This window comes from Meridianimarinicoccus roseus (genome assembly GCF_003172915.1).
GTDB lineage: Bacteria > Pseudomonadota > Alphaproteobacteria > Rhodobacterales > Rhodobacteraceae > Meridianimarinicoccus > Meridianimarinicoccus roseus.
Genome location: NZ_QGKU01000004.1, coordinates 1 through 104,842 on the forward strand (window position 1 = coordinate 1; position 104,842 = coordinate 104,842).

General features: G+C 66.6%; 106 protein-coding genes. 55 read left to right on the plus strand and 51 right to left on the minus strand.

Features of this window, described 5'->3' with window-relative positions; all coding sequences use genetic code 11:
• The 4 genes from rfbA to rfbC all read right to left on the minus strand — a co-directional run.
• On the minus strand, window positions 1–875 hold an 875-nt coding region (gene rfbA / locus DKT77_RS01305), incomplete at its 3' end, for a glucose-1-phosphate thymidylyltransferase RfbA (protein ID WP_109809940.1).
• Window positions 872–1,735: a dTDP-4-dehydrorhamnose reductase gene (gene rfbD / locus DKT77_RS01310; protein WP_109809941.1), complete on the minus strand. Its 864-nt coding sequence runs from the start codon at window positions 1,733–1,735 to the stop codon at window positions 872–874. The genes rfbA and rfbD, both read right to left, overlap by 4 nt.
• On the minus strand, window positions 1,732–2,772 hold the full coding sequence (gene rfbB / locus DKT77_RS01315) for a dTDP-glucose 4,6-dehydratase (protein WP_109809942.1): 1,041 nt from the start codon (window positions 2,770–2,772) through the stop codon (window positions 1,732–1,734). Before rfbB ends, rfbD begins: the two co-directional genes overlap by 4 nt.
• A gap of 4 nt (window positions 2,773–2,776) precedes the next feature.
• Entirely contained in the window at window positions 2,777–3,340 is a 564-nt protein-coding gene (gene rfbC / locus DKT77_RS01320; RefSeq protein ID WP_146204935.1) for a dTDP-4-dehydrorhamnose 3,5-epimerase, read from the minus strand.
• 240 nt (window positions 3,341–3,580) lie between these two features.
• On the opposite strand from rfbC, the gene mbhE reads away from it, so the two are divergent.
• Genes mbhE through mnhG form a run of 7 tightly spaced genes read left to right on the plus strand, consistent with a single transcriptional unit; the run spans window position 3,581 to window position 9,308 of the window.
• Window positions 3,581–5,857, plus strand: coding sequence for a hydrogen gas-evolving membrane-bound hydrogenase subunit E (gene mbhE / locus DKT77_RS01325; protein WP_109809944.1), 2,277 nt, complete (start codon window positions 3,581–3,583; stop codon window positions 5,855–5,857).
• The gene (locus DKT77_RS01330) at window positions 5,854–6,273 is read left to right on the plus strand and encodes a Na+/H+ antiporter subunit B (protein ID WP_109809945.1); all 420 of its coding nucleotides are present in this window, start codon (window positions 5,854–5,856) and stop codon (window positions 6,271–6,273) included. The genes mbhE and DKT77_RS01330 overlap by 4 nt, the downstream gene beginning before the upstream one ends.
• Before the next feature lie 3 nt (window positions 6,274–6,276).
• Window positions 6,277–6,651, plus strand: coding sequence for a Na+/H+ antiporter subunit C (locus DKT77_RS01335; RefSeq protein ID WP_109809946.1), 375 nt, complete (start codon window positions 6,277–6,279; stop codon window positions 6,649–6,651).
• The gene (locus DKT77_RS01340) at window positions 6,648–8,144 is read left to right on the plus strand and encodes a Na+/H+ antiporter subunit D (protein ID WP_109809947.1); all 1,497 of its coding nucleotides are present in this window, start codon (window positions 6,648–6,650) and stop codon (window positions 8,142–8,144) included. Before DKT77_RS01335 ends, DKT77_RS01340 begins: the two co-directional genes overlap by 4 nt.
• A complete protein-coding gene (locus DKT77_RS01345) occupies window positions 8,141–8,617 on the plus strand; it encodes a Na+/H+ antiporter subunit E (RefSeq protein WP_109809948.1) in 477 nt (158 codons plus the stop codon). The genes DKT77_RS01340 and DKT77_RS01345 overlap by 4 nt, the downstream gene beginning before the upstream one ends.
• The gene (locus DKT77_RS01350; protein ID WP_109809949.1) at window positions 8,614–8,982 is read left to right on the plus strand and encodes an MrpF/PhaF family protein; all 369 of its coding nucleotides are present in this window, start codon (window positions 8,614–8,616) and stop codon (window positions 8,980–8,982) included. Before DKT77_RS01345 ends, DKT77_RS01350 begins: the two co-directional genes overlap by 4 nt.
• Complete coding sequence (gene mnhG, locus DKT77_RS01355) at window positions 8,979–9,308, plus strand: monovalent cation/H(+) antiporter subunit G (RefSeq protein WP_109809950.1); 330 nt, start codon at window positions 8,979–8,981, stop codon at window positions 9,306–9,308. The genes DKT77_RS01350 and mnhG overlap by 4 nt, the downstream gene beginning before the upstream one ends.
• 15 nt (window positions 9,309–9,323) lie before the next feature.
• On the opposite strand, the gene DKT77_RS01360 is transcribed toward mnhG, so the two are convergent.
• From DKT77_RS01360 to DKT77_RS01380, 5 genes are read right to left on the minus strand one after another with little or no spacing between them, the layout of a single operon-like run.
• Complete coding sequence (locus DKT77_RS01360) at window positions 9,324–10,094, minus strand: glutathione S-transferase C-terminal domain-containing protein (RefSeq protein ID WP_109809951.1); 771 nt, start codon at window positions 10,092–10,094, stop codon at window positions 9,324–9,326.
• 4 nt (window positions 10,095–10,098) lie between these two features.
• A complete protein-coding gene (locus tag DKT77_RS01365) occupies window positions 10,099–11,463 on the minus strand; it encodes a cytochrome P450 family protein (protein ID WP_109809952.1) in 1,365 nt (454 codons plus the stop codon).
• A 9-nt stretch (window positions 11,464–11,472) separates the two neighbouring features.
• Window positions 11,473–13,116, minus strand: coding sequence for a Dyp-type peroxidase (locus DKT77_RS01370; protein WP_109809953.1), 1,644 nt, complete (start codon window positions 13,114–13,116; stop codon window positions 11,473–11,475).
• 10 nt (window positions 13,117–13,126) lie between these two features.
• Entirely contained in the window at window positions 13,127–14,158 is a 1,032-nt protein-coding gene (locus DKT77_RS01375) for a hypothetical protein (RefSeq protein WP_109809954.1), read from the minus strand.
• 4 nt (window positions 14,159–14,162) lie between these two features.
• Window positions 14,163–14,831 (minus strand): hypothetical protein, encoded by a 669-nt coding sequence (locus tag DKT77_RS01380; RefSeq protein ID WP_109809955.1) that lies wholly within the window; start codon window positions 14,829–14,831, stop codon window positions 14,163–14,165.
• A gap of 183 nt (window positions 14,832–15,014) precedes the next feature.
• Between DKT77_RS01380 and DKT77_RS01385 the strand changes: the two genes are divergently transcribed.
• From DKT77_RS01385 to DKT77_RS01405, 5 genes are read left to right on the plus strand one after another with little or no spacing between them, the layout of a single operon-like run.
• Complete coding sequence (locus DKT77_RS01385; protein WP_109810036.1) at window positions 15,015–15,764, plus strand: lytic transglycosylase domain-containing protein; 750 nt, start codon at window positions 15,015–15,017, stop codon at window positions 15,762–15,764.
• Window positions 15,761–17,854: a flagellar biosynthesis protein FlhA gene (flhA, locus tag DKT77_RS01390; RefSeq protein ID WP_109809956.1), complete on the plus strand. Its 2,094-nt coding sequence runs from the start codon at window positions 15,761–15,763 to the stop codon at window positions 17,852–17,854. The genes DKT77_RS01385 and flhA overlap by 4 nt, the downstream gene beginning before the upstream one ends.
• Window positions 17,851–18,630, plus strand: coding sequence for a flagellar biosynthetic protein FliR (locus DKT77_RS01395; protein ID WP_238547618.1), 780 nt, complete (start codon window positions 17,851–17,853; stop codon window positions 18,628–18,630). Before flhA ends, DKT77_RS01395 begins: the two co-directional genes overlap by 4 nt.
• Window positions 18,627–19,715: a flagellar type III secretion system protein FlhB gene (flhB, locus tag DKT77_RS01400; RefSeq protein ID WP_109809957.1), complete on the plus strand. Its 1,089-nt coding sequence runs from the start codon at window positions 18,627–18,629 to the stop codon at window positions 19,713–19,715. The genes DKT77_RS01395 and flhB overlap by 4 nt, the downstream gene beginning before the upstream one ends.
• On the plus strand, window positions 19,712–20,041 hold the full coding sequence (locus DKT77_RS01405) for a hypothetical protein (protein WP_109809958.1): 330 nt from the start codon (window positions 19,712–19,714) through the stop codon (window positions 20,039–20,041). The genes flhB and DKT77_RS01405 overlap by 4 nt, the downstream gene beginning before the upstream one ends.
• Window positions 20,042–20,053: 12 nt before the next feature.
• Here the strand turns inward: DKT77_RS01405 and DKT77_RS01410 are convergent, their stop codons facing one another.
• Genes DKT77_RS01410 through DKT77_RS01450 form a run of 9 tightly spaced genes read right to left on the minus strand, consistent with a single transcriptional unit; the run spans window position 20,054 to window position 24,638 of the window.
• Window positions 20,054–20,557, minus strand: a complete 504-nt coding sequence (locus DKT77_RS01410; protein ID WP_109809959.1) for a flagellar basal body-associated FliL family protein — start codon at window positions 20,555–20,557, stop codon at window positions 20,054–20,056.
• A gap of 9 nt (window positions 20,558–20,566) precedes the next feature.
• Window positions 20,567–21,289 (minus strand): flagellar basal body L-ring protein FlgH, encoded by a 723-nt coding sequence (flgH, locus tag DKT77_RS01415; protein ID WP_109809960.1) that lies wholly within the window; start codon window positions 21,287–21,289, stop codon window positions 20,567–20,569.
• Window positions 21,290–21,308: 19 nt separating this feature from the next.
• Window positions 21,309–21,743 (minus strand): flagellar basal body P-ring formation chaperone FlgA, encoded by a 435-nt coding sequence (gene flgA, locus DKT77_RS01420; protein ID WP_109809961.1) that lies wholly within the window; start codon window positions 21,741–21,743, stop codon window positions 21,309–21,311.
• Window positions 21,744–21,747: 4 nt separating this feature from the next.
• Window positions 21,748–22,533, minus strand: coding sequence for a flagellar basal-body rod protein FlgG (gene flgG / locus DKT77_RS01425; RefSeq protein WP_109809962.1), 786 nt, complete (start codon window positions 22,531–22,533; stop codon window positions 21,748–21,750).
• Between the two features lie 10 nt (window positions 22,534–22,543).
• Window positions 22,544–23,260 (minus strand): flagellar hook-basal body complex protein, encoded by a 717-nt coding sequence (locus tag DKT77_RS01430; RefSeq protein ID WP_109809963.1) that lies wholly within the window; start codon window positions 23,258–23,260, stop codon window positions 22,544–22,546.
• Window position 23,261: 1 nt separating this feature from the next.
• Complete coding sequence (locus DKT77_RS01435; protein ID WP_109809964.1) at window positions 23,262–23,528, minus strand: flagellar biosynthetic protein FliQ; 267 nt, start codon at window positions 23,526–23,528, stop codon at window positions 23,262–23,264.
• 3 nt (window positions 23,529–23,531) lie between these two features.
• Window positions 23,532–23,822, minus strand: a complete 291-nt coding sequence (gene fliE / locus DKT77_RS01440; RefSeq protein WP_109809965.1) for a flagellar hook-basal body complex protein FliE — start codon at window positions 23,820–23,822, stop codon at window positions 23,532–23,534.
• An 18-nt stretch (window positions 23,823–23,840) separates the two neighbouring features.
• Window positions 23,841–24,233, minus strand: coding sequence for a flagellar basal body rod protein FlgC (flgC, locus tag DKT77_RS01445; RefSeq protein WP_109809966.1), 393 nt, complete (start codon window positions 24,231–24,233; stop codon window positions 23,841–23,843).
• Window positions 24,234–24,242: 9 nt separating this feature from the next.
• A complete protein-coding gene (locus DKT77_RS01450; protein WP_109809967.1) occupies window positions 24,243–24,638 on the minus strand; it encodes a FlgB family protein in 396 nt (131 codons plus the stop codon).
• Window positions 24,639–24,722: 84 nt separating this feature from the next.
• Here DKT77_RS01450 and DKT77_RS01455 point away from each other — a divergent pair, with 84 nt between their 5' ends.
• Entirely contained in the window at window positions 24,723–26,105 is a 1,383-nt protein-coding gene (locus DKT77_RS01455) for a FliI/YscN family ATPase (RefSeq protein WP_109809968.1), read from the plus strand.
• Window positions 26,106–26,213: 108 nt separating this feature from the next.
• Complete coding sequence (locus DKT77_RS01460; RefSeq protein WP_109809969.1) at window positions 26,214–29,108, plus strand: error-prone DNA polymerase; 2,895 nt, start codon at window positions 26,214–26,216, stop codon at window positions 29,106–29,108.
• A gap of 41 nt (window positions 29,109–29,149) precedes the next feature.
• Here the strand turns inward: DKT77_RS01460 and DKT77_RS01465 are convergent, their stop codons facing one another.
• The 10 genes from DKT77_RS01465 to DKT77_RS01505 all read right to left on the minus strand — a co-directional run bounded on the left by DKT77_RS01465 (window position 29,150) and on the right by DKT77_RS01505 (window position 38,596).
• Complete coding sequence (locus DKT77_RS01465) at window positions 29,150–29,986, minus strand: SHOCT domain-containing protein (RefSeq protein WP_109809970.1); 837 nt, start codon at window positions 29,984–29,986, stop codon at window positions 29,150–29,152.
• A 134-nt stretch (window positions 29,987–30,120) separates the two neighbouring features.
• Entirely contained in the window at window positions 30,121–30,249 is a 129-nt protein-coding gene (locus DKT77_RS21310; protein ID WP_274520041.1) for a hypothetical protein, read from the minus strand.
• A 1-nt stretch (window position 30,250) separates the two neighbouring features.
• The gene (locus DKT77_RS01470; RefSeq protein WP_109809971.1) at window positions 30,251–31,552 is read right to left on the minus strand and encodes a c-type cytochrome; all 1,302 of its coding nucleotides are present in this window, start codon (window positions 31,550–31,552) and stop codon (window positions 30,251–30,253) included.
• Complete coding sequence (locus DKT77_RS01475; protein ID WP_109809972.1) at window positions 31,549–32,775, minus strand: formate dehydrogenase subunit gamma; 1,227 nt, start codon at window positions 32,773–32,775, stop codon at window positions 31,549–31,551. The genes DKT77_RS01470 and DKT77_RS01475 overlap by 4 nt, the downstream gene beginning before the upstream one ends.
• 77 nt (window positions 32,776–32,852) lie before the next feature.
• Entirely contained in the window at window positions 32,853–33,446 is a 594-nt protein-coding gene (fdh3B, locus tag DKT77_RS01480) for a formate dehydrogenase FDH3 subunit beta (RefSeq protein ID WP_109809973.1), read from the minus strand.
• A 14-nt stretch (window positions 33,447–33,460) separates the two neighbouring features.
• A complete protein-coding gene (locus DKT77_RS01485; protein WP_109809974.1) occupies window positions 33,461–36,373 on the minus strand; it encodes a formate dehydrogenase subunit alpha in 2,913 nt (970 codons plus the stop codon).
• 105 nt (window positions 36,374–36,478) lie between these two features.
• On the minus strand, window positions 36,479–36,673 hold the full coding sequence (locus DKT77_RS01490) for a ubiquinol-cytochrome c reductase iron-sulfur subunit N-terminal domain-containing protein (RefSeq protein ID WP_109809975.1): 195 nt from the start codon (window positions 36,671–36,673) through the stop codon (window positions 36,479–36,481).
• A gap of 80 nt (window positions 36,674–36,753) precedes the next feature.
• Window positions 36,754–37,362: a TorD/DmsD family molecular chaperone gene (locus DKT77_RS01495; protein WP_109809976.1), complete on the minus strand. Its 609-nt coding sequence runs from the start codon at window positions 37,360–37,362 to the stop codon at window positions 36,754–36,756.
• Window positions 37,359–38,033 (minus strand): DUF3306 domain-containing protein, encoded by a 675-nt coding sequence (locus tag DKT77_RS01500; protein ID WP_109809977.1) that lies wholly within the window; start codon window positions 38,031–38,033, stop codon window positions 37,359–37,361. Before DKT77_RS01500 ends, DKT77_RS01495 begins: the two co-directional genes overlap by 4 nt.
• Window positions 38,030–38,596, minus strand: a complete 567-nt coding sequence (locus DKT77_RS01505) for a DUF3305 domain-containing protein (protein ID WP_109809978.1) — start codon at window positions 38,594–38,596, stop codon at window positions 38,030–38,032. Before DKT77_RS01505 ends, DKT77_RS01500 begins: the two co-directional genes overlap by 4 nt.
• Window positions 38,597–38,870: 274 nt before the next feature.
• Here DKT77_RS01505 and DKT77_RS01510 point away from each other — a divergent pair, with 274 nt between their 5' ends.
• Entirely contained in the window at window positions 38,871–40,862 is a 1,992-nt protein-coding gene (locus DKT77_RS01510; RefSeq protein WP_109809979.1) for a 4Fe-4S binding protein, read from the plus strand.
• On the opposite strand, the gene DKT77_RS01515 is transcribed toward DKT77_RS01510, so the two are convergent.
• Window positions 40,856–41,596, minus strand: a complete 741-nt coding sequence (locus DKT77_RS01515) for a c-type cytochrome (protein WP_238547619.1) — start codon at window positions 41,594–41,596, stop codon at window positions 40,856–40,858. The two genes, DKT77_RS01510 and DKT77_RS01515, sit on opposite strands and share 7 nt — an antisense overlap.
• A gap of 88 nt (window positions 41,597–41,684) precedes the next feature.
• On the opposite strand from DKT77_RS01515, the gene DKT77_RS01520 reads away from it, so the two are divergent.
• The 7 genes from DKT77_RS01520 to DKT77_RS01550 all read left to right on the plus strand — a co-directional run bounded on the left by DKT77_RS01520 (window position 41,685) and on the right by DKT77_RS01550 (window position 47,272).
• Window positions 41,685–41,876, plus strand: coding sequence for a DUF6494 family protein (locus DKT77_RS01520; protein ID WP_109809980.1), 192 nt, complete (start codon window positions 41,685–41,687; stop codon window positions 41,874–41,876).
• Entirely contained in the window at window positions 41,877–42,944 is a 1,068-nt protein-coding gene (locus tag DKT77_RS01525; RefSeq protein ID WP_109809981.1) for an Mrp/NBP35 family ATP-binding protein, read from the plus strand.
• Complete coding sequence (locus DKT77_RS01530; RefSeq protein WP_109809982.1) at window positions 42,941–43,654, plus strand: biotin/lipoate--protein ligase family protein; 714 nt, start codon at window positions 42,941–42,943, stop codon at window positions 43,652–43,654. Before DKT77_RS01525 ends, DKT77_RS01530 begins: the two co-directional genes overlap by 4 nt.
• Window positions 43,651–44,133 carry a DUF6505 family protein gene (locus tag DKT77_RS01535; RefSeq protein ID WP_109809983.1) on the plus strand — a complete coding sequence of 161 codons (483 nt, stop codon included), beginning with the start codon at window positions 43,651–43,653 and terminating at the stop codon, window positions 44,131–44,133. The genes DKT77_RS01530 and DKT77_RS01535 overlap by 4 nt, the downstream gene beginning before the upstream one ends.
• 15 nt (window positions 44,134–44,148) lie before the next feature.
• Window positions 44,149–45,564: an FAD-binding oxidoreductase gene (locus DKT77_RS01540; RefSeq protein WP_109809984.1), complete on the plus strand. Its 1,416-nt coding sequence runs from the start codon at window positions 44,149–44,151 to the stop codon at window positions 45,562–45,564.
• Window positions 45,565–45,645: 81 nt separating this feature from the next.
• Window positions 45,646–46,497, plus strand: coding sequence for a metal ABC transporter ATP-binding protein (locus tag DKT77_RS01545; RefSeq protein WP_109809985.1), 852 nt, complete (start codon window positions 45,646–45,648; stop codon window positions 46,495–46,497).
• Window positions 46,487–47,272, plus strand: coding sequence for a metal ABC transporter permease (locus DKT77_RS01550; protein ID WP_109810039.1), 786 nt, complete (start codon window positions 46,487–46,489; stop codon window positions 47,270–47,272). The genes DKT77_RS01545 and DKT77_RS01550 overlap by 11 nt, the downstream gene beginning before the upstream one ends.
• 12 nt (window positions 47,273–47,284) lie before the next feature.
• On the opposite strand, the gene DKT77_RS01555 is transcribed toward DKT77_RS01550, so the two are convergent.
• From DKT77_RS01555 to DKT77_RS01595, 9 genes are all read right to left on the minus strand, one after another.
• Window positions 47,285–48,016, minus strand: a complete 732-nt coding sequence (locus DKT77_RS01555; RefSeq protein ID WP_238547620.1) for a rhomboid family intramembrane serine protease — start codon at window positions 48,014–48,016, stop codon at window positions 47,285–47,287.
• A gap of 4 nt (window positions 48,017–48,020) precedes the next feature.
• Window positions 48,021–49,625 (minus strand): VPLPA-CTERM-specific exosortase XrtD, encoded by a 1,605-nt coding sequence (gene xrtD, locus DKT77_RS01560; protein WP_109809986.1) that lies wholly within the window; start codon window positions 49,623–49,625, stop codon window positions 48,021–48,023.
• Between the two features lie 104 nt (window positions 49,626–49,729).
• Window positions 49,730–51,097: a porin family protein gene (locus DKT77_RS01565; RefSeq protein ID WP_109809987.1), complete on the minus strand. Its 1,368-nt coding sequence runs from the start codon at window positions 51,095–51,097 to the stop codon at window positions 49,730–49,732.
• A 14-nt stretch (window positions 51,098–51,111) separates the two neighbouring features.
• Complete coding sequence (locus tag DKT77_RS01570) at window positions 51,112–51,699, minus strand: polysaccharide biosynthesis/export family protein (protein ID WP_109809988.1); 588 nt, start codon at window positions 51,697–51,699, stop codon at window positions 51,112–51,114.
• Between the two features lie 177 nt (window positions 51,700–51,876).
• Window positions 51,877–53,766, minus strand: coding sequence for an excinuclease ABC subunit UvrC (uvrC, locus tag DKT77_RS01575; protein ID WP_109809989.1), 1,890 nt, complete (start codon window positions 53,764–53,766; stop codon window positions 51,877–51,879).
• A 287-nt stretch (window positions 53,767–54,053) separates the two neighbouring features.
• Window positions 54,054–54,836: an SDR family oxidoreductase gene (locus tag DKT77_RS01580; RefSeq protein ID WP_109809990.1), complete on the minus strand. Its 783-nt coding sequence runs from the start codon at window positions 54,834–54,836 to the stop codon at window positions 54,054–54,056.
• Window positions 54,837–54,849: 13 nt separating this feature from the next.
• Window positions 54,850–55,821, minus strand: a complete 972-nt coding sequence (locus tag DKT77_RS01585) for a calcium/sodium antiporter (RefSeq protein ID WP_109809991.1) — start codon at window positions 55,819–55,821, stop codon at window positions 54,850–54,852.
• Window positions 55,822–55,991: 170 nt separating this feature from the next.
• The gene (locus DKT77_RS01590; RefSeq protein WP_109810041.1) at window positions 55,992–56,792 is read right to left on the minus strand and encodes a S49 family peptidase; all 801 of its coding nucleotides are present in this window, start codon (window positions 56,790–56,792) and stop codon (window positions 55,992–55,994) included.
• Between the two features lie 107 nt (window positions 56,793–56,899).
• A complete protein-coding gene (locus tag DKT77_RS01595; RefSeq protein WP_109809992.1) occupies window positions 56,900–57,163 on the minus strand; it encodes a spike base protein, RCAP_Rcc01079 family in 264 nt (87 codons plus the stop codon).
• 185 nt (window positions 57,164–57,348) lie between these two features.
• Between DKT77_RS01595 and DKT77_RS01600 the strand changes: the two genes are divergently transcribed.
• Entirely contained in the window at window positions 57,349–59,037 is a 1,689-nt protein-coding gene (locus tag DKT77_RS01600; protein ID WP_109809993.1) for a hypothetical protein, read from the plus strand.
• Here the strand turns inward: DKT77_RS01600 and DKT77_RS01605 are convergent.
• The 3 genes from DKT77_RS01605 to DKT77_RS01615 are packed head-to-tail and all read right to left on the minus strand — an operon-like array spanning window position 59,031 to window position 62,417.
• Window positions 59,031–59,897, minus strand: a complete 867-nt coding sequence (locus DKT77_RS01605; RefSeq protein WP_109809994.1) for a CpsD/CapB family tyrosine-protein kinase — start codon at window positions 59,895–59,897, stop codon at window positions 59,031–59,033. The two genes, DKT77_RS01600 and DKT77_RS01605, sit on opposite strands and share 7 nt — an antisense overlap.
• Window positions 59,898–59,947: 50 nt before the next feature.
• Window positions 59,948–61,558 carry a GumC family protein gene (locus tag DKT77_RS01610; RefSeq protein WP_109809995.1) on the minus strand — a complete coding sequence of 537 codons (1,611 nt, stop codon included), beginning with the start codon at window positions 61,556–61,558 and terminating at the stop codon, window positions 59,948–59,950.
• Window positions 61,548–62,417, minus strand: coding sequence for an ExeA family protein (locus DKT77_RS01615; RefSeq protein ID WP_109809996.1), 870 nt, complete (start codon window positions 62,415–62,417; stop codon window positions 61,548–61,550). The genes DKT77_RS01610 and DKT77_RS01615 overlap by 11 nt, the downstream gene beginning before the upstream one ends.
• 581 nt (window positions 62,418–62,998) lie before the next feature.
• Between DKT77_RS01615 and DKT77_RS01620 the strand changes: the two genes are divergently transcribed.
• The 5 genes from DKT77_RS01620 to DKT77_RS01640 all read left to right on the plus strand — a co-directional run bounded on the left by DKT77_RS01620 (window position 62,999) and on the right by DKT77_RS01640 (window position 67,868).
• Window positions 62,999–63,670: a sugar transferase gene (locus tag DKT77_RS01620; protein WP_109809997.1), complete on the plus strand. Its 672-nt coding sequence runs from the start codon at window positions 62,999–63,001 to the stop codon at window positions 63,668–63,670.
• A 332-nt stretch (window positions 63,671–64,002) separates the two neighbouring features.
• Entirely contained in the window at window positions 64,003–66,336 is a 2,334-nt protein-coding gene (locus DKT77_RS01625; protein ID WP_238547621.1) for a tetratricopeptide repeat protein, read from the plus strand.
• Window positions 66,337–66,502: 166 nt separating this feature from the next.
• A complete protein-coding gene (pgsA, locus tag DKT77_RS01630) occupies window positions 66,503–67,171 on the plus strand; it encodes a CDP-diacylglycerol--glycerol-3-phosphate 3-phosphatidyltransferase (protein WP_109809999.1) in 669 nt (222 codons plus the stop codon).
• A complete protein-coding gene (gene moaD, locus DKT77_RS01635; protein WP_109810000.1) occupies window positions 67,168–67,419 on the plus strand; it encodes a molybdopterin converting factor subunit 1 in 252 nt (83 codons plus the stop codon). The genes pgsA and moaD overlap by 4 nt, the downstream gene beginning before the upstream one ends.
• Window positions 67,419–67,868, plus strand: a complete 450-nt coding sequence (locus DKT77_RS01640; protein ID WP_109810001.1) for a molybdenum cofactor biosynthesis protein MoaE — start codon at window positions 67,419–67,421, stop codon at window positions 67,866–67,868. Before moaD ends, DKT77_RS01640 begins: the two co-directional genes overlap by 1 nt.
• 7 nt (window positions 67,869–67,875) lie before the next feature.
• Here the strand turns inward: DKT77_RS01640 and DKT77_RS01645 are convergent, their stop codons facing one another.
• The 3 genes from DKT77_RS01645 to ubiA all read right to left on the minus strand — a co-directional run bounded on the left by DKT77_RS01645 (window position 67,876) and on the right by ubiA (window position 71,162).
• Entirely contained in the window at window positions 67,876–68,205 is a 330-nt protein-coding gene (locus DKT77_RS01645; RefSeq protein ID WP_109810002.1) for a hypothetical protein, read from the minus strand.
• Window positions 68,192–70,111: an OmpA family protein gene (locus DKT77_RS01650; RefSeq protein WP_109810003.1), complete on the minus strand. Its 1,920-nt coding sequence runs from the start codon at window positions 70,109–70,111 to the stop codon at window positions 68,192–68,194. Before DKT77_RS01650 ends, DKT77_RS01645 begins: the two co-directional genes overlap by 14 nt.
• 94 nt (window positions 70,112–70,205) lie before the next feature.
• Window positions 70,206–71,162, minus strand: coding sequence for a 4-hydroxybenzoate octaprenyltransferase (ubiA, locus tag DKT77_RS01655; protein WP_109810004.1), 957 nt, complete (start codon window positions 71,160–71,162; stop codon window positions 70,206–70,208).
• A gap of 12 nt (window positions 71,163–71,174) precedes the next feature.
• On the opposite strand from ubiA, the gene DKT77_RS01660 reads away from it, so the two are divergent.
• The 3 genes from DKT77_RS01660 (at window position 71,175) to DKT77_RS01670 (ending at window position 73,880) form a co-directional block, all read left to right on the plus strand.
• Window positions 71,175–71,900, plus strand: coding sequence for a 16S rRNA (uracil(1498)-N(3))-methyltransferase (locus DKT77_RS01660; protein ID WP_109810005.1), 726 nt, complete (start codon window positions 71,175–71,177; stop codon window positions 71,898–71,900).
• The gene (locus tag DKT77_RS01665; RefSeq protein WP_109810006.1) at window positions 71,897–72,448 is read left to right on the plus strand and encodes a hypothetical protein; all 552 of its coding nucleotides are present in this window, start codon (window positions 71,897–71,899) and stop codon (window positions 72,446–72,448) included. The genes DKT77_RS01660 and DKT77_RS01665 overlap by 4 nt, the downstream gene beginning before the upstream one ends.
• A gap of 61 nt (window positions 72,449–72,509) precedes the next feature.
• Entirely contained in the window at window positions 72,510–73,880 is a 1,371-nt protein-coding gene (locus DKT77_RS01670) for a glutamate--cysteine ligase (protein ID WP_109810007.1), read from the plus strand.
• Between the two features lie 32 nt (window positions 73,881–73,912).
• Here DKT77_RS01670 and DKT77_RS01675 read toward each other — a convergent pair whose 3' ends face one another.
• Together DKT77_RS01675 and truA are read right to left on the minus strand one after the other, a co-directional pair.
• Window positions 73,913–74,920, minus strand: coding sequence for a serine hydrolase domain-containing protein (locus DKT77_RS01675; RefSeq protein ID WP_109810008.1), 1,008 nt, complete (start codon window positions 74,918–74,920; stop codon window positions 73,913–73,915).
• Between the two features lie 81 nt (window positions 74,921–75,001).
• A complete protein-coding gene (gene truA, locus DKT77_RS01680) occupies window positions 75,002–75,775 on the minus strand; it encodes a tRNA pseudouridine(38-40) synthase TruA (protein ID WP_109810009.1) in 774 nt (257 codons plus the stop codon).
• Between the two features lie 234 nt (window positions 75,776–76,009).
• Here truA and DKT77_RS01685 point away from each other — a divergent pair, with 234 nt between their 5' ends.
• The 10 genes from DKT77_RS01685 (at window position 76,010) to recO (ending at window position 86,188) form a co-directional block, all read left to right on the plus strand.
• The gene (locus DKT77_RS01685) at window positions 76,010–77,452 is read left to right on the plus strand and encodes a YcjX family GTP-binding protein (RefSeq protein WP_238547622.1); all 1,443 of its coding nucleotides are present in this window, start codon (window positions 76,010–76,012) and stop codon (window positions 77,450–77,452) included.
• Between the two features lie 13 nt (window positions 77,453–77,465).
• Complete coding sequence (locus DKT77_RS01690) at window positions 77,466–78,476, plus strand: YcjF family protein (RefSeq protein ID WP_109810010.1); 1,011 nt, start codon at window positions 77,466–77,468, stop codon at window positions 78,474–78,476.
• 413 nt (window positions 78,477–78,889) lie between these two features.
• On the plus strand, window positions 78,890–81,874 hold the full coding sequence (ileS, locus tag DKT77_RS01695) for an isoleucine--tRNA ligase (RefSeq protein ID WP_109810011.1): 2,985 nt from the start codon (window positions 78,890–78,892) through the stop codon (window positions 81,872–81,874).
• Window positions 81,858–82,133 (plus strand): DUF3253 domain-containing protein, encoded by a 276-nt coding sequence (locus DKT77_RS01700; protein ID WP_109810012.1) that lies wholly within the window; start codon window positions 81,858–81,860, stop codon window positions 82,131–82,133. Before ileS ends, DKT77_RS01700 begins: the two co-directional genes overlap by 17 nt.
• Window positions 82,130–82,546 (plus strand): holo-ACP synthase, encoded by a 417-nt coding sequence (acpS, locus tag DKT77_RS01705; RefSeq protein ID WP_109810013.1) that lies wholly within the window; start codon window positions 82,130–82,132, stop codon window positions 82,544–82,546. Before DKT77_RS01700 ends, acpS begins: the two co-directional genes overlap by 4 nt.
• A gap of 85 nt (window positions 82,547–82,631) precedes the next feature.
• Entirely contained in the window at window positions 82,632–83,420 is a 789-nt protein-coding gene (gene lepB / locus DKT77_RS01710; RefSeq protein WP_109810014.1) for a signal peptidase I, read from the plus strand.
• A gap of 3 nt (window positions 83,421–83,423) precedes the next feature.
• A complete protein-coding gene (rnc, locus tag DKT77_RS01715; protein WP_109810015.1) occupies window positions 83,424–84,116 on the plus strand; it encodes a ribonuclease III in 693 nt (230 codons plus the stop codon).
• Between the two features lie 25 nt (window positions 84,117–84,141).
• On the plus strand, window positions 84,142–85,095 hold the full coding sequence (gene era, locus DKT77_RS01720) for a GTPase Era (protein WP_109810016.1): 954 nt from the start codon (window positions 84,142–84,144) through the stop codon (window positions 85,093–85,095).
• Entirely contained in the window at window positions 85,095–85,424 is a 330-nt protein-coding gene (locus tag DKT77_RS01725) for a DUF1491 family protein (RefSeq protein ID WP_109810017.1), read from the plus strand. The genes era and DKT77_RS01725 overlap by 1 nt, the downstream gene beginning before the upstream one ends.
• Window positions 85,425–85,462: 38 nt before the next feature.
• Window positions 85,463–86,188 carry a DNA repair protein RecO gene (recO, locus tag DKT77_RS01730; protein WP_109810018.1) on the plus strand — a complete coding sequence of 242 codons (726 nt, stop codon included), beginning with the start codon at window positions 85,463–85,465 and terminating at the stop codon, window positions 86,186–86,188.
• Window positions 86,189–86,270: 82 nt separating this feature from the next.
• Here recO and DKT77_RS01735 read toward each other — a convergent pair whose 3' ends face one another.
• Complete coding sequence (locus tag DKT77_RS01735) at window positions 86,271–87,962, minus strand: acyl-CoA dehydrogenase family protein (protein WP_109810019.1); 1,692 nt, start codon at window positions 87,960–87,962, stop codon at window positions 86,271–86,273.
• A gap of 162 nt (window positions 87,963–88,124) precedes the next feature.
• Here DKT77_RS01735 and DKT77_RS01740 point away from each other — a divergent pair, with 162 nt between their 5' ends.
• A complete protein-coding gene (locus DKT77_RS01740) occupies window positions 88,125–88,901 on the plus strand; it encodes a sulfite exporter TauE/SafE family protein (protein WP_109810020.1) in 777 nt (258 codons plus the stop codon).
• 103 nt (window positions 88,902–89,004) lie between these two features.
• Here the strand turns inward: DKT77_RS01740 and DKT77_RS01745 are convergent, their stop codons facing one another.
• Window positions 89,005–90,603 carry a phosphoenolpyruvate carboxykinase gene (locus DKT77_RS01745; RefSeq protein WP_109810021.1) on the minus strand — a complete coding sequence of 533 codons (1,599 nt, stop codon included), beginning with the start codon at window positions 90,601–90,603 and terminating at the stop codon, window positions 89,005–89,007.
• A 410-nt stretch (window positions 90,604–91,013) separates the two neighbouring features.
• On the opposite strand from DKT77_RS01745, the gene DKT77_RS01750 reads away from it, so the two are divergent.
• The 5 genes from DKT77_RS01750 to DKT77_RS01770 are packed head-to-tail and all read left to right on the plus strand — an operon-like array spanning window position 91,014 to window position 94,011.
• A complete protein-coding gene (locus DKT77_RS01750) occupies window positions 91,014–91,472 on the plus strand; it encodes an HPr kinase/phosphorylase (protein WP_109810022.1) in 459 nt (152 codons plus the stop codon).
• Window positions 91,469–92,410, plus strand: a complete 942-nt coding sequence (gene rapZ / locus DKT77_RS01755) for an RNase adapter RapZ (RefSeq protein WP_109810023.1) — start codon at window positions 91,469–91,471, stop codon at window positions 92,408–92,410. Before DKT77_RS01750 ends, rapZ begins: the two co-directional genes overlap by 4 nt.
• The gene (locus DKT77_RS01760) at window positions 92,407–92,799 is read left to right on the plus strand and encodes a PTS sugar transporter subunit IIA (RefSeq protein ID WP_109810024.1); all 393 of its coding nucleotides are present in this window, start codon (window positions 92,407–92,409) and stop codon (window positions 92,797–92,799) included. The genes rapZ and DKT77_RS01760 overlap by 4 nt, the downstream gene beginning before the upstream one ends.
• 10 nt (window positions 92,800–92,809) lie before the next feature.
• Window positions 92,810–93,088 (plus strand): HPr family phosphocarrier protein, encoded by a 279-nt coding sequence (locus DKT77_RS01765; protein ID WP_109810043.1) that lies wholly within the window; start codon window positions 92,810–92,812, stop codon window positions 93,086–93,088.
• Between the two features lie 29 nt (window positions 93,089–93,117).
• Window positions 93,118–94,011, plus strand: coding sequence for a lysophospholipid acyltransferase family protein (locus DKT77_RS01770; protein ID WP_420798282.1), 894 nt, complete (start codon window positions 93,118–93,120; stop codon window positions 94,009–94,011).
• A 168-nt stretch (window positions 94,012–94,179) separates the two neighbouring features.
• Here DKT77_RS01770 and DKT77_RS01775 read toward each other — a convergent pair whose 3' ends face one another.
• Complete coding sequence (locus DKT77_RS01775) at window positions 94,180–94,935, minus strand: hypothetical protein (protein WP_109810025.1); 756 nt, start codon at window positions 94,933–94,935, stop codon at window positions 94,180–94,182.
• A gap of 212 nt (window positions 94,936–95,147) precedes the next feature.
• Complete coding sequence (parC, locus tag DKT77_RS01780) at window positions 95,148–97,382, minus strand: DNA topoisomerase IV subunit A (protein ID WP_109810026.1); 2,235 nt, start codon at window positions 97,380–97,382, stop codon at window positions 95,148–95,150.
• Between the two features lie 126 nt (window positions 97,383–97,508).
• On the opposite strand from parC, the gene DKT77_RS01785 reads away from it, so the two are divergent.
• The 6 genes from DKT77_RS01785 to DKT77_RS01810 all read left to right on the plus strand — a co-directional run bounded on the left by DKT77_RS01785 (window position 97,509) and on the right by DKT77_RS01810 (window position 102,115).
• Window positions 97,509–98,276: an SH3 domain-containing protein gene (locus DKT77_RS01785; RefSeq protein WP_109810027.1), complete on the plus strand. Its 768-nt coding sequence runs from the start codon at window positions 97,509–97,511 to the stop codon at window positions 98,274–98,276.
• Entirely contained in the window at window positions 98,273–99,100 is an 828-nt protein-coding gene (locus DKT77_RS01790) for an SDR family NAD(P)-dependent oxidoreductase (RefSeq protein WP_109810028.1), read from the plus strand. Before DKT77_RS01785 ends, DKT77_RS01790 begins: the two co-directional genes overlap by 4 nt.
• Window positions 99,101–99,263: 163 nt before the next feature.
• Window positions 99,264–99,470 (plus strand): twin transmembrane helix small protein, encoded by a 207-nt coding sequence (locus DKT77_RS01795; RefSeq protein WP_109810029.1) that lies wholly within the window; start codon window positions 99,264–99,266, stop codon window positions 99,468–99,470.
• Window positions 99,471–99,474: 4 nt separating this feature from the next.
• Window positions 99,475–100,047 (plus strand): cob(I)yrinic acid a,c-diamide adenosyltransferase, encoded by a 573-nt coding sequence (locus DKT77_RS01800; protein WP_109810030.1) that lies wholly within the window; start codon window positions 99,475–99,477, stop codon window positions 100,045–100,047.
• Between the two features lie 383 nt (window positions 100,048–100,430).
• Entirely contained in the window at window positions 100,431–101,189 is a 759-nt protein-coding gene (locus DKT77_RS01805) for an electron transfer flavoprotein subunit beta/FixA family protein (protein ID WP_109810031.1), read from the plus strand.
• Window positions 101,189–102,115 carry an electron transfer flavoprotein subunit alpha/FixB family protein gene (locus DKT77_RS01810; RefSeq protein WP_109810032.1) on the plus strand — a complete coding sequence of 309 codons (927 nt, stop codon included), beginning with the start codon at window positions 101,189–101,191 and terminating at the stop codon, window positions 102,113–102,115. Before DKT77_RS01805 ends, DKT77_RS01810 begins: the two co-directional genes overlap by 1 nt.
• 32 nt (window positions 102,116–102,147) lie before the next feature.
• On the opposite strand, the gene DKT77_RS01815 is transcribed toward DKT77_RS01810, so the two are convergent.
• A complete protein-coding gene (locus tag DKT77_RS01815; protein WP_109810033.1) occupies window positions 102,148–102,846 on the minus strand; it encodes a hypothetical protein in 699 nt (232 codons plus the stop codon).
• Between the two features lie 151 nt (window positions 102,847–102,997).
• Here DKT77_RS01815 and DKT77_RS01820 point away from each other — a divergent pair, with 151 nt between their 5' ends.
• Together DKT77_RS01820 and tuf are read left to right on the plus strand one after the other, a co-directional pair.
• Window positions 102,998–103,591 carry a hypothetical protein gene (locus DKT77_RS01820; RefSeq protein ID WP_109810034.1) on the plus strand — a complete coding sequence of 198 codons (594 nt, stop codon included), beginning with the start codon at window positions 102,998–103,000 and terminating at the stop codon, window positions 103,589–103,591.
• A 79-nt stretch (window positions 103,592–103,670) separates the two neighbouring features.
• Window positions 103,671–104,842: elongation factor Tu (gene tuf, locus DKT77_RS01825; RefSeq protein ID WP_109810035.1), on the plus strand; the 1,172-nt coding region annotated here is incomplete at its 3' end.

Below are 104,842 nucleotides of genomic sequence, written 5' to 3' on the forward strand. Positions count from 1 at the left end.
TATTCCTCGGCCAGTCTTGCGAGGTATGCGCCGTAGTCGTTTTTTCGGTAACCCTGCGCGGCTTTCAGCAGGTCGTCGCGGCTGATCCATCCTGCGTCATGGGCGATTTCCTCGAGGCATCCGACCTGCTGTCCCTGTCGCAGGGTGAGCGTGCGCACGAAATTGCCGGCATCGAGCAGGCTGCCATGCGTTCCGGTGTCGAGCCATGCATAGCCCCGGCCCATCTGCTCGACGCTCAGCAGGCCCCTGGCGAGGTACATCTCCAGCAGGGTCGTGATCTCGAGCTCCCCGCGGTCGGAGGGTTTGACCTGCCGCGCCAGCGCGGGCGCGTCCCCGTCGAGGAAATAGAGCCCCGTCACCGCGTAGTTCGACGGCGGCACCGCCGGCTTCTCGATGATCTGGCTGGCCTTGCCGTCCGCGCCGAAGGCCACCACGCCGTAGCGTTCCGGGTCCGACACGCGGTAGCCGAAGACGGTGCCGCCCTGCGGCTTGGCATCGGCCGCCGCCAGCAGGTCCGGCAGCCCGTGCCCGAAGAAGATGTTGTCGCCGAGGCACATGGCCGACGGCGCGCCGTCCAGGAAGTCTTCGGCCAGGATATAGGCCTGCGCCAGGCCGTCGGGCGAGGGCTGGGTGATGTAGGTGATCGAGATGCCCCATTGCGCGCCGTCGCCGAGCGTGCGCTGGAACTGCGCCTGGTCGACCGGCGTCGTGATCATCGCGATCTCGCGGATGCCGGCCAGCATCAGCACCGAGATCGGGAAGTAGATCATCGGCTTGTCGTAGATCGGCAGCAGCTGTTTGGACACGCCCTGCGTGATCGGATAAAGCCGGGTGCCGGAGCCCCCGGCAAGGATGATGCCCTTGCGATCGGTCATGCGCGGTATGCTCCGAGGTCCTTGAGAATGTCGGTCAGCCCGGCGCGCCAGTCGGGGCGGGGCAGGCCGAAGACGGTCTGTGTCATGCTGTTGTCGAGCCGCGAGTTCAGCGGCCGGCGCGCGGGGGTCGGGTAGTCGCGGGTCGGGATGTCCGCGACCTCGCACTGCGTGCCCGACTGGCGGAAGATCTCGCGGGCGAAATCGGCCCAGCTGACATCCGGTCCGCCGGTCACGTGGTAGGTGCCCGTCACCGACGCATCGCGCACCAGCCGGTCCGCCACCGTCATGCAGGCATCGGCCAGCGCCGCCGCCGGGGTCGGCCCGCCGACCTGGTCGGCGACGATGGTCAGGCGGTCCCGCTCCGCCCCGAGGCGCAGCATCGTCTTCACGAAGTTGTGCCCGTGCGAGGACACCACCCACGAGGTGCGCAGGATCGCATGGGGTCCGCCCGCATCGCGCACCGCCGTCTCGCCGACGAGCTTGGTGCGCCCGTAGGCACCGAGCGGGCCGGTGGGCGCGTCGATGGAAAAGGGCTGCTCGCCGCTGCCGTCGAACACGTAGTCGGTGGACACCAGCACGACCGGCAGGCCGCGCGCGGCCGCCGCCCGGGCGATCGCGCCGGGGGTCGTGCCGTTCACCGCGAGCGCGAGGTCCTCGTCGCTTTCGGCCTTGTCCACGGCGGTATAGGCCGCCGCGATGATGATGGCATCTGCGTCGGTCTGCGCGGCCATCGCGGCGCAGGCATCGGGGTTGGTGAAATCGGCCTCGAACTCGTCGCGCACGTCCAGCACCACGTCGCCCGCGCGCCGTTGCAGTTCCAGCCCGAGCTGGCCGGACTTTCCGTAGACCAGGATCTTCATGCCTTCGCCCCGAGCCGTTCGCCAACCCCCGCCCGGCCTTGCAGCGCGCGCCACCAGTCCTCGTTGTCGAGATACCATTGCACGGTCTTCTCGAGACCCTCGTCGAGCGTCACGGACGGTCGCCACCCGAGTTCGGTGCGGATGCGGGTCGGGTCGATCGCGTAGCGCAGGTCGTGCCCCGGCCGGTCGGTCACGAAGCTGATCTGTTCGCAGTAGGCCGTGTTCTTCGGGCGCTTGGCATCGAGGATCGTGCAGATCTTGCCGACGATGTCGATGTTCTTCGCCTCGTTCTCGCCGCCGATGTTGTAGGTCCGGCCGGTCCTGCCGTTTTCCAGAACGCACAGCAGCGCGTCGGCGTGGTCTTCCACGTAAAGCCAGTCGCGCACGTTCTCGCCCTTGCCGTAGACCGGGATCGGCTCTCCGGCCAGCGCCTTGAGGATGACGACCGGGATCAGCTTCTCGGGGAAATGGTAGGGGCCGTAATTGTTGGAGCAGTTGGTCAGCACGAAGGGCAGGCCATAGGTCTCGCCCCAGGCCCGCACCAGGTGGTCGGACGCCGCCTTGCTGGCCGAATAGGGCGAGTTCGGGGCGTAGGGCGTGTCCTCGGTGAACTGTCCGGTCGCGCCGAGCGTGCCGTAGACCTCGTCGGTGGAGATGTGGTGGAACCGGAAGGTGTCGGGCCGACCGGCCTCCACCCAGTAGGCGCGTGCCGCGTTCAGCATCTCGTAGGTGCCGTTCACGTTGGTTTCGATGAAGGCGCCGGGCCCGTCGATCGACCGGTCCACGTGGCTTTCCGCGGCCAGGTGCATCACCTTGTCGGGCCGGTGCTGCGCGAAGATCCGCGCCAGCGCCGCGCCGTCGCGGATATCGGCCTTCTCGAAGGCGTAAAGCGGGCTGTCGGCGACCGGCGCCACGTTGTCGAGGCAGGCGGCATAGGTCAGCGCATCGAGGTTCACGACCTCGTGGCCGCGCGCCACGGCCAGCCGGACGACGGCGGACCCGATGAACCCGGCACCGCCGGTGACAAGTATCTTCATGGCTTCAGTCCTCGTAGACAAACGGACTGTCAAAGTCCTTGAGAAGGGGCGCGGCGGCATCCTTGGCGGACAGGATCGCGGCGGCCGGATCGACGCCCCAGTCGATGTCGAGGTCCGGATCGTCGAAGCGCACGGCGCCGTCGCACTCCGGCGCGTAATAGTCGGAGCACTTGTACAGAAGCTCGCTGTCCGGTTCGAGAACCGAGAAGCCGTGCAGGAAGCCCTTGGGAATGAACAGCTGGTTGCCGACCTCGGCCGACAGCTCCACCGCGACCCACTTGCCGTAATGCGGCGAGCCGCGCCGGATATCCACCGCGACATCCTTCACCCGCCCGGCCCCGACGCGGACCAGCTTGTCCTGCGCATGGGGCGGGGCCTGGAAATGCAGCCCGCGCACGACGCCGACCTGCCGGGACAGCGAATGGTTGTCCTGCACGAAGGGGACATCCACCCCGTGCGCGGCCATGACCTCGCGGTTGTACACCTCGGAAAAGAAGCCCCGGTCATCCCCGAAACGCCGCGGCGTCAGGAGAAGGACGCCAGGCAGTTCCGTCAACTCGACTTGCACCACACAAAACCCCTGCTTGATCTCAACCTTCGCAGGTCTTGTAGCGAAACGACCGCGAAAGGTCACATCGCAATTTCGGCGCACTCCGCACCGCAACGAGAACCGCGACCTTTCCGCACTCCGCAAGACATCCAAAAAAATCCAGGGCCTGTCGGCCCACTACGAGCAAGAAACCAAGCCGGGCGGTCTGGTGTTTTCCGAAGTCAGTTCCTAAGCTGCGCAGGATTTACGGAGTGTCCCTTGGCCCAACACAGTGAACATCCCGCCTCGTTCTGGACCTTGGCAAGCGTCGTCCCGCCACTGATCGCTGCCGGTCTCTTTGCGTTCTTCCTGTCCTTCCTGCCCGCCGTCGCGGCCGGCGAGGGGCTGCGCCACGCCGTGCCTTGGGTGCCGAGCATGGGGGTGGAGCTGAGCTTCTTCATCGACGGTCTCAGCCTGACCTTCGCGCTGCTGATCTCGGGGATCGGGGTGCTGGTGATGCTGTTCTCGGGCAGCTATCTCGCCGGGCATCCGCAGCACGCCCGGTTCTCGCTTTATCTTGTCAGTTTCATGCTCGCGATGCTGGGGCTGGTGCTGGCCGACAACCTGCTTGCCCTGTTCGTGTTCTGGGAACTGACGACGATCACTTCGTTCCTGCTGATCGGGTTCAATCACGACAGCAAGGTGTCGCAGCGCGCAGCGCTTCAGGCCCTTCTGGTGACGGGAACCGGCGGTCTGGCGATGCTGGCCGGCTTCCTCATGATCGGTTCGGTCGCTGGCACGATGGAGTTATCGGCCCTGCGCGATATGGGCGATGTGCTGCGCGACAGCCCAATGTACCTGCCGATCCTGATCCTTGTGCTGGCCGGGGCCTTCACCAAGTCGGCGCAATTCCCGTTCCATTTCTGGCTGCCCAACGCGATGGCCGCGCCGACACCGGTCAGCGCCTACCTGCATTCGGCCACGATGGTGAAGGGCGGTGTCTACCTGCTGGCGCGGATGCACCCGAATCTGTCTGGCACCGATGTGTGGATGTGGACACTTGTGATCTTCGGCGCGTTCACCACGGTCTTCGCATCGGTCGTGGCGCTGAAACAGAACGATCTCAAGCAGACACTGGCCTATACAACGCTGATGGCGCTCGGGGCGCTGGTGCTCTATCTCGCGGCGCCGGGCGGGTATGCGATCACGGCGATGGCGACCTTCCTCGTGGTTCATTCGCTCTACAAGGCGGCACTGTTCCTGATGATCGGCTGTGTGGACCATGCCACCGGGACGCGGGACGCGCGGCGGTTGGGCGGACTGATCCGGAGGATGCCGGTGACCGGCATCGCCGGCGGACTGGCGGCGCTGTCGATGGCGGGCATGATTCCCTTCATCGGTTTCATCGGGAAGGAACTTCTCTACAAGGGCGGGCTGGAAAGCCCCGCCTCGGTCGTGATCGTGACCGGCGCGATCTTCGCGGCCAGCGCGCTGATGTTCGCCATCGCCGGTGTGGTCGCGTTCAAGCCGTTCTGGGGCACCGACGCACATATGCCGCAACTCGATCGTCCGATCCGCGAGGCGCCGCTGCCCATGCTGGCAGGGCCGGTCGTGCTGGGTGCGCTGGGGCTTTATTTCGGCCTCGACTCGCACACCCTCCAAGTCGCGGTGACAGACCCGATCGCGGGCGCGCTGCTGGGCGACATGGAAAAGGGAAAGGACCTGCACCTGTGGACCGGCGTCAACGCCGCGCTCGTGCTCAGCATTCTGACCTTCGCCACCGGGGTCGTGATCTATGTCTTCCACAAGGCGCTGCGCGACCGGATCGATGAAGCCGCTGCCCGCCTGATCAGCTTCGATGCCGCATGGGACAGCTTCCTTGCGGGCATGACCCGTGGCGCGGTCGCCGTGACGGCGCAACTTCAGACCGGCGTGCTGAGCCGCTACCTGCTGGTCGTCTTCGCGACCATCACCGTGGTGATCGGCGGAACGATCCTTCTGCGCGGCCTGGACATAGGCAGCCCCGTGCTGGACGGGATCAGCTATGTCCATCTCGTGGTGTTCGGCCTGACCATCGCGGGCACACTGGTCGCGGTTGCCACGAATTCGCGCATCGCCGCCATCGCCGGGCTTGGCGTTGTGGGCATTGGCGTGGCGCTGGTGTTCATCCAGTTCGGTGCGCCGGATGTGGCGATCACTCAGATCCTTGTCGAAATGCTTGTCGTCGTGCTGTTCTCGGTTGCAGCGCTGCGCCTGCCGACCCTACCGCCCGCCCGACCAGTCAGCGAACGCACGCTGCATGCGGCTGTGTCCATCGGGCTTGGCGTCGTCGTTGCGGCTGTGGTGATCGGCGTGACCTCGGTGCCGCTCGATCTGAACCTGACCGAGTATTTCGAGAAGAACAGCTATCCCATCGCGCATGGCAAGAACATCGTGAACGTGATCCTCGTGGACTTCCGGGCCTTCGACACGTTCGGCGAGATCTCGGTCGTCGCGGTCGCTGCGATCTCGGCCTACGCGCTTCTCAAGCAGCGCAAACCGAAAGGAACGTCATGAATTCGCTGATCCTGACAACCGCCACGCGGCTCATCGTGGCGATCCTTCTGGTGTTCTCGGTGTTCATGCTGCTGCGCGGCCATAACGAACCGGGTGGCGGCTTCATTGGCGGGCTGATCGGGGCGACCGGCTTCGTGATGTATGCCATCGCCTGCGGCACAGCCGAGGCGCGCGCCGCGCTGCGCGCTGCCCCGGAACAGATCGCGATGGTTGGGCTTGGCGTCGCCGCGCTGGCGGGCCTTGCCTCCGCGCTTTTCGCCGATCCGCTCTTCACTGGGCAATGGCTGTTCCTCGGCGCATCCGAGGGCGAGAAGGGCTTGCCGCTTTCCACGGTGCTTGTGTTCGACATCGGGGTCTATCTGGTCGTGATGGGCGGCATTCTGACCCTGGTTTTCGCGTTGGAAGAGGAAATCTGAGAATTGGAAACCCTGCTTGCCATCACGATCGGCTGCCTCGTCGCGGCTGCCGTCTACCTGATGCTCGCGCGCGACATGCTGCGCTTCCTGTTCGGGCTTACGCTGATCTCGAACGCGGTCAACCTGGCGATTTTCGCGTCTGGCCGGATCACGGTGGGCGGCGTGCCCCCGCTGGTGCCCGATGGCGAGAAGTACCCCGTGGGCGACGTGGCCAACGCGCTGCCGCAGGCGCTGATCCTGACCGCCATCGTGATCGGCTTCGGGCTGTTCGCGTTCAGCCTCGTGCTGGCGATGCGCGCATATTCGGCGCTTGGCACGCTGGACACGGATGCGATGCGCCTGTCCGAAGCCGACGACGAAAAGGGTGACGCGGCATGAGTTGGTACCTGACGCTGCCGCTGATGACGCCTTTTGTCGTCTCCGTCCTGGCCTTCCTTGCACGTCGCAACGGCGCGGGCCGCTGGATCGCCGTGGCCGGGTCGCTGGTCGGGGTCGCGCTGTCGCTTCTGCTGATGGCGCAGATCCTGCGCGACGGCGTGGTCGTCGGGCAGATGGCCGATTGGCCCGCGCCCTACGGCATCACGTTGGCCGCCGACCTGCTATCGGGGATCATGGTCCTGCTGACCGCGATCGCCGGGCTGGCGGTGACCCTTTATGCCACGGCCGAAATCGACGCCGAACTGGAAGGACTGGGCTTTTTCGCGGTGTTGCAACTGCTGCTGGGCGGGGTGACCGGCGCGTTCCTGACCGGCGACCTTTTCAACCTTTACGTCTGGTTCGAGGTGCTGCTGATCTCGTCCTTCGGACTGCTCGTCATGGGCGGTACGCGCGAACAGATCGACGGCGCGGTCAAATACGTGACGCTGAACCTGGTTTCGACGATCGTGTTCCTGTGTGGGCTTGGGCTGCTCTACGGCGCGACCGGCACACTGAACATGGCCGATCTGCGCGGTGCGGTGGATGCCAGCGACCAGCAGGGCCTGATCACGGTGCTGGCCATGTTCTTCCTGCTCGCCTTCGGCATGAAGGCGGCCATGTTCCCGCTGTTCTTCTGGCTGCCGGCGTCTTACCACACGCCGACCAGCACAGTTTCTGCGATCTTCGCCGGGCTGCTGTCCAAGGTCGGGGTCTATTCGCTGCTGCGGGCATTCACGCTGATCTTCGACAACGACGTGGGCTACACCCATACTTTGCTTCTGTGGATCGCGGCGTTGACCATGATTGCGGGCATCCTCGGCGCGCTGGCGCAGACCGACATGCGGCGCGTCCTGTCATACCAGATCATAAGTTCCATCGGGTTCCTCCTGATGGGCCTTGCGCTTTTTACACCGCTGGCGATCGCGGGGGCGGTGTTCTACCTCGTGCACAACATCATCGTTAAGGTAAACCTGTTCCTCGTCGCCGGGGTCGCGGAACGCCTGACCGGATCGTCGCAGATGGCGCGGATGGGTGGTCTCTACAAGTCCGCGCCGCTGTTCGGTGTGCTGTTCCTCGTGCCTGCCTTCGCGCTGGCGGGATTCCCGCCGCTGCCCGGTTTCTGGGCCAAGGTGCTGCTGGTCAGCGCCGCGCTCGAGGTCGAGGCGTGGCTTCTGGTGGCCATCGCGCTGGCGGTCAGTCTGCTGACCATCTGGTCGCTCATGATCGTCTGGATCCGGGTGTTCTGGACCCCGCATCCGGACGGGATTGAGCCGAAGCTGTCCGATCTGGGCGAAGACCGGCTGCCGCTGCTTCTGCCCATCGCGGGCCTTGGAATTCTGGCGATCGGGATCGGCCTCTTTCCGCAGGGGCTCGTGCTGCTGTCGCAGGGCGTGGCCGACCAGCTTCTGAACCCGCAAGCCTACGTGGATGCCGTTCTGGGGACAAACCAATGAACCTGTTCGCCGTCAATCTTCTGCTGGCCATCGTCTGGGTCGTTCTGACCGACGCGCTGACCCTGTCCGGCCTGCTTTCGGGCTTCGTGCTGGGCTACGCCGCGCTGTGGATCGCGCAGCCGCTGTTCGGCGAGGCGGGGCTTTATTTCGTGCGCGTGCTCCGGGTGATTCAGCTTGTGCTCTACTTCGCCTACGACCTCACGATGTCGAGCTTCAAGGTCGCAGCAGCGGTGCTGCGCCCCGGCACAGTGACCACGTCGGGAATAATAGAGATGCCTCTCGACGTGGAATCGGACCTCGAGATCCTGCTGGTTGCGAACCTCATTTCGCTCACCCCCGGCACGCTCAGCCTCGATGTTTCGGAGGACCGAAAGACGCTGTATATCCACGCGATGTTCGCCGAAGATCCGGCCGCCGAGGCGCAGGGCCTGAAGGACGGGATGGAACACATGGTCAGGAGGGTCTTCACATGATGACATCGAGCGGATTCCTCGCTCTTTGCGTGACGGTGGGCTTCGGGCTGATCATGGCCTCATTGGTGCTGGGCTTCGTACGGCTGGCCAAGGGGCCGACCTTTTCCGACCGAGTGGTCGCGCTGGACATGATGTCGGTGTCCATTGTCGGATTCTGTGCGCTCTACGCCATCAAGACCGGCGTGTCGTCTTTCGTGGACATCGCCATCGTGGTGGCGCTGATCGGTTTTCTGGCGACGGTCGCTTTGGCCCGCTTCGCCGAGCGCGGCCTGCATCGCAACCGTGAGACCGAAGGGCAGCCGGTGGACATGGTCGCGCGCCAATCGTCCGGCGGTGCGGATGCCGGGGAAGGAGATCAGCCATGACCGAAATCATCGCGGGGCTTCTGGTGCTTGGGGGGACGGCCTTCATCTTCATCGCCGGGCTTGGGGTTTTCAACCTGCCCGACGCACTGAACCGGATGCATGCCTCGACCAAGGCGGGCACTCTGGGCAGTATCCTGTCGCTGGCCGGGACAGCCCTGATCTTCGCCGACAGCGCGGTGACGGCCCGCGTGGTGGCCACCATTGCATTTCTGCTGCTGACCGCACCCATCGCGGCGCATATGATCGGACGGGCAACCGTGCAGCTTCAGCGGGTGCGAAAGCGCGAGGCCGAGGCGGCGACCGCCGCGGCTGCCGCAGAACGCTGAGTCCGGCGCGTCCGCTCAGCCGCGGCGCCAGGTGGCATAGAGATCAAGGATGAACCGTCCCGCCGGGCGGTCGCGCAGGTCGCGGATGACAGTCTGCATGTCCGAAGGGCAGCGCTCCACGGCAGGCAGGTGGCCGCCATAGCCCGGCGCCAGTACCATCGGTCCGCCGGATGTCGCTAAAGCGAGGTCGGCCAGCGTCAGCCGGTCCCCGCACAAGAACGGTCGCCCGTCCGCCAGCCGCGCCTCGACCCGGTCGAACCCGGCGCGCACGGTGTCCAGCGCCTTCGCTGCGCTCTTTCGGTCGAGACCGAGCGCTTCGGTCAGCCGACGCCGGACTGCGCCATACCCGCCCAGGGACAGCGCGGCGGTTTCCCAGACTGGCACGCCGGTCGTGAAGCTCGGCCAGACCAGCGCCCGATCCTGCAGGAAGTGATAGTAGGCCCACGTGACTGTGCCCATGCCCAGCGTCCAGCGCAGGTCGTTCTGCAGCGCCATCACGTCGCTGTGCAGCGCGGCGTCGGTGTCAGGGTCCGGCAGCAGGCGCAGGCCCGACGGCGCGCTTGCGTCGAAGCGCGCCGCGATCCTGTCCACCCCGGCAAGCTTTTCGCCGCCCTGGATCAGCAGCGGACTGTCCCGGCGCCCCGCCCCGTGCCAGCGCAGCGCGAGGATGTGGAACACCGGCGCGTGCGGGCGTTCGCGGTAGGGCATCTGCCACAGCTGCAGCATCCAGCGTGCGAGATCCACGTCGGCGCTTGGCAGCAGCGTGACAAGGGTGGCGTGCACCATCGGTTCAGCCTGGATCGTAGAGCAGGGTGAAGTGTTCGGGAAACGGCGTGCCGCCCGTGTCGATCAGCCCCGCCGCACCCTCCCCGCGTCGAAGCCCGTCACGAGCCAGCAGCGGCTGGAGGATCGCCGGGATCACGGCGGCGTTGATGACCGCCCCGAAGCAGGTGTGCAGTCCCGTGCCCCAGATGATGTGGTCGGTGAACGGCCGCTGCGAGCGGAACTGGCCGGGCGCGTCGATCTCGTGCCGGTCGAACATCGCGGACAGGGTCGCTGCGAACACCATCTGGCCCTTGCGCACGCGCACCTGCCGCAGCGTTCCGGGCGCGATTACTGTGTCGCGCACCGCGCGCCGGTAGATGATCGGGTTGTGCGGGTTGAAGCGGAGCGCCTCCCACAAGAAGCCGGCCAGCCGCGCGGTGTCGCCCGCCCGCGCCGCCGCCTGCGCGCGTCGCAGCGCATCGGGGCGGCGCAGCAATTCGTCCGCGGCCAGGCACGCCGCCTTGGAGATCGTCGGTATAGCCCCGATCACGAGGCCCAGAAGGTTGTTGCGGATGCCGAGGTCATCCATACCCGGCGTGCCCGCCGCCTGCAGGGCAAGGCAACGCCCCAGCAGGTCGTCGCCGCCACCGCCCTCCGACTTGCGCGCGGCGATGGCACCATCGAGATATTCACGCAGCCCCGCCGCATCTTCCATCGCCTGTGCATGCAGGTCAGGATCGGCTCCGAGGTCGCCAAAAAGATACCAGAACAGCCGCGTTGCCCAGCCCTGCATCGTGTCCGGGTCCGGGCCCGGTGTTCCGAAATAGCCCGCCACCATGTCCCAGGGCACGTGGCGCGTCAGCGCGCATGGCAGATCGATCCGCCCACCCGCTTCCGCCACGATCCGGGCCGACAGGTCTGCGGCGCGGGGCGCGATCCGGTCCGCCACGTCGGTATGGCGCATTGCCAGCCGCATCGCCGCCGTGTCGCGTGCATAGTCCCAGCCCGGCTGCATTCCGAGGAAGAAGTTCGCGCCGCCCGTCAGCGCCTGCATCCGCGGGCCGTAGACGACCTCGAAATCGTCATCGCGGCGCAGTACGTCCATCACGTCGGCGCGGCGGGTGACGATCACCGTACCGGTGTTGTCATAGGCGGCCACCAGCTTGCGCGACAACGACAGGTTCGGCGCGAAGGCGCGCAGCGCGGCCAGCCCTTGGCGCTGGCGCATCGGGTCGGCGGCCAGCGCGGGCAAGTTGGAGGCCGCACCGCCCGGCGCGCGTACCGCCCGCAACCCCGCCAGCGCGACCGCCGCGCCGTCGCCAACCCCGTCCGCCAACACCGTCAGGCGCAGGCCAAGACCGGACACGGCGTTTCCCAGCATTCGCAGCATCGCGCGCCCTCAGGTTGGATCGACGATGCCGAGCGCGATCATATGCAGCGCGGTCATCGATGGCAGGAAGAAGTAGTCGCCGCCGCGGGTTTCCACGAAAGTCTTCAGCCCGCCCATAACGTAGGGTGGCTTGCCGGATTTCGGATCGGACGGGATCGTGAACCGGGTGTGGCGGCTGTGATCGCCCAGCAGCGGGCAGGTGTTGTTGCCCTGGTTGAAGTCCAGCCCGTACTGGATCCATTGCTGCTGCACGAATTCGAACTGCCGGAATATGCTGGCTCCGATGATCATCATCGCCACGCCCTGTTCGGTGTCGTCGTCCTTGTGGGCGGTGTCGTCCGGCCCGTAGGGCAGCCCGCGACGCAGGATCCTCCGCCGCTTGTTCAGTTGCGTGGTGGCATCCCGGTTCGCCTTGCCCGGCTGGTTCAGCGGGTCAAGGTAGTCGCGGGTGTTCACGCGGCGAAGATGGGCTCCGCCGGGGCATTTGAACCCGCCCATGTCGTCGGCATAGCGGAAGTCGCTCGCAGCGGTGGACTTCAGATAGGCGCGCTGGGCCGCCAGCGCCTTTCCCGGGTCCTCGTCGTCCAGCCCGTGGGCCCGGCGCACCGCCAGCCAGTCATCGAAGCCCGGTGCGGTGGCGACGGGCACGCCGTCGGACCAGCGCCCGACCATCTTGGCCTTCACCGTCTCGCGCGCCTGCGCCGCGCTGACGCCCATCGTGCGCGCGAAGCCTTCCGCCTCGGCCTCGATCACCGCCTCGAATGTGGCGACGTTCTCGTGCAGCTTGCGGTAGACCATGAAGCTGCCGTTCTGCATAACGTTGGGCGGCATCGCGGCGGGGGGCAGTTCCTGCGCCTCGTCCGGGTAGCCGAGGATGAACTCTCCCGCCGCGATCGGCTGCCAGCCGGTCTTGCGGCCCATCCACTTGCCGCGCCCGATAACGGCCTCCTTCTCCTGCTCGGGGGGGTACTGGCCTTCGAAGACCGGATCGCCGATCCCGTCGGTCAGCCCGAAATGCTCGCGCGGGGTGGGATATTTCACGCCGTCGATGGTGGTGAACACGGCCGACGCCGCCTGAAAGTCGGCATTTTCGTCGCGCCCGTGCCCCTTGAGCACCTGCACCCCGTCCTCGGAACACAGCCCGCGCAGCCAGTCGGTGCGCTCGTCCAGCTCGGGCACGGGAAGGTCCGTTCCAAGTTTGGCCAGACGTGCGTTCATCGAGATCCAGATGTGCACGTCATCTGGCCGGTCTTCCGGGCTGGACCGGTTTTTCCGCCAGATCGGGTCCCAATGGGCGCACCAGCCGTCATCGTCCTCCTCCACCCGGTCGGCGCTGCGGTCGCCCAGGATGAAGGCGCGCGCCTTCATGCCGTCCACGAAGCTTTCGGGCATGCCCTGAAGGGTGCGCGTGGGCAGGCCCAGCTTCCGCATTCCGGGATAGGTGAAGCCGATGTTCAGCGTCACCTTCGGCGCGCTGTCGGGCGACCAGCGGGCGGCGGTGGTCACATGGGGGCGCACCTGATCCACGAAGCGCCGCCCCGCCTCCGTTTCGCGGATGTTGAGGAAGAAGTAGCGCGCGAAGGGAAACGAGAAGCGGCCATAGGCCCGCGTGATGTTGCCCTGGATGTCGTCGAGATTGAGTTGCCGTGTCATCCTGTGCGCCTCATGACGTGCGGTTCGCCGCGGCGACGGACAGTGACACCACGCCCGGCGGTTGGGTCGGGGCCATCTTGTCGTCCGGAGCATGTGTGTCGAGGAAAGTCCCGAAATCGGCATGGAGCGTTTCGGGATCGGCCCCCTGCCGATCCGTCGCGAAATCCGCAAAATGCTGTTGAAGATAAAGGGATTTGAGCACCGAGGGCAGATCGCCATGATCCGCGGGGGGCATCGGTTTCTGCCCGTTGGCGATCACGTAGCGATAGAGCGCGTAGATCACCGCGGCGCTGATCCCGGCGCCCGCCAGCGCCACCCAGCCGGGCGACCAGCCCAGATGCGGGATCCTCGGCACGCCCAGAAGCTGCGCCAGCAGCGCCAGCAGTGTGACCCCCAGCGGCAGCAGCGCGGCTACGGCCAATGCGGGCACCGGAAGGTTCGACAGTTTCGGCGGGCTGGTCCAGTAGTCGTGGAACGGCATCGTCGTCTCGACCTGACAGCGCTTGAGATAGCGTGCGAAATCATCCGCTGTGTTGACCGCGTCGAACCCGACGCAATTTTCATAGATCGACCGCAGTTCCGGCTCCATCCGCTGCCAAAGCCGCCGCGCCCAGGCATCGCGCACGCGGCCCTGGCGCGCCGGGTCCAGCGTGGTGGGAAGCGGGTCTCCCTCGTCCATGACCGCGTCGATATCGGCAGCGAACAGCAGGTAGGGGCTGTTCAGCCGGTCCACTGGCTGCGGATGGATCGGATCTTCATTGCGAAGCGATGCGACCAGCGCATCTTGCGGCGTGCGCCCGTTATAGATCGTGTCCTCGATCACCACGAAGCGGCACAGATGGGTCTGAAGGCTGCGCGCGAATGGACTGTTCTCGCCGATCTTGATGGTCGCGGGCGACTGAAGCGCTGTGGGCAGCAGACCCAGCGTGACCCGAAGCGCCTGCAGGTGCGAGACCTGCCGCCCGGTCATGTCGCTGGTCGTGCCGCTTTTCACCGGTGCGAGGAATGTCAGGAAGAGGTGGCCGGTGTCGAAATTCGGCATGTCCTCAGCTCCTTTCGAAGTCGAACAGGGTGGCCATGTTCTGCACAGCGCGCAGGCGGTTCATGTCGGCATGTTCGGTGTCGAGGCTCGCAACCGGCCCGAAGCCCGGATCGCCAAGGCAATCCTGCACCTTCACCAGTTCGGCCCGGTAGGTCCGCGCGAAATCCTCTGGCGACTGGGTTGCATGGGCCTTCGCAAGCACGTCAATGGCACGCCGCACCCGCAAGGCCGCCTTGACGTCACGCTGTGCGGCACCGGGCGTCGCATTGTAGTAGTAGTCCGTATAGACTTGGTTATGCGTGATGTAGGTCTTGAAGCTGGTGACCGGAATCGACTGTGGATACTTCGTGGCGGTGTACCAGAACAGGTTCAGACCGTTGGGAATCCCGTCCGAGAAGGCGTCGATATACTGGTCCCACGTTCCGTTGAAGTTGGAACAGAACAGCATGTAGTCGTTGCGCAGCGTTTCCTTGCCCTGCCCCAGATCCGGCCATTGATCCGGGCGGATCAGCACCCAGCGCGCGAAATGGATCAGCGACAGGCCCAGAAGGCCGCTCAGAACCTTCGGCACGCCGCGCGCCACCATGAAGATCAGACGGTTGATCCATGTCAGACGCGGATTGCTGGGCGTCACGACGTTCATCGCATAGGCCTTGCCGGCGATATTCGACATGTCATCCCCCGTTCTGTTCCCTCACGTTAACTATACCCGTCAGAGCTGAGCTGTCTAAGACAATTCCTTGCGCGCGCCTTGCGGGTCATGGTTTCCCGACCCGGGCGCGGCGGCATCAACCAAATCTCAACTCCCTGCGCGCTACTCATGGCGCTGGATGCGGCAAGAAATGCGGCGGTGATCATGGTGAAATCCTGGGCGGCACGCCTGCGGCGATGGGCTCTTGCGGGGTTGGCGGGGTGCGTGCTGGTGCCCGTGGCCGGGCAGGCTGCCCCCGGTGCCGCGCAGGGCCTCTGCGAACAGGCGGCCCGGCGCGCCGCTGACGCGACCGGCGTGCCGCTGCCGGTGCTTCTGGCGGTGTCGCTGACCGAGAGCGGGCGCAAGACCGGTGCGCGCTTCGGGCCGTGGCCCTGGGTGCTGAACATCGCCGGGACCGGCGCATTTTTCGACACCCGCGCCGCAGCGCTGGCACGGGCACAGGCGACCCTCGCGCGGGGCGAGACCAGCTTCGACATGGGCTGCTTCCAGATCAACTATCGCTGGCATGGCGACGCCTTCACTTCGCTGGATCAGATGCTCGACCCCGGTGCGAACGCGATGTACGCGGCCCGCTTCCTGCGGGAACTCTTTGCCGAAACCGGCGATTGGTCGGTCGCGGCGGGCCACTACCACTCCCGGACGCCTGTCCATGCCGACAGATATCGCAAGGTGTTTCACCGGCATCTCGCCGCGCTTGGCACGGGTCCGCTGCCAAGTGCTCCGCTGGCCGCGCTGCCCGCTCAGGCACCCGCCGCAACGCGCGGGCCGAACCTGTTTCCTCTGCTTCAGCCGGGCGGCGCGCCGGTCAGCATGGGCTCTCTCGTGCCGACGCGGCCCGCCGGCTCCGGGTTATTCGACGGACGCGCCGGGCGAAGCATGTGGGGCGGCGGATGAAAAGCTTCGACAAGCGGCTGCTGTTCCAGCCAACGATCCTGATGGCGATGGCCCTGATGGCGATCATCATCATGATGATCCTGCCGATGCCTGCCTGGGTGCTCGACATCGGGCTTGCAGCCTCCTTCGCGCTGGCGATCCTCATCTTCACTGTCACGCTGTTCATCGAACGGCCGCTGGATTTCTCGGCTTTCCCGACGATCCTGCTGGCCTCACTGATGCTGCGCCTGTCGCTCAACGTGTCGTCCACAAAGCTGATCATCGGGCAGGGGCACACGGGCGTCGACGCGGCGGGCAACGTGATCAGCGGCTTTGCCAGTTTCATCATGGGCGGCAGCGTGTTCCTTGGCGTCGTCGTTTTCTGCGTGCTCCTGATCGTGAACTTCATGGTGATCACCAAAGGCGCGGCCCGCATGGCCGAAGTCGGTGCGCGCTTCGCGCTGGACGGGATGCCCGGCAAGCAGCTTGCCATCGACAGCGACATCGCGGCGGGCGCGATCAGCCACGAGGACGCCAAGGCGCGCCGCGCGGCCGAACAGGCGGAAACGACCTTCTTCGGTTCGCTCGACGGGGCGTCCAAGTTCGTGAAGGGCGACGCCATCGCCGGTCTGCTGATCACGCTTCTGAACCTCGTGATGGGCCTGATCATGGGGGTGGCGCTGCACGGCATGCCACTGGGCGAGGCGGCGGAAACCTATGCGATCCTGACGGTGGGGGACGGGCTGGTCACGCAGATCCCCGCGGTCATCATCTCTATCGCGTCGGCGCTGTTGCTTGCTCGCGGCGGGGCGACGGGCACCACCGATTTCGCCGTCTTCTCGCAACTTGGCCGGTATCCGGGCGCGCTTGGCACTGTGGCTGTGCTGATGGGCATGTTCGCGCTTGTGCCGGGCCTGCCGTTCGTGCCCTTCGTGCTGGGCGCGGCCGGTCTGGGCGTGGCGGCGGTAATGGGGTTTCGCACCGCCCGCAAGGCCGAAGATCAGGCCGCCCGCAGCGCCGCCGACACCGAGGCTGCGCAGAAGACCGAAGCGCCGATCGGCGACATGCTCGATGTCGATGACATCCACGTCGAATTCGCGGCCGATCTCGTGTCGATGGCGCTTGATCCCGCGACCGGGCTCGACGCCCGGATCGTCAGCATGCGCACCCATATTGCCACAGATTTCGGCCTGATCCTGCCCGAGATGCGGCTGACCGACAATGCCGCCCTGCCGGACGGCACATATGTCATCAGAATCCAGGGCGCGGAACGGGTGCGCGACCGGCTGCAACCTGACCGGGTTCTGGCGCTTCTGCCCGACACGGACGATCTGCCGGAGGAGGGGCTTGCCGTGCGCGAGCCGGTCTACGGCGCTCCGGCCCGCTGGATCGATCCGGCCTCGCAGGATGCGTTCTCCATCGCGGGAGCGACCGTTGTGACCGCTTCCGAAGTGCTCGCCACCCACCTGCTGGAAGTCGTGAAGGCAAATCTCGGGCACCTGATGACGCTCAAGAGCCTGCGACGGCTGCTGGACGAGATGACCCGCCTGAGCGACAAGGGGCGCGCGGACGCGAACCGCCGCCTACTGGACGAGTTGATCCCAGAGAAGGTGCCGCAGGACCTGCTGCTGGCGGTGCTGCGGATGCTGCTGGAGGAACGCGTATCGATCCGTAACCTGCCGCTGATCCTGGAGGCGATCGCAGAGGTGCGCCCACTGCACCCCATGCCGGAAGCGGTTTGCGAGCATGTGCGCCAGCGTTTGGGTTTCCAACTGGTCGCGGCGCACCGCCGGGCGGACGGGTCGGTGCCGCTGCTGCAACTTGCGCCGGAATGGGAGCAGCGTTTCGAGGCGCATCAGATCGACACGGATCGCGGGCTGCCCGATGTCGCGCTGCCGCCCGAGGAGTTCAACCGCCTCGCGCACGCAATTTCCGAACGCCTCGCGCGCGTGACCGCGGAGGCGCACAACCCAGCGCTGGTGACTTCGACCCGTCGGCGACGGTTCCTGAAAAGCGTCGTTGCGGCACGGGGGCTGCATCTGCCCGTGCTTTCGTTCGAGGAAATCGGGATCGACGCGAAGCCCGCTGTGGTCGGCGTGGTTGCTGCGTGACCGAAGCGGCGGCCCTCCTGCTGCCGTATTTGGAAGGTGGCCTTGCGCTGGCCGTGGCGGTGTTCCTGCGGATCGGCGCCGCGATGGCACTGTTACCGGCCTTTGGCGCACAGGTGGTGCCGCTGCGGATCAAGTTGGCCGCGGCGGGCGCGTTCACGGCCATCGTCGCACCGGTTATCGCGGCGGATACGCCGATCGGGCCGCTCGATCTTCCGCTGCTGCTCCGTCTTGCGGCGACCGAAACGGTGAGCGGCCTCGCACTCGGGTTCTCGGTACGGCTGTTCATCTGGGTGCTGCAGGTCTGCGGCACGATCGCGGCTCAGGCGACGTCGCTCTCGCAGCTTCTGGGCGCGGAATCGGTGGACCCGCAGCCTGCGATCTCGCAGCTCCTGATGATGGCCGGGCTGGGGCTGGCAGCGATCAGCGGCCTGCACGTGCGCGTCGCCGAGGCGATGGTGCAATCGTATGACACTCTGCCGATGGGCCGCTTTCCGATGGCCGGGGCGATGACCGAATGGGCGGTATGGCGCGTGGCGGAGATGTTCTCTCTCGCGTTCACCTTCGCGGCACCGTTCGTGATCGGGTCGGTTCTTTACAACCTCGCGCTCGGGGTCATCAACCGGGCCATGCCGCAATTGATGGTCGCCTTCGTCGGTGCGCCCGCGATCACCGCGGCCGGGCTCGTGCTGCTGCTGCTGAGCGCGCCGGTGATCCTGCCGATGTGGCTGAGCCTGCTGCACATGCGCCTGATGGACCCGTTCGGGGGCGGGCCATGAGCGGTGCGCAGGAGGACGACAGCGAGAAACCGTATGAGCCGTCGCAGAAGCGGCTTGAGGATGCGCGCCGCAAGGGCGAGGTGCCGCGGTCGGTGGACCTGATGACCTCGGCCTCTTATGCGGGGCTGTTGCTGACCCTTACGGTGTTCGGTGCGGGCAGCGTGCGGATGCTGGGCGACACGCTGCTGGTGCTGCTTGACCAGGCGGACACGCTGTCGGGGCTTCTGCTGGCCGACGGTGGCGCGGCGCTGGTCGGTGGCCTGATCGGGCGGGTCGGGCTTTCGCTGGTGCCGTGGTTCGCGGTGCCGTCCGCGCTGGTGCTGCTCTGCGTGATCGCGCAGCGCGGCTTCACAGTGACCGGCAGCAAGATCGCGCCGAAGCTTAACCGGATCGGGATGCTGAGCAACGCGAAGCAGAAGTTCGGGCGCGGCGGGCTGTTCGAATTTGCCAAGAGCTTCACCAAGCTGGTTGTGTTCTCGACCATCCTTGCCGTGTTCCTCGTGCACGAGGTGCCGGACATGGTGGCGACCTCCCTGCTAGGGCCCGGCCCGGTCGTGGCGATGCTCACGGCGGTCAGCGTGAAGTTTCTCGGCGTCGTGCTTGTGGTGTCGCTGGGGATCGGCGCGATCGACTTTCTCTGGCAGCGTGCGGAGCATGTCCGGAAGAACCGCATGTCGCACAAGGACCTGACCGACGAGGCCAAGCAGACCGAGGGCGACCCGCACATGAAGCAGCAGCGCCGTCAGCGCGGCTATGACATCGCCACCAACCGCATGATGGCCGACGTGCCCAAGGCGGACGTGGTCGTGGTCAACCCGCAGCACTACGCCGTGGCGCTGAAGTGGTCACGCAAGCCGGGCAGCGCGCCGGTCTGCGTGGCAAAGGGCGTGGACGAGGTCGCGGCGCGCATCCGCGAGGCCGCCGCCGGTGCCGCGGTGCCTATCCACCGAGACCCGCCGACGGCGCGCGCGCTGCATGCCACGGTGGAGATCGGCCAGGAGATCCGCGCCGAGCATTACCAGGCCGTCGCCGCAGCGATCCGCTTCGCGGAGAGGATGCGGCGCAAGCGGCGGGGCGCCTCGTGACCACCGACCCGCGCCTGGCGCGGCTGCGCGCTGTCGCCGATCTTGCCCGTGCGCGCGCCTGGTCGGAACTGGCCGAAAACCGCCGCGCAGATGCCGCGCTTGGCGCGCAGATCGATGCGCTGCGGGAACAGGCGCCGGGAACCGCCCCGGACCCGTTCCAGTGCGCAGGAGGCGACTGGCGCTGGCGGCGGTGGCGTGATGGGCGCATCGCCGAGCTGAACGGGGAAAGGGCCCGGCTGCGCGCAGGACGCGACGCGCTGGAACGCGCCGCGGCGCTGGCCACCGCCCGGTTGCAGGCGATCGACCGGCTGCTCGGGAACGGATAGCGGCGGGCGCCGTCAGATCGCCTGCTTGACCATGTCAACGATCAGCACGTCGTGCAGGATCGGTCCCGCCGTTTTCTGGCCGATCTCGCGCAGCGCGCTGCGCAGCGCCTCGAGACCGAGATGGTTCAGGAAATTTCCCTGGAAACCGCCCATGTTGGCGTGATCGAACAGGACCCGCAGGAACGCGTCGCGCAGCTTCGGCTCCAGCCCGTAGATATCTTGCTGGCTGCCCTGGGTCACTTCGAGGCTGAGCGTCAGCACAACCATCGAGTCCACGTCGTTGTCCACAACCACCGGTACGACGAACTGGTTCGCCAGCTTGACGAACTCGGCCGGAGCGCCCGGTTCGGGCGGGAGGGCGTGATCCTCGTCGCCAGTCGGCGGGCAGAGCGCTGCGGCGTCGGCAGCCGCTTCGACCGTTTCGATCGGCTTCGGCGCTGGCTTGAGGAAGAACCCGGCGCCGACACCGGCACCAAGGCCCGCAAGGGCGAGGACGAGGGGAAGGAGCTTGCCCATATGCGCGCCTCAGAACGGAAGGATGATGTCGGAGATCTGCTGGCCCCAGCGGGGTTGCTGCACATCGGTGATCTGGCCGCGCCCACCATACGAGATCCGCGCCGAGGCGATCTTGTCATAGGTGATCTGGTTGGTTCGCGAGATGTCCTCCGGGCGGACGTATCCCGACACCAGCAATTCTCGGATCTCGAAATTCACACGCACCTCCTGCGAGCCCTCGATGCGCATCACGCCGTTCGGCATCACGTCGGTGATGGTGGCCGCGACGCGGAGGGTCAGCTTTTCCTTGCGGCGCACCGAGCCGTCGCCGTCAGATTCGCTTGACGAGGTTATCGAGACGGGATTCTCGGCAGACGCACCGTCCGGCATGTTCTGGCGCTGCGGGTAGCCGAAGAGTTGCGGCACATCCAGGTTCTCGCCCGCCGAACGGGAGCGCGAGGTGGAGTTGGATATCTCGGCCTTCTCGTCAATCTCGATCACCACGGTCAGGATGTCGCCCCGTTCGCCGGCGCGCCGATCGCCCAGCAGCGAATTGCGCGCCCCGGTCCATAGCGAGGCCTGGTCGACGATGCGCTGGCGTTCCAGCGAATTGGGCAGCCCCTGGACCGACATGGCCAGATGTTCCCGCCCGGCATCGTCCGGGCTGAAGGTGGGAGGTCTGCCGACGTGATCGAGCCGTCCGCAGCCTGCGAAGGTGGCCAGAAGGGCACAGGAGATCAGGATGGGTCGCATGGGTCCTCCGGGTGGGGTTTCAGGGTGCGACGGTCACGCTGCCGTCTCGGGCGACGCTGCCCGTCACGGTGTTGCGGGAAGTGAGGTTCATCACGCGGATGCGGTCGCCAGCCCCCCCGCGGTCCAGGGCGCGGCCTTCGGTCACGATGGCCAGTCCGGCATGGTGGTAGTTCAACACTACGATCTGGTTGCGTTCGACCAGCGCGGGCGGGCCGAGGTCCTGCGCCATGATCGGGCGACCCGCGTATATCGTTACGCGCGTTTCCATGCCGATCGCGGCCGACGGATCGCGAAGCGCCCCCGGTGTCGCCGTGTCCGCTCTGCCGAGGTCCACTGCGGTGACGACGGTCTCGCTGCGCAGGTTGCGCAGCGCGATCAGCGTGTCGGCCGCAGCAGCGGGTGACAGGACGGGCAAGAGGCTCAGCGCCAGGGCGAGGGGGCGTCGAAGGTCCATCGGGTCAGCGGATCTGCGAGGTGCTGGCCATCATCTGGTCGGCTGCGGTGATCACCTTCGCGTTCAGCTCGTAACCGCGCTGAGCCTCGATCAGTTCGGTGACCTCGCGCACGGCATCTACCGACGAATTCTCGAGATAGCCCTGGCGCAGCGTGCCAAGCCCGTCGGTGCCCGGGTCGGCGACGTTCGCCGGGCCGGAGGCTTCGGTCTCACGGAACAGGTTGCCGCCAAGTGCCTCGAGCCCACGAGCATTTGGAAAACCGGCGAGCGTGAACTGACCCAGCAGTTCAGCCTCCACCTGGTTGCTGAAATAGGCGTAGATCTCGCCGTCACCGTTGATCGACAGGCTTATCGCGTCGTCCGGGATCACGATGTCCGGCACAACCGGATAGCCGTCGGAGGTGACGATCTGCCCCTCGGCGGACCGTTTGAGCCCGCCGTCGCGGGTATAAGCCGCGCCGCCATCGGGCATCGTCACTTCAAGGTATCCGTTCCCCTCGATGGCGAGGTCCAGATCGCCGTTGGTCTGTGTGAGCGAACCCTGCGCCAGATGAACCGACACCGAAGTGGGCTTGACGCCGAGGCCGAGTTGCACGCCCGTGGGCACGACCGTGCCATCCGACGCGTTGATCGATCCGGGGCGCTGAAGCTGCTGGTAGTGCAGGTCCGCGAATTCGGCCCGCCGGGTGTTGTAGGCTGTCGTGCTCATGTTCGCGAGGTTGTTGGAAATCACCTCGACCCGCATCTGCTGGGCCGACATTCCGGTGGCGGCGATCTTGAGGGCGCGCATGGTTTGCTCCTTACTGTCCGAGCGTCTGGATGACGCCGCGAATGCGTTCGTCTTCGGTGGTCATCAGGTCGCGACCCCGTTCATAGGCACGCTGCACCTCGATCATCCTGGCGACTTCGAGCACCGGATCGACATTCGAGGACTCGAGGAAACCCTGCACCATGCCGACATTCTCCAGCGCGGCGGTGCCGCCGGCGGCCTCGAAGCGGACGCCGCCGACGCGGGTCATGGCGGCCGGGTCGAGCGCCTCGAAGACGCCGATCTGGCCGAGCGGCTGTCCGTCGCCGCCGATGGACCCGTCGCGCCCGATATGCACGTCTTGCACGCCTGGCGGCACGAAGATCGGCACTTCGCCGGGATCGAGCAGGAACGCCCCGTCGGACGCGGCCAACAGCCCCTCGGCATTGGGGTGGAAGCTGCCTGCACGGGTCAGCCTATTGCCCTCGGGTGTCTGCACCATGAAATACCCGTCGCCTTCGATGGCGACGTCGAAGGTGCCGCCGGTGCGGGTCAGCTGGCCCTGGCTGCGGTCGATCATCCGCGCGTTCGCGGTTGCCATGGACAGCGACGTGTTGCTGTCTTCCATCTTCTGCACGTATTCCGAGAAGATCAGCCCTTCCTTCTGGTAGCCCGAGGTCGCGGCATTCGCGATGTTGTGCGCGATTACCTGCATTTCCTGGCGCAGGCCGCTTTGGCGGGTCAGTGTCGCGTAGCTTGCGTTGTCCATGTCAGCCTCCTGCGATCAGGGGGATGACCGTGCTCTGGAAGAAGCTGGTCATCGTCTGGGTCATGAAGCCCATGCTCATCCAGAACACGACAATGATCGCGGCGAGCTTGGGCACGAAGGTCAGCGTCATCTCCTGGATGGAGGTGAGCGCCTGAAACAACCCGACCACCAGGCCCGCGGCGAGCGCGGCGGTGAGGATCGGGATCGAGATCACGACGGCGACCCAGAGCCCCTGGCGGAGCGTGTCGAAGAAGATCGCCTCGTTCATCGGTCAGACAGGCATCCGAAGGATTTCCTGGTAGGCCTCAACGACCCGGTCCCGCACGGTTACCGCCGTCTCGACGGCCAGCTGGGTCTGGGCCAGCGCCTCGACCAGCGCATGGGGATCGGCGCCGGTGGCCAGGGTGTCCTGCGCGACGGTATCGGTGGCCTGCAGTGTGCTGGCGAAATCGGCCAGCATCGCGCCCGCGGCCCCTGCGCCCGCGTCTTCGCGCGGAGTTGGATGGGTGGCGGGCTTCGCGCTGATGTAGGATTGAAGGGCGCGTGCGGATGAGAAATCCATTCTGGACCTCCTTTCAGGTTAGCGTCTGAGCAGTTCGAGCAGCGAAGAGGACATCTTCCGCGCCTGGTCGAACATCTTGAGATTGGCCTCGTAGCCGCGCTGCGCTTCGCGCGAATCGGCCATTTCGAGGATCGAATTGACGTTGGAGCCGGTGAAGTAACCGTCTGCATCCGCCATGGGGTGCGACGGGTCGTAGATCCGGTTCGCGTCCGATGTGTCGAGTTGAACCCGCCCGGTGCGGACCGTCCCGGCCGCCTCGCCCCGCCGGGCGGCGACTTCGAATGGCACGAGTTTGCGCTGGTATCCCGGCGTGTCCGCGTTCGCGATGTTTTCGGCCACGTGGCGCAGGCGCGTCGCCTGGGCGCGCATCCCGCTGGCCGAGATCGTCAGGCTCTGTTGCAGATCGCTCATGGTGGCCTCCTATCGTCCGCGCCCGAGGGCGGTGCGCAGCAGGTCCATCCCGCTGCGGTAGGTCGCAAGCGCAAGTTCATGCTGGTGCCGCACCGCGGTGGACTTGATCATCTCGGTTTCCAGCGAAACGGTGTTCCCGTTCGGAGAGGCGTCGCCGCGCGTCTCACGGCTGCGAGGTTCGGCGGTGGGCCCGCCGGGCGCCGCTGTCATGTGACCGTCGCGCGTGGCGCGCATCGGCGCCGCGGCGTTGCCCGCGGTGAGCTGTGCCGAAAACTCCGGAAGGTCGCGCGCCTGATAGCCGGGCGTATCGGCATTGGCGATGTTCTGCGCGATGACGGATTGCCGGGCCGCGGCATGACCGGCCAGCGCGGACGCCACCTTAAAGAATGCTAAACCATTGTACATCGGGGCTTCTCCCTCGATTTGCTTCAACCTTGGCTTAACTGCGATTCGTTTAGAAAGGGTTGTCCGCAACGCAGGAGACGCCCGATGACTTTTCCCGGCCTCGAAAACCTGACGGCCCGTATCGCCTCGATCCAGGCGGTGTTTCCCGTCGGGCGAGTGGTCGCGCTCAATGACCTCACGATCAGTGTGAGCGGCCTTGGCCGGACGGTTTCGCTGGGCGACCGCGTGCAGATCCGTAGCCGCAGCGGCGCGCTTCTGGGCGGAGAGGTTCTGCGTATCGATCCCATGTCGGTGGAAGTGCTTCCGTCGGATCCGCCGGCCGGGCTGTCGCTTGCCGACCCGGTCATGGTGCTGGGTCCTCCGAGGATCGCGCCCGATGCAAGCTGGATCGGGCGCATCGTCGACCCCGACGGCAAGCCGCTGGACGGCCGCCCGATCTTTCCCGGGACCGTGCCCGTGCCGCTGTCGCGAACGCCACCCGCCGCCGCGCGCCGCCGTCCCCTCGGCGCGCGAATCGAAGCCGGGATCGCCGCGTTCAATACCGTGCTGCCTGTGGTGAGCGGGCAGCGGCTTGGCCTCTTTGCGGGCTCGGGCGTGGGCAAGTCCACGCTGCTCGGCATGCTGGCTCGAAACCTCGATGCCGATGTGGTCGTGATCGCTCTGATCGGCGAAAGGGGGCGCGAGCTGCGCCATTTCGTCGACGAGGTGCTTGGCAAGGACGGGATGCGCAGGTCGGTTGTCGTCGCTGCGACCTCGGACCAGTCGGCGTTGCAGCGGCGGCGTTGCGCGCTCAGCGCCATGTGCGTGGCCGAGCATTTTCGCGACCGCGGCGCGCATGTGCTTTTCATTGCCGATTCGATCACCCGCTTCGCGGAGGCGCATCGCGATGTCGCCCTGGCTGCCGGAGAGGCGGCCGGGCCGGGCGGCTTTCCGCCCTCCATGCCGCACCAGATCATGGCCCTTGCGGAACGGGCGGGCCCGGGCATTGCCGGTGCAGGCGACATAACCGGCATCTTCAGCGTGCTGGTTGCCGGATCGGACATGGAGGGGCCGGTGGCCGACACGCTGCGCGGTGTGCTTGACGGTCACGTGGTGCTGGACCGGAAGATCGCGGAACGGGGCAGATACCCGGCGATCGACCTGCTGCAATCGGTCTCCCGCAGCTTGCCCACCGCGGCCACGGAGGTGGAGAATACGCTGATCTCCGAAGCGCGCCGCCTGCTCGGTGCCTATGACAAGGGCGAACTCATGATCCAGTCCGGTCTTTACGCGGCTGGGGCGGACCCGGTGACCGACAAGGCAGTGCGATGCTGGGGGGCGCTTGACGGGTTCCTCGGGCGATGCCGCCGCGAAAGCGTGTCAGACAGTTTCCGCGCGCTTGCCAATGCCGTGGAAATGCCCGACGCCGTGCCGCCCTCCGCGGCGGGCGGACCGGACGAAGTGGTCCGTGCGCAAGCCCCGGGCTGACCGGGGCTGCTGGACGGCGGTTGTCGGCGGGTCGTGCTGCTGCCCCTTCGCTGTGGAACAAAAAGTGAATATACTGCGGGCATCCCAGAAGGGAATCGCCCGCAGCCGATGTTTGCCGAGCTTGACGTCACTTCCAACTTCACCTTCCTTACCGGGGCCTCGCATCCCGAGGAATACGTGCAGCGCGCGGCCGAGCTTGGCCTGGCGGCGATCGCGGTCACTGATGACAATTCGGTGGCGGGGGTGGCGCGGGCCCATGTCGCTGCGCGCGATATCGCGCGGGATGTCGCGGCCCGGGCAGTGTGTGTCGCGCGTGACGGTCCCGTGGGGCCGCCGCTGCCACCCGGTCATCCGCACCGGCCCGATCCGATCCTGACCTGCGCGCCGCGCCTGGTGCCCGGGGCTCGGCTCTGCCTGCGGGAGGGGCTGCGCGTGACGGCCCTGCCGCGCGACAGGACCGGCTGGGGGCGGCTGTCGCGGCTGCTGTCGCTGGGGCGGCTGCGTGCGCCAAAGGGTGCCTGTGAGCTTGTGCTGGAGGACCTGTGCGAGCTTGGCGAGGGGCTGGAACTTCTGCTCCACCCGCCACGCGTTCTGCCGGTGCCGCGCGGCGCGGGTGGATGGTGGTCACAGGCGCGGCACCTGACGCGCCGCTTCCCTGATACCGTCTCTCTGGTCATGGCACCGCGCCATGACGGGCGGGACGGCGCGCATTTCGACGCGCTTGAGGCGCTGGCCCGCGATCTCGGCGTGCCCACCGTGGCCAGCGCCGCCCCGGTGATGCATGTCGGCCGCCGCCGCCCGATGGCGGATGCGCTAACCGCCATCCGCACCGGTACCCCGGTCGAGGAACTGGGCCGCACCGCACTGTCGAACGCCGAACACCGGCTGCGCAGTGGCACCGAGATGGCCCGGTTGCTGGGCCCGCATGGCGCCGCCGCCCTGCGCGCGGCCGCGCTGGCGGATCGCTGCCGCTTCTCGCTCGACGAGTTGCGCTACGAATACCCGTCCGAGGTGCTGGGCGACGAAACCGCGCCGGACCGGCTGGCCCGCCTTGCCCGTGAAGGATTGGCGCGCCGCTACCCACGCGGCGCCCCCGAGAAGATCCGCGCGCAGATGCGCCACGAACTCGCCCTGATCGACAAGCTGGGCTATGCTCCCTACTTTCTCACCGTGCAGGACATCGTCGCCTTCGCCCGCGCGAAGGGCATCCTGTGCCAGGGGCGCGGCTCGGCGGCCAATTCCGTGGTCTGTTTCGCGCTCGGCGTGACTTCGGTCAGTCCCGAGATCGGCACGATGGTGTTCGAACGCTTCGTGTCCGAGGCCCGGAACGAGCCGCCCGACATCGACGTGGATTTCGAACATGAACGCCGCGAGGAAGTGATCCAGCACATCTACGATCGCTACGGGCGGCACCGCGCCGGGCTGTGCGCCACGGTCATCCACTATCGCGGCAAGCGCGCCGTGCGCGAGGTCGGCCGCGCCATGGGCCTGAGCGAGGACACGGTCGCGGCGCTGGCCGGGCAGATCTGGGGCTGGGGGAGCCCCGGCATGACCCGCGCACGCCTGGCCGAGATCGGTCTTGACCCGGACGATCCACGCCTCTGCCTGACGCTGGAACTGGTGGCAGAAATCCAGGGCTTCCCGCGTCACCTGAGCCAGCATGTGGGCGGCTTCGTCATCACCGAGGGACGGCTGGACGAGCTTGTCCCGATCGAGAACGCCAGCATGGACGGCCGCACGGTGATCTGCTGGGACAAAGACGACATCGACGCGCTCGGTATCCTGAAGGTCGATATTCTCGCGCTGGGGATGCTCAGCTGCCTGCGCAAGGGGTTCGACCTGATGGCGCGGCACGGGCTGGCCCGACATGACCTTGCGTCGCTGCCACAGGAGGACCCGCTGGTCTACGACATGCTGGGCCGGGCCGACAGCCTCGGGGTGTTCCAGGTCGAAAGCCGCGCACAGATGAACTTCCTGCCCCGGATGCAGCCGCGCTGCTTCTACGATCTCGTGATCGAGGTGGCCATCGTCCGCCCCGGCCCGATCCAGGGCGACATGGTCCACCCCTACCTGCGGCGCCGCAACGGCGAGGAAGCCGTGCGCTTCCCGTCGGACGCACTGGGCGCGGTGCTGGGCAAGACGCTGGGCGTGCCGCTGTTCCAGGAGCAGGCGATGCAGATCGCCATCACCGGTGCGGGCTTCACTCCCGACGAGGCGGATCGCCTCCGCCGGTCGCTGGCCACGTTCAAGAAGCACGGCAACGTGTCCGAGTTCCGCGACCGGTTCCTGCGCGGCATGGCGCGCAACGGCTATGACCGGGATTTCGCCGAACGCTGTTTCAGCCAGATCGAGGGCTTCGGCAGCTACGGCTTTCCCGAAAGCCATGCCGCCAGCTTCGCGCTGCTTGTCTATGCCTCGGCCTGGATGAAATGCCATCACCCCGGCATCTTCGCCTGCGCGCTTCTCAACAGCCAGCCGATGGGCTTCTACGCGCCCGCCCAGATCGTCCGTGACGCGCGCGCCCATGGCGTGACCGTGCTGCCGGTCTGCATCAACGCCAGCACCTGGGACAACACGATGGAACCCTCGGACGATGGCGGACTGGCCCTGCGGCTTGGCTTCCGGCAACTCAAGGGCCTGCGCGAGGATACGGCCGACTGGATCGAGGCGGCGCGCGGCAACGGCTATCGCGGCGTGCAGGACGTCTGGCGCAAGGCCGGTGTACCGCCCCGGCAGATCGTCGCGCTGGCCGAAGCGGACGCCTTCGCATCGCTTGGCCTGTCGCGCCGCGAGGCGCTGTGGCAGGCGCGGGCGATCACCGCCGAGAAGCCGTTGCCGCTGTTCGCCGGGGAACTGGACGGCGAGGGCGGGTCGGAACCCGCCGCGTACCTGCCGCGCATGACGCTTGGAGAGGAGGTCGTGGAGGATTACACCGCCATGCGGCTGAGCCTGCGGGCCCATCCCGTGGCGCTGCTGCGCGCGGCGCTGACGCCGGGGCCCTGAAGGCCGGGCGGGGCGCGCGGTTTGCCGACCGCGCCAATGGCCTAGAGGCGGGACAGAAGCTCGGCCTTCTTGGTCTCGTAGTCACTGTCGCTGAGAATGCCCTTGGCATGAAGGTCGGCGAGTTTCTCGATCAGGGAGAAGACTTCGTCGCTGCTCATGGATGGTGCGTTGGCCTGCACCGGCTGGGGGGCGGTCTGCGGCTCTGACTGCGGTGCATCGAAGGAGGGCGCTGGGGCCTGCGACGGCCCGCCTGGCGACACCACCGGCAGGTCTGCCACGCGCACCGTGCCGTACTGGCTGGTGAAGGTGATCGACTGGTCGCCACCCTGCTGCTGCGAAAAACCGCCGATCTGGTGATCGCCGATGTCATAGACGGTGATCTGGCCATTCAGGTCGATCGCCAGTCGCCGCGCCTGCGGGAACACCGCGTAGCGCAGGTTGTTCTGCGACCCGGTCGAGGACGGCTGGCCAAGCTCCGCAGGCCAGGACGACCCACCGCCATACCCGACTTGCACGCTGAAGCTGGTGCCGCTGCCGAAGCCGCCCGAGGACTGGCTTTGCGACTGCCCTTGGGACGAAGCATAGGCAGGTTTCGGCGCGGGCGGGAACATCTGGTTCTGCGCCAGTTGCGACGAAAGCTCGCCGCAGATCCCGGAGACGGTGAATTTCAGCCCGTTGTTGAACATGTCGCCTACCATCGTCATCCCGCCGGACGACCATTGGCCCATCCCGCCAAGTTCGGGATGCGAGAACTGGGCCTGCGTGCCGCCGCCGTTGTTGACCGCGACGAGCAGCGTGATCACCGCGTCCTGGCTGACGCCGTAGCGGTTGGCGATGTCGGCGACGACGGATTGGGCATAGGGCGTGAGCGGCTGCATGGCGGGGCCTTTCGGGCGTTGACGCGCGGGGGCGACTCCCCCTCGGTTGACCGCAGCTACCACACGGCGCCCTGTGCCGCCACCGTTGCCCCGCGCATGGCCGCCATGTGTGCCCGGCGGCGCTGTCGCGCCCCTCAGTCGAGGCGGACGTTGCTGCCGGTGGTCTGTTCCTGGGCCGAGAAGCCGGCGAATTCGGTAAGCCCGTAATCGGCCAGTACCGCGATCAGTCCTGCCGCGACAAAGGCCAGAAGCATCGTTTTCATGTCAGTCTCCGGTTGGGGCTGTGGCCCGGCGCAGGTAGTCGATCAGGTCGGTCCGGTCAGTCTGCTCCGTGATCCGCTGCATCGGCATCTTGCTGCCGGGAATATAATGGTCCGGCCCTTCGTCGAACAGGGCATTGATCGTGGTTTCCGACCACACGATGTCGGACCCGCGCAGGGTCGCCGAATAGCTGTAGTCGGTCACGGTGCCCGCGGGTCGCCCGAACAGCCCGTGCAGCGTCGGCCCGGCACGGCGGGCGGAGCCGGGGGTGAGCGTGTGGCAAATGGAGCATTTTCGCGCGAACTGTCGCTCGCCGTTGCTCATGTCGGCCGGGTCGCGCAGGTAGGCTGGTGTTTCCGCCGCCATCTGGCCATGCGCGTCCAGCGTGTCGAGCGGCCAGGAATAGACCACCGGGTCCAGCCCCGCCGCGTGAATATTACCGCCATCGGGTGAGAACGCGAGCGCCCAGATGGGCCCGCGTTCGGTGGCGCGGAAATCGCGGGCGATGCGCCAGACGTCGGTGTCGATCACCATGATGTATCCCTCGCCATCCCCGATGGCGAGCCGGTCGGCCCGCTGGCTGTACGCCATGGCGAGGATCGGTCGCCGGTCCAGCGTGAAATCGGCCAGCGGCGCGTCGGCGGCAAGGTCGAGCACGCGAGTCACGCCATCCACCGCGCCATAGGCGAGCCAGCCGTCCGCCGCGTTCAGCACCAGGCGGTTGATCCCGAAGCCGTGGCGCAGAACCAGCCGCCGCTCGGCCCCGGCCTCGACATCCCAAAGGCGGAGCGTGCCGTCGGCGGAGGCGGAATAAAGGTCCCCGTCCGGCGTGAACACGACCGCGTTGACTCCGGCCTCGTGCCCCTTCAGGCGGCGGCTTTCGCCGGTGGCCAGGTCGGTCAGCCCGATGCTGCCGTCCCAACTGGCCGAGGCCACAAAGCGCCCGTCAGGCGACAACGCGAGCGCCGCGACCTTGCCCGCATGGCGTGTCAACTCTCGGCTGGTGCCGGCGGCGAGATCCCAGAGCCGGACGCCGAAATCATCCCCCGCCGACACCACGCGGTCCGGTCCGGCGAAGGTCAGCGCGTTCACCGCGGCGCGGTGCCCGTCCAGCCACATCGGCACACCGCCGTCGGACCATACGCCCACGGCATTGTCGAAGCTGGCCGTGGCGATCCGGCCGGTGTCCGCGGCCACGGCGATGGCCATGACAGGGCCGCCGTGCCCCTTCAAGGTGAAGAAATCGCCCGCCTGGGCGGTGGCCGCGCTCAGCAGGGCAAGCGCGGCCAGACCGGCGCGGGTCATTCGGCCGGGGTCGCGCTTGCCTTGCCGGGGGCGGAACGCGCGCGCTCTTCCATTTCCTTGACCCACAGGCCGTGGTGTTCGCGGGCCCACTGTTCCTCGACCTCGCCGCTGCCCATGGCGTCGAAGGCGCCCTCCATCCCGATGGAGCCAAGATAGATATGCGCCAGGATCATCGCCATGAAGACGAAAGCCACGATCGCGTGCCAAGCCTGTGAAAGCTGCATTTCCTGGTGCGGTGCAAGGTCGGTCGGAAGCACGCCAAGGCCGACCCATTGGGGCAGTCCGGTGTCGTTGAGCAGCGCGAAGGTCTTGGCGAACATCGGCAGTTCGAACGGGAAGAGCAGCGACAGGCCCGAGGCCGAGATCGACAGCCCCAGCACCACGCAGCCCCAGAAGATCATCTTCTGGCCGGCGTTGAACTTTCTGGCCGGCGGATGCACGCCCTTGGAAAAGAGCCCGCCTGCGACCGCGAGCCATTTCAGGTCGTGGCGGTTCGGGATGTTGTGCAGCGTCCACATCACGATGATCATCACCAGCCCGAGCATGAAGGACCACGCGACGTTGTTGTGAACCCACTTGCTGGCCAGCGCGAGCGTGGCGAAACTTTCCTTGCCGAACAGCGGGATCATCACGGCACGCCCGAAAAGCGAGATCAGGCCGGTCAGCCCGAGCACGATGAACGAACCCGCGAACAGCCAGTGCCCGAAGCGTTCGACGCTGGTGAAGCGGACGATGGTGCGGCCGGTCTTGCGTCCGTCGATGCGGATACGCCCGCGCAGCAGGAAGAACACCGCGAGCAGGGCCAGCGTGCCGCCCAGAAGCCATGCGCCATAGGTCGCCAGCGGCCCTTCGCGGAACATCAGCCAGCCCATGCCGGCATCCTGAACCAGCACTCCGGCCGCGTGCCCGCGTGCCTGGGTGGTCACGTCAGCCTGGTTGAAGCGCAAATCGCGCCAAACGTCGCTGTCGGACAGGCCGCCCAGCGGCGAAAGCTGCGGCGCTGCGGTGCTGGGTGGCGCGCCGGTGGGAGCGGTCATGCGGAAGCTGTTGTCCACTTTCAGCCCTTCCTGGCGACGCAGGATGTCTTCGAGCGTGGTGGCACCGCCGGTTGCGGCGCGCGGGTCTTCGACGGCCGTTTCCGATGGGGCAGCCGTATCCTGGGCCACGGCCTGCAGTGCCATGAAAGCCGTCAGGATCAATCCGAGAATGGGTCGAATCAGCATGGTTTGGGTCCCTGTTGGGGTGGAACGAAAAGGGCGGCCCCGCGAAGAGCCGCCCGATCTGGTCCGTTCAGGCGATCTCAGCCGCCTTTTTGATCGTATGCCGTGCCCCAGCCCCATGCGCCGGAACCGAACCCGCGCGCGACGACACGCTCACGGTAGATGCCGGACACCACGTCGCCGTCACCGGCCAGCAGCGCCTTGGTGGAGCACATCTCGGCGCAGATCGGCAGCTTGCCCTCCGCGATCCGGTTGCGTCCGTACTTGGAGAACTCGGCGTTGGAATGGGTCTCTTCCGGGCCGCCGGCGCAGAAGGTGCATTTGTCCATCTTGCCGCGCGATCCGAAATTGCCGGCCTGCGGATATTGCGGCGCGCCAAACGGGCAAGCGTAGAAGCAGTAGCCGCAGCCGATGCACAGGTCCTTGGAGTGCAGTACCACACCGTCCGCGGTCTGGTAGAAGCAGTCTACCGGGCACACCGCCATGCAGGGCGCGTCAGAGCAGTGCATGCACGCGACCGAGATGGATCGCTCGCCCGGATCGCCGTCACCGATGGTGACGACGCGGCGGCGGTTGATGCCCCAAGGCACCTCGTGCTCGTTCTTGCACGCGGTGACGCAGGCGTTGCATTCGATGCAGCGTTCGGCGTCGCAGAGAAACTTCGCTCGTGCCATAGATGTTTCCTCCCTTACGCCGCCCAGATCTTGCAGAGAGTGGCCTTGGTCTCCTGCATCTGGGTCACGCTGTCATAGCCATAGGTTTGTGCGGTGTTGGTCGATTCGCCGAGGACATACGGGTCGGCACCATCCGGGTACTTGTCCCGCAGGTCCACGCCTTCCATGTGCCCGCCGAAGTGGAAGGGCATGAACGCCACCCCTGCGCCGACGCGGTTGGTGACCATCGCCATGACCTTCACCTTGCCGCCTTCCGGGCCTTCGACCCAGACCTGCGATCCGTCGCGAATGCCCAGATTGTTGGCGTCGCGGGTGTTGATCTCGACGAACATGTCCTGCTGAAGTTCGGCCAGCCACGGGTTCGAGCGCGTTTCGTCTCCGCCCCCCTCATATTCGACCAGGCGGCCGGAGGTGAGGATGATCGGGTATTCCTCGCTGAAATCGTTGGTCTGGATCGACGCGTACATCGTGGGCACGCGCCAGAACTTCTTGTCCTCGTAGGTCGGGTAGTCGGCCACGAGGTCGCGTCGGTTGCTGTAAAGCGGCTCGCGGTGCAGCGGAACCGGATCGGGGAATGTCCAGACCACGGCGCGCGCCTTGGCGTTGCCGAAGGGCGCACAGCCATGCGCGATCGCCACGCGCTGGATGCCACCCGACAGGTCGGTCTTCCAGTTCACGCCGCCGACCTTGTCGGCACCGCCGGCCACTGCTTCGATGCTGGCGCGTTCCTCCGCGGTCAGATCGCCGTCCCAGCCCAGATCCATCAGCATCTGCATCGTGAATTCCGGGTAACCGTCCTGGATTTCCGACCCGACGGAGTACACGCCGTCGGCCAGCAGGTTGTCGCCGTCGCGTTCCACGCCGAAACGGGCGCGGAAGGTCAGGCCGCCCTCTGCCACCGGCAACGACATGTCATAGAGGTTGGCGGTGCCGGGATGGTTCATCTCGGGCGTGCCCCAGCACGGCCACGGCATGCCATAGAAATCGCCGTCGGCCGGGCCGCCAACCGCACGCAGCGTGGTGCGGTCGAAGGTGTGCTGGTTGGCCATGTGCAGTTTCAGACGCTCCGGCGACTGGCCGGTATATCCAATGGTCCACATGCCGCGGTTGAATTCGCGGGTCACGTCCTCGATCATCGGTTCGTCGCCATCCATGGCGATGTTGCGGAACATGCGGTCCGCGAACCCGAACTTCTCGGCGAACATGTGCAGGATCTTGTGATCCGTGCGCGATTCGAACAGCGGATCCATGACCTTGTCGCGCCACTGGATCGACCGGTTGGATGCCGTGACAGAGCCGCGGGTTTCGAACTGTGTGGTCGCCGGCAGCAGGTAGACGCCGTCGGTACGGTCCTGCATCACGGCCGAAACAGTCGGGAACGGATCGACCACGACCATCAGGTCGAGCTTCTCCATCGCCGTCTTCATTTCCTTCTGCCGCGTCTGGCTGTTGGGCGCATGGCCCCACAGAACCATCGCACGGGTCGGGTTCGGCTGGTCGAGGTTTTCCTTGTCTTCCAGCACGCCGTCGATCCAGCGCGACACCGGGATGCCGGTGAAGTTCATCATCTGCCGGTCGGTGCCATCGGATTCCGCGCCGGGCATGACATCGAACCGGGCTTTCAGCCAGTCGAGGTCCTCTTCCCAGACGCGCGCCCAGTGGGCCCAGGACCCCGGCGCGAGGCCGTAGTAGCCCGGCAGCGTATCCGCCAGAACGCCGAGGTCGGTCGCGCCCTGCACGTTGTCGTGGCCGCGGAAAATGTTGGTGCCGCCGCCCGCGACGCCCATGTTGCCCAGCGCAAGCTGGAGCACGCAGTAGGCGCGGGTGTTGTTGTTGCCGTTGGTGTGCTGGGTGCCGCCCATGCACCAGATCACGGTGCCGGGACGGTTGTTGGCCAGCGTGCGCGCGACGCGCTCAAGCTGGCTGCCGGGTGCGCCGGTGACGCGCTCCACCTCTTCGGGGGTCCAGCGGGCAACTTCTTCCTTGATCTGGTCCATGCCCCACACGCGGGTGCGGATGAACTCCTTGTCTTCCCAGCCGTTCTCGAAGATGTGCCACAGGATGCCCCAGACCAGCGCCACGTCGCTGCCGGGCCGGAAGCGGACGTATTCGTCGGCGTGGGCCGCGGTGCGCGTGAAGCGCGGATCGCACACGATGACCGGCGCGTTGTTCTGTTCCTTCGCGCGCAGAACGTGCAGGAGCGAGACCGGATGCGCTTCGGCGGGGTTGCCGCCGATGATGAAGATCGCCCGGCTGTTGTGGATGTCGTTGTAGCTGTTGGTCATGGCGCCGTAGCCCCATGTGTTCGCAACGCCCGCAACGGTGGTGGAGTGGCAGATCCGCGCCTGGTGGTCGACGTTGTTGGTGCCCCAGTAGGCGGCGAACTTGCGGAACAGGTAGGCCTGCTCGTTGTTGTGCTTGGCGGAGCCGAGCCAGTAGACGCTGTCAGGGCCGCTTTCGTCGCGGATCTGCATCATCTTGTCGCCAATCTCGTTGATCGCCTGGTCCCAGCTGATGCGGACCCATTCCCCGTTTTCCTTTTTCATCGGGTACTTGAGACGGCGTTCGCCATGCGCGTGCTCGCGGACGGCGGCACCCTTGGCGCAGTGGGCGCCGAGGTTGAACGGGCTGTCCCAGCCGGGTTCCTGGCCGATCCACACACCGTCGCTGACCTCGGCGACCACGGTGCAGCCGACCGAGCAGTGGGTGCAGACCGATTTGACCGTTTGAACGGCGCTGGCGGCTGCTGCCTGGGCGTTGGCGCGGGTGACGGTGCCGCCCGTCGCCCCGATCGCGGCGAGGCCGCCGATGGCAAGCCCGGATCCGCGCAGGAATGCGCGGCGATCGAAGGACGTACGTGCCATATCCGACAGCAGGCCTGTTCTTTGTGCGGAGCGCGGCGCCGCGTTCGTCTTTTTCTTCAGCATGTCTTGTCTCCCTGGCTGGCGGGGCGGGGCCCTGCGCGCTGGGTTGTTGAAATCAAACGGCGGCGTCGGGCATCGGCCCTCGCCGCGCGAGACAGGGGCGTCCGGTCAGAACCGGGCGCTGTCGAGATAGGCGCGGGTGTGCGCGGTGTCCTGCAACAGGACCTCGCCGGTGGGCCCGGCAGGGGCCGCGTCGGCCTGCGTCGCGCCAAGGCTGGCTGCGGCGACAGCGGCCGGGGCCGAAACGGATGCCAGTTTCAGAAAATCGCGACGGCTTGCGCCCTCGGGGTTCTTTTCGCTCATGATGTCCTCCCTTCACGGTGCTGCGCGCGGGCAGCGATAGGTATACGATGACACATCGGTCAGTTAAAATCCATTGGCCGTCAGTTTCCCTGGCCCAGCCTGAACGCTTCGCGTTCAATGTCCATGAACAGTCGTCCTATCGCACCGACGGAGCCATAGAGGACTGAATTACTTGCACTTTCCAGATCGGAAAAGAAGTGTCCGGCCCATGGGCCGACATGCCGGTTCCAGAAGGTGCGCTGTGTCTCCAGTGTCGCAGGGGCGCCGAAGCTTCCCGCGATCATTCCGCCCATCATCTCCATCAGCGAGGCGATGTTGTCCTCGGGTTCGTAGACGTTTGGTGCGCGGGTGATGCCCTGCGCGGCCATGTCCCGGCGCAGCGTCGCCAGGGGCTTTTCGTTCAGGAAGCCAGTCAGATAATAGCTGGCGTAGGGCAGCAGTTCCCCGCGGCCGAGACCAATGAAAAGCTTGGTGAATTCGCGTTCAGCCGCCTTGGGAGAAGTGACCCGCGCGACGTTCGCCAGCCCGGCGATAGCCTGCCCCATCTCGCCTGTGTCGCCTTGCAGCGCGGCCGTCTGGTCCAGCAGCGCCTGGTCCGGCGGGCCGGCCAGCAGTGCCGACAGGAAGCCATAAAGATCCGCGCGCAGGCGGTCTTCCTCGGTAATGGCGGCTATCGGGTCTGCGGTCATGTGGTAGTGTCCTGGGGTCTGTCGCCGGGCACGGCATCGAAGACGAAACGCATCCGGCGGCGCGGGGCCGGGGCGGCGGCTTCGGCCGTTCCGGGGTCCTGTTGGAGTCTTGTCGGAGTCCCGCGAGAGTCCTGCGCGGTGTCCGGTGTGTCGTTCGAAACGCCCTCTGGCTCGGGCCGGGGCGATGCACCGTGTGCTCCGTCGGGTGTTGCAGCGGCCATCGCGGTTTCGGGCGCGCCTTGCGTTGGCGGCGCTGTCTCGGCGGGGGTGTCCGCTTCCAGCGCCTCGCGGACGATCCCGCGTCCGACCTTGTAGGCGGTCTTCATAGCGGAGCCGGTGACTGCGGCGATTGTATAATCGTCGTCGTAGTCGTTCAGCCCGTCCACGCAGGCAAGCACGGGGTTCGACCCCCAAAGCCGCCGCAGCGCACGCCTCCGCAGCCGTTCCGGCACCTGCCGTGCCATGAACACGGAAAAGTCGTCGCCCTTACCAAGCGTGTCCGGGTCCGGCAGCTTGAGTTCCGCCAGCACTTCGTCATCGGGCATCGCTTCGAGCCGGGCCTGCTGTTCGGCTTCGGTCAGTTCCACTTGCGCGGCCTGCTCGGCGCGCTCCGCCTCGGCGACACGGGCCTTGCGACGGGACCAGAAGTCGGATGCGTCGGTGCGGGTCATGGCGTACGCACCTTCCGGGCACTGCCCGGCGACCGGTACACGTCGGCGGCCTGTCGGATGCGCGGGTCGCCGCGACCATCCTCGGCCCCGTCTGTACGCTGCTTGTTGCGCCGCCGCTTCACGAACGGATCTTCCTGGTGATGCGCGTCGGTGAATTCCCGCACCCAGGCGACCAGCCCCGGCGGCATCGCGATCTTTTCCACCAGTTCTTCGCCGCTGTCGGCGTAGTCCTGCGCCTCGAACGGGGATGCGGTGATGACATGCACGTCGAAGGGGATGCCGTCGGTGCGGTCGGTCTGACGCAGCACGGCCCAGACGCTGGGCGGATGGTCGGCGAGCGTCACGCGGTAAGCTTCGGTTTCGGCGGCCCAGATCGTCAGGGGGCGGGTCGCGGCGTGGTATTCCACCGCGTCGCCTTCGCGGCGCAATTCGGCCCAATCCGCGGGACCGGCCCCCGGCACCACCCCGACCGCGCGCCAAGCCCATGCCGCCCAGCGGGTCACGCCGGGCGTGCGCCGGACGATCAGCCCGACGGGAATGGAGCGATGGATCGCGCCGGTCATTGCGTGGATTTCCCCCCAGGATGCGAGTCGACGATGGTATGCCGTATTTCCGCTTGACCGATATTGTTCACAAGACCTATCGCTCTGGCAAGCATTTCTGACCAGTTTCCGCCAAGATGACGCGGTCAGGACGGTCCGGGATCGCGCCGGGGCCTTTCGCGGCAGGCGCAACCGCCACCGTGCAAGGGGCCGGAGCAGGGTTTACCCTTCGGTGCGATTGTGGCTTAGGTGACGCACTTGCACGCCCTTGGGGCGCTGCGACGGGGGGATTTTCATGACCAAGCGCCTTGTGCTGTGTTCCTGCGAGGGCAGCCAGACCATCGCCGCTGACACCGTCGCGGCGGCGTCGGGGATGCGCTGTTCGCGCGTCCATTCGGCCCTGTGCACGACCGAACTGTCGGTCGCGGCGGATGTGATCACCGCCGGGGACGCGATCATCGCCTGCGGACAGGAGCGCGCCCGATTCGAGGATCTGGCCGCCGAACTGGGGGCAGAGGTGCCGGGCTTTGTCGATCTGCGTGACCGCGCGGGCTGGTCCGACGAAAACGCGGCGGCCGGTCCGAAGATGGCCGCGCTGGCCGCCGAGGCGCTGCTGGCCGCGCCGGACGGCAAGTCGCTCGACGTGGTGTCGGAAGGGCTGTGCCTGATCGTCGGGCCGGGCGAAGTCGCGCTGGATGCCGCGGAACGGTTGGCGGGCGCGCTGTCGGTCACGGTGCTGCTGACCGATGGTGCGGAGCCGCCGCTGGACAGAGGCATCGACGTGATCACCGGGCGGTTGAAGCGGGTCGAAGGCGCGCTGGGCGGCTTCCGCGTGACCATCGACGCCCTGCGCCAGATGGCGCCGGGCGGGCGCGGGGGCTTCGGGTTCGGTGCGCCGCGCGATGTCGGCGTGTCGGAGTGCGACGTGCTGATCGACCTGACCGGCGGCGTGCCTTTCGTGCCCGCGCCGCAGAAGCGAGAGGGCTATCTGCGGGCCGATCCGGGCGATCCGCTGGCCGTGGCGCGGCTCATGGTGGAAGCCGTGCAGCTTGTCGGCACCTTCGAAAAGCCGCTTTACGTCCGGCTTGAAGAGCAGCTTTGCGCCCATTCGCGTGCCGGGCAGGTCGGCTGCACCCGGTGCCTCGACATCTGTCCGACCGGCGCGATCGTACCTGCGGGTGATCACGTCAGCATCGACCCTATGGTCTGCGCGGGGTGTGGCGCGTGTTCGGCGTTGTGCCCGTCCGGGGCGATTTCCTATGACGCGCCGCCGGTGTCGCATCTGCTGCGGCGGCTGGAGGTATTGGCCCGCGTCTTCCGCGAGGCGGGTGGCACTGCGCCGCGGCTGCTGGTGCATGACACTGCGCACGGGGCTGAAATGATCCGCCTGTGCGCGCGGTTCGGGCGCGGCCTGCCCGCCGACGTCATCCCGCTGGAACTGGACGTGATTTCCGGCTTCGGCCATGCCGAGATGCTGGCGGCGCTGGCCAGTGGCTTCGCGGCGGTGGACCTGTTGCTGGCCCCGCGGACCGAGCGCGACGCGCTGGACCGCGAGTTGGCACTGGCCGAGGCGATCGCCGGGCCGGGCCGCCTGCGGCTGCTGGACGTGACCGATCCGGACGCGCTGCCGGGGCTTCTGTATGGTGCTGCGGTGCCCGCGTCGGTGGCGGACCCGGTGCTGCCGATGGGTGGGCGGCGGCAGGTCGCGCGGCTGGCGGGCCAGGCGCTGAACCCAGGTGCGGCGGCGCCGCTGCCGCTGCCCGAGGGCGCGCCCTATGGCGCCGTACTGGTGAACACGGAGGCCTGCACGCTGTGCCTGTCCTGCGTGTCGCTGTGCCCGTCCGGCGCGCTGATCGACAACCCGGACCGGCCCGAGTTGCGCTTCCAGGAGGATGCCTGCCTGCAATGCGGCATCTGCCGGACGATCTGCCCCGAGGACGCCATCGCACTGGAGCCGCGGCTTGACCTTTCGGACGCGGCGCTGGGGCAGCAGGTGCTGAACGAGGAAGAGCCGTTCGCCTGCGTGGAATGCGGCGCGCTGTTCGGGGTGAAGTCCACGGTTGAGAAGATCACCGAGAAGCTGGCCGGCAAGCACAGCATGTTCGGCAGCGGCGACGCGGCGCGGATGATCCAGATGTGTGACGACTGCCGGGTGAAGGCGCAGTTCGGGCGCAGCGACAACCCGTTCGCCATGGGCGGGCCGCGCCGTCCGCGCACCACCGACGACTACCTGGCGGACCGGGGCGACGCGGGGCCGTTCGGCCCGTCCGGCCGCAAGGATCACTGATGCCGGATCGGTGCCCCGAGATCGGCCGGCGGCATCCGCTGCACGAAGGCGAGAATCGCATCGAGATCGTCCAGCGTCATCGCCACGGGCGCGATCGGCGAAGGGCGGTCGATCGGGAAGGGCGGAGTGATGCCTTCGATCTGGGTGAAGGCGCCGTGCGGATTGAGCGCGAAGAACCCTTCGAAGCGGCGCGCCCAGTCGGGCATCGCGCGCAGCACGCCGAAGGACGGCGTGGAGCCGAGCCCGTTCATGCGGTTGCGATCGTCGATCACGTGGCATCGGCCGCAATGCACCAGCGACAGGTCGGACCCGGCCGCAGCGTCGCCCTCGTAGGCAATGGTGCGGCGGACCTCTGCCGCGGCGTCGGGCGCGGCGAATGCGGGCTCGCCGGCAGCTTCGGTGTAGCTGTCGATGGTGTTGCGCCCGACTTCGGAGGTGAGCCAGTCCGCGAAGCGCTGCGCGGCCTCGCTGTCCGCCGGTCCGAGCCGCAGAACGGTGTCCCCTGCGGCAAGCGCCGGCACCCCTGGCGCGTCCTCGGCCAGCACCAGCGCGCCATCCGGGGCCAGCGTCACGCGCACGCGGGTCTTCAGGGTGAAGCGCGGCAGGATGAACTGCCACAGCCCGCTGTCCGCGATCGCGCTCGGCACGGCCAGTGTCACGGGGTTGTCCTGTGCGGCGGCCGGGAACGCGGGCAGCAGCAGGGCACAGACAAGCAGGATACGACGGATTTGCACGGTCCTTCCTCCCTCGGACATGTGCAGGCAAGACTAGGCGCGGCGCCGGGCGCCGGTCAACGGAGTTGAGGAAACGGAGAGCGACACGATGAGCGACGACGATTTCAACATGAGCATGCGCAAGTTCCTGAAACAGGTCGGCGTGACCTCGCAGCAGGCCATCGAGGAGGCGGTGCGCGACGCCGACGCGGCCGGCCCGTTCGAGGCGAAGGTGGTGCTGAGCATCCCCGAGCTGGGTCTTGAGCATGTCGTGACCGGCACGATCAAGGGGCGCGGCTGAATGGCGGCCACGCGGGAGGACGTGCTGGCGGTGCTCAAGGGCATCGCCGATCCGGGAGCCGACGGTGACATCGTCGCGTCCGGCGTCATGCGGGCGCTGAACGTGACGGACGGCAAGGTCCGCTTCGTGCTGGAGATCGCGCCGTCGCAGGCCGCCGCCTACGAGGCGGTCAAGGCCGAGGCGGAGGCGAAGCTGGCCGCGCTGGCGGGCGTGCAGGGCGTGTCGGTCGTGCTGACCGCGCACAGCGCCCCCGCCGCGCCGCCGGACCTGAAGCCGCAGCGCCGGGCGGAACCCTCGGGTCCGCAGAAGGTGCCCGGCATCGACCGGATCGTCGCCATCGCCAGCGGCAAGGGCGGTGTGGGCAAATCCACGGTCTCGGCGAACCTTGCCTGCGCGCTGGCCGCCGAGGGGCGCCGCGTGGGTCTGCTGGACGCCGATGTCTACGGCCCCAGCCAGCCGCGGATGCTGGGCGTGTCGGGTCGGCCGGCCAGCCCTGACGGCAAGACGATCCTGCCGATGCGCAACCACGGCGTAACCATGATGTCCATCGGCCTGATGACGAACGAGGATCAGGCGGTGGTCTGGCGCGGGCCGATGCTGATGGGTGCGTTGCAGCAGATGCTGACGCAGGTGCAGTGGGGCGCGCTCGACGTGCTGCTGGTGGACCTGCCGCCGGGCACCGGCGACGTGCAGATGACGCTGTGCCAGAAGGCGCAGGTGGACGGCGCGATCGTCGTGTCCACGCCGCAGGACGTGGCGCTGATCGACGCGCGCAAGGGCATCGACATGTTCAAGCAGATGAAGACGCCGATCCTGGGGCTGATCGAGAACATGTCTACCCATGTCTGTTCGGCTTGCGGCCACGAGGAGCATATCTTCGGGCATGGCGGTGTCGCCGCGGAAGCGGCGCGGCTGGGCGTGCCGCTGCTGGCGGAACTGCCGCTGGACCTTGACACGCGGATCGCGTCCGACGGGGGCGCGCCGATCGTCGTCAGCAAGCCCGGCAGCACCCAAGCGCAGAGCTTCCGCGCGCTGGCGCGGCGGATGGTCGAGGCCGGCCAGGCATGAGCGTGGCGGCGCAGACCGGTCCTTCGCCGTCCTTCCCGCCGCTGTTCCGCGCGCAGGCGTCGGGCGACCCGTTCGCCGCCGCCTGCGCGCAGGCCCGCGCGGGCACAGATGCCGGGTTGGTGTTGCACGACGTTCAGCTCGATACCCTTCGCGCGGCCATCGTCTTTGCGCCCGACGTGGCGCTGGCGGACGCGGCGGTGGTACTGCCGCTGTGCGGTGTCGCATTCCAGAACGCCTTCGGCAGCCATGCCCCGCCCGAGGTCGCGGTGCACCTTGAATGGGGCGGCGCGCTGCGGGTGAACGGCGCGGTCGCGGGCCGCCTGCGCATGGCCGCCGACCCCGTCCCGCCCGAGGCGGAACCCGGCTGGCTGGTGGTTGGGCTGGAGCTTGCGCTGATGGGTTTCAGCGATGCGCCGGGCACGGCGCCGGACCGCACCACCCTTTTCGACGAGGGCTGCGCCGAGATGGACCCGGTTCTGCTGCTGGAGTCCTGGGTGCGCCATGTGCTTCTATGGATCAATACCTGGTCCGAGGACGGTCTGCGCGCGCTGCACGGGGAATGGTCTGGGCTGGTGCATGGGGTTGGTGGCGGCATCGCCGGGCGCGAGGGCGTGTTCATCGGCGTTGACGACCGCTTCGGGATGCTGCTGAAACACGAGGGTGGCACCGCGCTCGTGCCGCTGACCGACCTGCTGGAGGACACACCATGAAACTGGCCCGCGCGATCCATTTCGACGAAAGCGACATGAACGTGTTCCACAGCCCGGCGCGCACAGGCGAGTGGTGCATTTCGGGGGGCTTCGAGTTTTCCGACTGGTCCGAAGCGGACCTGACCGGGAAGGCGCGGCAGGCCTTCGCCAACGGCTGGCTGGGGGTGGAGACCTTTGGGCGGGTCACATTCGTTGCCGTCACGCAGGTCGAACAGGCCGAGGTCGACGCGCTGGCACGGGGGCTGGCGCAGCATTTCGTGACGATCTACGGCGCGCCGTCGCTTGAGGCGGCCCTGCCCGTCGCGCAGGAGGAACTGGCGCAGATGGCGTCGCTCTGCGACGAGCACGACCCGAACACGCTGTTGACCGTCGCGCGGGAGCTGACCCCGGCGGGCGTTGCCGAAGCCTACCGGTTCATCGAACCGCAGGCCGCCGGAATGGAACAGTTCGCCATCCATGGCGATATCGAGGGGCACTGAGCGGTGGCGTATGACATGGCCCTGCCGCCGCGTGATGACGCTGCCGTGGCGCGCGCGGTGGCGGCGCTGGACGCTCGGTTCGGCGACCGGTGCCAGACCGGCGCCGCGATCCGCGACCAGCACGGGCACACGGCGACATGGATGCCGACACAGGCCCCCGATGCAGTGGTCTGGCCAGTGACCACCGAGGAGGTGCAGGCGCTGGTCCGGATCTGCGCGGCAGAGCGGGTGCCGGTGATCGGTTTCGGCGCGGGTACCTCGCTGGAGGGGCACGTGAACGCGCCCGCAGGGGGAGTGTCGGTGGATTTCACGCGGATGGACAAGGTTCTGGCCGTCCATGCCGATGACATGGACTGCACCGTGCAGCCCGGGGTAGCGCGCAAGGCGTTGAACGTGCACCTGCGCGACACCGGCCTGTTCTTCCCGGTCGATCCGGGTGCCGATGCCAGCCTTGGCGGGATGGCGGCGACGCGCGCTTCTGGCACCAACGCGGTGCGTTATGGCACGATGCGGGACGCGGTGCTGGGGCTGAAAGCGGTGCTGCCGTCGGGCGAGGTGGTCACGACCGCGCACCGCGCGCGCAAGTCGTCAGCTGGGTACGATCTGACGCGGCTGATGGTCGGCTCGGAAGGCACGCTGGGCCTGATCACGGAACTGACGCTGCGCCTGCACGGCATCCCCGAGGCGATTTCCGCCGCGACCTGTTCTTTTCCGGACGTGGAGGCCGCCTGCAACGCGGTGATCGCGGTGCTGCAATACGGCGTGCCCGTGGCACGAATGGAAATGCTGGACACGCTGACGGTGAAGGCGGTGAACGCATATTCCGGGCTGGATCTGCCGCTGACGCCGCTGCTGCTGCTGGAGTTCCATGGCTCCCCCGCCGGGGTTGCGGAACAGGCGCAGACGGTGGGCGAAATCGCGGCCGAGTTCGGCGCCGCCGGGTTCGACTGGACCGCCGATGCCGAGGCGCGCACGAAGCTGTGGCAAGCGCGGCACGATGCCTACTGGGCGTGCCACGGGCTGCGGCCGGGCCTGAAGTCGATGTCCACGGATGTCTGCGTGCCGGTGTCGCATCTGGCGACCTGTGTCGGCGCGGTGCAGGCGCGCGCGGCGGCGGAGGGGCTGGCCGCGCCGGTGCTGGGCCATGTGGGCGATGGCAATTTCCACGTGCTTCTTCAGGTAGACACCGGGGATGCGGCCGAGGTCGCCCGCGCCGAGGCGTTCGTCGGCTGGCTCAACGATCTGGCGATCGCCCATGACGGTACCTGCACGGGCGAACATGGGATCGGGCAAGGCAAGGCTAAGTACCTGCCGCGCGAACTGGGACCCGAGGCGATCGGGATGATGCGCGCCATCAAGCGCGGGATCGATCCGCACAACATCATGAACCCAGGCAAGATCTTCGACATGGGCAATGCCGGGCCGACCTGAGGGAATGAAAGCGGTGGACTCTGGCCGCGCGCTGCGGGACAAGTCGCGCTGATCCCGTTCCCCGCCCCGCCGGAGCCCGCCATGCCCGCGCATCCCGATACGACAGCCCTGATCGAGGCGCGCACCCTGAGCCTTGCGCGCTCCGGGCGGCCCGTGCTGGACCGGGTGGATTTCCGCGTCGACCGGGGCGAGATCGTGACTGTGGTCGGCCCGAACGGATCGGGCAAGTCGACGCTGATCCAGATCCTTATCGGCGCGCTGGCACCCGATGCCGGAACGGTGCGGCGCGCGCCGGGCCTGCGGATCGGATATGTTCCGCAAAGCCTGCATATCGACGCCACGATGCCGATGCCGGTCGGCCGGTTCCTGGCGCTGCCGCAACGCCACGGGCGCGCCGCGCGGGCCGAAGCGCTGGCGCAGGTCGGGCTGCAAGATCTTGAAGCACAGCCGATGTCCGCGCTGTCGGGCGGGCAGTTCCAGCGCGTGCTGCTGGCCCGCGCACTGCTGATGCGGCCTGACCTTCTGGTGCTGGACGAGGCGACGCGCGGGCTGGATCAGCCCGGCACCGCCGCCTTCTACCGGATCGTGGAGGACCTGCGCGCCCGCATGGGCTGCGGCGTGCTGATGGTCAGCCACGACCTGCACGTGGTGATGAGTGCGTCCGACAGGGTGGTGTGCCTGAACGGGCATATCTGCTGCCACGGCACGCCCGAAATCGTGGCGAGCGCACCGGAATACCGCGCGCTGTTCGGGGTCGGCACGCAGGGCACACTTGCGCTTTACCGACACGACCACGACCACGACCACGATGATGGCCCGTGCGGGCACGGTCCCGACGCTCCCGCCGGTGCGGGAGCGGGTCCGGCCGCGCCGGTGCGGTCGCACGGGCATGGGCACAACCGGCAGCACGGGGCGGGGCCGGATGCTGGATGATTTCCTGACCCGCGCGGCGCTGGCGGGACTTGGGGTCGCGCTGGCCGCCGGTCCGCTGGGCTGCTTCATCGTCTGGCGACGCATGGCGTATTTCGGTGATGCGACGGCCCATGCCGCACTGCTGGGCGTGGCGCTGGCGCTGGCGCTGTCGATCTCGGTCTTCGCGGGTGTGCTGGCGGTCGTGCTTGTGCTGGCGCTTGCGGTGTCCGGCCTGTCGGCGCGCGGCGTGCCGGTGGACACGTTGCTGGGTGTGTTCGCGCATGGCGGGCTGGCGGTCGGGCTTGTGGTCGTGTCGCTTCTGCCGGGCGCGCGGGTGGACCTGATGGGTCTGCTTTTGGGCGATATTCTGGCCGTTGGGCGAACCGACCTGGCCGTGATCTGGGCTGGCGCCGCGCTTGTCATCGGTCTGCTGGCGTGGCGCTGGTCGGGGCTCCTGACCGCGACGCTGAACGCGGATCTTGCGCGGGCCAGCGGGATCGACGCGCGGCGCGAGGACATGATCCTGACGCTGGCGCTGGCCCTTGTGGTGGCGGTGGCGCTGAAGGTGGTCGGCGCGCTGCTGATTTCGGCAATGCTGATCGTGCCGGCGGCGACCGTACGCCCGCTGGCGCGCACGCCGGAATCGATGGCCGTGCTGGCGGCGATCTGCGGTGCGGCGGCCGCACTGGGCGGGATTGCGCTGTCCTACCGTGCCGACACGCCGACCGGGCCGACGATCGTTGCCGTAGCCACCGCGCTGTTCGCGGTCAGCGCGATCCTGCCGCGGCGGGGCTGAGCGGCCCGCCGGTCAGGGCGTCCGCTTGGTGCGTGTGACCGAACGGCGGCCACGGCTCTGGTCGAGCACGCCGCGCCCCCAGTGCACTGCAAGCAGCCAGCCGACGACGAAGCCGCCGAGATGCGTCTCCCAGGCGAGGTTGCCGGACAGCAGCACCCAGAACGCGAGGTTGTAGAGCACGAGGAAGCCGACCGCGCGCAGGGTCACCCAGAGAGGGTCACCGAAATACCGCCGGTCGAGGTAATCCCAGCAAACCCAGACGCCCAGCAGGCCGAACAACGCGCCGGACGCTCCGACCATCGGCGCCGGGCTTTCGGAAAACAGGCCGAATCCCACGGCTCCACCAAGCGCTGAGACCGCATAGACCACGAGGAAGCGGCGCTGTCCGATCCGGTTGACGATGGCGGTTCCGACGCTGAACAGCGCGATCATATTGACGATCAGGTGCACCGGCCCGCCATGAAGGAAGGCGTAGGTCACGAACATCGTGACCGGCTGGGCTGAATAGTAGGGCTGCGCGCCCAGCAGCAGACGTTTCCAGAACGCACCAAGCGCATAGGCCTGCGGGCGCAGCACCCCTGCCGGGCCGAACCAGCCCCGATCGTTGGCGAGCAGTACCAGTTCCGGCAGTACGCACAGGACGATCAGCACCATGACAGTCAGCGGCACCCCGCGATACATGAAGCGCGCGGGGCGGGGCGTGCTGGACGGCTGGATCGGTGCGTTCTGCGAGATCTCGGTCACCCGGTTACTCTGGAACGTAGCGGGGCATCACTTTCAGAGCCTCGGCCATGAAGGCCTGCAGGCGGGCATCTGCGTCCGCTTCGGTTTCGTCGGGATGGATCGGGGTTACGAAGCGGATCAGCGCGCCGTCGCGGCGCCCGCGCATCCAGCTGTCATAGACGACCACCAGCTTGGCGAGGAAATCGTTGGTCATGCGGCGCCCGCGCTGTTCGAACCAGTAGTACACCATCTGCTTGTTCAGGCCCTTCTGGATCACGGAGCGATTGAGTTCGAAGGTGCCGTAGGTCGTGTTCGGGAAGCTGACCTCGACCGGGTCGATGCTGAACACTTCCCAACCGCCGACGGGCAGGCAGACCTCGGGTGAATGGATGCCTGCGCCGTTGGTCTGGTCGTCGTAATAGGCCACGAACACGTTGACGGGCGACTTGCCACCACCCGAATAGCTGGCCGCGACATAGTCATCGGCCGCAAGCGTCTTTGCGACAGCGGGATCAAGCGATTCGAAGGCGCCATACTGGTTCGCGATCTCGCGCGGGAACAGCATGAACGGCGTTCGGTCCGGCAGTACCGTGGGCGGTGCCGGGAAGAAATAAAGCGCGAGCGAGAACAGCCCGCCGACAAACGCGCCAAGCCCAAGCATCACCGACGGGGTGATGGACAGCACCCGCGCGAAGATCGGACCAAGGCCGTTGGTGTCGAGGTCGATCGCCTCGCTCAGCGGGAGGGGATTGGGCGTCAGCCGCTGCATCGCGATCGCCATCGCGAAGAGGATACCGACGCAGGCAAGGAAGATCACCCAGCCTTCGAAGAAGTGCAGGAAGCCTTCGGCATGTTCGATTCCGAAATGGTTCACGAGGATCCCGATCACGCCGATCCGGAACGAGTTCATGAACACAGTGATTGGCGCGGCGGACAGCAGCAGGACCGCCTTGTGCCAGAGCGGCCCCCGATAAAGGATCGCGAACAGGTAGGAGAAGGAGAGGATCGGGAACAGGTAGCGCAGCCCGGAGCAGGCTTCTGCGACCTGCAGCTTGTACACCCCGAGGTCGATGATGTTTCCGTCGAGGAACACAGGAATCTGCGCAAGTTCGATGAACCAGACCCCTATTTCCGAGGATACGCCCTGCAGGAAGATTGTAAGTTGCCAGTACATGAACTGCGGCAGGGGCAGCATGAAGACGAGGTGCAGAACCGGCGCCCAGTGGGCCTTGCCTCGGTCCCAGCCAAAACAGACGAGCACGAGGCCCATGACCCAGACGATGAAGGCGTAGGCTACGATGTCGGGGATCTGCACGAGATTGCCGATCATCCCAAGCCCAAGTCCGAGCGTCAGCACCAAGAGGCCTGGCATCCGGCGCACCGGCTCGGCAGGGTCGGCGCGCGGCGTCTTGCGCAATTCGCGCAGGAAAAGGTAGAGCGAGATCAGCGGAATGAGCGGGCCGTGACTGTATTCCGGCGTGCTCCAGGCTTCCACCAGGGCCAGCAGGCCGAATTGGAATACATAGAGCGATGCAAGCACTGTTCCTGCGAACAGGGCGAACCCCATCGGATTGACGGGAACCGTCCCGATGAAGGGAATCGATGGCCTGAAGTTATCCTGAACGCTCATAGAAATACTCACCCGAACAGCCAAAAATCCATCGAACCATACACAATGGCGTCTGCCTTTGCATGGAGAAAAGCCAGAAGCGCACGTAATGTTGTACAGACTGTTTAACGGGTCGTTTCGAAGCTCCGCGAGAGTCCGACGAACACGGCATTGGACTGTGCATCGTCGTCGGTGTCGGACTGCGTCTGCCGGAACCGGTAGCCCATGTTCATGGCCCAGTCTTCGGTCAGGCTGTGGTTGTACTGGGCCGTGACGTTCAGTCGTTCGGTATTGCCCTGAGTGGAATTCTCGTAGCGGGTCAGCCCGCCGGCGATATCGATGCCCATCGACGAAACCGGGGTCAGAAGCTGAATGAACTCAACCCGCCCGTTTGTGTTCAGTACGTTGCGACCGTCCTCGTCCGTGCTGGCGGTTTGCCTCAGGCCGAGGGTGAGGCGGTTGTTCCGTCCTTCGAGCGAGTAATCCACTCCGCCGATGAGCCGCAGGTCGGTGTCCGCGTTGGTGGACACCCCGATTGACCCGTCGAGAACGGCGTTGTCCCAAGCGACCTGTTTGCCGATCGAGAAGGAGTACCGCTCGCCGTTTTCGTCCACGATGCTGCTGAAGCTTGCCGAGGTCTGGCCCGTCTTCTCGTCGAACACGAGCGACAGGTCGCCGACGACGCCTTCTTCGGTGGTGTCACCGGAAAGGCGCTGGCTTTCCACGCGGGAATAGCCGAGGCGCGCGGACAGGGTCGTGCGCTGGTTCAGGCGCGCGTCCATGCCCACATCGGCGCGCGAGGTGTCGCGGTCAAGTTGATCGCTGTCGTCGAATTTCTCGTTCGCGTAGCTGGCCCCGGTGGTGAAGCGCAGGATGGGCGACACGCGGAATCCGATTTCGGCCCCGCCGCGGAGGGTGCGCCGGTCATAGAGATCGGGATCCTGGGTATCGGTGAAGCTGATGTCAGACGCCTGTGCAAAGCCCGTCAGGCTGAGCGGTCCGTCCTCGTTGAAGCCGAACAGAAGATTTCCGCGCAGGCTGGTCCGGGTGCCGCCGCCGCGCGTGTCGTCGAAACCGCCGTCATCGTCGAGATCGCCGAGGGGATCGAAGAAATCGACATCCGCCTGTTGCGCGCGCAGGTTCAGGCCGATCCGGCTGTCATCGACGTTGCGCAGATAGTCGAGGGTCACGATCGGGTTGTCGGCGCTGACTTCGGAGCCTTTCACGGGCAGGTCCGCCGCGCGAACCGATCCCTGAGCACCGAGGTCCAGTGTGTCGGTCCGGGTGCGCTGCTGCAGACCGAATCCCAGCGTGTTTGTCCAGATGATCGCGTCGCCCGCAGAATCCCGTCTCAGGTCGTAGTTGTCGTTGAATTCGAGATCCGACGAGATGAACGCGGTGCTGACCGCGCGCTCGCTGTTCTGGGAAAGAGCCGAAATGGGTGCCACGCTACCAAGCAGCATCGCACCCAGTGCCAGTCGCGGGCGCCACATCGCGGTTGCTCCTGTCACTCGAACAGGCGGCGTTCAGGCACGAGAATCACGTCGCCGTCCAGCAAGGTTGCGTTGCCCGAGATCTTGGCGCCGTCGCCAGCCGCGCGCAGGTTGAACGTATAGACCGCTTCCTGCCCGGTGGACGGGTCCGTGCGGCGCAGCTGGATCCGCTTGGTGGCGGCAAAGTTGGTGAAACCGCCCACCGAGGCAAGGCCCTGCAGGAAGGTCGTGCCGCGGCTCAGTTCTTTTTCGCCTGGGTCGTTCACTTCGCCGATCACGTAGACGGTGATGCCGGACCCTGATGTGGGCGGGTTGCTTAACTGGTTGATCGAAACGAAAACGGTTGGCGCAGTGGCGAAGTTTGGCGCCAGCGCCTGCACCAGCGACTGCTGGACCTGCTGCACGCTGCGCCCTGCGGCGCGGATCGAGCCGGCGAAGGGGAAGGTGATGTTCCCGTCGGGCAGCACGAGGGCATTGCGGTTCAGGCTGGCATCTTCAAGCACTTCGATCGCGAGCACATCGCCCACTTCGAGGGAATAGCTTTGTGCCTGTGCCGTCGCGGCGAGCATCAGGGCAGCCATCAGGCCAAAGAGAAAACGCATGGTTGCAAGCCTTTCGGTATGGGAGCCCCCGGAACCCCGCCGGGGCAGTTGCGGCGACGTTACACACAGGCCGGATCGCGCAAAAAGCGATTTTTGCCGCGCCGCGCCGCTTTTCGCGGCAGTAGTCATGGGAATGCAACAGGTTGCGAACGGTTGTTCGCGCACCGCCGCGCAGGCCTAGCCGCTGTGAAAGAAATCGTAGATCGTTTCCGCCAACGTGTCCGAGATCCCATCGACCGCCTTCAGGTCTGCAAGGTTCGCGCCTGCGACCGCCTTGGCGGACCCGAAATGCGCGAGGAGCGCCCGTTTCCGGGTGCCGCCGACGCCGGGCACGTCGTCCAGAGGGGTGGCGCTGATCGCCTTGGCGCGCTTGGCGCGGTGCGCGCCGATGGCGAAGCGGTGTGCCTCGTCGCGCAGGCGCTGCACGAAATAAAGGACCGGGTCGTTGTGGCGCAGGGCGAAGGGGCGCTGGCCGGGGCGGTGGAATTCCTCCTTGCCGGCGTCGCGGTCGACGCCCTTTGCCACGCCGACCATCGGAATGTCGTCCACCCCGAGATCGGCCATGATCCCCGCCACCGCGCTGACCTGACCCGCGCCGCCGTCGATCAGCAGAAGATCGGGCCACGTGCCGGACTGCCGGTCCGGGTCATCCTTCATCAGGCGTTCGAACCGGCGCGTCAGAACCTCTTTCATCATGCCGAAATCGTCGCCGGGGGTCAGGTCTGCCCCTTTGATGTTGAACTTGCGGTAGGCATTCTTCATCAGCCCTTCGGGCCCGGCCACGATCATGCCGCCAACGGCATTGGTGCCCTGGATGTGCGAGTTGTCGTAAACCTCGATCCGCTGCGGCGGCGCGGGCAGGGCAAACGCTTCGGCCAGACCGGCCAGCAGCTTGGTCTGCGTGGCGCTTTCGGCCATCTTGCGCGCAAGGCTCTCGCGGGCGTTGCGTGCGGCGCCTGCCACCAGTTCGGCCTTCTCGCCGCGCTGTGGCACCGCGATCTCGACCTTGCGGCCTGCCTTCTGTGACAGCGCTTCGGTCATCAGGTCGTCGTTCTCGATGCCGTCGGACAGCAGCAGCAGCCGTGGCGGCTGCTTGTCGGAATAGAACTGCCCGAGAAACGCTTCCAGCACCTCGGCGGCGTCGGCGCCCGCGCCGGTGCGGGGATAGAAGTCGCGGTTGCCCCAGTTCTGGTTGGCGCGGATGAAGAAGACCTGCACGCAGGCCTGTCCGCCATCCATGTGCAGCGCGATCACGTCCGCTTCGGTCACGCCGCGCGGATTGATGCCCTGCGCGCTTTGCACCTGGGTCAGCGCGCGGATGCGGTCGCGCAGGGCGGCGGCGCGTTCGAATTCCATCGCCTCCGCGGCGGCGGCCATCTGCTCGGCCAGTTCCTCCTGCACGCGGGTGGATCGTCCCGACAGGAAGCGTTCGGCATCGGCCACCAACGCGGCATAGGCCTGCTTGTCGATCTCGCCGGTGCAGGGGGCCGCGCATCGCTTGATCTGGAACAGCAGGCAGGGCCGCGTGCGCGAGTCGAAGGTCGTGTCGGAGCAGGTGCGCAGCAGGAACACCTTCTGCAACTGGTTCAGCGTGCGGTTCACCGCGCCCGCGCTGGCGAAGGGCCCGTAGTAGCTCCCCCTGGATGCCTTGCGCCCCCGATGCTTGCGGATCTGCGGGAAGGCGTGATCTTTGGTCACAAGGATGTTCGGAAAGCTCTTGTCGTCGCGCAGCAGCACGTTGTAGCGCGGCTTGAGCTGCTTGATGAGGTTCTGCTCGAGCAGCAGTGCCTCGGTTTCCGTGCGCGTCGTCAGAAACATCATCGACGCGGTTTCCGAGATCATCCGCGCAATGCGGCTGCTGTGCCCCGAGGGTCGCGCATAATTCGACACCCTCGCCTTGAGATTACGCGCCTTTCCGACATACAGCACCCGGCTTTCGGCATCGAGCATCCGGTAGACGCCGGGCGAGCCGTCAAGTGTCTTCAGATAGGCCTGGATGCAGTCATGGCCGCGCGGGCCGTCCGGGGCCTGTTCTGGAGCTGCTGAGGGGGCATTGTTGTGGGGCATCGGACCGTTGTGCGATTCTGAGACTTTGCTGCACATTTTCGACCCGCGGCTCAAGGCCAAACATATGCACGATTTCTGTGGATAACTCTGAGGACAAGTTTCTGGATAGCCGGATTTTTCCTTGCGGGCTTGGCACTTCGTTGCGCTGCCTAAAAAATAAGCTTCTTTTTAAGCTTCTGAAAAGGTGGGATAAATTACTGTGCCTGTGATAACGGACTGAAACACATAACTTTTTTGTTAAGGAAATATGACGCCAGCCCCCAAGGTGGAAAACTTGCTACCGTTGCCTATTCGACACCCGTCACATCCGGGGTTTCCCATGCCAAATGCTGTCCACCGTCGATCGACAGCATCTGTCCGGTCACCGACGGTGCCGACAGGAAATACATTAGTGCGCCGACGATGTCTTCGGGATTGGCGCCGCGCCGTAGGACGGTCGCCGCACGCTGCCGCGCGAAGGCATCCGCGGTCTGGCGCGCCCCCTGCAACGTGGGGCCCGGGCCGATCGCGTTTACTCGTACATTTGGCGCGAGCGCCTGCGCCGCAGTTCGGGTGAAGGCCCAAAGGCCCATCTTTGCGATCGTGTAGCTCATGAAATCCGGAGTCAGCTTGTGGACCCGCTGGTCGATCATGTTGACGACAAGCCCCCGTGCGCGCGGCTCTCCGGCGCTGTCGGGCGCAGCGGTCGGAACCTGCGCGGCGAAGGTCTGGGTCAGTACGACCGGCGCGCGCAGGTTGCTTTCGATGTGCCGGTCCCAGCTTTCGCGCGTGACCGTCTCAATTGTGTCCCGTTCGAAGATGGACGCATTGTTGACCAGCACCGACAGCGGCCCGCCAAGCGCATCCGCGGCGCGGCCCACAAGCGGCGTTGTCTGCGTCTCGTCCAGAAGGTCGGCCTGTAGCGCGACGGCGGTTCGGCCAAGCGCGCGGATCTCGGCCACAAGATCCTCTGCCGGGCCTTGGGAGCTTGCATAGTGCACCGCCACGTCATGCCCGGTCTGCGCCAGCCCAAGCGCCATTGCCCGGCCAAGGCGCTGCGCTGCACCCGTCACCAATGACTTGCCGGTCATGTTCTGTCACTCCTCACATCAGAAGGATCGACAGATAGCCCAGATATGCCACCGTCAACACGGCACCTGCGGGGCGGGTGAAATTCCAGCGCAGGAACACGAAGGGCGCGATCAGCAGCGACGCGCCGAGCATCACCCAAAGGTCGATCCGGAAGAACTCCGGGTCCACTGGGATCGGCCCGATCAGGGCGGTGATGCCGAGGATGCCGGCCAGGTTGAACACGTTGGATCCGATCACGTTGCCAAGCGCCACGTCGGCCTTGTTGCGCAGGGCGGCCATCGCCGTCGTCGCCAGTTCGGGCGCCGATGTGCCGATCGCCACCAGTGTCAAACCGATCACCGTCTCGCTGATGCCGAAGTCCCGCGCGATCCGCACGCTGCCATCTACCAGCAAGTCGGCGCCCAGCGGCAGCCCGACCAGCCCGAGCGCCAGGAACAGCAGGATCTTCCACATAGGCATGTGCGGATCGAGCCCCTCAAGGTCGTCCTCCAGCGCCTCCACCGGGTCGACCGCAGCGGCGGCCGCGCCCGCCGCACGCCGGTGCGCCTGTGCCCGGCGGAACTGGTCGCCCAGCATGAAGGCCAACATCGCCAGCAGTGCAAGCCCGTGCCACCATGTCAGCGGCCCCATCGCGCACAGCGCGATGAAGACGACCGACACGACCAGCATCAGAACGTAGCTGTGGCGCGAGTCGTAGTCGCCGGTGGACAGCCCCTTCATGATTGCCGGGATTCCCAGCACCAGAAGGATGTTTGCCGTATTCGACCCGACCACGTTGCCAAGCGCGATCCCCGGCGCGTCGCGCAGAACGGCCTGCACCGAAACCAGAAGTTCGGGCGCGGAGGTGCCGAACGCCACCACGGTCAGGCTGACGATCAGCGCCGGAATGCCCAGCCTGAGGCTGAGGTTGACCGCGCCTTTCACCAGCGCGTCGCCTGCAAGCAGCAGGATCGCCAGCCCGAGGGCGACGTAGATCCAATCCATCGTTACGACCTTTTGTCAGTACAGTCACACGGACCGGACCCGATGCGGTGCCGTCCGCAGGCGCGGCATTTGACCGAAGTCAGGCGCGGCTTGCCGGGCACGCGAAGGCGCCCGAACATGGCCAGAGCGACCATGCCCACAAGGAACAGGCTGACGATCTTTACAAGCACCTAAAGGCCGTAACGCGCGTAAAGGGCGCGTTCCTCGGCCTCGGCCAGCGCGTCGGTCAGGACCCGAGCGCCAATTCGCTGAAACAAGCCGCGCTTCATTCCGTAACGCTGGAACCGCACGTCCTTGCCGAAGCGTTCCTTCATCACCGGCACCACATGGCCGATCGCATCGGCAAGCCCGACCTCCAGCGCGGACGCGCCGATCCAGACCTCGCCGGTGAACAGGTCACGGTCCTGCGGCAGCCGTGTCCCGCGCCGTTCGGCCACGTGGGACTTGAACGTGCCGTGAAGGTCGTCCAGCAGCCCGCGCAGCCGCGCCACGTCCGCTTCCTGTTCGGGGCGGAACGGGTCCAGCATGCTCTTGGAGGCACCGGCGGTGTAGACCCGCCTTTCGATGCCGTGCCGGGCGATGAACTCATGCGCGCCGAACGAGGCCGAAATCACCCCGATGGACCCGACGACGGAACACGGGTCGAGGAAGATCTCGTCCGCGGCCGATGCGATCCAGTACCCACCCGAGGCAGCCACGTCTTCCACGAAGGCGAAGACCGGGGTTTCGGTTTCCTCCGACAGGCGGCGGATGCGCGCGCCGATCAGTGAGGATTGAACCGGGCTTCCGCCGGGAGAATTGATGATCAGGGCAACGGCGGCGGGTTTTCCGCGACGGAAGGCCTTTTCCAGCAGCGGCGCTACGTTCTCGTCGTTCAGTGCGGCTGATCGGCCACCCGCGGCGATCATGCCGCTCAGGCGCACGACGGCGACGCGGGGCGGTTTCTTCACGAAGGGAATGAAACGTCTCATGCCTCCGACATAGAGTGCGCGCAACCCAACAACAAGGCGGGCCATGCCGGAACAAAAAAAGCCCCGGCTGCAACGCCGGGGCTTCGTGGGTGGGTCTGCCCGGCGAACTACCAGAAGGCGACCATCTGGCCTGCCGTCGTGCCGGTCGCCATCACCTTGCGTATCCGCAGTGGCAGCAACGAGCCGCCGGGCACACCGGCCATCGTGACCATCGCGCCCGAAGCCAGTTGCGCCGAGATCGTACCGCCGGTCCCGACATAAACGGCGCGGGTGACGTGGCTCAGGTCGCCAGCGTCGCTGGGCACGATCATCGTGCCGTCGACGGCCGGCGAACTGAGACCGGGGGTTGTGTTGGCATAGAGGTCAGTCATGGAATTGGTCCTTTTGCTGGCGGCGGTCCGGGGCGCGCCCATCCGTCCGGACGGCAGAACGCCCGTCGGGATGAACGCGCATCTTGCGGTACTGGAAGATGCCGTGGCCGCATTAATCCGGCGTTGTTGCGGCGTGCGGCCGGTCGTCCTAACCTGCAACGGCAACGCATCGAGGGAGAGCGCGCATGGGGCGATTGTGGGGACCGCTGGGGGTGCTTGCCCTTTACGCACTGGCGCCGGGATCGGCTCCCGCGCAGCAGGACCCCGCCCAGGTGATTGCCCAGACCAGCCCCGATCCAGCCATTATTGCCGACGGTATCGCACCCGTCACTCCGGCAAATACACGGCGCAACCGATTCCAGGGAACGATCGATGTCTTCCTCGTGCCCGAGCCGGGCCGCGACGCCCTGCCCGTGATCGACCCCGAACGCGACAGTCCGGAAGCGGGCGTCCTGCGGCGTCTGGTGGCGTCGGGCAAGGCCGCCGGTCTTGCCGACGTGATCTATGACAATCGGGATCAGGAACATTCCAGCCTGCAACCGGGCCTGTTCCCGCAGGTGTCACGCACCCGCTATGACGACGTCTTCAAAAGGGAATACCTGCATCACGGTGTGGCCGGGCGGATGATGTTTTCGTTGCCGACCGTGGGCAATTCGTCCACCGCGCTCACGCAAGGGCCGATCGCGCGCAGCAATGCGCGCATCGCGCTGGCGGATCAGGTCAGCGCAATGCGGACGTTCAGGCTCTATGCGTCGAACCACATGTATGTTTACCCCGAACACAGGGACTATGACGCGGACCTAGGCGACAGGCTGTATTCGTCGGCGCCATACTTCATGGTTTCGCAGGGATCGTCCTACCGCGACCAGCCTTTCGTCGAGGCGCTTTTGACCGTCCTTGCGGCGTTCCGCCCCGACACCCGCGCGAAACTCGTGGAACTGGGTCTGCTTGCACCCACGGCGCAGATGGTTCTGCGCCGCACGCTGGATCGCGTGCGCGGCGTTTCCGACTACCTGTCGCCGATCGCGCATCCGGTCGTGTTCGAGAACCTGCAACTGCGCCTTGCCGCAGCGGTAGCCTATGCCAATTCGATCACGCCCGAAACCATTCCACCTATGGTGAAACTGACCGTGCTGTCGGACTTTCCGTCGGTGCCGGGGCAGGACTACCTTGCCGTGAACCTGAGCGAGTCACTTTTCACCACCCCGTCCGCGGTGGCACGGCTCTGGCGCAGCTTTGCCTATTCCCGGTCAATGGCCATCAGCGCCGCCGCGACAGAGGATCCCAACGGTCGGCCGCTCCGATATCACTGGGTGCTGCTTCAGGGCGACCCGGCGCGGGTACGCATTTTGCCGCAAGGTGAAAGTGGCGAAACCGCCCGAATCGAGATGGATTGGCACGACCCGTTTCCCGCGCGTCCGCAACTGGACCTGCAAAGCGCGCGCGTCGATATCGGCGTGTTCGCGGATAACGGCGTTCACATTTCGGCGCCTGCGACCGTTTCGGTGTTGTTTCCCACCCATCAGGCCAGAGAGTATCGCGCGGCAGCCGGAGGTCAGATGCGGCTTCATGCGATCGATTACACGGAGGGTCCGGAAAGTGTGCCGCGCCGTGATGCCGTGATCTGGCCCGAAGCGCCGTGGCGCGATACGCTTGAATGGGGCGAAGACAGCCGTGTGGCCGTGATCGAACGAAGCTTCCACGGGACGGGACAGGTTCAGAAGTTGCGACGCGTCGCGGATGGCTGGACGCGTGGGGGCGGTGCCGACAGTTCTGCCATCCGGCACGAGGCGCGGCGGGTGCCGCCGGGTGTGCTTGCGCTGGACGCAGGCGACGGAGAACCGCCGCAGGATGCGCCGGGCGACGGTCAGTAATAGGACTGATCGTACCCGTAACCGCCTTGGGTGTAGCGGGCCTTGTTGAGCACGACGCCCATGACGTTAGTATGGGACGCGATCTCGGTTTCAGTGACATCGACCTCGTCAATGGACGTCATCTCGGCCGCGGCGATGAGGATGGCGGCATCCACGAAGTCCAGGAACCCGATCGTGTCGTCGCTCGCCAGCACGGGCGGGGCATCGAAGAGAACAAGGTCCGGCGCGAACTTCTCTTCGACCTTGATCAATTGCTCACGCGCATAGGCGCTGTGCAGGATTTCCGATGAATTAGCGCTGGGCACACGGTTGGTGGCGAAGGCGAGGTTGTTGCCATAAGCGATCATGTGCGCTTCGGGGGGTTCCTGACCGCTCAACACGCGCGCGAAGGTCAGATTTTCCTTTATTCCAAGGATATTGGCGATCTCCGGCCGCCTCATGTCGATCTCGATGACCAGGACACGGATCTCGCTTTGCCGCGCGATGCTGAAGGCGAGGTTCGCCGTCGTTGTGGACTTGCCGCATTTTGCCGTTGGCGAAGTGATCGCGATTCTGCGCCAGTTGTTGGCCTTCGTCTGCTGCAGGAGCTTCGTGCGCATCATGTCGAAGGACTGCGCGGCCGGCCCTCCGAAATAGGACAGGATGCGGTTGTTCTTGAGCAGCTTCTCGTTTGGCATGAACTGCGGAAGGCTCTGCCACGCGGCTGCGACACTCGCATCGGTGGGACGTTGCGGTTTGCTCTGGGCCGATGTTGTCTGCGCCGGATCGGATGGCTGAGCGCGCGTCTGCGCCGGGGCCGCAGCTCCGGCTTCCTTGCGCCGGTCACGTGCGCGGCTCAGGGCTTCTTGAAGTCGTTCCATTCAATGTACCTCACAAAACAGGGCAACCCGCCCCAAGCGCCGACGCGACATCAGCCGATTACCGAGAAACCCACCCGATTGAAAAGCGACTCGATGATTGAGTCCAGCGGGAGCACGAAACTGTGGAAGGCCAGCAAGGCAAGGGGGATCACAACCAGCAGGAAGGCCGCACATCCGATGATCACGAAGCGCCGAAGCGCGATTTCACGGCTGGTACGGTAGTAGGGCAGGACCGCGAAAGGCGTGATGCCAAGCCGGTTTGTCAATTCCACCGGGCGGCGGATCGACCGGTTCAGGAACTCCATCAGCACAACCACAGCAAGGCCTACGAACATACCGGCGCCGATTCCGGCGGCCGCAATGACCGGTCGGTTGGGCTTGGTGGGCCGCTCGGGCGGGGTTGCCTGTTCGATGACCGAAATGCGCTGGCCTTTTGCCAGCAATTCGATCCGCTCGCCGGTTGCGGCGACCGACAATCGGTCAACGGCCTGATTGTACTGGCCCTGGATGTTCTCGTAGTCGCGCTGCAGCTTGCTTTGCGTAACGCCGTTGGAGGGGACTTCGGCGATCTGGTCCTCAAGTTCGGTGATTTCCGCGGACGCCCGTTCGATGTCTTCGTTCAGCGTGGCGATACGGCGGTCGATCTCTTCCATTTCCAGTGCGAACCGCACTTCGCGTTCCGTTGTCGGTTCATCACCAATCGAGAATTCGGCGGCCTCAACCTCTTCTGCGGCGGTGTTGTCGAGCGCAAGACGGCCCGTGTCCGCGACCTTCTGTTCCAGTTGCGCAACCCTTGCCCTGAGCATGGATACGCGCGGATTGGTGGGAGAAAACACGAGAAGCGCGTCGTTCAACTGCTGCTGCGCTTCGGCAAGCTGTCTTTCCAACGGCGACCCGGCCTCGGCGTCGGGGCCGTCTACAACGCGGAACAGGTCTGTAAGCCGACTCTTCTGCTGTTCGAGTTCGACGATTGTGCGCCGGTCGCGCGCCCGCTGGGTCTGGAGGGAATTGACCTCGTCGCGCAGGAACGCGAGGTTTTCGGGCAAGGCCAAGCCTGCCTCGTTCTGGAAATTCACCAGCCGGACGCTCTGTTCATCCAGCTCGCTGCCAAGCCGGTCCACTTCCTGCCGAAAGAAGGCGAGCGTGTCGCCGGCCTGTTCGGTCCGCATTTCAAGGTTTTCCTGAAGTACGAGCGTCACGATCTCATTCGTGACCAGGGCGACCGTTTGCGCTGTCTGACCGCGATAGGAAATGGTCAGAACAGCCGCCCCGTCGGTGCGCCGCCCGCCTGCCGTGGCTGTCTGTTCGAATGTGATCCGGCTTTGCAGATCGCTTACGATGTCGGACGCGGACATGCGTTGCCCGTTCGCGTCAACGGGATAGAGGTTCAAGCGCGACGCAAGGTCGATCAGCGTTTCCCGGGCGAGCAGGCGGCGCTGGATGATGCGCAACTGTTCGCCTGCGCCCGTGCTCACCGTTGACGAGGCAAGGTTCTCGGGGATCTGCTCAGCTTCGACCAGCAGCGTCGCCCGCGCCTCATATTCCGGCGGCAGGATCAGGGCGAGTGTCAGTCCGATGGACGCGAACACCGCCGTCACGAGCACGAAGTACGGGCTGCGTCGCAGGAAGATCGAAAAGTAGTAACCTAGATCAAGCTTCATTGGCTTGGCCTCCGTTCAAGCTGACCGCCCCGAAAAACACCCCATCCGCGAGCACGCTTTCGATGGTGTCCTCGGAGACAACGTGCTCTTCCGCAGAGAACGCGTAAACGAGCGACAGGTCGCACAACTGGTTGACCAAGCGTGGCACACCGCCGGTCAGTTCGTGAACGCGGTCCAGCGCCGCGTCCGAGAATTCATGCCCCGAACCGCCCGCGACGCGCAAACGGTGCGCCACGTAAGCGGCAACGTTCTCGCGGTTCATGGCGGACAGGTGGAAACTGGATCCGACACGCTGGACGAACTGCTTGAGTTCGGGGCGCATTATCAGGTTCCGCAATTCAGGCTGCCCGACAAGGACAAGCTGCACCAGTTCGTCCTTGTTCGAGTTGATGTTGGTCAGCATGCGCAACTCTTCAAGCGTGTTCACGTTCAGATTCTGCGCTTCGTCTATGATCAGGATGACCCTGTGCCCACCGGCATAGGCTTCGAGAAGGTAGTCCTGAAGCGTCTGGAACAGGCTTACATAGGATGCGCTGTGATCGAAATTGACGCCAAGCGCGTGCAGAACCCATTGCAGCAACTCTCCTCGGTCGCCCTGCGCATTCGAAATCAGACCCACGATCACGTCGTCGGGCAGAGTTTTTAGAAGATGCTGCAGCAGGGTGGTCTTGCCCGCCCCGATTTCGCCGGTCACGACCGTGATCGGCGCACGGGTCAGGACACCGTATTCCAGCATTGTGTACGCCAGTCGGTGCGACTTCGACCAGAAAAGGAAATCCGGATCCGGCACGAGGGTGAAGGGCCGTTCGTGGAAACCGAAGAACGAATTGTAGATGTCTACGGGTGCTGTCGTGTTCATGGTCTCGCGATCCGGCGCGACAGGCTGTCTGCGCCACCAGGCGTGTCCTCTCGGGGACACAAAACATTCACTCATACTACTTTCACTTGTCCGGTTCCTATCCGTAAAACGGCATCGTTTGAAAGTCCTTTACACCATACCAGTTCAAACCTCGCTAACGGGGGCGTTTTCGAGGCAACAGTCCGGCGGTGCGTTGCCGCGGGAACCGGCCGGAGAGAATGTGTGACGAGAATCACATCGCCGCGGCCTGAAGCCCGTTGCAACCGCGCGATCAGCCCAAAGTAGGGGTGTGTCTCCGTAATGATGCCCGTTCCGCGTGCATTCGGCTGGTCAAGGCTGCCGGTTTTTTACCCTATACGCAGCCACTTCCTTGAAAAGGTGCGAAAAACAATACCTTGCTCCGTTTACTAAAACTATCCATTAGTCTGGTGAAACGTTGAAAAGTATCCCATCAACGTGCTATCGGTTACCTACGCGGCGAGAGTCCTCATTGTTGAGTCTTGTCCGTCGCGCTGGTTGGTTCTGCGGTAGTGTTCGCTTCGTGTCAGCGTTGCGAGCGCGTTAACTAAAGGTAGGTTCTCGTGACGGCACATTTTTCCAACTCTCCGAACGTGATCTCGGAACTCGTGGATTATACCCCGCGTGCTTGCATCTACCGAGATGTGTTCAAGCGCGCCTTCGATATACTGTTCGTCGTATTTTCCGCCATCCTCGTCCTTCCGGTCGTTCTTATCCTCGCGATACTGGTGATGATGGACGGCGGGTCTCCTTTCTACATCCAGTCGCGCGTAGGTCGGGACGGCAAGCTGTTCTCCATGCTCAAATTGCGGTCCATGGTGCGCGACGCCGACCGCAAACTCGCCGATTACCTCGCAAGCAACCCGGAAGCTGCCCGCGAGTGGGAAACTACCCAGAAGCTTCGGCGCGATCCGCGTGTCACCTTTGTCGGTTCCGTTATTCGACGCACTTCTCTCGACGAGCTTCCGCAGTTCTGGAACGTACTTGTCGGTGACATGAGCGTGGTCGGCCCCCGCCCCATGATGCCATCGCAGCGCGAGCTGTATCCCGGTCAAGCCTACTATGCTCTGCGCCCCGGTGTGACGGGTCTGTGGCAAGTCGGCGATAGAAATAACACCTCGTTCGCATCCCGCGCGAAGTACGACGCCGAATATTATCGCATCGTCGGCTTCTTCAGCGACATGGCGATCGTGCTCAAGACTGTCCGAGTCATGCTGCGTGGCACCGGGGTGTGAAACATTAGCCTTTGATTTTGAGAATCGCAGAAATCCCGAACGGGTAAACCACGTTAACACATAATGCGGAATTGATTGGCACAAGAGGTCAGGCGGCGCCTGGCCTCTTTTCTTTTGGGTGGGCAGAAGGCTACATAAGGACAGGATTTCTTCAATCGTTGGGACTGGTGATGGGTATTGCTCGAACGACTTTGATGGCGGCGGCTCTTGGTGCGGCTCTTTTCTTGGCAGCCTGCGAGTCTGTAGAGGAAAAGGCGGAAGCACGTTATCAAAGCGCCGTCGAACTTGTGGATCAGGGAGAGGTCGATCGCGCAAAGGTCGAACTTCGTTCCGTGTTCAAGCTTGATGGGGCCCACCTCGAAGCGCGGATGCTGTTTGCCTCTCTTCTGGAGCAGGAATCGAACATCGAAGATGCCTACGGCCACTACGTTCTGGTGGCGGAGAACTACCCCGAATACTTCGATGCGCGCCTGAAGCTTGCCGAATTGGCGACGGGGCTTGGTGCTTGGGACGAAGCGGAGCGGCACGCGATCGTTGCCCAGCAGCTGGACCCGGAAAACGAGGACCTGCAGCCCATCCTCGTCGCGATTGACTACAGCAAGGCCAGTCGCAATGCCGACACCGCGGCGATGGCGGATGCGGGCGAACGCGCTTTGGAGGTCATTGAAAAGCACCCGTCCAATGTGATGGCGTACCAGATCGTGATCGACACGATGCTTAGGGACAGCCGGTTCGACGAGGCGCTGGATATGGTCGATACCGCGCTTGAATACGCGCCGTTGGACAGGCAACTGAACCAGATCAAGCTGTCTCTGCTGGCCCAGACAGAAGATATGGCGGGACTTGGGGCGCATCTCCGCGACATGGTCGAACGGTTTCCCGAGAATCGTGAAGTGCGTACGGCTCTGGTACGCTGGTATCTCGCCAATGATGACGCCGACGGCGCCGAGGAATTTGTCCGTAAACTCATCGAACGGTCTGGCGACGAAATTCCGCCGCGCCTTGCCCTTGTCCAGTTTCTGAACCAAGTCCGCGGCGTGGACGATGCGCTTGCTGAAGTCGACGTGCTGATCGAGGAAGGACTGGACGACCTGACCTTCCGCTTGCTGAAAGCCAGCCTTCTTTTCGACAAGGGCGAACGGGACATCGCCATTGCGCAGGTCGAAGAACTGATCGAAGGCCGTGAAAGCAATGATGAAGTCCGCAACGTCAAGACGACGTTGGCCCGGATGCTGCTTGCGACCGGGGACAAGGCCAGGTCCCGCGAAATCGTCTCGGCGGTTCTGGCAGAGGATCCCGAGGACCAGAACGCTCTGAAGCTTCAAGCCAACTGGCTGATCGAGGAGGACAAGGTGCGTGACGCCGTCCTTGCACTCCGGACCGCGCTGGACCAGCAACCGAATGACCCCGAGACGATAACCCTTCTCGCACGGGCCTACGAACGGGGCGGCAACCGCGAACTCATGGCGGAAAGCCTATCCCTTGCAGTGGAAGCCTCGAACGCGGCGCCTACCGAATCACTGCGCTACGCACGGTTCCTCATCTCCGACGAAAAGTATCTTGGTGCCGAGGACGTACTGCTTCAGTCGCTTCGTCTGTCGCCGACGAATATCGACCTTCTGCGCAGCCTTTCGGAAGTCTACCTCGTGATGAACGACCTGTCGCGGGCGGAACAGGTGGTGGCAGCGCTGCGCAATCTTGGCTCGGACGAGGCCTTGACGCTGGCGAACAGCGTTCAGGCCGCTGTCTACCAGCGGTCGTCGCGGACCGACGAAAGCATCGAATTGATGCAGACGATGATCAATGAAGGACAATCCGCGCTCGTGGCGCAGACCGCCATCATTCGGACGCGCCTCGCCAACGGCGAGATCGACGGTGCCCGCAACTTCATGAACGACCTTCTGGCGCAGACTCCCGAGGAAAGTCCGGATCGGGTCGGTGTACTTTTCCTGAACGCGGCATTAACCGCGACGGAAGGCCGGTTCGACGAAGCGCGCGCGATCTACAGAGACATCCTCTCGAAGGACCCCGAAATCGAAGCGGTCTGGCGCGCGCTGGTTGCAACCGCCGTGCGCGAGGGGGATCCTGATGGCGCCATGGCGATCGTTGATGAATCCTTGGCAGTCTTGCCCGGCTCAGTCAATCTGAGGTGGATCAAGGCTGGGCTTGCCGAACAGCAGGGACTGATCGAAGAGGCGATCACACTCTACGAAGAGTTGTATGAAGCGGACTCGAACTCCACGATCATCGCCAACAACCTTGCCAGCATGATCACCACCTACAGGGACGATCAGGAAAGCCTTGAACGAGCCTTCGTCATTGCGCGGCGCCTTCGCGGCACTGATTTCCCCGCGTTCCAGGATACATATGGCTGGATTGCCTATCGGCTTGGAAACTACGACGATGCCCTTCGCAATCTCGAACCCGCCGCCGACGGTCTGCCGAATGATCCGACGGTGCAGTATCATCTTGCGCGGCTCTACGATGCGCTCAATCGTAACGAGGATGCTCTGCGCTACTACGACATTGCGATCGAGCTTTGGGGCGACAGCCCTGTGCCGCTGGTCAGTGCCGCGCGCGATTATCGTGAAGACCTGATCGCCCGCATGTCCGCTGCGGACGGGCCGATCGAGGCCCCGACGCCCGCCAGCGACGCGGCGCAATAGGGCCGGGTCGCCTGCCCGGTCGGCCAGTAGGCACGAACCGGGCACGGTAACCTGGGCTTCGGTGCGGGCGGGCTTGACCGGAAACTGCCACGACGGGATGCCTGTTATCGGGGGTCCTGTCGCTATTCCGCTTTCCCGATTCGGCCCTAACCGCTACACCGCTTCCATGATCTGGAATATCCCCAACATCCTTACGGTCGCCCGCCTTCTGGCAGCCCCGGCGCTGGGTCTGGCTTTCGTTCTGATCGCGCGGCCTGCCGCCGACTGGGTTGCGCTTGGCCTGTTCGTCGGTGCCTCACTGACGGACTGGTTTGATGGCTATCTTGCCCGTCGCTGGAATCAGACGAGTCGCTTCGGTGCGATGCTGGATCCAATCGCCGACAAGGCGATGGTGATCATCGCCTTGGCGCTGGTGATCGGCCTTTCGGGGCTCAACCCGTGGCTGCTCGTTCCCGGCACCGTGATCCTTTTCCGCGAAGTCTTTGTCTCGGGTCTGCGCGAGTTCCTCGGTGCGGATGCGGGTCGCCTAAAGGTGACCCGGCTGGCCAAGTGGAAGACCACGGCGCAAATGGTTGCGATCACGCTGCTACTTCTCAGTCTCGGGCTGCAGGATACCCATTATCACATCTACCGAAGCCTCGAACCGGCCGCCTACGAAGCGGCGCTGCGTTCGGGTCCGGACGATTGGAACCGCACATGGCAGATCGTTCAGGCCAGTTGGCTGACTGGCCTCGCCGGTGCAACGCTGTTCTGGATCGCCGCCGGTCTGACCGCGATCACAGGATGGGATTACTTCCGCAAATCGCTTCCCTTCCTCTCGGAGGACCGGACATGAAGCTCGAGATATTGTACTTCGCCTGGGTGCGTGAACGCATCGGGCTGCCCCGCGAAACCGTGGACACCGATGCCGCGACAGTCTCGGATCTTGTCCGCGAACTCGCCGCTCGTGAAGACCGCTACGCGGCGGCTTTTGTGGATGTTTCGGCCCTGCGCGTGGCGATCGACCAGACCCTGACAGATTTCGACGCGCCGCTCCGTGGAGCGCGCGAGGTCGCGTTCTTTCCGCCGATGACGGGTGGCTGATGACCGTCCGGCTGCTGGATACCGCCTTCGATCCCGGTGCCGAAACGACGGCGTTCACCGCCGCGCAGTCAGGGGCGGGCGGCATCGTTACCTTTTGTGGCGTGGTGCGAGACAGCGCGCAGGGCAAGCTCGACCGTATGGAGATCGAGCACTACCCGGGCATGACCGAACGTGCGCTGACCGACATCCGCGACGAGGCGATGGCGCGTTGGCCACTGACCGGCGCGATGATCCTGCATCGCCACGGCACGCTGAGGCCCGGCGAGACGATCATGATGGTCGCGACCGCAGCGCGCCACCGGGCTGATGCCTTCGCGGCGGCGGAATTCCTGATGGACTACCTGAAGTCCCGCGCGCCCTTCTGGAAGAAGGAAGTGACCAGCGCCGGCGCCGACTGGGTCGCGGCCCGCGACTGCGACGAGGCCGCGCTGGACCGTTGGACCCGGTAGCTGCCGGTCAATGGGCGTGCCCCAGCCGGGACAACTCTGCGCGCAGGGCTTCACTGTCGTGGCGCGCCTCGCGGAGCCCTTCCATCGCGGCGCGCAACTCCGCCTCGGTCTGGCTGAGTTGGGCCTGAAGGCGGGTTTCAACCGATACCCGCTCGGTCAGCGCGGCATCGCGGGTTTCCTCGGCCGCGTGCAGCGCTTCGGCCATTGCCTCCAGCTCGCCCAGTTCCGACGAAGACACATGCGACAGGCGGCTGACGAGCCAGTGGGTCAGAAAGCCCAGCAGGAACGCGCCGAACAGCAGGATGCCGGTGGCGATGATCAGTTCAGTCCTGTCCATTGCGGGGTGTCTCCTCCTCGGGGTTCGTTGTCGCGTCCTCCGGCGGGGTGCCGTCGGCCTTTGGCGGGGCGGGCGGCCCCTGCAGCGGGAAGCGCAACTCGAAATCGATTCGCCTGTTCGCCTCGCGGCCGTCTTCGGTCTCGTTGTCCGCGACCGGCATGTCTTCGCCATAACCGATCGCGCTGAGCGAGCCGACAAGCACGCGTTCGCCGATCAGCGCGTTCAGCACGGCATCGGCGCGCGCCTGGCTCAGACTCTCGTTCATCTCGGCGCGGCCCTGGCTGTCGGTATGCCCGCCGATGACCATTGCCACGCCGTCGCACTCGCGCAGCACCTCGGCGATGCGCCGCACAATCGAAAGCGCCGTGCTGTCCAGTTCGACGGAGCCGGGCGCGAAGGTGATCTTGTTGCGGTCCTGGATCGCGCGGATGCGGGCGAGGCATTCTTCGGGCGTCGGCAGCGCGGCGACCGGATCCAGCGCCTCGCGATAAGTTATGTCCAGCTTGATCGCTGCCGACGGTCCCAGCGCCGAAGTCAGCCGCGCGGCCAGCTCCGACGAAAGGCCGGGCGTGCCGGTCACGCCGGACAGCAGGATCATCGCGGGCGTCACGTTCAGCCGCCCGGCATCGAGCGCGCTGAATGCGTCGAGCCCGGCAAGTACCCGCAGGCTCCAGCCGTCGGGCAGGTCGCTGCGGCGGCGCAGGGCGGTCGTCAGCCTGCTCTCGTCGAACCGCGCGCTCGCGAAGCTGCCGACCATGGTCTCGGCCTGTGCGTGTGGCAGCGGCCCGCGCAGCTGCACCAGCCCTTCGGGACTGCGTGTGGCGGAAAAGACGGGCGCGGTGGCTTGCGTGTTGCTCGCGTCGCCCTCTGGCGCGGCGGGCAGGACCAGCCGATAGCCGTCGGGCAGGGTAGTTTCCAGCCGATCGCGCGCGGCCTCGATCGCGGCGGCGCGAACGCCCGCGCCAGGGCTTAGCGTGACAGTCAGGTCAGACAGCGTCACCGTGCCGTTGCCCATGCCGTGCAGGGCCGTGATCGCTTCTGCGGCGACCCGGTCCCACGACGTGTCCGGCGCGCCGTGGGCCAGCACGCAGGCCGGCGCATCGGGATCGAGTCCTGCGGCCACGGCGGCGGACCGGATCAGCGCGGCCCCCTCCGGCCCGGACGCAGCGCAGGCGTCGAAACCGGCCACTCCGTCGGCCAGCCGGAAGCGGGTCACGAAGGGCGACAGCACCGGCAGCGGCACCGACAGATCGAGTGTCAGCGCCATCCCGGGGGGAAGCCCCTCTCGCAGCGCCATCTCCAGGTCTGTGGCGGCGGCCTGATCGGGGGCGAGCCCGGTCACCGACAGGGCGTCCGGGGTCAGCACGACCCGCGCGTCGCGCAGCGCATCCGCGGCGACGATGGCCTTGTCGAGACCCGCGCTCCAGCCGTCCGGCGCCGAATCCGCGCTGGCCGTCACCAGCGAGGACAGATCCAGCCCCCCGGCCTGCGCGGCCACGCGGGCCTGCAACGCGTCCTCGGCGTCCAGCCCGCCCGGCAGAAGCCCCAGCACCGTCAGCCGGTCGCCGGTGCGCAGCAGTTCCATGCGGAATTCCGGGGCGGGCACGTCGGCGGGCAAAGCCACGGTCATCGCGTCGCGCAAGTTGACCGGGTTGATCCGGTCGCTGGCCGCGCGCAGCGCGCGGAACCGGGCGGCTTCGTCCGGGGCGGTTCCGCTCAGCGTCGCGGTCAGCCCGTCGGTCTGTACCACAGCCCAGTCATACCCCTGTTCCAGCAGCGCCTGGGCGATGGAATCGCGGTTGCGCGCCTCGATCAGGTCCGCCGCGGTCATGGCCACCCACACGCTCGCTCCGGCCCCGGCGCAAAGGGCTAGCAGCCGAAGCACGGGTTTCAGGGTGGATCGCATGACGGGGCCTCAAGACTTGCGGATCGTGTCTGCATTAGGTGTTTCACCGGGGCTTGGCAATCTGCGGGGCGCGTCCGGGTGCGCTGACCGAGGGTCAGACCAGCAGCGCCAGAACGAAACCGGCAACCGCGATCAGCCCCGCATCGCGGTTCGACCGGAAGAGTCGCAGACAGACCGCGCCATCATCGATATCGAGCCGGTGCAATTGCCAAGCCATGTGCAGGCCCATGCCGCCCACGCCCGTCAGCGCAACGGCCATGCCCGCGCCGGGCGCACCGAAAGCGAGCATCACGGCTAGCGCCATAAGGGCCACCGTCGCGGCCAGGAAGCCACGCAGCCAGGCTGGGGAGTTGTTGCCGAACAGCCGCGCGGTAGACTTCACGCCGATCAGCGCGTCGTCCTCGCGATCTTGGTGGGCATAGATCGTGTCATAGAACAGCGTCCAGCAGATCCCTGCCAGATAGAGCGCCAGCGCGGGTGCGCCAAGCGCGCCGTCATGCGCCGCCCAAGCCAGCAGCGCACCCCAATTGAACGCAAGCCCCAGAAAGATTTGCGGCCACCAGGTGAAGCGCTTGGCGAAGGGGTAGATGCACACCAGCACAAGCGAGCCGATGCCAAGCGCGATGGCAGTCAGGTTGAAACTCAGCAGGATGCCGAAGGCCAGCAGCGACTGCACGCAGACCCAGACGAAGGCGCCGCGGGCGGTGACCTGCCCCGACGGGATCGGGCGGGACGCGGTGCGCGCGACACTGCCGTCGATATGCCGGTCGGTGATGTCGTTCCACGTGCAGCCCGCCCCGCGCATCAGCCATGCCCCGATGGCGCAGCCGAGGGCGACCCAGGCACCGTGCCAGCCCAGCCCTTCGCCGGATGCCGCCGACAAGCCCACCGCCCACCAGCAAGGCAGCAGCAGAAGCCAGGTGCCCACCGGGCGGTCGGCCCGGCTCAGTCGCAGCCAGGGCCGCGTGCGCGGGGGGGCGAGGCGATCCACCCAGTTGCCGCGCACCGCATCGGCGACGACACCCTCTGGCGCTTGGCGCGTGTCGGTCATATCAAGTGTCCCATGTCTTCCGTTGCCAAGATCCGGCTCTTTCTAGACCATCCGCTTGCAGAAGGTCAGACCGTCCCGCTGGGGCGCGACCAGGCGCACTACCTGACCGGCGTGATGCGGCTGGGGCCCGGTGCGCCCGTTGCGGTGTTCGACGGCCGGTCGGGGGAATACCTCGCCCATCTGGACGAGGCTGGCAAGCGCAGCGCGACACTCGTGATCGGACGTAAAAGCGCACCGCTGCGTCCGCCACCGGACCTGTGGCTCCTGTTTGCGCCGATCAAGAAGGCGCGCACCGATTTCATCGTCGAAAAGGCAGCCGAAATGGGCGCGGCCCGGATCTGCCCGGTGCAGACCGACTTCACCAATTCCGAACGGGTGCGCCGCGACCGACTGCAGGCCCACGCCGTGGAGGCGGCCGAACAATGCGGCGGCACCTTCGTGCCGGGTGTGGATGACTTGCGTCCTCTGGCGCGCGTGCTGGACGACTGGCCCGAAGAGCGGCGGCTGATGTTCTGCGACGAGGCGCTGGCCGGGCCGGTGTCCGCGCTGCCCGCCAAACCTAGCCCTTGGGCGATCCTTATCGGTCCCGAGGGCGGCTTCAGCCCGGCGGAACGGGCGCGGTTGCACGCCCATTCCGCGGCCCATGCTGTCAGCCTCGGGCCGCGTATCCTGCGCGCGGACACTGCAGCGGTCGCGGCGTTGGCGCTGTGGCAGGCGGCGCTCGGGGACTGGCGATGAGCTTTGTGCGTCCCGAGGTGATCGCCGCCGCGCGGCGCTGGCGCGAAGCGCTGGCCGGGGCAGCGGTGATGGCGGCCGCGCTCTGGTTGTGGCGCGAAGGGCTTGGCGTCGTGCACTGGCTGGCGCTGCCGGTGGCGGGCTGCGGGCTGGCGCTGCTGGTGGTGGGCGTGCAGCGCGGTCGGTTTCGCGGGGCTGGTGACGGGCCGGGTGTGGTGCAGGTGACCGAGGCGCAGATCGGCTATTTCGGCCCGCTGGTCGGCGGTGTCGTCGCAATCGATGCGGTGCAGGCGATCACGCTCGATCCGACAGGGCGGCCGACGCACTGGGTTCTTGACAGTCCCGATGCGCCCCCGCTGCACATTCCCGTGACGGCCAAGGGCGCTGACGCGCTGCTGGATGCCTTCACCCAGCTGCCGGGTTTCCGGCTGGAACCGGTCCTGCGCCTGCTGGGGCGGCCCGGTGTGCGGCCCAGCCGGGTGTGGGCGCGGCCGGGCAGCATGGCAGGGGCGGCGGTCTTGCGCGGGCCTGGCGCGCCCGCCCGGCATTGACACCTGCGGCAAACCGCGCCACCTGTGCCAGCCAGAACAGGCGAGGAACGGAGCGACAGTCATGTCCATTCCACAGACGGGCGGCGGTCCGATCGAACACCGGGACCAGTTGGCCGAATACCTCGCCGCCGGGTGCAAGCCCAAGGCGGACTGGCGCATCGGCACCGAGCACGAAAAGTTCGGCTATTGCCGGGACACGCTGAAACCGCTGCCCTATGACGGGCCGCGCTCGATCCGCGCCATGCTGGAAGGGCTGCGCGACCGGTTCGGCTGGGCCGAGATCCGCGAGGCGGGCAAGCTGATCGGCCTTGAGAAGGACGGCGCGAATGTCAGCCTCGAACCGGGCGGCCAGCTGGAGCTGTCGGGCGCGCCGCTGGTGTCGATTCACGAAACCTGCGACGAGGTGAACACCCATCTGCGCGAAGTGCGCGAGGTCGCCGACGCGATCGGCGTGGGATTCATAGGGCTCGGCGCGGCCCCGGTCTGGACCCATGATCAGATGCCGGTGATGCCGAAAGGCCGCTACAAGCTGATGACCGACTACATGGGCCGCGTCGGCACCCACGGGACGCAGATGATGTACCGGACCTGCACGGTACAGGTGAACCTCGATTTCGGGTCCGAGGCCGACATGGTCCGCAAGCTGCGCGTGGCGCTGGCGCTGCAGCCGGTCGCCACCGCGCTTTTCGCCAATTCGCCCTTCTTCGAAGGCAAGCCGAACGGGCACAAGTCGTGGCGCAGCCGGATCTGGCGCGACCTCGACGCGGACAGGACCGGGATGCTGCCCTTCGTCTTCGAGGACGGCATGGGGTTCGAGGCTTGGGTGGACTACGCCCTCGATGTGCCGATGTATTTCGTCTACCGCGATGGCGCCTATATCGACGCGCTTGGCCAGTCGTTCCGCGATTTCCTGAAGGGGGAGTTGCCCGCGTTGCCCGGCGAGATGCCGACCCTGTCGGATTGGGCCGATCACCTGACCACGATCTTCCCCGAGGCTCGGATCAAGAAATTCATCGAGATGCGCGGCGCGGATGGCGGGCCGTGGCGGCGGCTTTGCGCTTTGCCGGCGCTTTGGGTCGGGCTGATGTATGATGACTCGGCTTTGGACGCGGCATGGGACGTGGCCAAGAGCTGGGATGCCGACACCCGTGAGGCGTGGCGCGTGGCCGCCTCGGTCGATGGCCTCCAGGCGCGCGTCGGCGGCACGGCCATGCTGGATCTGGCCCGCGAGGTTGTGGCGATCGCACATGGCGGGCTGAAGGCGCGGGCCATCGCCGGCGCGGGCGGAATGATCTTGGACGAGACGCATTTCCTCAATGCGCTACAGGAAAGCGTGGAGTCCGCCCGCACGCCCGCCGACGAATTGCTGGACCGCTACAACGGCGACTGGGCCGGTGACCTGAGCCGGATATACGCCGACTACAGCTACTGATCCGCCCCCTCGCGGTCGCTGATTGCGCGCGCTCAGGCGCGCGGCGCGCTGGGGATGATGTCGCGTTCCAGCAGTGCCTGAAGATCGCCGAAGTACCCTTCGGACCGCGCCGGGCGGGTCGGGTCCGAAGTGATGACCACGGTAAGCGCCCGGTCGGGCACCACGGCGACGACTTGTCCGCCATAGCCGCGCGCCAGCGCGTAGGCCGTCCCGTCCGCTTCGCCAAGGAACCAGCCCAGACCATAGCCCAAGCCGGACCAACGCGACCGCGTGCGCGCGGTGAAGCTGTCGCGCACCCACGCGGCGGGGAGCACCTGCCGCCCCTGCCAGCGCCCGCCGAGGCGGTACATCTCGCCGAAGCGAGCCAGCGCACGGGGCGACAGCGCCATCTCGTTTCCGCCAAGGTAGTAGCCCTGCGGATCGCGTGCCCAGGACGGCACATCGATATCCAGCGGGTCGCCCAGCCAGTCACGCGCCAGCGACAGCAGGCTGCGCCCCGTTACCTCGGTCAGCACCGCGCCCATGACATGCGTCGTGCCGGTGGAGTACAGCATCACGGCGCCGGGTTCGGCGACCATCTCTCGGCTCAGCGCATAGGCGACCCAGTTTCCGCTGTTGACCCAGGCCCCGTAGTTGCGGCCCGACGTGCGCTCCAGCCCGGCCTGAAGCGTCAGGAGGTTCTCGACCGTGATCGCGGTGACGCGCGGGTCGGCGCCGGGCGGGATCAGCCCGGGGGCGAGATCGCCCAGCGTCGCACCGAGGCCGGGCAGGTGGCCCCGGTCGATGGCGGCCCCGGTCAGCGCCGAGACGACCGACTTGGACACCGACTTCACGTTCACCGGTGTGGCGGCCGACGGGCCGCGGCGGACATCCTCGATCACGGTGCGCCCATCCTGTACGATCGTCAGGCTGTGCAGCTGGTCCATCTGGCGCGCCCGCGCGGCGGCGGCGGCGAAGGCGCTCGACTGGCCAAGCGCGGCGGGAGCGGCAAAGCCGCAGGCGGCAGAGCAGATCATCGCGCGGCGGGTCAGCGTGGGCATGGGCGCTCCGGGGGCGGAGTCTGGCATGGAGTCAGGAAAAGTCATGCCTTGCAACATCGCGCGCCCGTGCCGCATGGCAAGTCACGAGCGCGCGAACGGGTCTTCCGGATAGCCCACATCGGCGAGATATAGCCCCTGCGGCGGGCAGACCGGGCCGCAAGCTGCGCGGTCGCGCGCCTGCAGTGCGGCTGTCACGTCATCCGGGCTCCAGGCGCCGGCGCCGACCCGTTCCAACGTGCCCACGAAGCTGCGGACCTGGTTGTGCAGGAAGCTGCGGGCGCGCACGTCGAAGCGGTATTCGGTGCCGACCGCGTGCGGAACAGTGGTCACGGTCAGCCGGTCCAGCGTCTTCACCGGGCTGCCTGCCTGACACATGGTCGAGCGGAAGGTTGTGAAGTCGTGGCGCCCGATCAGGCGGTCTGCCCCTGCCTGCATGGCGTCCGGATCCAGCGGGTGGCGCACCTGCCAGACCAGCCCCGCGTCATGCGTGGCCGGCGCGCGGCGCGAGAGCAGCCGGAACACGTAGCGCCGCTCGAGCGCGCTGAACCTCGCGTGCCAGTTGCCATCGACGGCGGCGGCGCCAAGGATCGCGACGGGGGCGGGTTTCAGGTGATGGTTCAGTGCAGCGGACAGGCGGAACGGGTCCCAGTCGCGGGAAAGGTCGGCATGGGCGACCTGCCCGGTGGCGTGCACACCCGCGTCGGTGCGCCCCGCCGCGGCGATGCTGCCGACAGCGGGATCCAGGCGGCGCAGGGCCTCTTCGACGGCCTGTTGGACCGACGGCTGCTCGCGCTGGCGTTGCCAGCCCGCGAAAGGGCCGCCGTGATATTCGATTTTCAGTGCATAGCGGGGCATTCGGTCCGCTTACCGGGCTGCGCGACTGCGGGCAAGCGGGGCGCAAACAGGTCTTGAGGGGCCGGGCCGCGCTGCGAGCAATGCCGGTTCGCAGCGGCAAGGGGACGCTCCCGCCCGTCTTCGACACCTGCAGGTGTCTCATCCCGTTGGGCCCAGCAGGCTTCGCCTGAGCGCACGGGCTGGCAATGGCCCTCGCAAGCCCATAGTTAGGGGTAAACACTGCGGCCAAACAACATGGCCAAGCAAGACGACGAGGGCATCAGCGTGGTTCTGGGACGATTGGCGGACGGCGTAACGCGCGGCATCGAGGGCGTGGGTCAGTCGGTGAGCGCACAGTTCTTCGACCCGACGCTGCGGCTGGGTGTGACCGGCCTGAGCCGGGCGGGCAAGACCGTCTTCATCACTTCGCTGATCGCCAACCTGATCGACAGGGGGCGCATGCCGCAACTGGTCGCCGCCGCCGAGGGCCGCATCCTGACCGCCTTCCTGCAGCCCCAGCCGGACGACACCGTGCCACGCTTCGACTACGAGGCACACCACGCCGCGCTGACCGCGCCCGACCCGCACTGGCCCGACAGCACGCGTGCGGTTTCGCAATTGCGCCTGTCGCTGCGCTTGCGCGGCAGCGGCCTGCTGGGCGGCATGGCCGGGCCGCGCACCCTGCATCTCGATATCGTGGACTACCCGGGCGAGTGGCTTCTGGACCTCGGGCTGATGGGCAAGAGCTATGACGACTGGGCGCAGGCGGCTCTGGCGCGGATGGACGGGCGCCCCGGCGGCGAGGCGGCCCGCGCGGCGCTGGCCGCAGCCGACGGGCGCGCCCAACTGGACGAGGGCACGGCACAGGCGCTGGCGCAGGGCTTCACCAGCCATCTTGTCGCGTCGCGCGAAGCGGGGTTTTCCGACTGCACGCCCGGCCGCTTCCTGCTGCCCGGCGAGATGGCAGGATCGCCGGTGCTGACCTTTGCGCCGCTGCCGCCCGGCCCGGCGCCGCGCGGGTCGCTGCGGGCGGAGTTCACGCGCCGGTACGACGCCTACAAGGCCAAGATCGTGCAGCCGTTCTTTCGGGACCATTTCGCCCGGCTCGATCGCCAGATCGTGCTTGTGGACGTGCTGGGCGCGATCCATGACGGGCCGCGCGCGGTGGAGGACCTGCGCCGCACCCTCGCCGAGACGCTGTCCGCCTTCCGGCCGGGCACCAACAGCTGGTTGGGGCGGCTTCTGGGGGCGCGGCGGGTGGATCGCATCCTGTTCGCCGCTACCAAGGCGGACCACCTCCACCACAGCCAGCATGCAAAACTGACCGGAATCATGGACGCGCTGGTCCGGGACGCGCGCAGCCGGGCCGATTTCGCAGGCGCGCGCACGGATGCCATTTCGATCGCCGCCTTGCGCGCCACGGTCGAGGAAACGCGCGCGCATGACGGCCGCAACCTCGACGTGGTGCGTGGGCGGTTGCTGGACGGCGGGCGGCAGGCCGCGTTCTACCCCGGCGCGCTGCCCCAGGACGCCTCCGCGCTGCTCGCGCCCGCTCGGGAGGGGGCCGAGGCGTGGCTGGACGAGGATTACGCGATCATGCGCTTCGCACCCGCGCGGCTGTCCCTGCGCCCGGGCGAGGGGCCGCCGCATATCCGGTTGGATCGCGCGGCGCAGTTCCTGATCGGCGACCGGTTGTAAGAAAGGACCTGCCATGAGCATCCCCAAGGGCCCCGTCCTGATCGAGCTGGAGGCCGATCCGGACCCCGCGCCGTCGCCCGCCGACGCCCCGCCTGTGCCAGAGGACCGGCCCGACGGCCCGCAAGGCGCGGCGGCGATGCAGCGGCTGGCGCGGTTTGGCGTCCGGCCGCGCAACCGGCTGGCGGGCTGGTTCTGGGGCCTTCTGGGGGCGCTGCTGCTGGCCTTCGCCTCGCTTGCGATGTGGTCGGTGGTCTACAGTTTGCTGGCCCGCAACGCGGTGCTGGGCAGCGCGGTGACGGGTCTTCTTGTGGCCTTCGGCGCGGTCTGCGCGGCCATCGTGCTGCGCGAACTGGCGGCCTTCTCGCGGCTGACGCGGATTGACCGTATGCAGCACCGTGCCGCCGCGGCGCTGGCTGACGACGATCTTGCCGCCGCGCGCGCGTTGGCGAGCGACCTTGCGGCGTTCTACGAGCGGCGCGAGGAACTGAGCTGGGCCCTTGACGGGCTGGGCGAACGGGTTGCGGCCAGTTTCGATGCCGACGCCACGCTGGGTCTGCTGGAGCGGGACCTGCTCGCGCCGCTGGACAGGCAGGCCACCTTGCAGGTGGAAGCCGCCGCGCGCCAGGTGGCTACGGTGACCGCGCTGGTGCCGCTGGCGCTGGCCGACGTGGTCGCAGCGGCCACGGCAAACCTGCGGATGATCCGCAGCATCGCCGAGATATACGGCGGTCGGTCGGGCACGCTGGGCACCTGGCGCCTGATGCGGGCGGTAATGACGCACCTTGTGGCGACGGGCGCCGTGGCGGTGGGCGATGACCTGATCAGTTCGGTGGCGGGCGGATCGCTGGTCAGCCGCATCTCGCGGCGCTTCGGCGAAGGCGTTGTCAACGGCGCGCTGACCGCCCGCGTTGGCGTCGCCGCGATGGAGGTGTGCCGCCCGCTGCCGTTTCGCACCGCGCGCCGTCCGTCCGTGTCGGGACTTGTGAAGCGCGCGCTGGCGGGATTGTTCGGGCAGGGCGCGTAGCGCTGAAGGCACCGGAACGGACCCCATTGCGCCGACATTCGGCAGGACGGCGGCGCGAACGACCGCAGGAGCATCGCAGGTCTGGAACCTGCAAAGGCTGCCCTGGTCGCTCGCTTGCGCAGCGACCCCGCGAAGCTGCCGACGGTTCTTGCGGTCCGCTTCCGCCCCTGTCAATTCGGCGCAGCGCGGGAAGCAGCCCGCAATCGGGGGCAAGGTCGGTCCCGTCGCAAGCGGGACTTTACCGCCCTGCCTGCCCTGCCTATAAGCGCGGACATGACGGGGATCTGCCACATCATCATCGTGCGAATTATCGGCCCGGCGCTCTGACAGGGGTTGCCGGGACAAGGCGTATGGCCACGCCGCGCCGCATCAGATCCACCGCACCGATTTTCCCAATCCAGGACCGCTGATCCATGTCGTCCGACACGCCCGACCAGACCGTTGCCCCCGACTACAAATCCACGCTGAACCTGCCGCAAACCGACTTCCCGATGCGCGCCGGCCTGCCCAAGCGCGAGCCCGAGTGGCTTGCCCGCTGGGAACGGATCGGCATCTATGACCGGCTGCGCGCCAGCGCCGCGGGGCGGCCTCCTTTCGTGTTGCATGACGGCCCGCCTTACGCGAACGGGCACCTGCATATCGGCCACGCGCTGAACAAGACGATCAAGGACATGATCGTGCGCAGCCATCAGATGATGGGCCATGATGCGCGCTATGTGCCGGGCTGGGACTGCCACGGCCTGCCGATCGAATGGAAGATCGAGGAAAAGTACCGCGCCAAAGGCCGTGACAAGGACGAGGTGCCGATCAACGATTTCCGGCGTGAATGCCGCGAGTTCGCCGCCGGTTGGATTGATGTGCAGCGCGAGGAGTTCAAGCGCCTCGGCGTGACTGGTGCCTGGGACCGGCCGTACCTCACGATGGATTTCCACGCCGAACGGGTGATCGCCGAGGAGTTCCAGAAGTTCCTGATGAACGGCACGCTCTATCAGGGGTCCAAGCCGGTGATGTGGTCGCCTGTGGAAAAGACCGCTCTGGCCGAGGCCGAGGTGGAATACCACGAACACCAGTCGCACACGATCTGGGTGCCATTTTCGGTGCGCCGGGGCGGGCACGCGGTGATGCCCGACGACGAGGTGACGGATTTCGACGGCGCCAACCAAGCGGCGCTGGCCGAGGACCTGAAGGCGGCGCGGATCGTGATCTGGACGACGACGCCCTGGACCATCCCGAGCAACCGCGCCATCGCTTTCAACCCGGCGATCGATTACGGCCTCTACCGCGTGAACGCGACGCAGGACGAAAGCTGGACGGCCGTTGGCGACCTTTACGTTCTGGCGGACGCGCTGGCGGCCGGAGTGCTGGAACAGGCCCGCGTGACCGCGCATGAGCGCGTGCGCGGCGTGACACCGGATGAGCTGGGTGGGCTGACCTGCGCGCACCCCTTCGCCGGGATCGACGGGGCGGACGGGTTCTGGGACTACGACGTGCCGGTGATTGACGGCGACCATGTGACCGACGATGCGGGGACCGGTTTCGTGCACACCGCGCCCAGCCACGGCGCGGACGATTTCGACTGCTTCGTGAAACGCGGTTGGCTGGACCGGATGACCTACAACGTGGGCGAGGAAAGCGAATTCCTGCCGCATGTGCCGTTCTTCGCCGGGCTGTCTGTCTTCGACCGCAAGGGCAAGGAAGGCAAGGCCAACCGCGCCGTGATCGACAAGCTGGTGGCGGCGGGCGGCCTTATCGCGCGCGGGCGGCTCAAGCACAGCTATCCGCACAGCTGGCGGTCAAAGGCGCCGGTGATCTTCCGCAACACGCCGCAATGGTTCGCAGCCATCGACAAGCCAGTGGGTGACGGGCAAGACGAGCACGGCACGACGATCCGCCAACGTGCGCTGACCTCCATCGACAAGCTGGTGACTTGGACCCCGCGCAGCGGCCGCAACCGGCTTCATTCGATGATCGAGGCACGGCCAGACTGGGTGCTGTCGCGCCAGCGCGCCTGGGGCGTGCCGCTGACCTGTTTCACGAAGGCGGGCGCGCAGCCCACCGACCCGGACTTCCTGTTGCGCAACGCCGAGGTGAACGCCCGCATCTGCGCCGCGTTCGAGGCCGAGGGCGCGGATGCATGGTATGCGGACGGCGCCAAGCAGCGTTTCCTTGAAGGGATCGTGGATCCTGACGCCTATGAACAGGTGTTCGACATCCTGGACGTGTGGTTCGATTCAGGCTCCACCCATGCCTTCGTGCTGCGCGACCGCGAGGACGGCACGCCCGACGGCATCGCCGATGTCTACATGGAAGGCACCGATCAGCATCGCGGATGGTTCCATTCCTCGATGCTGCAGGCCTGCGGCACGATGGGGCGCGCGCCCTATCGCAACGTGGTCACGCACGGCTTCACGCTGGACGAGAAGGGCAACAAGATGTCCAAGTCGCTCGGCAACACCATCGCGCCCGAGGATATCGTCAAGCAATACGGCGCCGATATCCTGCGGCTCTGGGTGGCGCAGGCCGATTACACCGCCGACCAGCGCATCGGGCCCGAGATCCTGAAAGGCACTGCCGACAGCTACCGGAGGCTGCGCAACACGCTGCGCTTCATGCTGGGCAGCCTTGGCGACTACCGCCCCGAAATCGCGGTTGCGCGGGACGACATGCCCGAGCTGGAACGCTATATGTTGCATCTCGTGGAACAACTCGACCGGCAGGTGAAGGCGGGCTATGCGGCTTTCGACTTTCAGGGCGTGTTCCAGAAGGTGTTCCAGTTCGCCACCATCGACCTGAGTGCGCTGTATTTCGACATCCGCAAGGACGCGCTTTACTGCGACGGGATCGACAGCCTTGAACGGCGTGCGGCGCTGACCGTTCTCGACATCCTGTTCCACCGGCTGACCGGCTGGCTTGCGCCGATCCTCGTGTTCACGATGGAAGAGGTCTGGCTGGAGCGCTTCCCGGGCGAGGACAGTTCCGTCCACCTGCAGGACATGCCCGATACGCCCGGTGACTGGCACGACCCGGTGCTGGCCGAACGTACGGCGACGCATCGCGCGGTGCGACGCGTCGTGACCGGCGCGCTGGAAAAGGAAAGGCAGGCAAAGACCATCGGCGCCTCTCTGGAGGCTGCGCCGGTGGTCTACCTGACGGCGGACGCGGCAGCGAAGATCGACGCGGGCAAGTTCGCCACGCTTTGCATCGTGTCGGACCTGGTGGTCAGCACCGACCCCATCCCCGAGGGCGCGTTCACGCTTCCCGACGTGCCTGAGGTGGGCGTCGTGGTGCGCCGGGCCGAAGGCGCGAAGTGCGACCGCTGCTGGAAGGTGCTGCCCGACGTGGGCACGCATTCGCGTCCGGGCGTGTGCGCGCGCTGCGACGATGTGCTCGGACAGTGACATCGCCGGGGTGCTGACTGACCTCGCGCATCGGCGCGGTGCGGGGGCCAGTTTCTGCCCGTCCGAGGCGGCGCGCGCGCTGTCGCAGGACTGGCGGCCGCTGATGCCGCGCGTGCGCGCCGTTGCCGCCGGACTGGCCCGCGCGGGCCAACTGGTGGCCACGCAGAAGGGCGTGCCGGTCGATCCGTTGGCGGCGCGCGGCCCGATCCGGCTGGCGCTGGTCTCCGACGCCCCTGGATCGCCGGGGCCGGTGCCATGATCCTCGGCATCGGCACTGACCTTGCCAATATCGACCGGATCGCCGCGACGCTGGAGCGGTTCGGCGACCGCTTCAAGACCCGCGTCTTCACCGAGATCGAGCAGCGCAAGGCCGAACGCCGTGCCGACGTGGCGGGAACCTACGCGAAACGCTGGGCCGCAAAGGAGGCGTGTTCCAAGGCGCTCGGCACCGGACTGCGAATGGGCATCTCGTGGCGCGACATGGCCGTCAGCAACCTGCCCAGCGGCCAGCCGGTGATGGCGGTGACCGGATGGGCGGCGCAGCGCCTTGCCGAGATGACTCCGCCGGACCACGAGGCGATCATCCATGTCACCCTGACTGACGACCATCCCTGGGCGCAGGCCTTTGTGGTGATCGAGGCGCGCCCGGTCCGCGTGCAGCCCGTGCCGTGACGACGACGCGGCGGGGGGGCTTCTTGACTCCACCCCCTGCCATGCCCATGAAGCCACAGACCCAGCAACCGGCAGGACAGACAGCATGGCAAGCAAGGCCGAGGCCGAAGGCGGCATCGTCGAAACCGTCAAGACGATCGTTTACGCGCTTCTTATAGCGGGCGTGTTCCGCACCCTGTTCTTCCAGCCGTTCTGGATCCCTTCCGGGTCGATGAAGGACACGCTGCTGATCGGCGATTTCCTGTTCGTCAACAAGATGGCTTACGGCTATTCGCAATATTCCTGTCCTTTCTCCGCCTGCCCCTTTATCCCCGGCCGGATCTTCGCCAGCCAGCCAGAGCGCGGCGACATCGTGGTGTTCAAGCACCCGGTCAATGGCAGCGACTTCATCAAGCGGCTGATCGGGCTGCCGGGCGACACGGTGCAGATGAAGGACGGCGCGCTGTGGCTGAACGGCGAGAAGGTCCCGACGGAGGCGGGAGGGATCTTCGTCGAACCTTATGAAAAACAGGGCCCGGCGGGCAGCTTCCCGCGCTGCGAGAACGGGCCGGTCGGTATCGGCGGCGATTGCGAGAAGACGCGCACCATCGAAACCCTGCCCGGCGGTGTCAGCCACGCGATCCTGAACATCGGCAACGGCCCGCTCGACAATACCGACGTGTTCACCGTGCCCGAGGGGCATTTCTTCTTCATGGGCGACAACCGCGACAATTCGGTGGACAGCCGGGTGCCGCAATCGGCGCGCGGCGTCGGCATGGTGCCGTTCGAGAACCTGATCGGTCGGGCCGACAGGGTGATGTTCTCGTCGGCGGGCCGGTCGATCTTCTTCGTGTGGACGTGGCGGGGCGACCGCTTCTTCAAGGGGCTGAACTGACACTTGGCGCTGTCGGCGGAACAAAGGGACTTCGCAGGGCGGCTCGGGCATGACTTCGCCCGGCCCGACCTGCTGCAATCGGCGCTGACCCACGGGTCGGTCGCCTCCACCGTCAGGTCGGATAACCAGCGGCTGGAATTCCTTGGCGACCGGGTGCTCGGCCTCGTGATGGCCGAGGCGCTCCTGAACGCCGATGGTGCCGCCTCCGAGGGCGTTCTGGCGCCCCGCTTCAACGCGCTGGTGCGCAAGGAAACCTGCGCAGAGGTCGCGCGCGAGATCGGGCTTGGCGACGTGCTGCGCCTCGGGCGGTCCGAGATGCTGTCCGGCGGGCGCCGCAAGGAGGCGCTTCTGGGCGACGCGATGGAGGCGGTGATCGCCGCCGTCTACGTCGATGCCGGGCTGGGCGCGGCGCGCGAGATGGTGCTTCGCCTTTGGGGGGCGCGGATCACGTCGGTCAAGGACGATGCCCGCGATCCCAAGACGGCGCTGCAGGAATGGGCGCAGGCGCGCCGCATGGCCCCGCCGCGTTACCAGATGCTCGACCGGACCGGCCCGGACCACGCGCCGGTCTTCACGATCCGCGTGGTGCTGGACAATGGCGCGACCGAAACCGCCGAAGCGCGGACCAAGCGGCAGGCCGAACAGGCAGCCGCCGAAGCGCTTCTGACCCGCGTGGAGGCGGACCGACATGACTGATACGGACGGCACAGGATCGGACGAAATGGGCACGGAAAACACGGGATCGGACGGAACCACGACCGAAGCCACGGGCACCCGCGCGGGGTTCGTCGCGCTGATCGGAGAGCCGAACGCCGGGAAGTCCACGCTGCTCAACCGCATGGTCGGGGCGAAGGTCTCGATCGTGACCCACAAGGTGCAGACGACGCGGGCGCGCATCCGCGGTGTGGCGATCGACGGGGCCGCGCAGATCGTCTTCGTGGACACGCCGGGCCTGTTCCGGCCGCGCCGCAGGCTCGACCGGGCGATGGTCGCGGCGGCCTGGGGCGGGGCGGCGGATGCCGATATCGTCGTGCTGCTGATCGAGGCGCATCGCGGCATCACCGACGGGGTCGCCGCGATCCTCGACGTGCTGGGCGAACGCGCGGCGGGCCATCCGGTGGCGCTGGCCATCAACAAGATCGACCGGGTGCAGGCGGCGGAGCTTCTCAAGCTGACCGAAGACATGAACGCCCGGTTCGATTTTGTGCAGACCTTCATGATTTCGGCCGAGCGCGGGCATGGGGTGGACGATCTGCGTGGCTGGCTGGCGGACCGCCTGCCCGAAGGGCCGTGGCTCTATCCCGAGGACCAGATCGCCGACCTGCCGCTGCGGATGATCGCCGCCGAGATGACCCGCGAGAAGCTGACCTTGCGGCTGCACCAGGAACTGCCCTACCAGCTGACGGTGGAAACCGAAGCCTGGGAGGAACGCAAGGACGGCTCCGCCCGCGTGGACCAGATCGTCTATGTCATGCGCGACGGGCACAAGGGCATCGTGCTTGGCCACAAAGGCGAGACGATCAAGGCGGTGGGCCAGGCCGCCCGCGCCGACATGGAGGAACTTCTTGGGCGCAAGGTGCACCTGTTCCTGCAGGTAAAGGTCCGGCCGAACTGGCTGGAAGAGGCCGAACGCTACTCCGAGATCGGGCTGGATTTTCGCGACGGCGACGCCTGATGCGGCTGGCCGCGGGGCTGTGGGTGCAGGCCTACCTGCGGCGGCTGCAGCTTGCGGACATTCCCGCCTATGTCACCGCGAAGGGCGATGCGACCGCCGGATCGGTGATTGTGAAGATCGCCCGGCTGGACGGCACGGCTCAGGCCAAGGCGCGCAGCTTCGACATGGCGACCGGCGCGCGGATCTGGATGCTGTTGGCCGACGGGACGGAAGCCGACGTGGATGCGAGTCTTGCGCGGCAACGCGGCTTCGATCCCGACCTGTGGATCGTGGAGATCGAAAGCCGGGATGGGCGCGACCTGCTGGACGAACCGGGCCTGGCGGAGTGAAGGCTTGCAAATCCGCCGCGGCGGGATAGCAAGACGGAATGGACTGGCGCGAAGAGGGCGTGCTGCTGGCGGTGCACCGTCACGGCGAAAGCGCCGCGATCATCGAAACCTTCACCGAAACGCGCGGACGGCACGCGGGGGTGGTGCGCGGCGGCGGCGGGCGGCGGCTGGGCCCGGTGCTGCAGCCCGGAGCGCAGCTCGATCTGGCGTGGCGCGCGCGGCTCGAAGATCACCTTGGCGCCTTCACGGTGGAACCCGTGCGCAGCCGCATGGCCGGCGTCGCGGGTGACCGGCTGGCGCTGTCGGGGCTGACGGCGGTGTGCGGGCTGCTGTCCTACGCGCTGCCGGAACGCGCGGCCTATCCCGCACTTTACCGGCGCACGGTGACGCTGCTGGACCTGATGGGGATCACTCCGGCCTGGCCGCTGGCCTATCTGCAATGGGAAGTCGCGCTGCTGGAGGAGTTGGGTTTCGCGCTCGACCTGACGCGCTGCGCGGTGACCGGGGCGACGGATGATCTGGTCTTCGTGTCTCCGCGCACCGGTCGGGCGGTGTCGCGGGCGGGCGCCGGGGAATGGGCAGACCGGCTGCTGCCTCTGCCGCCCTGCCTGCGGGGGCAGGGGGCGGCGCCCGATGCCGAGATCGCCGAGGCCATGCGCACAACCGGTCATTTTCTGTTGACGCATCTGGAGCCGCGCCGTGCGGGCCAGCCGTTCCCGCCGGCGCGACAGCGCCTTGTCGACCGGCTTTTGTCCGGCCGCTGAAATGCTGAGGCCCCGGCGCGAGGGCCGGGACCGGAAAGGGCGCCGGGGTCAGCGCTCCGGAACGGAGCGTCCCGCCAGTGCGTCAGCCCAGCAGGCGGCGCGCGATCACCTGCGCCTGGATCTCCGCCGCGCCTTCGAAGATATTGAGGATGCGGGCGTCGCAAAGCACGCGACTGATCGCGTATTCCAACGCGAAGCCGTTGCCGCCGTGAATCTGCAACCCGTTATCCGCAGCGGCCCAGGCAACGCGTGCGCCCAGCAGCTTGGCCATCCCGGCCTCCAGGTCGCAGCGGCGGCCTTCGTCCTTCTCGATCGCCGAGAAATAGGTCAGCTGCCGCGCCACCATGATCTCCACCGCCATCATCGCCAACTTTCCGGACACGCGCGGAAACTCGATCAGTGGCTTGCCGAACTGCTTGCGGTCCTGTGCGTACTGCATCGAGATGTCGAGCGCAGAGCACGCCACGCCCACGGCCCGGGCCGCGGTCTGGATGCGTGCGCTTTCAAACGTCTCCATCAACTGCGCGAAGCCGCGACCTTCCTCGCCGCCCAGAAGGTTCTCGCCCTTCACCCGGAAGCCGTCGAAGGCGATCTCGTATTCCTTCATGCCGCGATAGCCCAGCACTTCGATCTCGCCGCCGGTCATTCCGTCGGTCGGGAAGGGGTTGGCGCAGTCGCCCGGGGTCTTCTCGGCGATGAACATCGACAGACCCTTGTAATTGTCCGTCGCGGGGTCCGTGCGCGCCAGCAGCGTCATGATCTGCGTGCGCGAGGCATGGGTGATCCATGTCTTGTTACCTGTCACCACGTAATCGTCGCCGTCCTTCACCGCGCGGGTGCGCAGCGACCCGAGGTCCGACCCGGTGTTGGGTTCGGTGAATACGGCGGTCGGCAGCACTTCGGCCGAGGCCAGCTTGGGCAGCCATTTCTGCTTCTGCTCCTCGGTGCCGCCGCAGAGGATCAACTCCGCCGCGATCTCCGACCGGGTGCCCAGCGATCCGACCCCGATATAGCCGCGCGACAGTTCTTCCGAAACGACGCACATGGAGGCCTTCGACAACCCGAAGCCGCCGTATTCCTCGGGGATGGTCAGGCCGAACACGCCCATCTCGGCCAGTTCGGTGATGATCTCCATCGGGATCAGCTCGTCCTTCAGGTGCCATTCATGGGCGTCCGGCAGCACCCGCTCCACCGCGAAGCGACGGAACTGGTCGCGGATCATCTCGAGCTCCTCGTCAAGCCCGCTTGCGCCCACGGTCACATTGGCTGACTGTTCGCGCATCAACACCACCAGACGGGTGCGCGCGGCCTGCGTGTTGCCGCCCTGTGTCAGCGCTTGCACCGCGTCGGTCATCAGGACCGCGCAGTCTTCCTGGCTCAGGCCCATGTCCTGCGGGCGCAGCATTTCGCCCTGGTTCATCGGCAGGCCGCCATACATCTGCCAAAGGTATTCGCCGAAGGCGATCTGGTGGATGATCTGCTCCACTTCGCCGAACTTGCCCTGCGCATCCAGCTTTTCGGCCCAGGCCTGCATCTGGCGCAGCGCCTCCACGTACGTGGCCAGCCACGCCAGCCCGTGCGCGGCGCTCTGGTGCGCCTCGATCAGCCCGCCAGACACGCGGCCGTTTTCGGTGACCATGCCCGCGACGGACGCCTTGGCACGGTCCAGCAGCGCCTGCGCCGGATCGAGCGCGGCGCGCGTGAGGGTCAGCAGATCGGCAAGCACCGGTGCGCTTGCGTCGGTGCGGGGCAAAGTCTGTCCGTCATGGGCCATGAATCGGTTCCTCTCAGTGATCTCGCACGGCATACGCATTTCGCACCTGCAGCGCAACAAATTTTCAAAACGAGCGCAATACTTGAAGCATTATGACCGTCACAGGTTTTGCGCCGCAGCGGCAACACGGGCATATAGGGCGGGTCGTCTCAGGGAAAACCCATGGAATTCGCATCCTTGCTCCTTCCGCTGCCCATTCTTGCGGCCGTGGTCGCCGTTACTCTCGTCGCCAGTTTCGTCAAGGGCGCGGTCGGCTTTGCCATGCCGATGATCATGATGTCCGGCCTTGCCAGCGTCATGCCGCCCGATCGCGCACTCGCCACGCTCATCATACCCACGTTGCTCGCCAATCTCTGGCAGATCCTGCGGGGCGGATTGCCGCAAGCCCGTGCCGTGCTGCGCGACTTCTGGCGCTACATCGCCGTCGTGCTGGTGTGCATCGCGGTTTTTGCGCAGCTACTGACCTCTCTGCCGCCCGGCGTCGTATATCTTGTACTGGGCGTACCGATCGTGGCCTTTTCTTTGGTGCAGATCGTCGGCTGGAAGCCGCGCATCGCACCGGGCGCACGCTGGGCCGCCGATATCGGCATCGGGCTTCTGGCGGGGCTGATGGGCGGGCTGTCGGGGGTCTGGGGGCCGCCGACCGTGCTGTACCTGCTGGCCATCGACGCACCGAAGAAATCCGCGATCTCGGTCCAGGGGGTGGTCTATGGCGCGGGGTCGGTGGTGCTGCTGCTGTCGCACCTGCGGTCCGGAGTGCTGAACGCGGACAGCGTTCCGCTGTCGGCGGCGATGGTACTGCCGATGGTCGCCGGGCTCTGGGTCGGGCAGCTCGTGCAGGACCGGCTGGACCAGCGCAGATTTCGCCGTGCGATGCTGTTCGTACTGGTGATCGTCGGGCTCAACCTCGTGCGGCGCGGCCTGGCCGATCTGGGCTGAGCGGCGGGCGGCCGGACCGCGAAAGCGGTGATGGCGCAGGCTGGCAACGCGAACGGGGCGCGCCGGTCCGACACGCCCCGCCCCCATCCCGCTGCGCGGCGCGTCAGCCGATGGCGACGGCCTTCACGTCGTCGTCGATATGCGCGACGTACTGGTCGAAGTTCTCGGCGAACATGTCGACCAACTTCTGCGCCTGTGCGTCATAGGCCTTCTTGTCGGCCCATGTGCTGCGCGGATCGAGCAGTTTTGCATCCACACCCTCCACCGTCACCGGCACCTCGAACCCGAAGTTCGGATCCTTGCGGAAGGTTGATTCCGACAGTGACCCGTCCAGCGCGGCGGTCAGCAGCGCGCGGGTGGCCGCAATCGGCATCCGGCTGCCGGTGCCGAAGGCGCCGCCGGTCCAGCCGGTGTTCACCAGCCAGCAGGTCGCGCCGTGCTTGGCGATCTTGTCGCGCAGCAGGTTGCCGTACACTTCCGGGCGCATCGGCATGAAAGGCGCGCCAAAGCAGGTCGAGAACACGGGCGAAGGTTCGGTCACGCCGCGTTCGGTGCCCGCCATCTTGGACGTGAAGCCGGAAAGGAAGTGATACATCGCCTGCGCCGGGGTGAGGCGGCTGATCGGCGGCAACACACCAAAGGCGTCGCAGGTCAGCATGATGATGTTCTTCGGGTGTCCGCCAAGCGCGGTGTCCGACGCGTTGGAGATGTAGTCGAGAGGATAGGCGCAGCGCATGTTCGGCGTCAGGCTGTCATCCTCGAAATCCAGTTCCTTGGTTTCGGGATCGAAGACCATGTTCTCGATCACCGTGCCGAACTTCTTCGTTGTGGCGTAGATCTCGGGCTCGGCCTTGGGCGACAGGCTGATCGTCTTGGCATAGCAGCCGCCCTCGAAGTTGAAGGTGCCGCGGTCCGACCAGCCGTGTTCATCGTCGCCGATCAGCGTACGCGCCGGGTCCGCGGACAGCGTGGTCTTGCCGGTGCCCGACAGGCCGAAGAAGATGGCCGTGTCCACCGGGTTGCCGGTCGCATGGTTTGCCGAGCAGTGCATCGGCATCACGCCCTTCTCGGGCAGCAGGTAGTTCAGCAGCGTGAAGACGGACTTCTTGTTCTCGCCCGCATACTCTGTGCCGCCGATCAGGATCATCTTCTTGGCGAAGTTCAGCGCGATTACCGTGTCAGACTTGCAGCCGTGCTTTTCGGGATCGGCCTTGAAGCTTGGAACGTTGACGATCGTGAACTCGGGCACGAACCCGTCCAGTTCCTCGCGGGCGGGGCGGCGCAGCAGGTGCCGGATGAACAGGTTGTGCCAGGCCAGTTCGGTCACGACCCGCACATCGAGCCGCAGCTGGGGGTCGGCGCCGCCATAAAGGTCCTGCACGAAGAAATCGCGGCCCTTCATGTGCGACAGCATATCGGCATGGAGCGCGTCGAAGCCTTCGGGCGACATCTCGGCGTTGTTGTCCCACCAGATCCTGTCGGCCACGTCCGGCGTCTTGACGACGTGCTTGTCCTTGGGCGACCGACCCGTGTACTTGCCCGTGGACACGAGGAAGGTGCCGCCCTGGCCTAGGACGCCCTCGTCACGCTTGATCGCCTCGGCGATCAGGTCCGGCTCCAGCAGGTTGTAATAGACCGAGCCGAGCCCATCCATGCCCTGATCTTCCAGCTTGTGCGAGGGGTTCACGCGCCCATGTTCCATTGCAATCTCTCCAGACGCCTCGAATGGCGTTGCGTTACGCAGACTGTTCGGGGATCGGGCGCGCGAAGATCGCTGCGCCTGAAAACGCTCCGGTCATCCCAGAGTGGGGTGACGAGGGTGCTATACCACGCAGGCAACAGGGCAAAACAGGTCGGTTTCGCACAGTTAGCGCAATCACGTCGATGTTTGCGCCACCAAGGTAAAGGCGTTCCCGCAACAATGGGCAATTCGCGTGCTGCGGGAAAAATGGTAGCGCCCGAGGTTTCTTGCCGCACCGCAGTGAGTCGCGGCGCCGCATGTTGCGCTTGCAGCATCCACCGGACCGGCCCATCATGATCCTGCAGCGCCACTCCGGTCGTGCGGTCGGTGTTCCGGCGCTGCCAGCCGCCTCTGACGCCGGATGCTCCGCCATGCCCGACCCCGATCCCGACGAGATCCGCCATGCCACGACGGTGGCCGTGGCCGGGCGCGGGCTGATGATCGAGGGTGCGTCGGGCGACGGCAAGTCGTCGCTGGCGCTGGTGCTGATGGCGCACGGCGCGCAACTGGTGGCCGACGACCGCACCGCGCTGCGCCTCGGCGGGCGCCCCGAACGGGTCTGGGCCGACGCGCCGCCCGGCCTGCCGCCGCTGATCGAGGCGCGCGGCATCGGGCTGATGCCCGCGCGGCTGTCGGGGCCGGTGCCGCTGGCGGCGGTGGTGCGGCTCGACCTGCCGGAACCCGCGCGCCTGCCGCCCCGGCGCAGCACCGACGTGCTCGGCCAGAAGGTCGCCTTGTTTCACGCGCCGGGAAATGCACATTTCCCACATGCCCTTCTGCAATATCTCAGGCAGGGCGGCGGATCGTGGGAGGACGACGCGGAACCATGACGACAGGCGTGCCATCCGGGCCAGGTGCGGCCCCGCGGGCCGGACGGATCGTGCTGGTGACCGGCCCCTCGGGCGCGGGGCGGTCCACCGCGCTGGCCGCGCTGGAAGATCTGGGCTGCGAGACGATCGACAACATCCCGTTGCGGCTGGTGCCGCGGCTGCTGGACGGGCCGACTCTGGACCGTCCGGTGGTGTTGTGCATCGACGTGCGCAATCGCGATTTCAGCGTGTCCGGGTTGCTCGAACTGGTCGACTGGCTCGGGTCCGGCGGGGCCGGGCCCGGCGCGGCGGTGGAACTGCTCTATCTCGACGCGCGGCCCGACGTGCTGCAGCGCCGGTATTCCGAAACCCGGCGGCGTCATCCCCTCGCGCCGGCCGAGACCGCGCAGATCGGGATCGAGCGCGAGCTTGACCTGCTGGCGCCGGTGCGCGCGCGGGCGGACCTGCTGATCGACACCTCGGCGCTGACGCCGCACGATCTGAAGGCCGAACTGGCGCGCTGGTTCGACCCGGAGGGCGGGCAGAAGATGGCGGTGATGCTGCATTCGTTCAGCTACAAGCGCGGGATGCCGCGCGGGATCGACATGGTGTTCGACTGCCGCTTCCTCGACAATCCCTATTGGGACGAAAGCCTTCGCGGGCTGGACGGGCGCGACGCGCGTGTGGCGGACTACATCGCGCGCGATGACAGATATGCCCCGTTCTTCGAAAAAGTTAACGATATTGTCTGTTTTCTGTTGCCGGCCTATGCCGCCGAAGGCAAGTCCTACCTGTCGCTGGGCTTCGGGTGCACCGGGGGGCAGCACCGATCGGTGGCAATGGCGGCGGCGCTGGCCGCGGCACTTGAGGATGCTGGCTGGAAGGTGGCGGTCCGGCATCACGAACTGGAACACAAGGGCCGGGTGACGGACCTTCGAAGCAGCGGGGCAAGGCGGTGATCGGCATCGTGATCGTGGCCCATGGCGGTCTTGCGCGGGAATATCTCTCGGCGGTCGAACACGTGCTGGGCGCGCAGGAGGGCATGCGTGCCGTGTCCATCGCCGCGCAGGAGGACCGCGAGGGCAAGCGGCTCGAGATTGGCGCAGTGGCCGACGCTGTGGATACCGGCGACGGCGTGATCATCGTGACCGACATGTTCGGCGGCTCGCCGTCCAACCTGTCGCTGGCCGCGAGCGGCAAGCCCGGGCGCCGGATCATGTACGGGGCCAACCTGCCGATGCTGATCAAGCTGGTGAAGTCGCGGCACCTGTCGGTGCCCGAGGCGGTGGAGAACGCGCTGCAGGCCGGGCGGAAATACCTTGATTGCTTTGACGCTTTCGGCAATTGAGATGGTCAGCATGACCGACAGCATCGTCAAGACACTTATGATCGTGAACGAAAAGGGCCTGCACGCGCGTGCGTCGGCCAAGCTCGTGGAGGTCGTGGAGGCGCATGACGCGCGGGCCGAGGTGTCCAAGGACGGGCTGAGCGCGTCGGGTGACAGCATCATGGGGCTGCTGATGCTGGGTGCGGCCCGCGGATCGCAGATCGAGGTGGCGGTGTCGGGCCCGCAGGCGGCGGAACTGGCCGAAGCGCTCGAACGGCTGGTGGCGCAGCGGTTCGGTGAAGATGTCTGACCGCCGCGCGCAGTCGGCGAGGGCGCGCCGTGGTTGACAGCTATTCTCCGCGGCGGCAGGCCGAGATCGCGGCCGCGGGCGATTTCGCGCCGCCCGACTATGTGCCCTACGACAAGCGCAAGCTGTCCTATGCCAACACGTTCGACAACGGGATGCAGGCAGCCACCATCAAGACGATGGAATGGATGACCGGCAAGCTGACGCTGCTGCGGCTGATCCGGCAGTTCGAACGCACCGGCGTGCCCGAGGGGCAGGCGTTCTGGGCCAAGGCGCTGGCGACGATGGGGATCGAGTTGACCACGCCCGAGGAGCAGATCCGCCGGATCCCGCGCGACGGGCCGGTGGTGGTGGTGGCGAACCACCCGCACGGGTTGGTCGACGGGATGGTGCTGGCCGAACTGATCGGGCGGGTGCGCGAGGATTACAAGATCCTGACTCGCTCGCTGCTGACCGGGGTGGACGAGGTGCGCCGCTTCATGATCCCGGTGCCGTTCCCGCACGAGGTGGACGCGCTGCAGCAGAACCTGGAAATGCGGCGCCGCGCAATGGATCACCTGGCGCTGGGCGGGGTGATCGTGCTGTTCCCGTCGGGCGTCGTGGCCTCGTCGCGCACGATGTTCGGCCCGGCGGTGGAGGCGGACTGGAACCCGTTCACCGCGAAGATGATCCAGCGCAGCCGCGCGACGGTTCTGCCGGTGTTCTTTCCGGGGCAGAACAGCCGTTGGTATCAGGTGGCGAACCGGATGTCGGCGACGCTGCGCCAGGGGCTGCTGATCCACGAGGTGGTGCACGCGCTCAACCGACCGCAGGGGCCGGTGGTGGGCATGCCGATCCCGCCCGAAGAGATCGCGGAATGGTCGGCCAAGCCGCGCGCAATGGTGGAATGGCTGCGCCAGCGTACGTTGGGTCTTCGCGGCAGCTGATCGGCGTACCGCACCAGGGCTCTGTTCACTTCCCGGAACCGGGCGCTCCCGCCCGTCTTCGACACCTTCCGGTGTCTCATCCCGTTGGGCCGCGCAGGCTGCGCCTGCGGGCGGTCCGCCGGATGGGCGCGCACGCCGTTCTGCAGGCGGGGAAGGGCAGGACCGGTGTCAGCCTTCTTCCAACATCGCATCAAGTTCCGCGACAAGCATCCGCATCTGGGCGGCATCGAGCCGCACAAAGCCTTCGCGCGGACGTTCGAAGTCGAGGATGACGATCAACACCGCCGCCAGCAGAGCCCAGCGAACAGGAAGGTCCGCCACGTCAGAGCCCGCCCTTGCAGCGCCGCGCTGTTCGAGGTCACGGTCAGAGCCGTGCAGGCCGCCAACAGGATCATCGCCTTGGCCAGCAACGGCGCGAACCGCACCCCGGCCGCACAGCGCCTTGTGTGGGCATCCAGCACGTCGGGTGATGCCGCGCGCCACTGCCGCGCGGATTGGCGCCGGAGTTGCTCCGCCGGTCGCCGCCATCGCGGTCGGCCAAAGCACCGCCTGTGCCGCCAGCGTTTCCGACAGCACGTCCTCTCGTTCGGTCGGCCGCACCAGCCCCGTTTCCTCCAGAATGCGGGTTTCGGCATGGGCGGCCAACGCTTCGCGGAGCGCCGTGCGGCCCGCTTCGGCCACCGGGTCCGCCTGCAGGAAGGCCGTGCCGATGGCCGCGACCTCCTCGATCTGGGCATGGCGCCGATCCCCGGCGCCGCTCTGCGCGAAGCTGAAAGTAAAGGCGAGAAACAGGCCGAGCAGCGCGATCATAGCGCTGTTCATGGACTCGCCGACGACCGCTTTCCCGGTTCCGTCCCGGGCAAGGGCCGCCTCGCGGCTGGCGCGGCCGATCCGGTGCCCGCCATAGGCACAGAGCGGCAGCACCAGCAGGATCAGGATGGCCAGCAGCCAAGCGGCGACATCATTGCCCTGCCCCCGCCTGGTGTGCCCGGCTCACGCACCCACGCGGCCGTCTGGTTCCGCTGCCTCGTGTCAAGCGTCCTGCCCGCATGTGTCGCCCCGGCGGTCCGCCCTTCCGGGCCGTCCGCACTCAGCTCTGGTTCGGTGGACGGAGAAAAGGTGGCCGGGCGCGCCGATCAACCGAAATGGTTGTCCCTTGGGAACCCCCGCGGTGCCATCCGGCCGGTGCCCGCGCGCTTGCCCAGCCATTCCGTCAGGTCCGACTGAACCCGCGTGCGCCCGGCCGGGTCCTGCCAGCTCAACCCGTCCGCCAATCGGAAGGTGATGGCGTCGGACAGTCCGCCATCCTTGAACTTCTGCATCCGCACGCCCTTGCCCCGGCCCATTTCGGGCAATTCGGACAGCGGGAACACCAGCACCTTGCGGTTCTCGCCCACGCAGGCCACGTGATCGCCGCTCACCGGCTTGCACAGCAGCGCCCGCACCGGGGCCCTCACGTTTAGCACCTGCTTGCCGCCCCGCGTCTGCGCCAGAACCTCGTCCTCGGGCACAACGAAGCCGTCGCCCGCGCTGGAGGCCACCAGCAGCCGCCGCCCCGGCTGGTGCAGCAGCAGCGCAACGATCCCGGCATCGTTCGGCAGGTCCACCATCAGGCGCAGCGGCTCGCCCATGCCGCGCCCGCCGGGCAGGTTCGCCGCAGGCAGCGTGTAGAACCGCCCGTTCGAGCCGACCACGATCAGCCGGTCCGTCGTTTCGGCATGAAGCACGAACCGCCCTTCGTCGCCGTCCTTGAACTTGAGCGGCGCGCCGTCGGCCAGGTGCCCTTTCATGGCGCGGATCCAGCCCATCTTGGAACAGACCACCGTGATCGGCTCGCGGTCGATCATCGCCTCGATCGGCACCTCGGCCATCTCGATCGCCTCGGCGAAGCCGGTGCGCCGCGCGCCTCCCGGCGCGCCCTCGCCGAACGCCTTGCGAACCTCGCGCAACTGCTCGGCGATGCGAGCCCATTGCAGGCCGTCGTCCGCCAGAAGGTCCTCCAGCCCGGCGCGTTCGATCAGCAGATCGTCGCGCTCGCGCTTCAGTTCCATCTCTTCCAGCTTGCGCAGGGACCGCAGCCGCATGTTCAGGATCGCTTCGGCCTGCACCTCGGTCAGGGCGAATTCCGCCATCAGCACCGGCTTGGGCTGATCCTCGCTGCGGATGATCGCGATCACCCGGTCGAGGTTGAGGAAGGCGACGATATAACCCTCCAGCACTTCCAGCCGGGCGTCGATCTTGCCCAGCCGGTACCGCGAGCGGCGCAGCAGAACTTCGCGCCGGTGGTCGAGGAACGCGCGCAGCACTTCCTTGAGCGAACAGACCTTCGGCGTGCGCCCGTCGATCAGCACGTTCATGTTCATGCTGAACCGCACTTCAAGATCAGACAGCCGGAAGAGCGTGCCCATCAGCACGTCGGCATCCACGTTGCGCGACCGCGGCTCCAGCACGATACGCACGTCGTCGGCGCTTTCGTCCCGCACATCCGCCAGGATCGGCACCTTGCGCGCCTGGATCAGTTCGGCAAGCTTCTCGATCAGCTTGGACTTCTGGACCTGGTAAGGGATCTCGGTCACCACGATCACCCACTGCCCGCGGCCCTGCTCCTCGATCTCCCAGCGGGCGCGCAGGCGGAACGCGCCGCGCCCGGTGCGGTAACTCTCGCGCATCGACTCGGGGCTTTCCACGATCACCCCGCCGGTCGGGAAGTCGGGTCCCTTCACATGATCCAGCAGCGTGTCGTCGCGCGCCTCGGGATGCTTGATCAGATGCAGGCAGGCGCCGACCAGCTCGTGCAGGTTGTGCGGCGGGATGTTCGTGGCCATCCCCACCGCGATGCCACTCGCGCCATTGGCCAGCAGGTTCGGGAACGCGGCGGGCAGCACAACGGGTTCGGTCAGCGTGCCGTCGTAGTTGTCGCGGAAATCCACCGCGTCCTCGGACAGGCCTTCCAGCAGCGCCTCGGCGGCGGCGGTCATGCGCGCCTCGGTGTAGCGGGCGGCGGCAGGGTTGTCGCCGTCGATGTTGCCGAAATTGCCCTGACCGTCCACCAGCGGGTAACGCACGGCGAAATCCTGCGCCAGCCGCGCCATCGCGTCATAGATCGCGGCATCGCCATGCGGGTGATAGTTGCCCATCACGTCACCCGAGATCTTGGCCGACTTGCGGAACCCGCCGCTGGACGACAGCCGCAACTCCCGCATCGCGTACAGGATGCGCCGGTGAACCGGCTTCAACCCGTCCCGCGCGTCGGGAAGCGCCCGGTGCATGATCGTGGACAGCGCATAGGTCAGGTAACGGCTGCCGATCGCGCGGCGCAGCGGTTCGGTCACGTTTTCGGGCAGGTCGTCGGGAAGCTCTGGTTCGTCCATGGCGCGACAGTATCCCCGCCCCGCGGCGCGGTAAAGCGTAGCCGGACACACGGTGCGCGGCCACTGGCATTACCGCGCGGAATCCTGTTTCTTCGGGCGGCGCATCCGGGCTAGGAAGGGAACATCATGGGGTTCAGACTGACGGTTCTTCTTTGCGCGGCGATCTTCCTGGCGATGTATTTCGCGCCGGAGGGGCCGCGCCGCGTCGCCCAGACAGACACCGCAGGCGCCCCGTCCGACACGGAGGCAGAGGTGCCTCGGCAGGGCGATCCGATGGCGGATGCCGCGCCGGACACCGGCCGCGATTCCGAACCGGCCCGCCCGCCCGAAACGATCACCGAAGCGCCTTCCGACGACCCACCCGACGCCCCACCCGGTAGCGCGCCCGGCGCGGCCGACCCCAGCGACACCGGCATCGTCGCGCGGGACACGCCAGCCGATGCACCGGACGCCGACCCGTTCCGCGACGAAGGGGCGCCGGGGGCCACCGTGCTCAGCTTGCCTGGCCTGTCGGGCGGGGCGGGCAGCGATGCCGCCGATGCGCTGTCGCTGTCGGACTCCGTGCGCAACCGCGCTCCGGACAGTACGCAGGACGCCACGGACGAGCTGCTCCAGAACCTGCTGGGCGAAACGCAGGCTGCGCCCGAAGCGCCCGCGCCGCCGCAGCCGGCCGCGCAGAACCCGGCGCCCGCGCAGCGCACCGCGCTGGTCACCGCGACCGCCGTCAACCTGCGCGCCGGCCCCTCAACCGGCGATCCGGTCGTCGGCCGGGTCAATTTCGGAGCCGAAGTCGTCCTGACCCGGCCCTTCGCCGACGGCTGGGCCGCCATCGAACATCCGGACACCGGGCAGGAGGTGTACATGGCCAGCCGCTTCCTTCAGGTCCAGCCCTGACCCGCCGCAGCATCCTGATCACCGGTTGCTCGTCCGGCATCGGCCGCGATGCCGCGCTGCGCCTGCATGCCGAAGGCTGGCAGGTCTTCGCCGCCGTTCGGCAGCCGGGGGACGTGGCCGCGCTGTCGGCCGCAGGGCTGACCGCGTTGCATCTCGATTACGCGGACACGGCCAGCATCGACGCTGCGCTGGCCGAGGTCGCGGCGCACGGCGATGGGCGGCTCGACGCGCTGTTCAACAACGGTGCCTACGCAATCCCCGCCCCGCTGGAGGACGTGCCCACCGACGCCCTCCGCGCGCTGTTCGAGGCGAATTTCTTTGGCTGGCACCACCTGACCCGCGCCGCGCTGCCGCTGCTCCGCGAAAGCGGCGGGCGGATCGTGCAGTGCTCGTCGGTGCTGGGGTTCATCCCGGCCAAGTGGCGCGGCGCCTATGTTGCCAGCAAGTATGCCGTGGAAGGCTATACCGACGTGCTGCGGCTGGAACTGGCGGACACGCCGGTGAAGGTCATCCTGATCCAGCCCGGCCCGATCGCCACAGCGTTCCGCGCCAACGCGATCGCGCAATTCGAGAAGTGGATCGACTGGGAAGCCTCCGCCCGGGCGCAGCAGTATCGCGACAGCCTGCTGGACCTGCTCTACAAGGGCGGCGGCGGGGGGCGGTTCGAACTGCCCGCCGGGGCGGTGACCGACGCGCTGCTGCGCGCGCTGACCGATGAACGCCCGCGCGCCCGCTATCGGGTGACGGTGCCGACGCATGCCATGGCGCTTGCGCGCCGGGTGCTGCCAACCCGCGCGCTCGACTGGCTCTGCGCGAAGGCGTGACCGGACCGCGGGCCGCCTGCGGGCGCGGGCGGCGGCCCATGCGGGACTCATATGGAATTCATATGCGACTCATATGCGGGTCATACGGGCCGATTTTGGCACGAAGGCGGTTCGCAATCGCGCTGCTCTCCGCTATCTGTGCAGCCACTTGAAAGGACAGCACATGCTACAGGACCCGCTTTTCATCATCGTCGCCATCGCCTGCCTCGCGGTGGCCGGCATCCTGCTCGTCGGCATCGGCGGCTTCGCGCGGGGTGGTGAATTCAATCGCAAGCACGCCAACCGGGTGATGCGATACCGCATCGCCGCGCAGGCCGTGGCGATCCTGTTGATCCTTGTTTTCGTTGCATTTCGCAGAATGGGTGGATGAAAGAATGGTGGTTCTGAACAGGATCTACACGAAGACCGGCGACAGCGGCGAGACGGCGCTGGGCAATGGCACGCGGGTGGCGAAATACTCGCTGCGGGTGGAAAGCTACGGCACCGTGGACGAGGTGAACGCGACCGTCGGGCTAGCCCGTCTGCACGCTTCGGACCCGATGGATGGGCAACTCGCCGAGATCCAGAACGACCTGTTCGATCTCGGCGCCGATCTCTGCCGCCCCGACATGGCCCGCGACAAGGACGCCGAGTACACCCCGTTGCGGATGGTGGACGCGCAAGTCAAGCGTCTGGAAACGCAAATCGATTCCATGAACTCCGCGCTGGAGCCGCTGCGGTCCTTCGTACTCCCGGGCGGCTCGGCGCTGGCCGCACACCTGCATCTGTGCCGGACCGTGACCCGCCGGTCGGAACGGCTGGTGATGGAACTCGCCTCGCTGGAAGAGATCAATCCGGCGGCGGTGCAGTATCTCAACCGCCTGTCCGACTGGTTCTTCGTCGCCTCCCGCATCGCCAACGACAACGGCAAGGCAGACGTCTTGTGGGTTCCGGGCAAGAACCGCTGAACCCGTTCAGCGGCGGGGCGTCCGGCGGACGGCCCGTTGCCCGGAAGCGCGGAGCGCAGGCCCGCAGGGCGGGCAAGAACCGCTGAACCCGTTCAGCGGCGGGGCGTCCGGCGGACGGCCCGTTGCCCGGAAACGCACAGCGCAGGCCCGGTCGGCGCAAGAACCGCTGGATCATGTGATGCGGCGGGCATGCTACTTACGGAATGGCGGGCGATCTTTGGTCCCACGCCGGGCGCGCACCCGCTGTTTGCGCAATCATCGCTTTCGCGCGACACAACGTTGCGTTGCCAGCGGGAAATGGGTCGTTTTTCCACTGTCGGCACCGCGGCCAAGCCTCTAAGTAACGGGGCGAGCCGATCATAGCGACGAAACGGAGACCTCTGATGAAGCTACTCGTTCCCGTGAAGCGGGTGATTGATTACAACGTGAAGGTTCGCGTGAAGGCGGACGGCAGCGGTGTTGACCTCGCCAATGTGAAGATGTCGATGAACCCGTTCGACGAAATCGCGGTCGAGGAGGCGATCCGGCTTCGCGAGGCGGGCATCGCGTCCGAAGTGATCCTTGTTTCAATCGGTGTGAAGCAGGCGCAGGAAACGCTGCGTACTGGGCTGGCGATGGGCGCGGACCGGGCGATCCTCGTGGTCGCGTCCGAGGACGTCCATACCGACATCGAACCGCTTGCGGTGGCCAAGATTCTGGCTGCGGTGGTCGCCGAGGAAGAACCCGGCGCCGTGATCTGTGGCAAACAGGCGATCGACAATGACATGAACGCGACGGGCCAGATGCTGGCGGCGCTGCTGGGCTGGAGCCAGGCGACCTATGCCAACAAGGTGACGATCGCGGACGGTTACGCGACGGTCACGCGTGAGGTGGACGGCGGCTTGCAGACGGTAAAGGTGAAGCTTCCGGCGATCATCTCCACCGACCTGCGCCTGAACGAGCCGCGCTACGCATCGCTGCCGAACATCATGAAAGCCAAGAAAAAGCCGCTGGCCGAGAAGACGGCGGCGGACTACGGCGTCGACGTGGCGCCGCGCCTCGAGATCGTCAAGACCGGCGAGCCGCCCGAGCGCGCGGCGGGGATCAAGGTCGGCTCGGTTGACGAGCTGGTGGGCAAACTCAAGGAAGCGGGGGTGGTGTGATGGCTGTTCTTCTTTTCGCGGAAGTGACCGACGGAACGCTGTCGCGTGACAGCACGGCCAAGGCGGTCACCGCCGCGCAGGCCCTGGGCGACGTGACTGTGCTGTGCGCCGGTGCCTCAGCCGCCGCTGCGGCAGCCGAGGCGGCCACGATTGCCGGCGTCGCAAAGGTACTGGTGGCCGAAGACGCGCTTTATGGGCATCGCCTGGCAGAGCCGGTCGCGGCGCTTATCGCGTCGCTTGCAGGCGATTTCACGCATGTGTGCGCGCCCGCGACGACCGATGCCAAGAACATCCTGCCGCGCGTTGCCGCGCTGAAGGACGTGATGATCCTGACCGACGTGACGGCTGTCGTGGACGCCGACACGTTCGAGCGGCCTATCTACGCAGGCAACGCAATCCAGACGGTGCGTTCGCGCGATGCGCTGAAGGTGATGACGCTGCGCACCTCGACCTTCGATGCGGCGGGCGAGCAGGCCGCGGCCCCGGTCGAAGCCATAGCGGCGGCGGACAATCCCGGCCTTTCGGAATGGGTCGAAGACAAGGTGGCGGAAAGCGACCGGCCGGAACTGACCAGCGCGGGCATCGTGGTGTCCGGCGGGCGCGGGGTCGGGTCCGAAGAGGACTTCAAGGTGATCGCCGGTCTGGCCGACAAGCTTGGGGCGGCGATCGGGGCCAGCCGCGCGGCGGTGGACAGTGGTTTCGCGCCGAACGACTGGCAAGTCGGGCAGACCGGCAAGGTCGTGGCGCCCGATCTTTACATCGCCTGCGGTATCTCGGGCGCGATCCAGCATCTTGCCGGCATGAAGGACAGCAAGGTGATCGTCGCGATCAACAAGGACGAGGAAGCGCCGATCTTCCAGGTCGCAGATTACGGGCTTGTGGCCGACCTGTTCGAGGCCGTGCCGGAACTGACCGAGAAACTCTGACCCTCTGACGCGCGGCTCGCTTGCGCCGCGCGTCACTCGCTGCGTGAGGCCACGGAAAGCCGGTAGTCCGCGCGCCGGTCGCTTGTCCCGAAACTGACATAGTATCGTGGCGAGCGAACCTCCCTGCGTGTGCTGTCGCGATAGTTGCCGATTCTTGCGCCGAGATCATCGTAGAGCGTGAACCAAACGACGTCGCCGGAAAGATTGACAGCGAAGCTTCCGACGTAATCTTCCGGGAATGTGAAGCTGTAGTAGTCGGGATTGCCCTGTTCCACCGTGCCGCTAATGACCGAGCCGACCGCGATTTCATTGGCCTCCGCAACATTGTCGTTGGGCTCGACCTCGCTCCCAACGGCGGTGATGGCCCGCCCCGAAACCGTCTGAACGCTCTGCGGGCGTGCCTCGCTTGTCTGTACGCGACTTTCCTCCGCCGCGTTCCTCACGACAGCTGCTGGTGGCGAACCGGGGTCGCCGGAGGCTTGTTGCGTCGCCGCACCGCCGGAGGCGGAATTCTCCCGCACGAAAAGCGGCGTCGCGAAGAATGCGGTGCCGATCAGGAACACGAGCACGCCAGCCGAGGAGGCTTCCAGCTTCATGCCCCAGACGTGCACGACCATGCTGTGGCCGTCCGTCTTGGGCCTCAAGATCAGCCAGAGCCCGGCCAGCGCGAATACTCCGCCTGCCGCCATCAGAACGATCAGCTTCCAAGGGTCCAGCGCGGTAAATTCCATGCCATCCTCCGGTTTGCCACGCGCGAAAGGTACCGCACGCAGCGTGCGTTCCAAAGTCCGGAAAGCCGGGGGATCACGATTGTGCCCCTGTCGCGTTTGGGCTACCCACCGCGCCTGAAGGACTGCCTGCCGGAGACTGACGGAGACCGACATGCTGCAACGACTACTCCTTGGCCTCGGCGCGCTGTCGCTCGTCGCCTGCACTCAGGCGATCGATCCAGACGTGGAACGCAGCGGACTGGGCGATTTCAGCCTCGACCGTCTGGTGGTGATCGTGGACGATCCCACGTCCAGCATCGTGTCGCGGACGGTCAGCGATGCGCAGCTGAAGACGGCGGTCACCGACGCGGTCGGCGCCCGGCTGCGTCGGTTCGAGGGCGAGGGCAGCTATTCCATCGGGATCAAGGTGCAGGGCTATGTGCTGGCGCCGCCTGGCATCCCGGTGCTGTTCGCGCCGCGCTCCACCCTGTTCCTTTCGGTCAATGCCTACGATTCGGTGCCGCAGCGGCTGAATGTGGACACCCGCAACCTGACGATCTGGGAAGACGCCGGCGGTGATACCGTGGTCGGCTCCGGCTACACCCAGACTGCACAGGAGCAGCTGGACGAGTTGGCGGACAATGCCGCGATAGAGATCGAGCTGTGGCTGCGCGAGAACGAGGCGTGGTTCGGCGGGGCATCGGCCCGCCCGGAAAACCGTCCCGCCGTCGGCACATCGCCTGAAAATTCCATCGGCGGCGCTTGATTTTCCCGGCCCCGCTTTGTAACGAGCCCGCGTTGTTGACCCGGGCGTTTCGACCGCCCCAAAGAAAGGCGCCTGATCCATGGCAAAGGCAAAGTTTGAACGGAACAAGCCGCACGTGAACATCGGCACGATCGGCCATGTTGACCACGGCAAGACGACGCTGACGGCGGCGATCACGAAGTATTTCGGCGAATTCCGTGCATACGACCAGATCGACGGCGCGCCGGAGGAGAAGGCGCGCGGGATCACGATCTCGACGGCGCACGTTGAATACGAGACCGAGAACCGGCACTACGCGCATGTGGACTGCCCCGGCCACGCCGACTACGTGAAGAACATGATCACGGGCGCGGCGCAGATGGACGGCGGTATTCTGGTGGTGAACGCGGCGGACGGCCCGATGCCGCAGACCCGCGAGCACATCCTCCTGGCGCGCCAGGTCGGCGTTCCGGCGCTTGTGGTGTTCCTGAACAAGGTCGACCAGGTGGACGACGAGGAGCTTCTGGAGCTCGTCGAGATGGAAGTGCGCGAGCTTCTGTCGGATTACGACTTCCCGGGCGACGACATTCCGATCATCGCGGGCTCTGCGCTGGCGGCGATGGAAGGCCGTGACAACGCGATCGGCGAGGACAAGATCCGCGAACTGATGGCGGCCGTGGACGAGTACATCCCGACGCCGGAGCGCCCGATCGACCAGCCGTTCCTGATGCCGATCGAGGACGTGTTCTCGATTTCCGGCCGTGGTACGGTGGTGACCGGCCGCGTGGAGCGCGGCGTGATCAACGTGGGCGACGAGATCGAGATCGTGGGCATCCGCGACACAAAGAAGACGACCTGCACGGGCGTCGAGATGTTCCGCAAGCTGCTGGATCGCGGCGAGGCGGGCGACAACATCGGCGCGCTGCTGCGCGGTGTGGACCGTGAGGGCGTGGAGCGCGGGCAGGTCCTGTGCAAGCCCGGCTCGGTGAAGCCGCACGCGAAGTTCGAGGCCGAGGCCTACATCCTGACGAAGGAAGAGGGCGGCCGTCACACGCCGTTCTTCGCGAACTACCGCCCGCAGTTCTACTTCCGCACGACGGACGTGACCGGGACGGTGACGCTGGCCGAGGGGACCGAGATGGTGATGCCGGGCGACAACGTGTCGTTCCAGGTGGAACTGATCGCGCCGATCGCGATGGAAGAAAAGCTCCGCTTCGCCATCCGCGAAGGCGGCCGCACCGTCGGCGCCGGCGTGGTGTCGAAAATCCTCGA

Bases quoted from the DNA above. Each gene is read 5' to 3' on its own strand.
- rfbD (WP_109809941.1), bottom strand. From the start codon at position 1,735: ATGAAGATCCTGGTCTACGGAAAGTCCGGCCAGCTCGGGCTGGAACTG.
- rfbB (WP_109809942.1), bottom strand. From the start codon at position 2,772: ATGAAGATACTTGTCACCGGCGGTGCCGGGTTCATCGGGTCCGCCGTC.
- DKT77_RS01330 (WP_109809945.1), top strand. From the start codon at position 5,854: ATGAATTCGCTGATCCTGACAACCGCCACGCGGCTCATCGTGGCGATC.
- DKT77_RS01340 (WP_109809947.1), top strand. From the start codon at position 6,648: ATGAGTTGGTACCTGACGCTGCCGCTGATGACGCCTTTTGTCGTCTCC.
- DKT77_RS01345 (WP_109809948.1), top strand. From the start codon at position 8,141: ATGAACCTGTTCGCCGTCAATCTTCTGCTGGCCATCGTCTGGGTCGTT.
- DKT77_RS01350 (WP_109809949.1), top strand. From the start codon at position 8,614: ATGATGACATCGAGCGGATTCCTCGCTCTTTGCGTGACGGTGGGCTTC.
- mnhG (WP_109809950.1), top strand. From the start codon at position 8,979: ATGACCGAAATCATCGCGGGGCTTCTGGTGCTTGGGGGGACGGCCTTC.
- DKT77_RS01360 (WP_109809951.1), bottom strand. From the start codon at position 10,094: ATGGTGCACGCCACCCTTGTCACGCTGCTGCCAAGCGCCGACGTGGAT.
- DKT77_RS01365 (WP_109809952.1), bottom strand. From the start codon at position 11,463: ATGCTGCGAATGCTGGGAAACGCCGTGTCCGGTCTTGGCCTGCGCCTG.
- DKT77_RS01370 (WP_109809953.1), bottom strand. From the start codon at position 13,116: ATGACACGGCAACTCAATCTCGACGACATCCAGGGCAACATCACGCGG.
- DKT77_RS01375 (WP_109809954.1), bottom strand. From the start codon at position 14,158: ATGCCGAATTTCGACACCGGCCACCTCTTCCTGACATTCCTCGCACCG.
- DKT77_RS01380 (WP_109809955.1), bottom strand. From the start codon at position 14,831: ATGTCGAATATCGCCGGCAAGGCCTATGCGATGAACGTCGTGACGCCC.
- DKT77_RS01385 (WP_109810036.1), top strand. From the start codon at position 15,015: ATGGTGAAATCCTGGGCGGCACGCCTGCGGCGATGGGCTCTTGCGGGG.
- flhA (WP_109809956.1), top strand. From the start codon at position 15,761: ATGAAAAGCTTCGACAAGCGGCTGCTGTTCCAGCCAACGATCCTGATG.
- flhB (WP_109809957.1), top strand. From the start codon at position 18,627: ATGAGCGGTGCGCAGGAGGACGACAGCGAGAAACCGTATGAGCCGTCG.
- DKT77_RS01410 (WP_109809959.1), bottom strand. From the start codon at position 20,557: ATGGGCAAGCTCCTTCCCCTCGTCCTCGCCCTTGCGGGCCTTGGTGCC.
- flgH (WP_109809960.1), bottom strand. From the start codon at position 21,289: ATGCGACCCATCCTGATCTCCTGTGCCCTTCTGGCCACCTTCGCAGGC.
- flgA (WP_109809961.1), bottom strand. From the start codon at position 21,743: ATGGACCTTCGACGCCCCCTCGCCCTGGCGCTGAGCCTCTTGCCCGTC.
- flgG (WP_109809962.1), bottom strand. From the start codon at position 22,533: ATGCGCGCCCTCAAGATCGCCGCCACCGGAATGTCGGCCCAGCAGATG.
- DKT77_RS01430 (WP_109809963.1), bottom strand. From the start codon at position 23,260: ATGGACAACGCAAGCTACGCGACACTGACCCGCCAAAGCGGCCTGCGC.
- DKT77_RS01435 (WP_109809964.1), bottom strand. From the start codon at position 23,528: ATGAACGAGGCGATCTTCTTCGACACGCTCCGCCAGGGGCTCTGGGTC.
- fliE (WP_109809965.1), bottom strand. From the start codon at position 23,822: ATGGATTTCTCATCCGCACGCGCCCTTCAATCCTACATCAGCGCGAAG.
- flgC (WP_109809966.1), bottom strand. From the start codon at position 24,233: ATGAGCGATCTGCAACAGAGCCTGACGATCTCGGCCAGCGGGATGCGC.
- DKT77_RS01450 (WP_109809967.1), bottom strand. From the start codon at position 24,638: ATGTACAATGGTTTAGCATTCTTTAAGGTGGCGTCCGCGCTGGCCGGT.
- DKT77_RS01455 (WP_109809968.1), top strand. From the start codon at position 24,723: ATGACTTTTCCCGGCCTCGAAAACCTGACGGCCCGTATCGCCTCGATC.
- DKT77_RS01460 (WP_109809969.1), top strand. From the start codon at position 26,214: ATGTTTGCCGAGCTTGACGTCACTTCCAACTTCACCTTCCTTACCGGG.
- DKT77_RS01465 (WP_109809970.1), bottom strand. From the start codon at position 29,986: ATGCAGCCGCTCACGCCCTATGCCCAATCCGTCGTCGCCGACATCGCC.
- DKT77_RS21310 (WP_274520041.1), bottom strand. From the start codon at position 30,249: ATGAAAACGATGCTTCTGGCCTTTGTCGCGGCAGGACTGATCGCGGTA.
- DKT77_RS01470 (WP_109809971.1), bottom strand. From the start codon at position 31,552: ATGACCCGCGCCGGTCTGGCCGCGCTTGCCCTGCTGAGCGCGGCCACC.
- DKT77_RS01475 (WP_109809972.1), bottom strand. From the start codon at position 32,775: ATGCTGATTCGACCCATTCTCGGATTGATCCTGACGGCTTTCATGGCA.
- fdh3B (WP_109809973.1), bottom strand. From the start codon at position 33,446: ATGGCACGAGCGAAGTTTCTCTGCGACGCCGAACGCTGCATCGAATGC.
- DKT77_RS01485 (WP_109809974.1), bottom strand. From the start codon at position 36,373: ATGCTGAAGAAAAAGACGAACGCGGCGCCGCGCTCCGCACAAAGAACA.
- DKT77_RS01490 (WP_109809975.1), bottom strand. From the start codon at position 36,673: ATGAGCGAAAAGAACCCCGAGGGCGCAAGCCGTCGCGATTTTCTGAAA.
- DKT77_RS01495 (WP_109809976.1), bottom strand. From the start codon at position 37,362: ATGACCGCAGACCCGATAGCCGCCATTACCGAGGAAGACCGCCTGCGC.
- DKT77_RS01500 (WP_109809977.1), bottom strand. From the start codon at position 38,033: ATGACCCGCACCGACGCATCCGACTTCTGGTCCCGTCGCAAGGCCCGT.
- DKT77_RS01505 (WP_109809978.1), bottom strand. From the start codon at position 38,596: ATGACCGGCGCGATCCATCGCTCCATTCCCGTCGGGCTGATCGTCCGG.
- DKT77_RS01510 (WP_109809979.1), top strand. From the start codon at position 38,871: ATGACCAAGCGCCTTGTGCTGTGTTCCTGCGAGGGCAGCCAGACCATC.
- DKT77_RS01520 (WP_109809980.1), top strand. From the start codon at position 41,685: ATGAGCGACGACGATTTCAACATGAGCATGCGCAAGTTCCTGAAACAG.
- DKT77_RS01525 (WP_109809981.1), top strand. From the start codon at position 41,877: ATGGCGGCCACGCGGGAGGACGTGCTGGCGGTGCTCAAGGGCATCGCC.
- DKT77_RS01530 (WP_109809982.1), top strand. From the start codon at position 42,941: ATGAGCGTGGCGGCGCAGACCGGTCCTTCGCCGTCCTTCCCGCCGCTG.
- DKT77_RS01535 (WP_109809983.1), top strand. From the start codon at position 43,651: ATGAAACTGGCCCGCGCGATCCATTTCGACGAAAGCGACATGAACGTG.
- DKT77_RS01540 (WP_109809984.1), top strand. From the start codon at position 44,149: ATGGCCCTGCCGCCGCGTGATGACGCTGCCGTGGCGCGCGCGGTGGCG.
- DKT77_RS01545 (WP_109809985.1), top strand. From the start codon at position 45,646: ATGCCCGCGCATCCCGATACGACAGCCCTGATCGAGGCGCGCACCCTG.
- DKT77_RS01550 (WP_109810039.1), top strand. From the start codon at position 46,487: ATGCTGGATGATTTCCTGACCCGCGCGGCGCTGGCGGGACTTGGGGTC.
- xrtD (WP_109809986.1), bottom strand. From the start codon at position 49,625: ATGAGCGTTCAGGATAACTTCAGGCCATCGATTCCCTTCATCGGGACG.
- DKT77_RS01565 (WP_109809987.1), bottom strand. From the start codon at position 51,097: ATGTGGCGCCCGCGACTGGCACTGGGTGCGATGCTGCTTGGTAGCGTG.
- DKT77_RS01570 (WP_109809988.1), bottom strand. From the start codon at position 51,699: ATGCGTTTTCTCTTTGGCCTGATGGCTGCCCTGATGCTCGCCGCGACG.
- uvrC (WP_109809989.1), bottom strand. From the start codon at position 53,766: ATGCCCCACAACAATGCCCCCTCAGCAGCTCCAGAACAGGCCCCGGAC.
- DKT77_RS01580 (WP_109809990.1), bottom strand. From the start codon at position 54,836: ATGACCGGCAAGTCATTGGTGACGGGTGCAGCGCAGCGCCTTGGCCGG.
- DKT77_RS01585 (WP_109809991.1), bottom strand. From the start codon at position 55,821: ATGGATTGGATCTACGTCGCCCTCGGGCTGGCGATCCTGCTGCTTGCA.
- DKT77_RS01590 (WP_109810041.1), bottom strand. From the start codon at position 56,792: ATGAGACGTTTCATTCCCTTCGTGAAGAAACCGCCCCGCGTCGCCGTC.
- DKT77_RS01595 (WP_109809992.1), bottom strand. From the start codon at position 57,163: ATGACTGACCTCTATGCCAACACAACCCCCGGTCTCAGTTCGCCGGCC.
- DKT77_RS01600 (WP_109809993.1), top strand. From the start codon at position 57,349: ATGGGGCGATTGTGGGGACCGCTGGGGGTGCTTGCCCTTTACGCACTG.
- DKT77_RS01605 (WP_109809994.1), bottom strand. From the start codon at position 59,897: ATGGAACGACTTCAAGAAGCCCTGAGCCGCGCACGTGACCGGCGCAAG.
- DKT77_RS01610 (WP_109809995.1), bottom strand. From the start codon at position 61,558: ATGAAGCTTGATCTAGGTTACTACTTTTCGATCTTCCTGCGACGCAGC.
- DKT77_RS01615 (WP_109809996.1), bottom strand. From the start codon at position 62,417: ATGAACACGACAGCACCCGTAGACATCTACAATTCGTTCTTCGGTTTC.
- pgsA (WP_109809999.1), top strand. From the start codon at position 66,503: ATGATCTGGAATATCCCCAACATCCTTACGGTCGCCCGCCTTCTGGCA.
- moaD (WP_109810000.1), top strand. From the start codon at position 67,168: ATGAAGCTCGAGATATTGTACTTCGCCTGGGTGCGTGAACGCATCGGG.
- DKT77_RS01640 (WP_109810001.1), top strand. From the start codon at position 67,419: ATGACCGTCCGGCTGCTGGATACCGCCTTCGATCCCGGTGCCGAAACG.
- DKT77_RS01645 (WP_109810002.1), bottom strand. From the start codon at position 68,205: ATGGACAGGACTGAACTGATCATCGCCACCGGCATCCTGCTGTTCGGC.
- DKT77_RS01650 (WP_109810003.1), bottom strand. From the start codon at position 70,111: ATGCGATCCACCCTGAAACCCGTGCTTCGGCTGCTAGCCCTTTGCGCC.
- ubiA (WP_109810004.1), bottom strand. From the start codon at position 71,162: ATGACCGACACGCGCCAAGCGCCAGAGGGTGTCGTCGCCGATGCGGTG.
- DKT77_RS01660 (WP_109810005.1), top strand. From the start codon at position 71,175: ATGTCTTCCGTTGCCAAGATCCGGCTCTTTCTAGACCATCCGCTTGCA.
- DKT77_RS01665 (WP_109810006.1), top strand. From the start codon at position 71,897: ATGAGCTTTGTGCGTCCCGAGGTGATCGCCGCCGCGCGGCGCTGGCGC.
- DKT77_RS01670 (WP_109810007.1), top strand. From the start codon at position 72,510: ATGTCCATTCCACAGACGGGCGGCGGTCCGATCGAACACCGGGACCAG.
- DKT77_RS01675 (WP_109810008.1), bottom strand. From the start codon at position 74,920: ATGCCCACGCTGACCCGCCGCGCGATGATCTGCTCTGCCGCCTGCGGC.
- truA (WP_109810009.1), bottom strand. From the start codon at position 75,775: ATGCCCCGCTATGCACTGAAAATCGAATATCACGGCGGCCCTTTCGCG.
- DKT77_RS01685 (WP_238547622.1), top strand. From the start codon at position 76,010: ATGGCCAAGCAAGACGACGAGGGCATCAGCGTGGTTCTGGGACGATTG.
- DKT77_RS01690 (WP_109810010.1), top strand. From the start codon at position 77,466: ATGAGCATCCCCAAGGGCCCCGTCCTGATCGAGCTGGAGGCCGATCCG.
- ileS (WP_109810011.1), top strand. From the start codon at position 78,890: ATGTCGTCCGACACGCCCGACCAGACCGTTGCCCCCGACTACAAATCC.
- DKT77_RS01700 (WP_109810012.1), top strand. From the start codon at position 81,858: ATGTGCTCGGACAGTGACATCGCCGGGGTGCTGACTGACCTCGCGCAT.
- acpS (WP_109810013.1), top strand. From the start codon at position 82,130: ATGATCCTCGGCATCGGCACTGACCTTGCCAATATCGACCGGATCGCC.
- lepB (WP_109810014.1), top strand. From the start codon at position 82,632: ATGGCAAGCAAGGCCGAGGCCGAAGGCGGCATCGTCGAAACCGTCAAG.
- era (WP_109810016.1), top strand. From the start codon at position 84,142: ATGGGCACGGAAAACACGGGATCGGACGGAACCACGACCGAAGCCACG.
- DKT77_RS01725 (WP_109810017.1), top strand. From the start codon at position 85,095: ATGCGGCTGGCCGCGGGGCTGTGGGTGCAGGCCTACCTGCGGCGGCTG.
- recO (WP_109810018.1), top strand. From the start codon at position 85,463: ATGGACTGGCGCGAAGAGGGCGTGCTGCTGGCGGTGCACCGTCACGGC.
- DKT77_RS01735 (WP_109810019.1), bottom strand. From the start codon at position 87,962: ATGGCCCATGACGGACAGACTTTGCCCCGCACCGACGCAAGCGCACCG.
- DKT77_RS01740 (WP_109810020.1), top strand. From the start codon at position 88,125: ATGGAATTCGCATCCTTGCTCCTTCCGCTGCCCATTCTTGCGGCCGTG.
- DKT77_RS01745 (WP_109810021.1), bottom strand. From the start codon at position 90,603: ATGGAACATGGGCGCGTGAACCCCTCGCACAAGCTGGAAGATCAGGGC.
- DKT77_RS01750 (WP_109810022.1), top strand. From the start codon at position 91,014: ATGCCCGACCCCGATCCCGACGAGATCCGCCATGCCACGACGGTGGCC.
- rapZ (WP_109810023.1), top strand. From the start codon at position 91,469: ATGACGACAGGCGTGCCATCCGGGCCAGGTGCGGCCCCGCGGGCCGGA.
- DKT77_RS01765 (WP_109810043.1), top strand. From the start codon at position 92,810: ATGACCGACAGCATCGTCAAGACACTTATGATCGTGAACGAAAAGGGC.
- parC (WP_109810026.1), bottom strand. From the start codon at position 97,382: ATGGACGAACCAGAGCTTCCCGACGACCTGCCCGAAAACGTGACCGAA.
- DKT77_RS01785 (WP_109810027.1), top strand. From the start codon at position 97,509: ATGGGGTTCAGACTGACGGTTCTTCTTTGCGCGGCGATCTTCCTGGCG.
- DKT77_RS01795 (WP_109810029.1), top strand. From the start codon at position 99,264: ATGCTACAGGACCCGCTTTTCATCATCGTCGCCATCGCCTGCCTCGCG.
- DKT77_RS01800 (WP_109810030.1), top strand. From the start codon at position 99,475: ATGGTGGTTCTGAACAGGATCTACACGAAGACCGGCGACAGCGGCGAG.
- DKT77_RS01805 (WP_109810031.1), top strand. From the start codon at position 100,431: ATGAAGCTACTCGTTCCCGTGAAGCGGGTGATTGATTACAACGTGAAG.
- DKT77_RS01810 (WP_109810032.1), top strand. From the start codon at position 101,189: ATGGCTGTTCTTCTTTTCGCGGAAGTGACCGACGGAACGCTGTCGCGT.
- DKT77_RS01815 (WP_109810033.1), bottom strand. From the start codon at position 102,846: ATGGAATTTACCGCGCTGGACCCTTGGAAGCTGATCGTTCTGATGGCG.
- DKT77_RS01820 (WP_109810034.1), top strand. From the start codon at position 102,998: ATGCTGCAACGACTACTCCTTGGCCTCGGCGCGCTGTCGCTCGTCGCC.